The organism is Aeromonas sp. 603607, assembly GCF_049171595.1.
In the GTDB taxonomy this organism is placed as follows: domain Bacteria; phylum Pseudomonadota; class Gammaproteobacteria; order Enterobacterales; family Aeromonadaceae; genus Aeromonas; species Aeromonas veronii.
Window position 1 is genome coordinate 1 of sequence record NZ_JAAKOV010000009.1, and the last position, 114,858, is coordinate 114,858.

Here is a 114,858-nt window from a genome sequence, read left to right on the forward strand (position 1 = left end):
TGGTGGCTATGACGGGATTCGAACCTGTGACCCCCGCATTATGAGTGCGATGCTCTAACCAACTGAGCTACATAGCCAACCTTGCTTCCGGTGAGTCGTTACCTCGTCACCGTGCGGGCCGAATTATGCGTATCTGGCTCTGGGGCGTCAACCCTTTTTTTGCCAGAAAAACGCAACTTGAGTGCGTTTGACCAGTTATTGGTCTCTGTTGCGCAAAAGCCCAACAATCTGCTTTTTTTTACGACATTGCCATGATTGCCCGGGCAATGGCAGATAAAAAACAGGCCAGCAAATGCTGGCCTGTCATGGGATTAGACGTTGAACAGGAAATTCATGATATCGCCATCTTTGACGATGTAATCTTTCCCTTCAGCGCGCATCTTGCCCGCTTCCTTGGCGCCTTGCTCACCCTTGTAGTTGATAAAGTCTTCAAAGGCGATGGTTTGGGCGCGAATAAAGCCTTTTTCAAAGTCAGTGTGGATCTTGCCAGCCGCTTGCGGGGCAGTAGCACCGACCGGAATAGTCCAGGCGCGCACCTCTTTCACACCGGCGGTGAAGTAGGTCTGCAGGTTGAGCAGCTGGTAGCCGGAGCGGATCACGCGGTTCAGGCCCGGCTCTTCGATACCAAGGTCAGCCATGAACTCGGCGCGATCTTCGTCGTCCAGTTCGGCGATGTCGGCTTCGATGGCACAGCAGACCACGACCACGACCGCGTTCTCGGCGGCGGCGATTTCACGCACCTTGTCCAGATAGGGGTTGTTCTCGAAGCCATCTTCCGCCACGTTGGCGATATACATGGTTGGTTTCAGGGTCAGGAAGTTGAGGTGGCTCACGGCGGCCAGCTCTTCCTTATCCAGCTTCATGCCGCGGATCATCTGGCCGTTTTCCAGTGCGACCTTGATCTTCTCAAGCACTTCTACTTCAAGCTTGGCATCCTTGTCGCCGCCTTTGGCGCGCTTGGACTGGCGGTGAATGGCGCGCTCGCAGGCGTCCAGATCCGACAGGGCCAGCTCGGTGTTGATCACTTCGATATCGTCAGCAGGGGAGACCTTGCCGGCAACGTGAATGATGTTCTCGTCGTCGAAGCAGCGCACTACGTGGCCGATCGCTTCGGTTTCACGGATGTTGGCCAGGAACTGGTTACCCAGACCTTCACCCTTGGAGGCACCGGCAACCAGACCGGCGATGTCCACAAATTCCATGGTGGTCGGTACAACGCGCTGCGGATTGATGATGGCAGCCAGCTGATCGAGGCGGGGATCCGGCATCGGCACCACACCTGTGTTCGGCTCGATGGTGCAGAACGGGAAGTTGGCGGCTTCGATACCGGCCTTGGTCAGTGCGTTGAACAGGGTGGATTTGCCTACATTGGGCAGGCCCACGATACCGCATTTAAAACCCATGGATTGTTACCTTACTTGATGGATGCTGTGAGGCTCGCCCGTAGGCGGCCCGTGTCATGCTTTATTCGGCTTTGAAGCTGTGCAAGCGATTCATGGCCTTGGTCATATCTTGTTTGAACAGGATATCGGTGGCGCGCAGGGATTCGTCCAGCGCGGCGTCGATCAGGTTCTGTTCACTGCTGGGGGCCCTGGTCAGGACGAAGCCAGCCACCTGCTCTTTGCTGCCGGGATGGCCGATCCCGAGACGCAGCCGGAAGAAGTTATTGTTGTTGCCCATCTTGGCGATGATGTCCTTGAGGCCGTTATGGCCACCATGACCACCACCCTGCTTGAACTTGGCGATGCCCGGCGGCAGATCCAGTTCGTCATGGGCCACCAGCATCGCTTCCGGCTCAATCTGATAAAAACGCGCCAGTGCGGCCACCGCCTTGCCAGAGAGATTCATGTAGGTGTTCGGGATGAGCAGCCGCACATCCTGCCCCTCGACCAGGATGCGGGCAGTATGGCCGAAGAACTTGGGTTCTTCACGCAGGCTAACATTGTGCCAGCGGGCCAGTTGCTCCACATACCAGGCGCCCGCATTGTGGCGGGTCTTAGCATATTCCGGGCCGGGGTTGCCCAGTCCGACGATCAGTTTGATTTCGCTTGTCACGCTTGATGTCTTCACTCGCAGCTGCCGTGGGCACACTACCCAGGGCAATAGGACGCAATATTCTAGCCGCCGAGTGGCGATCACTCAACCAATGCGCATGTTATGGCGGGATTTGCAGCATTATTGCGGCCAATGGGTGGCTAACGGTGGGCAAACGGGCCTCTTGCAAGAGGCCCGTTTCAGCTTACCGATGGATTGTGCCCGGTTGACTACCGTCGTTATTTGGCACGCAGCAAGGTGACGGTCTCTTCATCCAGTGCGGTCAGGGTGGGACGGGCATCGCGCACATACTCCACGAAAGACGCTGCATCGGTGCCACAATCCACGCCGCTGGCCTTGCAATCGAGGGCCTGGTCCGGGGCATAGACGGCGCTCAGCAGTTCGCCGTTTTGTGCCACTTTCAACACCGGGAAGGCGGTCAACTTGCCATTGACGCTGGCGATATCGACCCGCTCGCTCTTCTGACGCTGGGCATTGGCCAGTGCCTGCCAGCCATCGTTGCCGTTGGCGCTGTAGGCGTTCATCACCACCCGATAGCGCTGGCTATCCACCAGATCCTGCCACTCGCCGCTTGCGGTTTTGCGCTGCAATTGGGTCAGAGTGCCCGCCTTGCCTGCGTCGGTCTCCTGGAAGGTGTAACGCAGGTTACCGCCATAGGGGAACTTGCCGGCATGGGCGCTGGCGGGCAGGGTGGCGGTGATGGTCTCGGTCAGCAGGGCGCGTACCTCGGCACCGGTCAGGGTCAGCACCGAGAGCTGGTTCTTGAACGGCAGCAGGGTGAGGGAGCTGTCCCCCTCGCGCCATTCGCCAGCGGGCAGGTCGGCGCGCACGCCGCCCACCGCCACTAGAGCGAAGTCGACCGGGCCGCCGGTCAGGGCTTGCACTGCTGGGGTATTGGCCCAGTAGAACTCCCCTTCGGCAACCAGCGGCGCGACATCTGAGCCGTGGCTGTCGCTGCCGTTGTCGCCGGGGCGACGGGCATTTTGCAGCTGCTCGGGGATGGTGCCGATCACCGGGCCGTAGGCTTTCTCCAGCGCCGGTTTGTAGTGGCTGTCGATGATGCCGCGCAGACGCGGATCTTCATCCACGGTGACCAGATTGGGCTGGCTGTCGACAAACTGGCTTGCCTCTTTGCTGCGGGCATCGTCGAGCGCTTGCTTGCGCGCCGCATCGGCGAAGAAGTCGCGGCTGGCCAGCAGGCTATTGTGGCCCTGGCAGTCGGTCACCTGACCCTGGCTGTCAAAGGTTATCTGTGCCAGACCGATGGCCTGGGCGTAGGAGCCCGCCTGCACCACGCAGGTTTTGCCGATGCCATCCGGATTGGTCACCAGCTTGGCGTAATCGCCGGTCTTGCCCCAGCCGATATTGCGAAAATCGCCGAGCAGGCTGTGGGAGTGGCCGCCGACGATGGCATCGAGGCCGTTTACCTTGGCCGCCAGCGCCAGATCCCGCTCGTTGCCGATGTGGGTCAGCGCCACGATCTGGTGGATCCCCTTGGCTTGCAGCATGTCGACCGTGGCCTGAGCCGAGGCGACCTCCTTGCCAAAGCGCAGCTTGCCGACGTTGGGGGCGATATTGCCCATGTCTTCCAGCACCAGACCGATGACGGCGACCAGCTGTTTGCCTTGCGGCAGGTTGTCGAGATCGGTGACCGGGCTCTTCTGGTTGCCGTCAAAGGCGTAGACCACGAAGGGCTTGAGGTTGTCAGCCTTGCTGAGGGCCGGATCGGCCTTGGTGTCGAGGTTGGCGGCCAGCACCGGGAAGTTGACCCCCTCGATGAAGCGGGCCAGCTTCTGGTTATCCAGATCGAACTCGTGGTTGCCCAGCGCCATGGCATCGAGGCCGAACTGGCTCAGCAACTCGGCGTTGGCCATCCCCTCGTTGAGCTTGAAGTAGCCACTGCCCTGCCAGGCATCGCCGCCGTGCAGCAGCAGCAAGGGCTGGTTCTTGGCCAGCGCATCGGCCTGATAGGCTTTCGCCATGGTCAGCAGGCGCGGGTAACCGCCAAAGCGGGTATAGAGGGTGTCCGTCTCCCCCTGCTGGGCAAAGATCTGCCCTTTGATCTCGGCATTGACCGGATCAAACTGGGAGTGGGTGTCGTTCATGTGAGCCAGGGTCAGCACGAAGGGCGGGTTCTCTTTGACGGGCTGACAGGCGAACAGGGCGGAGGTAAGGGTCGCGAGCAGGAGGGGACGCAAGCAATTCATGGGTAAATCCTTAAGCCTGCCGGGGGCAGGGTCGTACCAGATAGCAGAAAGTTGGAAAGAGAAGGTCCAGAAAGACGAAAACCGCCTGATGGCGGTTTTCGTTATTGCTGAATCTATCAATGCTCAAACATGGCAGAGATGGACTCTTCGTTGCTGATGCGACGAATGGCTTCGGCCAGTACAGTTGACAGCGTCAGCTGCTTGACCTTGCCGACCGCTTTCATCTCCGCAGTGAGCGGGATGGAGTCGGTGATGATCAGTTCATCGATAACGGAGTTCTTGATGTTCTCGACGGCGGAACCGGAGAAGACCGGGTGGGTAGCGTAGGCGAATACACGCTTGGCACCGCGCTCTTTCAGGGCCTCTGCGGCTTTGCACAGGGTGCCGCCGGTGTCGATCATGTCATCAACGATGATGCAGTCGCGGCCGGCAACGTCACCGATCAGGTGCATGACCTGGGAGACGTTCGGGCGGGGACGGCGCTTGTCGATGATGGCGATGTCGGTGTCATCCAGCAGCTTGGCGATGGCGCGGGCACGCACGACGCCACCGATGTCCGGGGAGACAACGACAGGAGACTCGAGGTTCTTGGACTTCATGTCTTCCAGCAGCACCGGGCTACCGAACACGTTGTCTACCGGAACGTCAAAGAAACCTTGAATTTGCTCGGCATGCAGGTCAACGGTCAGCACGCGATCCACACCGACGCTGGAGAGGAAGTCAGCGACAACCTTGGCGGTGATGGGCACACGGGCGGAGCGGACGCGGCGGTCCTGACGGGCATAACCAAAGTAGGGGATAACGGCAGTGATACGGCCAGCTGAAGCACGACGCAGAGCATCCACCATGACGATCAATTCCATCAAATTGTCGTTGGTCGGGGCACAGGTGGATTGAATGATGAAGATATCGCCACCACGTACATTCTCATTGATCTGTACGCTGATCTCGCCGTCGCTAAAGCGACCTACGGCAGCATTGCCGAGTTTGATAAACAGGCGATCTGCGATCTTCTGGGCTAGTTCCGGCGTTGCGTTACCAGCAAACAGCTTCATGTCAGGCACGGTTTGAAACCTCGGGGTTGCATCCAGTATGTGGGGGAGTCTGAAATCAGACCCTATCGTTTTGGGGCAAACGATTTATCAAGATAACGTACAAGGTGTCTGCTGCCCAATGAATGTGATGATACCGGTAACCCGAATCCGTGGCCGAGTGCAAAACCGGCCACGTTAATCATCATCAATACCGTTCGGTAAAATTGGCTGGGGTACTAGGATTCGAACCTAGGAATGGCGAGATCAAAACCCGCTGCCTTACCGCTTGGCGATACCCCAATCATTTGAACTGTTGCAATGTGGAGAAGAGAGGTGATATGTTCTCGCCCTTGGCGACAAACCCATCAAGTCCCTTCGGCACGCAGGCCAACACTTCCCGAGCAGTCACTTCGTCTTCAAATTGAGCAAAGACGCAGGCTCCTGTGCCCGTCATTCTTGACGGCGCGTATTCTAGCAACCAGCCGAGCGCATTGGCAACCTCGGGGTGGCGCTTTTTCACCAGTGATTCGCAATCGTTTTTCCACTCGCCTTCCAGCAGGTTGTCCAGCGACATTTTCGGCGTGGCTCTCGGCAGCTCCGGATCCTGGAATACGGCTGCGGTCGCTACATGGCAATCGGGTTTGAGTACCAGATACCAGGCATCGGGTAGTTCGACCGGTTGCAGCCGCTCGCCCACCCCTTCGGCAAAGGCCGCCTTGCCACGGACAAACACCGGCACATCGGCCCCCAGCTGGACGCCGAGCGCAGCCAGTTCATCTTCACTCAAACCCGCCTGCCAGAGGTGGTTAAGCGCTACCAGCGTGGTCGCTGCATCGGATGAACCGCCGCCAATACCGCCTCCCATGGGAAGCACTTTTTCCAGCCGGATATGGGCACCTTGCGGGCTCGACAGGGTTGCCTGCAGCAGGCGCGCCGCCCGGATAATCAGATTCTGCTCATCCGGCACACCGGGAATGGCCGGGCTCAGGGTGAGAGTGTCGCTATTCGGTATCACCTCGAACTCGAGCCAGTCGCTGTGGTTGAGGAAGATAAACAGGGTCTGCAGCTCGTGATAGCCATCGGGACGACGGCCATTGACGTGTAGAAACAGGTTGAGTTTGGCCGGTGCCGGCCAGCGTGTGGAAGCCATTAACGTGCAAGAGTCCATTGGTTGATCTGAAGCTTGAGGCGGCTGTTCTGGCCGGTCATGGTCAGCTGGTGCGGCAGGCGGTAGCCATCCTGATCCCGATAATCGCCATAGACGATCTGCCACTGGCCGTCGCGCACGCTGGCCAGACTGCTGTCGGGGTTGAGCGCAAATTCCGCCTGACCCGGCAGCCCCTTGATCCACTCTGGCAATCCGGCGACCGGAATATGCCAGCCGGTCAGTTGATAGATGAGCGCTTCGGCGTCTTGGCTCTGGTGGCGATTGCCGTCGCTGTCGAGCAGGGTGATCTCCCCCTTGCTGCGGGAGAGCTCCAGAATGTTGGTGCCAATCAGGCTGGTGAGGTTGAGACGATAATCCTCCCCATCCTGCTGCCAGTTGAGACGGGCGCTGCCCTTTTGCTGGGGGGTGATGATGGCCATCTTGCCGGATAGCTGCCAGTGGGTCAGCTGCTCGAGACGGGCCCGCTCCTGGTTCCAGTTCACCTGGTCACGCTGGGGCTGGGTGGTGGCACAACCGGCCAGCAACAGCAGGCTGGTGAGGGTAAAAATACGTAGCAGCAAGGGACGGCTCCAGAGAGAGGAATTTGCCACAGTATACGGGGCGGCCGTATTGCTTTTAAAGACTTACCCTTTCTCGTACAATTGGCAGCCTTTGCACCCAGCGTATGAAATGATCGTCGCCCACTCATGAGTTTGCTTGCCCTCGGAATCAACCACAACACCGCCAGTGTCGCCTTGCGGGAACGGGTCGCCTTTGGCCCGGACTGCATCGATCGCGCCTTGCGTGAGCTGGTGAGCCAACCCGGTGTCAGCGAGGCGGTGATCGTCTCCACCTGCAACCGGACCGAACTCTATTGCAATCTGGAGGAGGAGCGGCAGGAGCAAGTGCTGCGCTGGCTGCAGCAGTTCCACGGGCTGGACGCGGCCGAACTGGTCACTGCCATCTATCAGCATCACGATGAAGAGGCGGTGCGCCACTTGATGCGGGTGGCGTGCGGGCTCGACTCGCTGGTGTTGGGGGAGCCGCAGATCCTGGGGCAGATCAAGCAATCCTATGCCCACGCCCAGCAGGCGGAGTCGGTGAAGGGGGCGCTGGAGCGGCTGTTCCAGAAATCCTTCTCGGTGGCCAAACGGGTGCGTACCGATACCGAGATTGGCGCCAGTGCCGTGTCGGTGGCCTTTGCTGCCGTCAGCCTGGGTCGGCGGATCTTCTCCGATCTCTCCCAGACCAAGGTATTGCTGGTCGGGGCGGGGGAGACCATCGAACTGGTGGCCCGTCATCTGCGCGAGCAGAACGTCACCAAGATGATGGTGGCTAACCGCACCCTGCAGCGTGCCCAGACCCTGGCAGCCGAATTCGGCGCCCAGGTGATGACGCTCGAAGAGATCCCCGACTATCTGCACGAAGCGGATATCGTCATCAGCTCGACCGCCAGCCCCCTGCCCATCATCGGCAAGGGGATGGTGGAGCGCGCGCTGAAGGCCCGCCGCTTCAAACCCATGTTTCTGGTGGATATTGCCGTGCCGCGCGACATCGAAGCCGAAGTCGATGAGCTCTCCGATGCCTATCTCTACACGGTGGATGATTTGCAGGGGATCATCGAGCAGAACCTCGAAACCCGTAAACGGGCCGCGGCACAAGCCGAGGTAATCGTGCAGGAAGAGCGCGACGAGTTTATGGGTTGGTATCGCGGCCAGAGCTCGGTCGACCTCATTCGCGATTACCGCCATCAGTCACAGCAAGTGGCTGATGAAGAGTTGCAACGGGCCCTGCTGGCATTGGCGCAGGGCGAGAGTGCCGAACAGGCGCTCAAGGCGATGGCCCATCGCCTCACCAACAAATTGATCCACGCACCGACCCAGGCGTTGCGCCAGGCTGCCTCCCAGGGGGATCAGAGCGAGCTCTCCCGCTTGCGGCAGGCGCTGGGGTTGTCACAAGAGCCATAATTTTCGGGCAACCTGCCGGTTGTCCCGTCCTCCATTGAGAATGCAAGAGTTATGAATCCGTCACTGATCAGAAAGCTGGAAGGCCTCATCGAGCGCCACGAAGAAGTACAGGCCATGCTCGGCGAGCCAGACGTGGTCTCGGATCAGGATCGCTACCGCGCCCTGACCCGCGAATATGCCCAGCTGGAAGATATCGTTCACGCCTTCCAGCGTTACCGTCAGGCGCAGGATGATCTTGAGACCACCCAGATGATGCTGGAGGAGGATGATGCCGACCTGCGCGAGATGGCGCAGGAGGAGCTGCCGCTGGCCAAGGCTAATCTGGAGGCGTTGGAGCAGGAGCTGCAACTGATGTTGCTGCCCAAGGATCCCAAGGATGACAACAACTGCTATCTGGAGATCCGCGCCGGTGCCGGTGGCGACGAAGCGGCCATCTTTGCCGGTGACCTGTTCCGCATGTATTCACGGTTTGCCGAGCGTCAGGGCTGGCGTGTCTCCATCGTCAGCTGCAATGACGGTGAATATGGTGGCTACAAGGAGGTGATCGCCAAGATCGACGGCGAGCGCGTCTATGGCCGTCTCAAGTTTGAATCCGGTGGTCACCGGGTACAGCGGGTGCCGGAGACCGAATCCCAGGGCCGGGTGCACACCTCCGCCTGTACCGTCGCCGTGCTGCCGGAAGTGCCGGAAGCCGAGCAGATCGAGATCAACCCTTCCGATCTGAAGATCGACACCTTCCGTGCCTCCGGTGCCGGTGGTCAGCACGTCAACAAGACCGACTCGGCCATCCGCATCACCCACCTGCCGACCGGTCTGGTGGTGGAGTGCCAGGACGAGCGCTCCCAGCACAAGAACCGCGCCAAGGCGATGTCGGTACTCTCTGCCCGCCTGCAGGCGGCCGAGGATGAGCGCCATCGCGCCGCCGAGCAGAGCACCCGCCGCAATCTGGTGGGCTCCGGCGACCGCTCAGAGCGCATTCGCACCTACAACTATCCGCAGGGCCGCCTCTCCGAGCACCGCATCAACCTGACCCTGTACCGCCTCTCCGAAATTTTGGAAGGGGATCTGGACTGCGTCATCACCCCGCTGGTGCAAGAGTATCAGGCCGATCAGCTCGCCTCGCTGGCCGAGAACAACTGATGCAAATGGTGATCCGGCAAGCTCGCATTAAGTGTTCTGCCCATAAGGTGGAGTGGCACTGATGCAGATCCAGCAGGCCCGCGCCCATATCATGACTGTGTTGGCTGAGGGGGAGTCCCCCCGCGCCGATGCCGATGTACTGCTCTGTCATCTGCTCGGGTGTCGTCGCAGCTATCTGATGACCTGGCCCGAGCGTGAGCTGGATGCCGCCCAGCAGGCCACCCTGCAGGGGTGGCTGGCTCGTCGTCTCAACGGCGAGCCCATCGCCCATCTGGTGGGCGAGCGGGAGTTCTGGTCGCTGCCCCTCAAGGTGAGCCCGGCGACCCTGATCCCGCGCCCCGATACCGAGGTGCTGGTCGAGCAGGCGCTGACCAGAATCCCGCAAGGTCCTTGCGCCGTGCTGGATCTCGGCACCGGCACCGGCGCCATCGCGCTGGCGCTCAAGTCCGAGCGGCCCGAGGTCGATGTGTGGGCGGTGGATCGGATGGCGGATGCCGCGGCGCTGGCCCGCGAGAACAGCGCCGCGCTGGGGCTACCCATCGAGGTGCGCGATGGCAGCTGGTTCGAGCCCCTTGGCGAGCCGGATCGCGACGAAGCGCCACGTTTTGCGGTGATTGTCTCCAATCCCCCCTATATTGATGGCGCCGATCCCCATCTCGAGCAGGGTGACGTGCGCTTTGAACCCCGCTCGGCGCTGGTTGCCGATGACGCCGGGCTGGCCGATATCCGCCACATCGTGGCCCATGCCCCCGCTTATCTGTTGCCTGACGGCTGGTTGCTGCTGGAGCATGGCTGGGATCAGGGGGAGGCGGTGCGTCAGTTGCTGCGTGATGGCGGCTACCGTGAGGTAGCCACGGTGCGCGATTACGGGGATAACGACAGGGTGACGCTGGGCCTCTGCCCGCTGCGCTGACGGTTCCTCACTGTTACACGGCGGGTTGCCTGTGCGCCCCCATGCAAGGATTGAATATGGTTTTTGTGCTCAAACACCTGCACCTCACCCTGATTGCCGGGGCAGTGCTGATGTTTATGCTCCGCTTCTACTGGGTACAGACCGCTACTGGCCGTGCCTATAGCGCGCCGGTGATGAAGGTCAGCGGCTGGCTCAACGGGCTGGTGGTGCTCTCCGGCGTATTGCTCTGCATGGTGCTGGATCTCAACCCGCTCAATAACGGAACGCCCTGGCTCAGCGAGAAGCTGATGGCCATTCTGGTGCTGGTATTTCTGGCGGCGATGGCGCTGCGGCTGGCCAAAAGCAATTTGGTGCGCTGGTGCTCCTTTCTGGGGGCGCTCGGCTGGATCTACTTTATTGCCAAGTTGGCAGTGCTCAAACAGACGAGTGTGTTCGGCTAAGGCATGAAGAGAATGTTACACATAGACGAATGGACCGATTTCGAAGCCCACGACATCACCGAGCTGGCGTTGTCAGTCAGCGACGAGATTTATGGCTCGGTCGAGGAGGGGATCCGCGAGTTGAACCTGCTGGACGAGTGGCTGGACGAGCAGATCGAAGAGGGCACCTGCGACGAAGTGCGCCAGCAGTTGCTGCAGGGCTTTTACCACAGCCTCGGTTTTCATGGCGACTGGCAGGATTATTTCTCTGCCAACAACTGCGATCTCAATCAGGTGCTGGTTCAGCGCAAAGGGATCCCGGTCAGCCTCGGCATTCTCATCATCCAGCTGGGGCGCAAGCTCGGGCTCGATGTGGAGGGGATCTGCTTCCCCGGCCACTTCCTGGTGAGCTTTGCCGGTGGCGAGGGGGAGGTCTATGTCGACCCCTTTACCGGCGACGAGCTGAGCCTGGCCCGCATCGAGCTGCTGCTGCGCGGTGCGTTGGGGGACTTGGCGACCCTCACTCCCGACTACCTGCAGCCCTCCGGCCAGTGGGAGATCATCGAACGGCTGCTCAACGTCAGCAAGGGTGCCCTGCTGCGGGAAGATCGCATGCCCGAGGCGCTGCGTTGCAGCGAGCTGTTGTTGCGGATGAAGCCCGGCGATCCGCTGGAGACGCGGGATCGCGGCTTTATCTACGAGCAGCTCGATTGCCCGCGCCAGGCCGCCGATGATTTTGAATATTTTATTGAACAATGCCCGGACGACCCGGTCGCCGATGTGCTGAAAGTGCAGCTGGCCGCGCTGGATCTGAGCCCCAAGCCCCTCCATTAAGGGGTGCTTGAAACTGAAACAGAAGAATATCAAGACCGCTGCGTCCGGTCGCAACGGATTAACTAGGCTTCAGGCCCTTTTATTAAGGATGTCTTAGATGGAACAGAAGAATATCAAGATCAACCAGATCGACGTTGCCAACGACAAACCGTTCGTGCTGTTTGGCGGCATGAACGTGCTGGAATCCCGCGACATGGCGATGGCGGTGTGCGAGAAGTACGTGGAAGTGACCAGCAAGCTGGGCATCCCGTTTGTCTTCAAGGCGAGCTGGGACAAGGCCAACCGCTCCTCCATCCACTCCTACCGCGGTCCGGGTCTGGAAGAGGGGATGAAGATTTTCCAGGAGCTGAAAGCGACCTTCGGCATGCCGGTCATCTCCGATCTGCACGAACCCCATCAGGCCAAGCCGGTCGCCGAGGTGGTTGACGTTATCCAGCTGCCCGCCTTCCTGGCGCGCCAGACCGATCTGGTGGAAGCCATGGCCCGTACCGGCAACGTCATCAACATCAAGAAGCCGCAGTTCCTTAGCCCAAGCCAGATGAAGAACATTACCGACAAGTTCGAGGAGTGCGGCAACGATCAGCTGATCCTGTGCGAGCGCGGTGCCAACTTCGGTTACGACAACCTGGTAGTGGACATGCTGGGTCTGGGCGTCATGAAAAAGAGCACTGGTGGCTATCCGGTTATCTTCGACGTAACCCACTCCCTGCAGTGCCGTGATCCGCTGGGTGCCGCCTCCGGTGGCCGTCGCGAGCAAGTGACCGAGCTGGCGCGCGCCGGAATGGCGGTCGGTCTGGCAGGTCTCTTTATCGAATCACACCCGGATCCGAAAATTGCCCGCTGTGATGGCCCGAGCGCCCTGCCGCTCGACAAGCTGGAAGGCTTCCTCAAACAGATGAAGGCCATCGATGACCTGATCAAGGGTTTTGAGCCCCTGGATACCTCTGCTTGATGGGACAAGCACTTATCACAAGGCCTCGCAATGCGAGGCCTTGTTTTTTGCGCTTGCCCAGTGAAAGCACGTATAAAAAAACGGCCGACAGGCCGTTTTTTGTGCTGATACAGCAAGTATCAGCGGTTCACTGCAGGACGCTGATTACAGGCTCTGGGTGAAAGTACGGGTAACCACGTCACGCTGCTGTTCCGGGGTCAGGGCGTTGAAACGCACTGCGTAGCCAGATACGCGGATGGTCAGCTGCGGGTACTTCTCCGGATTCTCGATAGCATCTTCCAGGGTTTCGCGACGCAGCACGTTGACGTTCAGGTGCTGACCACCTTCAACAGCCGGTTCGGCCTGAACAGGCAGTTCGCGGTATTCGAACTGACCCAGATCAGAGAGTGCGACTTCCTGATCGGCAGCAAAGGCATCGCCTTTGACACAGATGCAGCGAGCCTGTTGCTTCTCTTCGTCCAGCAGCCAGAAAGAGTTCAGCAGGGCGGTGTTGGCAGCCTGGGTGATTTGAATGCCTTTGATCATGGTATGACTCCTCAATGGGAACGCGAATCCAACTGTAAGGAAATTACCCTGATGTATTTAAGCTACCGTTAATTGTGGTGGCTTAAAGGGCCCTTGCCTTACACCTTTGCTTTGATGAGGTCATATATACCATGTTGGTAATATTACTAAAATTGATCTAGATCAATAAAAATCAATAAAGCGCCATTTGAATGGGATTAAATTCTTGAGTTGAATCAAAAATAGGTCATTTTTCTGATTTTGTAAGATATCAAAATTATGCATCTTTTATCTTTTTAATCTAGTAATTTAACTACATCTTTTTCGGCTTTTCTGTGGTGGATTGAGGAGTTGGCTACACTCAGCAGAAAGCAAGGAGAGTGTCGGGTGAATATCAGGTGGCGAATGTGGGGATGGTTGGCCCTGTTCTGTTGCTGGGCAATCACAGCTGTGGTCCGGGCCGAAACAGTACGCATAGCGGTGGGCGAATGGCCGCCTTATATCAGTGAGTCGCTGCCCAATCAGGGGTTTCTCTGTCAGGTGGTACGTGAGGCCTTTGCCGAGCAGGGGGTCGATGTCAGCTTTCATTTCTACCCCTGGTCTGAGGCATACAGCCTGACTCTTGAAGGGCGTTATATGATTACCATGCCCTGGTTTCGCTCTCGCGAGCGCGAGCAGCACTTCTATCTCTCTGCATCGCTGGGCAAATTTACGACCCGTCTGCTTGCACTTAATGGTTCGCCATTGGTCAGTTTGGGTGAGCTGAAAAACGAGCCTGTCGGGGTTACCCGTGGCTATTTTTATGGTGAAGGGTTTGCAGCAAGACAATCCGAGCTGTCTCTTGAGTGGTCCGACTCCGATGAGGAGAGCATGGAGAAACTGCTCACCGGACGCATTCGTTATCTGGTCATGGATGAACAGGTGGCACAGGTTCTGTTTCAGCAGGTTCTCTCTCGTCATCCCCAAGCGGCAGCATTGAGTGGTGCCCCCGATCCCATCTGGTCCCAGCCGGGCTATCTGCTGATGCGCAAGGCCGATCCCGATGCCCGCCGCTTGATGTTGCTGTTTAACGCCGGTCTGCACAAACTGGAGCGCTCCGGCCGGCTCGCCAGGCTCTGGAAAGTGTGAGTCACGGTTGCGTCTTGCGGGCTGCCCCCCTATCCTGACTCCTTCGCCGTATCAAGTGAGGAGGCCGGGGTGCTGACCTGGAGTGATGTGATTGGCTCTGAAAAAGAGCAGGACTATTTCAAGTGTACGCTGGCGACCGTCAGGGCAGAGCGGGAAGCGGGCAAGGTGATCTACCCCCCCCCGGCCGATGTGTTCAATGCTTTCAAACTGACCGAACTGGATCAGGTCAAGGTGGTGATCCTGGGGCAGGATCCCTACCATGGCCCGAATCAGGCACATGGTCTCTGCTTCTCCGTCCTGCCCGGGGTGCGTACTCCCCCCTCACTGGTCAACATCTATAAGGAGATGCAGCGGGATCTGCCTGGTTTCGTCACACCCAATCACGGTTTTCTGGAGTCCTGGGCCAGACAGGGGGTTCTGCTGCTCAACACAGTGCTGACAGTGCAGGCCGGTCAGGCACACTCTCATGCCCATCTGGGGTGGGAAACCTTCACCGATCGGGTCATCGAGCAGATCAATGCCAGTTGTAACGGGGTGGTATTTCTGTTGTGGGGCTCCCATGCCCAGAAGAAAGGGCGTTTTATCGACCGGCAGCGCCACCACGTGTTGACGGCACCCCATCCCAGCCCCCTTTCAGCCCACCGTGGTTTTATCGGCTGCGGCCACTTTTCCGAGACCAACCGCCTGCTGGAATTGCAGGGTAAAAGCCCGATCGAATGGCAATCTGTCTGCCAACCACTTGATTGAGTGCAAAGTTCGGGCGACAAATGACCGTATACTCAGGAAAGTAACATTTTATTTCAGCGCCAAGGAGTGCCCATGTTATCGAGTTTGCACAAGGATCACCTCAATATCGCCCGACTGCTGGATCTGCTGAAGCAGAAGCTAGCCGCCATTCGTGCCGAGCAACCTATCAGCTATTTTCTGGTGCGCGATGTCATCGATTATCTGCGGGAGGTTTCTGACAAGTATCACCACCCCAAGGAAGATCTTGTCTATGACTACTACCTGAAATACCGGGTGGTGGAGGGGGATGTCGCGAACCGCTTGCATGAGGAGCATCTCAAGTTGCTGGAGGCGGGGACCGAGCTCAAGGAGATGGTGGAGATGATCCTGATGGATGCGGTGATCCCGCTCGATCAGTTCACCGCCAAGCTGGAGCGCTTCGTGGAGCTGCAAGAGGCACACATGAACTACGAAGAAGGGGTGATCTTCCCCCATCTGCGTGACTCCCTGACCGAGGATGACTGGCGTCATCTGGAGCAAAACTGGCAGAACCGAGCTATCGGTGATCCTCTGTTTGGTGCCGAGATCAGCCAGCACTTCCAGGCGCTTGCCAAGCGCCTCTCCCTGCCTTTTGCTGCCAGCTGACGCACGCGGCTTTCGGTCATCAGTCATCTGACTGTGCAGGTGTTACCCGGCCAATGTGCCGGGTTACTTATTGTTACTCACGCCACATGATTTTGTTGTGCCATTTGTCGGGCACAGTGAGCTGCCAGCGGGCCAGCTCGCTCTTGCTGAAGACATATTCGCCGCGCAGGGCCGCTCGCGGGGAGATAGTACGGGGCAGGGTGCCCGCCAGTATGGTGTTGATAAGGGACGCTGCCTGCAACCCCTGATCGTGGCCGTCCAGTACCAGCCCGCCGATGGCCATCCCCTTGCCGACGGCAAACTCCCAGAAACAGAAGAGAGGAACCGGTGTGTTGGCGCTGGTCCACTCCAGCACCGTCTGTTCGCTCACATGCTTGCCATTATCGTCGACCAGCGTGTGGTAGAGGCCGAGGAAGATTGCCTGATAGCCATTCTTCTTGGCGTTGAGCACCGCCTCCTGCCAGAGGCTGTAATCCCCCATCAGCTGGCTGTTGACCCGGGTCTGGCCGACTCGCAATTCGGTCTGGGTCTTGAATTCATCCTCGATAGCGGTGAGGGCCACATTGCTGGAATCAAACAGTACCAGCGCCTTGTCAAGCCCTCCCATCATCTGGCTTATTTCGCTGATGTTGCGCTTGAGCAGGGGGCGTTCCAGCACCCCGGTGATCTTGGGGTGGCCGACAAAGCCCTTGAGGCGCGGATTCTCGTTCATGCCGAGAAATACCACCGGGGTGCCCAGCGAGGCGATCTCGTTGGCCAGATAGTTGATGGCGTTGTCATCCCCCAGTACTACCAGATCCGGTTTGCTCTTCAGATAAAAGGCGATGGCTTGCTGGGCGATCTCGTCGAACTTCTCCCGTGGATGGCGTTTGGTGTCCATATAGAAGTGGGTGATCTTGTGCTCCCCCTGCAAGCCATCTAGCAGCCCTTTGTTGTAGCTTTGCTCCCACAGGTATTCGGGATGGTAGCTGCTGATCACCAGAATGTTGGCGGCCCAGAGCGGCAGTGAGAGGGTTGATAGCAGTAGCAACAGCAGGGAGGTGCGCATGGGTTATCCCTTGTCGAGGGGGAGAGAGTTCTTGTTCAGTATGGGCGGTTTTGGTTGACGCTGTCATCTCGAAACCTGTGCGGTGGGAGGCGATTTTTTTTCGGGTTGATGGATCAGACTCCAGCCCGCACTCTGCTTGAGGTTGGATTTGAATGGGGCTCTTTTTTGGTTGGTCGTGAACTGTCCCGCTCGCTGAAAAACCTGTTCTGGATCAAGAAATGAGGATGCGCTTTGGTGCCTAATAGACACCACATATAGGGACGCATTCGTTTTTAATCCCTATATGTTGTGTTATTAAGCTGTGTATAAGCTGTTCCCCTCCTATCTTCAGCCCAGGCTTGTCAAGCCTCGGCTGAATTTATTTGCGTCCAGGACGAGATGCCGGGAGGGGGGCCCAACAAGGGTGAGCCAGAGGCAAATGCCTGGCCTTTTAACGGGGAAAATCCATGAAACCGGTTGTGATCAAACGTGACGGATGTCGCGCACCATTCAATGCCCAGCTGATTGCAGAGGCGGTCAGCCGTGCGGCGGAAGCGGTCAATCAGGCCAATCCGGCACTCGCCTCCCGCATTGCCAATGCCGTGAGTCAGGAGCTGGAAGGGCGTGGTGAAGTTGATATCCACGAGATCCAGAACCGGGTCGAAAACCACCTGATGGCTTCCGACGACAAGGCCATCGCCCGTGCCTATATCGAATATCGTCACGACAGAGATCAGGCTCGCGAGGCGCGCGGCCGTCTGGCGCAGGAGATCCGCGGTCTGGTTGAGCAGACCAATGCCGCCCTGCTCAACGAGAATGCCAACAAAGACTCCAAGGTGATCCCGACCCAGCGCGACCTGCTGGCCGGTATCGTCGCCAAGCACTATGCCACCAGCCACATGCTGCCCCGTGATGTGGTTCAGGCTCATGAGAGCGGTGATCTGCACTTCCACGATCTCGATTACTCACCTTTCTTCCCGATGTTCAACTGCATGTTGATCGATCTGAAAGGGATGCTGACTCACGGCTTCAAGATGGGCAATGCGGAGATCGATACTCCGAAATCCATCAGCACCGCCACGGCGGTGACCGCCCAGATCATCGCCCAGGTGGCGAGCCACATCTATGGCGGCACCACCATCAACCGCATCGACGAAGTGCTGGCCCCCTATGTGACCATCAGCTGGCAGAAACACCGTGAAGTGGCTGAAGAGTGGGGCATTGCCGATGTGGAAGCCTACGCCATGGCTCGCACCGAGAAAGAGTGCTACGACGCCTTCCAGTCGCTGGAGTACGAGGTCAACACCCTGCACACCGCCAACGGTCAGACGCCGTTCGTCACCTTCGGCTTTGGTCTGGGGGACAGCTGGGAGTCGCGGATGATCCAGCGTGCCATCCTCAGCAACCGTATCGCTGGCCTTGGCAAGAACAAGAAGACCGCCGTGTTCCCGAAACTGGTGTTCGCCATCAAGGATGGCCTCAACCACAAGCAGGGCGATCCCAACTACGACATCAAGCAGCTGGCGCTGGAGTGTGCCTCCAAGCGGATGTATCCGGACATCCTCAACTACGACCAGGTCGTGAAAGTGACCGGCTCCTTCAAGACCCCCATGGGTTGCCGCTCCTTCCTCGGTGCCTACGAGGAGAATGGCGAGCTGATCCACGAAGGTCGCAACAACCTGGGTGTCGTGAGCCTCAACCTGCCGCGCATTGCCCTGAAATCCCGTGACGAAGCGGACTTCTGGGATCGTCTGGATGCCTCTCTGAGGGTCGCGAAGAAGGCGCTGATGTACCGCATCACCCGTCTGGATGGGGTGAAAGCGCGGGTTGCTCCGATCCTCTATATGGAAGGGGCTTGCGGCGTGCGGCTGAAGGCGGACGACAACGTCAGCGAGATCTTCAAGAACGGTCGTGCCTCCATTTCCCTCGGTTATATCGGGGTTCACGAGACCATCAACGCCCTGTTTGGTGACAAGGTGCACCTGTTTGACAGCGCTGAGCTGCAACAGAAGGCCATCGCCATCATCGCCCGTCTCAGGGCAGCCATTGACGAGTGGAAAGAGGAGACTGGCTACGGCTTCAGCCTCTACTCCACCCCGAGCGAGAACCTCTGCACCCGCTTCTGCCGCATCGACGCCAAGGAGTTTGGCGTGGTATCCGGCGTGACCGACAAGGGTTACTACACCAACAGCTTCCACCTCGATGTGGAGAAGCAGGTCAATCCGTACGACAAGCTGGACTTCGAGGCGCCCTATCCGCCCATCGCCAGTGGCGGCTTCATCTGCTACGGCGAATACCCCAACATCCAGCACAACCTGGAAGCGCTCGAAAACGTCTGGGATTACAGCTATGACAAGGTGCCTTACTACGGTACCAACACCCCCATCGACGAGTGCTACGACTGCGGCTTTACCGGCGAATTCGAGTGCACCTCCAAGGGCTTTACCTGCCCGCGCTGCGGCAACCATGACCCCGCCAAGGTGTCGGTGACCCGCCGTGTCTGCGGCTACCTCGGTAGCCCCGATGCGCGCCCCTTCAATGCGGGCAAGCAGGAAGAAGTAAAGCGCCGCGTCAAACATATGTAAGCGCACAGGCGATGAAGAGCTGGCCCCTGACTCAAGGGGCCATTTTCATTGGAGGGCGGCAGTTATGCCGCTGTCCCGTGAACGAGGCAGGAAACATGCGATGCACTACCACCAATACTACCCGGTCGATGTGATCAACGGCCCCGGCACCCGTGCCACCCTGTTTGTCTCGGGCTGCGAGCACCAGTGCCCGGGTTGCTACAACCAGAGCACCTGGCGGCTCGATGGAGGCAAGCCGTTTGATGAGGCGATGAGCGATCGCGTCATTAGCGACCTCAACGACAGCCGCATCAAACGGCGAGGTCTGTCGCTCTCCGGCGGCGATCCGCTCCACCCGGCCAACGTGCCCCACGTGCTGGCGCTGGTGAAACGGGTACGCGCCGAGTGTCCGGGCAAGGATATCTGGTGCTGGACCGGTTATCTGCTCGGCGAACTGTCAGAGGCCCAGCGCGAGCTGGTGGCCTTGCTGGATGTGCTGGTGGATGGCAAGTTTGAAAAGGCGTTGGCAGACCCGGGCCTGCTCTGGCGTGGCAGCAGCAATCAGCAGATCCACGACCTCAACGCCTGGCGTGATGCGGGTGAGCGAATTCCCTGTCTGGTTTGCAGTTGAAGCCCGGGATGTTTATGGTTAGCCCATTCCAATCCTGACGACATTTTTGAAAAGGAGAGCCGAGATGAACAATCTGCTCAAGATCCTGCTGGCCATTTTCCTGCCCCCTGTGTGCGCTTTTATCCAGGTGGGCTTTAGCCTGCACTTTTTAATCAACATAGTGCTGACCCTGATGGGCGGTCTGCCGGGCATGGTGCATGCGCTCTGGCTGGTGGTGAGTGACAAGCGCGGCTGATGCCAGCGGCTGGTTAGTGAGCTCATTGACGATAAAAGGGCCAACCTCTCGGGGTTGGCCCTTTTGTTCATGTTCATACGAATACTTTTTCGTTAGGATGGGTGACTGACCAAGCGGGCCGCGTTGAGCGCCCTGCAGTCCGGCAACAAGCACCGGCAGAGAACAAGGAGCGTTACATGAAGTGGAAAGTCGCAGTATGGTCAGGTCTGGCAGTGACACTGTTGCTGGGGTGCTCATCCCGTCAGGAGGTAGCGCACGAGCGCGCTCCGATCGCTATCTCTCTCGAGCAGTTGTCCAGCTACTGGGTTCAGGAGAAGCAGTGGTCATGGCTTGGCAATGACGAGCCAGCCCTGCCGGCCAAGCCGGTCAAGGGGTATGTGGAAGTTCGCTATCAAATCGACGCCAGCGGCACGCCGGTCAAGCCGGAAGTGGTAGCGGCCGAGCCCCCCGGCGAGCTGGAGCAGAGTGCGCTGGCGACCCTCTCGCGGATCCGCTACAGCCCTGCAGAGGGCAACCCGGATGCCATTCCGGTCGAGGTGACCAACCGCTTCGAGATCGAGATCAACTGATCCCCCATCACTCTGATGCCAGAGAAAGAGAGACCCCGGCCAGGCCGGGGTCACGTTTATTGTTGTTTGCAGTCGTTGTAGGCGGTCTGCCACTCGCCATCCTGATCCCGCAGCTCGACAAAGCCCTCATCCCCCTTGTTCCACCAGACGGCCTCATGTTCGTCCGTATAGCGGGCGCCGGAGGCCGAAATGGCCTGGGGCAGGGTGTAATCCTTGCCGTCCGGCAGTGACAGCTTGATAAAGTTGAGGCTTTCGTCGGAGAGGGAGAAGTAGCGCACCTGCACCTTTTTGCCTTGCTCGCACTGGTAACTGACCGGTTCGCCACCAGTGACTGAGAGGGTATTGCCCTGATTGCAGCCAGCAAGCAGGCCGAGGGCCAGCGCACCAGCGGCCATCATATGTACCTTATTCATGATTACAGCTCCATTGGTGTCATACGGGCGTGAGCCTAACAGGTTGCCGTTATTGTGCAATCAGCGGGGCCATTCGGTGCGTCGCTCGCTGTCCGGCATACCGCGCGAGTATGAGGGGGCGCTATCAGGAAGGAATCGTCAATCAGTAGAGGCCAAGTCTGGTTTCAAACTGGCGGATCAGCGTCTCATAGATGCCGTTGTTCTTGATCTTCTGCAGCCCCTGTTCGAACTGCTTGGCCAGCGCTTCCCCTTGAGGTGTGTTGCGGGAGAAGGCGAGCCAGAAGCCATCAGTGGAGAGCTTGCCAACCTTGACCACCTTGCCGGTCAGCTGCTTCTGCTGGATCTTGAGGTAGCCCGGCATGCCGTTCATCAGGATGTAGTCGACCCGGCCACGTACCAGCATCTCGAGGATCTGGGCATCGGATTTGGCCTGAAAGCGGGTGATCCTGGGGTTCTCCATAAAATCGGTAGGGTAGGTGTAGCCGAGGGTGATGCCCACCCGCTTGCCTTCCAGCGAGGTGAGCTTGAGATCCCGTTGCGGGTCGCTGGCAAGGGCGAAGATGGCAAGATCCTCCTCGAACATGGGGGTATCGTGCCAGTGGTACTGGTAGCGGTTCTCTTCGGTGATGGTAGCGTTGAAGCACCCCGCAAGTTTGCCGCTTTTCGCATCGTGCATGCAGCGGGCGAAGGGGAGGGTGCGAAAGACAATCTCGATCCCTTCGGCGGCGAACACCGCCTTGACCAGCTCAGGCGCCAGTCCGTGGGGCTGGTCATCCTCATTGTCCTTGTCGCGCTCGCAGTAGGGGGCCCAGTCATCTTCGGCACCAATGACAAGCGGGGTGGCCCCGAGCGGGCTGGTAGCCAACAGCATCAGACAAACCAGCCATTTTTTTAACAACGCGACCATAGGTGCACCTCATCGACAGCAGCCTTACAAGCATAGCCGTACTTCTGCGCTGACTTGTAGTGGCAGGAGTATTGGTGAGGGAGGTAAACGAGGGCGAGAAAAAAAGCCCCGGCAGGCGACGGGGCGAAAGAGAGCTCATCCATGGGCTGACAACAGTGTTTACAACAGGAGATCAATAACCGAAGCTGGTCGCCTCGAAGCGGTTGAGCAACCGGTGGACGAGGTAGCAGGCCAGTAGTGTGACCACGATGGCAAACAGTATGCTGCTCACCCGGTAGAGGGCGCTGAACACCAGATCGTTGCCCGGGGTGAGGTACTGGCCAAACAGGATGCCGAGGGTAGTGAGGGCGCCAAAGCCGACCCCGGAGCCACCAGCCTCCTTGACGTGGGCATGGCTGAACAACATGGCGCCGAGCCACAGCAGTGGAGCGACAAGCAACAGTTGCCCTGACCAGTCATAGAGCAGCAGCTGGCCGAGCAAGCCGAAGGTGACCCCCAGCAAGGTGCCCATCGCCCGTTTGCGGGCATAACTCAGCGCACCGTTCCAGTGCATGGGGAACAGCACCAGCAGGGTCGTAGCCTGGGCAGACATGGAGTCGCGCAGGTCAAACACCTGAAATACCAGAAACGACAGGGTGGCCACTGTGGCCCCCAGCAGGGCTTCATGGCGCATCCGGTGCGGCGACTTGGGGGCCGAGGCGGGCTTGGGTCTGGCCTCCACATCCGGGATCAGCATGGTCATCAGATAGGCGATTAGCACCGACAGCACGCTCGCCCAGATATTGTTGAGGATCAGGTCGTTGAGGTCGGTCTGCGGATAGCTGGCAAAGTGCAGCATGATGCTGAGGCTCAGCACCCCGTTGGCCCCGAACAGAAACAGGCTGCCCCGCGACATGGCAGCGAAGCGGTAGAGAAACAGCAGAAAGGCGATGGGAGTCATCAGCGCCGGATGGCTGCCAAACAGCCCTCCCAGCAGCCCGACCTCCACCCCACAGACCACCGCCGCCGCGATCAGCTGGCGCGCGGCATGGCCATTCATCACCGGCACCATCCCCAGCAGCAGCACCGGCGTGACCGTATAGAAGACCCCGTAATTCCAGCCAAACAGCTTGCAGAGCAGAAAGCCGGTGGTGCAGCCAAAGGCGATGCGCAGGCACTGGCGCAGCTCGTTGCCGGTGAGGGGCCGATACCAGAGGTGAGTGGCAGCACCACCGGCGGGGTGGGCTGGGGCAGTATTGACCGACGGGTGAGTGGCGTGGTTAGTAGACATAATGGAGCAGGCTGAGCAAGTGGATCTGGCCCCGTGCCAGCATGGCGGTCAGGGCATTGTCCGGCAGCAGTTGTACCGTGGCCCGCGCCCCGGCTGGCAGATGGTCGGGGAGTTGGTCCAGCTCGAGGTGCAGCCGCATCCGCTGGGCATCCCGTACCCAGCGATCAGACTCCACCGGCGCGGCCAGTCGACCATTGGCATCAAACTGACCGGCGCTCACTCCGGCATCCAGACTGCTTACCCGGGCAGGATAGAGCTGACCCGGCTCGCCATCGAAGGCGACCAGTGCGCGGGTTTGCTCGCCGACATGGCGCAGGCTTTTCTCCCGAAAATCGGCAATGACGTCCACCTGTTCCGACACCAGCGCCAGCAGCGGGCTGCCCGCGCTGGCGATACTGCCCGGCTTGAGCTGCAGGTTGGTGATGGTGCCATCCTGATCCGCGTGGACCTGGCTGTAAGAGAGGGCCAGCTGCGCTTGCGCCAGCTTGTTGCGGGCCTGGCGCAGCAACAGATTATCCTCACCGGTTACGCCACGACTGGCCTTGATCTGGGCCAGTTTGGCTTGACTGGCGCGCAGGTTGGCCTGGGCGCTGCGCAGGGCGCTGTCAGCCTCATCTTTTTGTTGCAGCGAAACCATGTGACGTTGGTAAAGCGCATCGATGCGCTCAGCCTCGCGCCACTTCTGGCTGGCCAGCGTCTCCTTGGCGTTGATCTCGGCAACGGCGGCGGTCAGGGCGGCATCCAGTTCACTGTTCTGCTGCTCTGCCTGCGCCAGCGCAAGGCGGGCCTGCTCCACTGCCAGTTCAAAAGGGGCCGGATCCAGCCTGAACAGCAGATCCCCCTTCTTGACCTGCTGGTTGTTGTGAACGGCGACCTCGATCACCTTTCCGCTCACCTGGGGGGCCAGCTTGGTGACCACCCGGGTCGCCATCGCCTGAGGGGTGAGGGGCATCAGCAGGTCGGCTATCAGAAAATAGGCAAACAGGGTGGCAAAGCCCGCCATGGACCATTTGATCCAGCGGGTAAATTGTTGATCCGGGGTCATCTTATTCTCTCTCTGTGTCGGTCTCGGGAGGGCTTGTATCGCCTCCGGCTTGTCGGTCGTGGTGTTGTTCAATTTTGCTGAGGGCGTTGGCCGAGATCCGCTGCACAGTGGCTTCAAACAGCTGCAGGGTCTGCTCGTCGATGCCCCCCAGCAGCTCCCGGCGGATATTCATGATGCGGTCGGCGATCTGATCGAGCAGGGTCTGGCCAGCCGGGGTCACGCAGACGATGCGGGCCCGCTTGTCCTGACTGCAGCAGTGACGCTCAATCAGTCCCTGCTCTTCCAGCTGGCCCAGGGTGCGCATCAGGGAGGGGAGCTCTATCTCGAGGGCTTCGGCCAGGGTCTTCTGGCTGACATGGTTCCCCATGCGGGAGAGCTTCCACAACGCGGTCCAGCGGGGATGGGTGAGGCCAAGGGGAGCCAGTTCCAGATCGGCGGCAGTACGCCATAGCCGGTGCATCCGCGCTATCTGCTCGGCGAGCGACAGCTCGCGCAACCTTTCCAGATCCGTCATCTTCTTATCCTCAATGTACTTAGCCTGCTAAGTATCATACTTGTTTAGCAGGCTAAGTAAATAGTGTGATACGGATCATGTTTCTGGTCGGATTTTTCGCTGGTGCGAGTTAGCATCGTTCGAGCCCCTGATATTATTCTCGGGGCTGATCCACTCGAGGCTCTCTTGCCGCTTCGGATATTTCGCCGTGAATGGAGGATATCCGGCGATTATTTTCATGAAATTTTCAGCTTCAGTGAGCAGCTCTTTTTTTATCCGCTAATATTGATGGGGTTATAAAAAAAGGGGGAAACGGGTTGTGGATGGATATGACAGTGGATGTGTGTATCTGGCAATTGAAGCTCTGTTGAGTGATGGGGAATATGGTGCAGAGTCACACCATGGCGTGAATCGGGAAGGCGTTATCAGAAGTACCGATATCAGTCATGATTTTGACCCCGCCAATATTCCATTGCTGTTGGCAGAATAGACCTGACCGTGTGTGATCCTTGTGAGTTCAAGCCAGTGCTCTGGTATTCGCTGGCTTGACTCATCACTATTTCAATCTCCCCTTTTTGCATCTTTCTCCTCACCATTTTCATCGTGAGGCTTCATATATGCTGACTCAAACCCTGATGTGGCACGCCGTGGCAGTCGCGCTATGGCGATGACATTGCCCGCTGCTTATCACTCACCGGAGCTGTGACGATAAATGGTCGCAGAGCTTGTCATCTGGCTCTGTTATTTCTCCGAAGGGGGAGAGATCATCGCATCGTTATTACTTCTGATCATCCCAATATCCGTCATTGGGCTCGCTCGTTTTATCGCCCTATTTCCTGACTTGGTCGGGTATCGGATGTCTGTTGTTCTATTGTGCTGCGCACGTTGGTGGCGCCATGATGTTTAAGTTTTTAATGTTTTTATATGGCTTTGCAATCTGGTTAACCGACAGGGGCGAGGGGGATCAATAAAGTAGCGGCCACAATCACACGCAGAGTCCATAACAATGAAAAACCTCTCACCCCTACAAACCACACAAGAAAAGGCCGCCTTTATGGGCGGCCAACAAATTGCCGGTATGCCGCTCTTTATATTTCTGGGGTTGGCGACCTGCGTTCTCTTTTCCGGCTGGAATGGCTCGTTGCCGCTGGGCATGGTCGGTGCGCTGGCGCTGATGTTCGTGCTGGGCACCCTGCTGACCGAGTTGGGGGAGCGGATCATGCCGATCCGTGAATATCTGGGTGGCGGCACCATCCTCGCCATCTTCGGCGGTGCCGCCCTGTTCGAATACCAGCTGCTGCCGGTGCAGGCGGGACAGGTTATCACCCACTTCATGAAGGAGGGAGGCTTTCTCAACTTCTTTATCGCCAGTCTGGTAACCGGTTCGGTGTTCGGCATGAGCGGCGCTTTGCTGAAAAATGCCGCCATGCGCTACCTGCCGGTCATTCTTGGCGGCGTCGCACTGGCGCTGCTGAGCGTGGGGCTGGTCGGCTCCCTGATGGGATATGGCTTCAAGAATGCGGTGCTGCTGATCGGCCTGCCGATCATGGGCGGTGGCATGGGGGCTGGAGCGGTGCCTCTGGTGGAGATCCTCTCCGGCCCCATGCAGATGTCCAGTGCGGATCTCTTGTCACGCATGGTACCGGCGGTGGTGATCGCCAATACCCTGGCCATTCTGGTGGGCTCCCTGCTGGCGCGCCTTGGTCGCCGTTACCCCTCCCTGACCGGCAACGGCAAGCTGATGGTCAAAGAGAATAGCCATAGCATTGCTGACGAGCAGGCCGAAGCGCCGACCCTGCAGAGTCTGGGTATGGGCCTTTTCATCAGCTCCAGCATGTTTGTGCTGGGCTCCCTGCTTGGCAACTTTATCCCCATGCACCCCTTCGCCCTGATGATCCTGGCGGTCGCTTTTATCAAGGTGAGCGGCCTGCTGCCGCGCCGTTATGAGCAGGCGGCTGCCGACTGGTATCAGTTTGTGGTGAGCAACCTCACTCCCTCCCTGCTGGTGGGGATCGGCGTCGCCTATACCAGTATTCCGGAGCTGATCAGCGCTTTTTCCATCAGCTACTTCGTGCTGGTCATGGTCACCGTGATCGGTGGCGCCCTCGGCGCGGCACTGGTGGGCCGGATGATCGGCTTCTATCCCATCGAGGCGGCCATCACCGGCGGGCTCTGCATGGCCAACATGGGGGGCACCGGTGACGTAGCCGTGCTCTCGGCGGCCCAGCGGATGAAGCTGATGCCCTTTGCCCAGATCTCCTCCCGTCTTGGCGGCGCCGTGATGCTGATCTTGGCTACTGCTCTTATCTCCCTGCTCGCCTGATACCGGATTGAGGAACAAACAAAATGAACGACATCATGATGGGCACCAGCCTGCCCTATGCAGAACGCAAGCGTCAGGGCGTGCGGGGGCGTATGCCCCACAAGGAGGAGTCCCTCTCCCAGCAGCGGCGCCGGATCTATCGGTTGGTCAGCGCCATGCAGAGTCCGTTTGACCAGCATCTGCTGCTGCGTCAGCTGCAGGAGGACAACCCGGTGCTGTTCTACGATCTGGTGCGCCACCATCTGCCGGAGTTGCTGCCAATCATCTACACCCCGGTGGTGGGGGAGGCGTGCCAGCGCCACAGTGACCTCTATTTGCGCAGCCACGGGCTCTATCTCTCCTGGCATGACAGGGACGATCTTGACGACATCCTCGAGTCGGTGGAACAGGAGGTGGATGTGATCGTCATCTCCGATGGCGAGCGGGTGCTGGGGCTCGGCGATCTCGGTATTGGCGGCATGGGGATCTGTATCGGCAAGCTGGCGCTCTACTCCGCTGCTGGCGGCATCAATCCGGCGCGCACCCTGCCGCTCTGTGTCGATGTGGGCACCAACAACCCCGAGCTGCTGGAGGATGACTCCTACCTCGGCTGGCAATCCCCGCGCATCGACGGCGAGAGCTACTACCACTTCATGGACAAGGTGGTGGCCGCCATTCGCAAGCGTTGGCCGCAGGTGGTGCTGCAGTTTGAAGACTTTGCAGGCAAGCATGCCGCCAACCTGCTGACCCGTTATCGGGACGAGCTCTGCATGTTCAACGACGATATTCAGGGCACGGCGGCGGTTGCCTCCGCCTGCGTGCTGGCCGGGTTGCAGCAGGCGGGTACAGCCCTGTGCGATGCCCCGGTGCTGATCGTCGGCGCGGGTTCTGCCGGTTGCGGCATCGCCGCCATGCTGGCCCAGTTGGCGGGGAGTCACGACGGCGTCTGGCTGTTTGATCAGGACGGGGTGGTCTGCGCCGATCGTCCCAACTTGACTCGCGCTCAACAGCCGTTTGCCCGTGCCGTGGAGGAGGGGAGCAGTTCGCTGCTGGAGACCATCCGTCAGGTGCGCCCGGCGGTGCTGATCGGGGTGAGCGGTCAGGGCGGCCTCTTTACTGGCGAGGTGTTGCAGGCGATGGGGGAGGTGTGCGATCAGCCGGTGATCCTGCCACTCTCCAACCCGACCCGCAGTGCCGAGGCTACCCCCGAGCAGGTGTGGGCGGACACAGATGGCCGCGCCCTGCTGGCCACCGGCAGCCCCTTTGCGCCGGTAACGGTGGCCGGGGAGCGGCGGGTAGTCTCCCAGTGCAACAATGTCTATGTCTTCCCGGGGATTGGTCTCGGTGCCTGCGCCGTCAAGGCGCGCCGCATCAGCGATGGCATGTTGCTGGCCGCGGTGCGGGCTGTCGGCGCCTATCCGCTGGTGGCGGGTAGGCTGCTACCCCCCATCGAGCAGGTGGGAGAGGTGGCCCGCGCCGTCGCCAGAGCGGTGGCACTCTGTGCCCGCGAGGAAGGATTGGCCGATTTTGTCGGCGATCCGGCACCTTTGATTGACCAGACCTGGTGGCATCCGCACTATTGGGCAGCGTCCTGACGTTTTAAGGTATGTGCATGAAACTTCGCCACCAGTTGGTCACCCTCTCTCTTGGACTTTCCCTGCTGCTGATCCTCATTCTGGGCAGCCTGCTGGCCCTCTTTATCCGTCATCTGCTGGAGAGCAATCTGCAGGATAAGGGGAGCGATCTGGCACGGGTGATGGCGGCGGATACCCGGGTGGTCGAGGCTCTGCGTCAGGGCAGTGATCCTACCCTGCGCGACTATGTGGAGGCGGTCTGCAACCGCACCGATGCCACCTATATGGTGGTGACCGATGAGCATGGTCGCCGCCTCAGCCACCCCAACCCCGAGCTAGTGGGGCAGAAGTTCCGCGGCGAGGATATCTGGCCCGCGCTGCAGGAGCGGCGCAGCTATTGCTCCAAGGATCGGGGCACCATGGGGCCGGCGATCCGCTGCTTCTCCCCGGTGGTGGGCGGGGATGGGCGCGTCATGGGGGCCGTGGTGGTGGGCTACCTGATGCAGCAGGTGGAGGGCATCTATATGGAGCGGGTGGCCCTGCTCATCAGCGCCATCGTTGCTGTGCTGGGGTGCGGCCTGCTGCTGGCACTCTGGGTGCAATATCTGCTGCGCAAGACCCTGCTCGATCTGGAGCCGGAGGCGATCGTGCGCCGCTTCACCCTGCAGGATCTGGTGCTGGAGCACATCACCGAAGGGGTCATCGCCCTCGATGGCCGCGGTAACATCAACATGATCAACAGCACCGCCAGCTATCAGCTGCGGCTGCCGGTCACCGGGCGCCACGCCCTGCAGGGGCAGTCGCTGGCGGAGCTGGTGCCGCCCCTTGCCCCCTGTCTGGAGCAGGAAGGTGGGGAAGTGAGCTTCACCATTCAGGGGGAGTCCTTCGTTGGTCGCTGGCAGGCGGTGCAGGGCAAGGCACCGGGGCGGCTGCTGATCTTCAGCCGTCCGGAGGTAGCTGCCAGTCTGGGGGTGCAGGTGACCCACCTGCGCCAGTATGCCGAGATGCTGCGGATGCAGAGCCACGAGTTCGCCAACAAGCTGAGCAGCCTCTCCGGCCTGTTGCAACTGGGCCATGTGGATCAGGCGGTGGAGCTGATCCAGCAGGAGAATGAGGCGTGCCAGACCATGCTGCAGGAGCTGCTGCGGCTGATCGACAACAAGCCGGTGGCGGGGCTTATTCTCGGCAAGTTCAGCCGGGCTCGCGAGCTGGGGGTGACCCTGGAGCTCGATCCCGATTCGGCGCTGGCGGAGTATCCGGCCTCGGTCTCGGCCGATCTCATCACCCTCATTGGCAACCTGCTGGACAACGGCCTGCAGGCGGCCTGGCGCAACCGCCAGCAGCGGCCGCCCCGGGTGCTGCTCTCTCTGTGCGATGTGGGGCGGCGACTGGTGATCGAGGTGGAGGATAGCGGCGAGGGGGTCGACGAGGAGCTGGCCGATCATCTGTTCGATTACGGAGTGAGTCGCCAGAGCGGCGATCACGGGGTGGGTCTGTTCCTGGTCAAGGAGACCGTGGGTCGGCACGAGGGTGTGATAGAATGGCGGCGAACCGCCGAGCAGACCACCCTGTTTGGTATCTACTTGAATAAAAACCAATTAATGTGAGCCATGGACCCAATAATCACGCTTGTTATTGAAGATGACGATCGGATCGGTGCCATCTTGTCAGAACTGGTGGCGGCGACACCCGGTTTCTCCCTGCTGGGGCGGGCCGGCACCCTGGCCCAGGCCGATGCCATGATGGCCGGTGTGGTGCCCCAACTGCTGCTGGTGGATGTCTCCCTGCCCGATGGCTCCGGCCTTGAGTGGGTGAGCCGCCTGCGCAGTCACAACCGCGAAGCCTATGTCATCATGGTGACTGCCTCGCGGGATGTGGAGACCATCCAGCAGGCCCTCAATCTGGGGGTTCATGACTACGTCATCAAACCATTGCGGCTGTTTCGCATCCAGCAGAGTCTGGACGAGATCCTGCAACTGCACAGCCGTCTGTGCGAGCGGGGTCGGCTGGAGCAGGAAGATCTCGACAAGCTGCTGGGCAAGGGGGGGCGCTCCCAGATTAAGGAGATGCGCGTCACCCCCAAGGGGATCGACAGCATCACCCTGCGTCAGGTGCTGGACCTGCTGGCGGGTGAGCCGGAGAGCGTCTTCTCCACCGACACGGTGGCGCTGCGACTCTCCCTCAGCCGCACCACGGCGCGCCGCTATCTGGAGTATCTGGAGTCGGAAGACCGGGTTGATGTGGATCTCAACTATGGTCAGCGGGGGCGGCCGGAGCGGCGCTACCGCTGGCGCCGGGCGGGTTGAGGTGCTCACTGGCGTGTATTGCAGAAACAACAAGGGAGCCCATGGCTCCCTTGTTGTTTCCGGACGATGTTGGTTCTCAGGCGGCTTCCCGTTCTGCTACCGGTGCACGCCCCTTCAGCTGGGAGGCCATCACCCCGCCCAGGATCAGCCCGCCCCCCAGCAGGTGATAGCCGTGGATCGGTTCACCCAGGCTGACGACGGCGATCAGTGCCGTACAGAGCGGCATCAGGTTCATAAAGACCGAGGTGCGCTCTGCCCCCATACAGGCGAGGCCGCGCATCCAGCAGTAAGCCGCCAGCAGGGAGGAGGCGAGCCCGGCGAAGAGCACCAGACCCCACCCTTCGGCCGGCACCGCCATCGAGTCGGCACTGAGAGCGAGCGGCACCAGCAGTAGCACGGCCAGCAGGATCTGCATGTAGAGGTTGAGCCAGGGGCCAAACGGCAGTTGCCAGCGGCGGATCAAGAGGCCGTAAAGGGCGTAGCTGGCGGAGCCGAGCAACATCATGCCATCCCCCGGGTTGATGCCGTTATGGAGCAGGGCGAGCGGTTCGCCCTTGCCAAGCAGCCAGAGCACCCCGAACAGGGAGATACTCATGCCGAGCAGTGCCTGTTTGCCGGGACGCTGGCCGAAGAAGAGCGCCCCTTGCAGCAGGGTGAGCAGTGGAATGAGGGAGCCGATCACCCCCATATTGGTGGCCGAAGTGCTGTGAGCAGCGTAGTAAGCGAGGCACTGGTAGAGCACCATACCGAGCGCCGCCAGCACCAGCAGCTTGCCGAACCAGGGGCGAACCTCGCTACGGCGGCGCCACAGCTGCGGCAGGCAGAAGGGGGTCAGTGCCAGAGCGGCGATCACCCAGCGATAGAAGGAGATAGCCGCGGGGTCGAGCACGCTGGCGGCCGCCTTGGACACCACGGTATTGGTAGCCCAGATCAGCACCGCCATCAGCGGAAAGAGAAGAGGGGAAAAGATTCGCATCAGAGGCTCCTTATTAACAGGGGGCCAAGTCTACCCTTGTCTTTATATTATCAAGTAGCGTAAAACAGACAGATGACCCAGCAGAAAAGACAACTCTTTCTGATGCACCTTTTTCCGGCCCACACGGGCTGCGTCTGCCCGCAACTGGTGGCTGCTTTTGGCCTGTGCCGGCGACCGAGCCAACAGGGCGTTGCATCACGCCTGCTCCTCTCTCTCGCTGACAAGGGGCGCTGATGGCCACTCACCACTTTCAGCCGGTAGATGTCGTTCTGCCCGCTCCCAATCCGCTCTATTTCAGTTACCAGCAGATGCTGGCCGACAGCGCGACCGTGCTGCACTCCCACCCCTGGGGCCAGCTCAACATGATCAGTCTGGGGATCATGGAGATAGAGCTGGGTGATCAGCGACTGGTGGCCCCTGCCGACTATCTGATCTGGGTGCCGGCGGAGCTCGACCATACCTCCTACAACGAGCAGACCCTCGACTACACCTCCATCTACGTCAGCCACGAGCTGGCGGCCAAGCTGCCGTCAGAGCCCAGATTGCTACTGCTCACCCCGCTGATCCGCGCCCTGCTGAGCGACTTTTGCGAACGGCGGGTAAGCCATATGGCGGATGAGTGGGATCAGCGTCAGGCCGAGTTGCTGGTGGAGCGACTGGCGCGCACCCGCTGTCAGGAGAGCTACCTGCCGATGAGTCAGGACAAGCTGCTGGCTCCTATGCTGGCGGCGTTGCACAGCGATCCTGCCGATCCCCGTACTCTGGCCCAGTGGGCAGGACAACTGCACACCACAGAGCGCACCCTGGCGCGGCGCTGCCTGCGGGAGCTGGGGATGAGTTTCGGTCAGTGGCGGGCGCGGCTGCGGTTGCTCAAGGCGCTGGCCTGGCTCAAGGGGGACATGCCCATTCAGGAGATCAGCTGGCGGCTCGGTTACGGCTCCACCTCGGCCTTTATCGCCATGTTCAACCGGGAGCTGGGATGTTCACCCCAGCGTTATCGCCAGCAATCGGCAGAACGGGGGCTCTAATGGGAAAAAACGGGAGCGATGCAGTGTGAATGCCATGATAAGTAGCCTGTTTCTTGTCGTTACAGGGATTATCATAGAGCCCTGTTATCATGGGCCATCTGGCAGCAACGATCGGTTGTCTGCCCGAGTGAATGGCTGTGCCTTCATATTCAGGGGTTAGGGTAAGCATGATCGCGTCCGGTTCCCGTTTGGCCGAGTCACTATTCTGGTATCTGCTGGTGCTCACCGGTTGTGCCATCCTGCTGTTCGAGTTCGGGCCAGAGCGAGTTCTCGATATCAAGGAGTGGCCGCTCTCCATCACAGTGCAGCAGCCACGGGATGCTGGGCCGGGGGCGGTGCGCTATCAACCCTCGGCGGATGATCATCCCGGAGTGGTCTGTACGTTAACCGCCAATCCGGCCAGCTACCCAAGTTGCGGCCTTATCCTCACCCTGACCCCCCGTGACAAGGGGATTAATCTGACCCGTTTTGGCACACTTCATATCCGTTTGAGCGTAACCGGGGCTGGCGAGCAGGATTGGCGCTTGTATCTGCGCAACTACAATCCGGTCTATGACCGGGTTGATGAGCCTGAGCAATCCAAGTTCAACGAGATCATTTTTCGGCCGGCGGATTACGGCCGGGATCACGAGGTGCCACTGGATGTGTTTACCCCGGCGACCTGGTGGATAACCCGTTACAATGTGCCGTTGCAGCAGCAGGGGGCCAATCTGGATCGGGTTTATGCCATCGAGGTTATGGCTGGTTCAGATATGCCGCCCGGTAAGCATGGCGTGGTGATCGAAGCGCTGCAGTTTCACGGTAGCTGGCTCGATGCCACCCTCTTCTATCGGCTGATCCTGTTTGTCTGGTTTCTTTACGGTTGTACCGTTTTTCTGATCAACCACCTTTTGATGAAGCAGCGCTTGCAGCATGCCCATCAGGCCAAACTGGAGGCCGAGGCGCTCAACCGGACCTTGAGTGAAGAGAATCGCCGCTCCCGCGAGGAGGCCTGTTATGATGCCCTGACCGGCGCCCTCAACCGGCTCGGCGGTGAGCGACTGCTGCTCGAGATAGGTGAGCAGCCCTGCACTCTTGTCTATATCGATGTGGATCACTTCAAACAGATCAACGATAGCCATGGCCATCCGGTGGGAGACGAGGTGCTCAAACTGCTGGTCAGCGAGATCCTGCGCCACTGCGATCCCCTCTGCCATCTGGTGCGCTGGGGGGGAGAGGAGTTTGTGTTGGTCTGCCTTGATTACGATGAGTTGCGGGCGTGTATCCTGGCCGAGCGGCTGCGTACCCTGCTGGAGGCATCTCCCCATTGGCCGCTGGCCTTGCGGGTGACCGCTTCGTTCGGGGTGGCCGAGCGGGGGGGAGAGCCATGGGAATGCGTACTCAAACGTGCCGACGAGGCGCTCTATCAGGCCAAGACGCAGGGACGCAACCGGGTAGTGGCGCATTGAGGGCGGTAGCATGACATGTTAAAGACGAGAGCAAGATGACCAGACAATCTATTGGTGCCCTGACCCTGCTGGTGGCCGACTATGACGAGGCTATCGCCTTTTTCACCGAGGGGCTGGGGTTTGCGCTGCTGGAAGATACCCGGCTCGACGAACCGGGCAAACCGGGCAAACGCTGGGTGCGGGTTGCTCCCGCTGGCAGCTCGGGTTCCTCGTTGCTGCTGGCGCGGGCTGCGACCCCGGAGCAGCTGGCCGCCATTGGCAAACAGGGTGGCGGACGGGTATTTCTGTTCCTCGAGACCGATGACTTCTGGCGGGATTACCGGCGGATGCAGCAGTATGGTGTCCATTTTTGTGAACAGCCTCGACAGGAGTCCTACGGCACCGTGGTAGTGTTCGAGGATATCAGTGGCAACCGCTGGGACCTGCTGCAACGCGCTGCTGCCAACTGAATCTGAAAACGTTTATCATCCCGCCTGTCATAAAGTCATAAAAGTGTCACAGAAAATTCTAATAATTGGCGCACCCATCTTCACAGAGGAGAGAGAAGGGAATGGCTAAGCGAATTCTGGTGGTCGAGGACGAAGCACCGATCCGCGAAATGCTCTGTTTCGTGCTGGAGCAGAAGGGGTATGAGACGATTGAAGCGGAAGATTTCGCCGACGGACTGGCGAAGGTGCGTGAACCCTACCCGGAACTTATCGTGCTGGACTGGATGATGCCAGGCGGCAGTGGCATCCAGTTTATCAAACAGCTCAAGCAGGATGAGGTGACCCGCCAGATCCCGGTGGTGATGCTCACCGCCCGCGGTGAGGAGGAGGACAAGGTGCGTGGTCTGGAGGCCGGTGCCGACGACTATATCACCAAGCCGTTCTCGCCCAAGGAGCTCACCGCTCGCCTCCATGCGGTGATGCGCCGAGTCTCCCCCACCTCGGTAGACGAGGTGATCGAGGTGCAGGGGCTCAAGCTGGACCCCGTCTCCCACCGGGTCAGTGCCGAGGAGAAGGCGCTCGACATGGGGCCGACCGAATTCAAGCTGCTGCATTTCTTCATGACTCACCCCGAGCGGGTCTATAGCCGTGAGCAGTTGCTCAACAATGTCTGGGGTACCAATGTGTACGTCGAGGACAGAACCGTGGATGTGCATATTCGGCGCCTGCGCAAGGCGATTGAAGAGACAGGGCACGACAGATTGATCCAGACGGTGCGTGGAGCCGGATACCGCTTCTCAACCCGTCTCTAGAGGCAGTTATGTTGCAACCTTACGCCTGGCGGCGACAGTTGTGGCGAATGGCGTTTTTCTACGCCCCCTTCGCATTGGTTGGCTGGTTGATTGATCATCTTGCCCTCTGCCTGTTGGTGGCGGCAGTGTTGCATCTGGGCTGGCATTACCGTTTTCAGAAGCGGCTGTCTGATTGGCTGTGGCACGACCGCAGCCTGGTACCACCTAACGGCAGTGGCAGCTGGGAGCACATTTTCAACGGGATCTACAAATTGCAACAGCGTCACCGGGCTCGGCGGCGCGAGCTGGCGGGGCTGATCCGCCGCTTTCGGGAGGGGGCCGAGGCGCTGCCCGATGCGGCCGTGGTGTTTCGCGAAGATGGCAGCATCCTCTGGTGCAACCGGCTGGCAGAGCAACTGCTCGGTTTCCGCTGGCCGGAAGATGCAGGTCAGCACATTGGCAACCTGATCCGCCATCCTGCCTTTGCCGCCTATCTGGGGAAGGGGAGCTATGATGAACCACTGGAGATGACTTCTCCGATCAACGAAGAGAAGTTTCTCGAGTTTCGCATTATGCCCTACGCCTCCGATCAGGCGATGCTGGTGGTACGCGATGTCACCCGCCTGCGCAGTCTGGAGAAGACCCGCAAGCACTTTGTCTCCAATGTCTCCCACGAGCTGCGCACTCCGCTCACCGTGCTCAAGGGCTATCTGGAGATGACTGAAGATCCGCCCCCGCCTGCCATGTGGGCCAAGGCGCACCGGGTGATGATGGAGCAGACCATCCGGATGGACAATCTGGTCAACCAGCTGCTCACCCTGTCGCGCATCGAGGCGGCCCCGACCGTGGATCTCTCCCATCTGGTGGACATGCCTGCCATGCTCGGACTGCTGGAGCAGGAGGCGCGGGCGCTCTCGGGCGAACGGGCCCACCAGATCGAATTCATGGTGCAGCCAGACCTGTTTGTGCGCGGGGATAAGGAGCAGCTGCGCAGCGCCGTCTCCAATCTGGTCTACAACGCCATCCACTACACACCGGCAGGGCGCAAGATCAGCGTGGAGTGGCGCAAGCAGGGGGCAATGGCGCTGTTTGCCGTGAGGGATGAGGGGGAGGGGATTGCCCCCGAGCATCTGGCGCGGCTGACCGAACGGTTCTATCGGGTCGACAAGGCCCGCTCCCGCCACACCGGTGGCTCCGGACTCGGCCTTGCCATCGTCAAGCATGCCCTCAGTCATCATGACTGTCAGCTCGAGATTGAAAGTCGTGTCGGCCTTGGCAGTCGCTTCAGCTTCCTGATACCGGCTCGTATGGTGGTGTTAAAATAGCTTTTATGACAATGGGTTAGTAAATTCGAGAGGGCCACAATGCGGGCCCTCTCTGCATTTGTGCAACTTTGTTGTCATGTCATTAAAGTGTCACATTTAATCCATAAATTTGTCACTGCCAGGTCAGATACTGGCGCCGTCTTAAGAACGGACCTTCTGTAACTTTGGAGAGATTGGATGAAACTCAACAAACTGGCTGGTGTAATCGGATTTACCGCAGCAACCCTGTTTTCTGCCAGCACCCTGGCCTATGGTGTCGACAAGGATCTGCCGGATTACACTCCGACCAGCGGTATCTCAGGCAACCTGTCCTCTGTCGGCTCTGATACTCTGGCCAACATGATGACCCTGTGGGCAGAAGAATTTAAGCGTGTCTACCCCAACGTAAATGTCCAGATCCAGGCGGCCGGCTCTTCTACCGCACCGACCGCCCTGACCGAAGGGGTTGCCCAGTTTGGTCCCATGAGCCGCGCCATGAAGGCCGGTGAAATCGAAGCGTTCGAGAAGCGTTATGGCTACAAGCCGACCGCTATACGCGTTGCCGTCGATGCCCTGGCGGTATTCGTCAACAAGGACAACCCCATCCAGGGGCTGACCATGCAGCAGGTTGATGCCGTTTTCTCCAGCACACTCAAGTGCGGCGAAGCCAAGGCGGCTACCAAGTGGTCTGATCTGGGTCTGGATGGCAGCTGGTCCGGCAAGGATCTGCAACTGTTCGGTCGCAACTCGGTATCCGGCACCTACGGTTACTTCAAGGAGCACGCGCTCTGTAATGGTGACTTCAAGAGCGGTGTGAACGAGCAGCCGGGTTCCGCCTCTGTGGTGCAGTCTGTTTCCGCTTCCCTCAACAGTATCGGTTACTCCGGTATTGGTTACGTTACCTCCGGCGTTCGTGCCATTCCGCTCTCCAAGGATGGCAAGACCTTTGTCGATGCGACTGCCGATAATGCCATCACCGGAAAATATCCGCTGTCACGCTTCCTGTACGTTTACGTGAACAAGCATCCGAACAAGCCGCTCTCTCCGATGGAGCAGGAGTTCGTCAAGATGATGCTCTCCAAGGCGGGCCAGAACATCGTTGCCAAAGATGGCTACGTACCGGTACCGGCCAAGGTGGTGCAGGCGGATCTGAAAAAGCTGGGCATCATGTAACCGCTTGCTGCCAGCATCTACTGATAAAACGAGCCCCAATCGGGCTCGTTTTGTTTTTGGTGACTGTCAGTTCTGTTAATAGCGCTGGATGGATGTTTTTCCGCCAGCCGGGGGCAGGTTCCCTTGCGTAGCAGGGCTGCATTTCCGAGAATAGGGCAACGTTATGGCAAAGGATCCCTTCATGATTGCGTCCCTCTCCAAGTTTGGCCTGGTAGCCCTCTGTAGTTCCCTGCTGGTCGCCTGCGCCCAGTCGCCGACTGGCCGCAGCCAGATGCTGCTCTACTCCCCCCAGCAGATGAACCAGCTTGGTGCCGACTCCTTCGAGCATATGAAAAAGCAGGAGAAGGTGAGCAAGGATGCCAAACTCAACGCCTATGTCTCCTGTGTCGCCAAGGCGGTGACCGCCCAGGTGCCGGCCAGCTATGGCATCACCAATTGGGAAGTGGTGGTGTTTGACTCCAAGCAGGTCAACGCCTTCGCCCTGCCCGGCGGCAAGATCGGGGTCTACAGCGGCCTGCTCAAGGTGGCCAAGAATCAGGATCAGCTGGCGACCGTCATCGGTCACGAGTTGACTCACGTGCTGGCCCAGCACTCCAACGAGCGACTCTCACGCAGCCAGTTGGCGGGGATCGGTCTGGCGGCTGCGGACATTGCCATGGGCACCAGCGAGTATCGCGGCGCCACCATGGCCGCCCTTGGCCTCGGGGTCGAGGTCGGAGTGATGCTGCCCTACGGCCGTACTCAGGAGAGCGAAGCGGATCGGCTGGGGCTTGAGCTGATGGCGCGTGCCGGGTTCAATCCGGCCGAGGCGATCCCCCTGTGGCAAAACATGAGTGCCGCCGCCGGTGGCAACACGCCGCCGCAACTGCTCTCTACCCACCCGAGCAACGAGAACCGGATCGCCGAGTTGCAGGCGCAACAGGCGCAAGTGCTGCCGCTCTATGAGCAGGCCCGCGCCAACGGTCTGGAGCCCCAATGCAAGGCATAAGCCTGCGCATGGCGCGCAGCGACGATGCCGCCGCCATGACGGTGATGCAGCGAGCCAGTTGGCTCGCTGCCTATGGCCAGGTGCTTGGTGCCGACCTGCTGGAGCAGCTGGACGTTACCGCCCATCTGCAGATCTGGCAGAGCCGTCTGGCCGAGCCGGGCCCAAGGCCCATGCTGCTTTGTCTCGATGAGGTAGTGATAGGCCTGCTCTACTGGCAACCACAGCAGGAAGCGGAGCAGAGCAGCGCCCTGATCCGCGCTTTTTACCTCCATCCCGACCACTGGCGACAAGGCTATGGCAAACGGCTGTGGCAGGCGGTGGCGATGCAGATGCGCCACGCCGGTTGCCATAGCGTCAAATTGTGGCTGCTCGATGGCAACCACATTGGCGAGGGGTTCTACCTGCGCCGCGGCTTTGTCTTTGATGGCGAAGAGCGCACCCTGATAAGCCTCGGGCAGCCCTGCCTGCAGCGACAAATGAGCCGTTTGCTCTGATCACTCTCCCGTTTTTCGCCTTTGGTCACTTTATTTTTTTTGCGAATTAATACAATGTCCCCCTTGAAACAGAGTTGGATAAACACGGGCTGACAAGGGAGTGCTGGTATGTATTACGGCTTTGATATCGGTGGCACCAAGATCGCCTTCGCGGTCTATGACGGTGCATTGAACCTCTGCCACGAGGAGCGCATGAGTACCCCGGGCAACGATTACGAGGGGTTGCAGCAGCTGATCCGCTCCCGGGTCGAGCAGGCAGATGCCCGCTTCGGCGCTCGGGGCTCGGTCGGTATCGGTTTCCCCGGTGTCATCAACAGCCAGGATCACAGCATAGTGGCGGCCAATCTGCCCTCCATCAATGGTCGCCATCTGGGCGCCGATCTGGCCGAGCTGCTGGAGCGGCCGGTCAAGGTGGATAACGACGCCAACTGCTTCCTCTGGTCCGAAGTGCATCAGGGTGCCGCCGACGGCGCAGGCAGTGCGCTTGGTGTCACCATCGGCACCGGCATCGGCGGCGCCGTTTATCTGGCGGGCAAGCTTATTCAGGGGCGCAACTGGCTGGCTGGCGAGATTGGTCACTACCCCTTGCCCGCGACCATGCTGATGAAGTACCCCGAGTTGCCCCGTCCCCGTTGCGGCTGCGGCCGTTTGGTCTGTTTTGAAACCTATGCCTCCGGCACCGGTCTGGAGCGTCTCTATCACCATTTCCATGGCCAGCGCGCCACGGGTCACCAGATTGTGGGACGCTTCGAGGCCCATGAACCCCATGCGGTCGAGACGGTCGACTGCTGGCTGGAGGTCATGGCCGCCGGGCTTGCCACCGCCATTTCGGTGATTGATCCCGAAGTGGTGGTGTTGGGGGGCGGCCTGAGCGGCCTGCCCGCCCTCTATGAACAGCTGCCGCTGCGTCTGCCCGGTCACTTGCTGCCCGGGGTCGCCCTGCCCGAGATCCGCCAGGCTCGCTTCGGCGGTGCCGGTGGTGTGCGCGGCGCAGCCTTGCTCAATCTATGAGATCAGATGTGGGGTCTGATCTCCCCGAAAAAGGAGTCCTCATGACCCGTCTTGAAATCTGTATCGACAACCTGGAATCCCTGTTTACCGCCCAGCAATCCGGGGCGGATCGCATCGAGCTCTGCTCTGCGCTGGGGCTGGGCGGTCTGACCCCCTCCTACGGCTTTATGCAACTGGCTGCCCGCCACGCCACCGTGCCGGTGTACGCCATGATCCGCCCGCGCGCCGGGGATTTTTGCTTCAACGACGGCGAGTTCGAGATGATGCTGCAAGATATCGCGGCGGCAAGCGCTGCGGGGCTGCAAGGGGTGGTGGTCGGTCTGCTGGATGAGGAGGGGCGGGTGCCTGCCGCCAAGCTCAAACAGCTGGTGGATGCAGCAGGATCGTTGGGGGTTACCTTCCATCGCGCCATCGACCTCTCCTCCGACTGGCGTCTGGATCTGGAGACCATAGTCGCGGCCGGCTGCGAGCGTATTCTGAGCTCGGGCCACGCCGCAACCGCGCTGGCTGGGCTCGAGACCCTGCAGGAGATGCAGCAGGCGCTGGCGGGACGTGCCAGCCTGATGCCGGGGGCCGGGGTCAATGCCGACAACGTGCGTACCATCATCGAGTTCACCGGGGTGAGCGAAGTGCATATGTCCGGCATGGGCTGGCGCGGTGGCATGGTGCCGCACGGAGTGAATATGGGCACTTCGGATGATGGTCGGGTCAATATCACCGATGGCGCCAAGGTGGCTGCGGTCAGAGTCTTGCTGGATCGCGGTTAAGCAGATCGCCGCCGTTGGGCGGCGTTCATCCGCATCTTGTGTGAAGTTCCTCCCACTGACGGGGAAATCAGGGGCGCCCCGGCAGCACCCCGGCCAAAAGTCTGATATTATCCCGCCTCTTTACTACATGGATCTGGAGCAACATCTCAATGTCCCAATACGACTCTATCGAACAGAAGGCCAGCTATGGCATCGGCCGCAACATGGGTGATCAGCTGGCGCAGCAAGCCTTCGCCGGTCTGGATATCCCGGCCCTGCAACAAGGTCTGGCAGATGCCCTGAATGGTCTGGAGTTCGCGGTCAGCCGTGACGATATCAATGATGCCTTCCAGGTGATCACTGCGCGTATGCAAGAAGAGCAGGAAGCCGCCGCCAAGGCCGCTGCTGCTGACGGCGAAGCCTTCCTGGCTGATAACGCCAAGCGCGCTGAAGTGAAGGTGACCGACTCCGGTCTGCAGTACGAAGTGCTGGTAGAAGGCAACGGTGCCGTTCCGGTAGCTGGTCAGTCCGTGCGTGTGCACTACCACGGTACCTTCACCCACGGTGGCGTATTCGACAGCTCCGTCGCTCGCGGCCAGCCGGCTGAATTCCCGGTGACCGGCGTGATCGCTGGCTGGGTTGAAGCGCTGCAGCTGATGCCGGTTGGTTCCAAGTGGAAGCTCTACATCCCCCACGATCTGGCCTACGGTGCCCGTGGCGCGGGCTCTATCCCGCCTTACTCTGCACTGGTATTTGAAGTCGAGCTGCTGGACATTCTGTGATCCTGCTGGCTTGATGCAAACGGCGACCCTCGGGTCGCCGTTTGTTTTTGGGTTATGTGATAGACAGCATTTGTCGCGACCAGCGGGCTGGAGAGCAGAAAAGGGCGGCACTTTTGCGCTTTTTACTGGTTTTTTCAGAAACGGGAACAGGCATACTGCGACTCATTAGAGAGGATAAGGAGAACCCGATGAGCAAGAAGATGAAGAAAGTAGCGGGGCTTGCACTGTTGCTGCTGAGTATTCCGGCCAGTGCTGATGCCATGCGCTGCAAGAACGCCCTGATCACCGAGGGAGACACCACCGCCGAGATGCTGCTCAAGTGCGGTGAGCCGATGTTGCGTGAAGAGCTCAACCGCAACGAGGAGAACCAGTTTGGCAACATGGTGCAGGTCAAATATGGTGAACGCTGGACCTACAACTTCGGCAAGAACGAGTTCATGCGCTTTGTGACGGTGCGCAACGGCATCATTACCGATATCGAAAACGGCCCGCGCGGCCAGTAGCCGGCGGGCAAAGCATGGATGCACAACAGACAGTAGGGCAAGACCCTTTGACTCACATATCCGGCAAGGGGTCGCGGTGACCAAGTTGTCTGACAGCCAGATTGATCTGGCGAGCCAGTCTTAGCCGCTGGCGGCAGGTCAGGCCATGGAGGCTGATCCTGCCTGCGTTGAATTCAAATGTCCCCAGCGACTCGATGGCAAAATAGCCTCGATGAAAGCTCTTGATGTAGCGAGCGATCTGCCGTGGGGATAACTGCTTGAATACCTTCATCACACGGTTCCCTGATTGCCTGGACAGGGCACACTATGGTGTCGGTCGATGACACTGATATGACGGTTTATAAAGATTTGTGTGAATCCTTACTCTGGCTGTGGGCATCATAAAAAGGGCCGTTCCGGCCGAAAAAGTAGTGCCATGACAACGAGCTGCACCGATATACTTCGGGCTTGAATGGAACAAATAAAAGGGCCTGTGCGTGGAATGGGTTGATGTGGTGGACGGGAACAACCGGGTGATTGGCGTGGCCGAGCGAGCCAAGGTGCGGCGAGAGAATCTCTGCCATCGCGCCAGCTATATTCTGGTGCTCGACGACGCGGATCGGATCCTGGTGCAGCGACGCACCCTCAGCAAGGATTTCTGCCCCGGCATGCTGGATGCCTGCGCTGGTGGCGTGGTCACCACCGGTGAGGAGATGGAGCGCTCCGCCCGCCGCGAGCTGGCCGAGGAGCTGGGGATTATAGATGTTCCTCTGCAGGGCTTTGGCAGCTTTTATGCGGAAGGGGAGGGCTACCGGGTCTGGGGTGGCCTCTTCAGTTGCCGTTATCAGGGGCCGCTGCAGTTGCAGGCCGAAGAGGTGAGCTCGGTGCACTGGATGAGCCTGGCCGAGATCGCCGAGCGTGCCAGCGAATTTACCCCCGACTCCCTGCTCGCCATCGCCACCTGGCAGGCGAGGCGCTGACCAATTTCATATATCCTCTTCTTCAGAGACAAGACGGGCAGCCTGATGGCTGCCCGTTTGCCTTTGTGCATTTACTTGGCCTGCTACACCAGTTTTAGGCGCCGGTTGGAGCGACCGCACGGGCTTGGCGTCGTGAGCCAGTGCCCCTGCCAGTCGGTGACGAGGCGCAGCAATGGATACTCCAGGTCAAGCCTGGTCAGCACCAGCTGGCCGGTCTCGTCGCCGCTCACCGGCTCGCCGCTGGCGGGATCGATGATCTCGATGATGCAACTCTCGCTCACAATAAATCCCTCTCCTGGTCGGCTCTCGTAAGCCACTACCCCCACATCCTGCCACACCAGACAGTTGAGGGCCGCAATGCCGTGAATGGCGCGCAGCGGCGTGGTTTCCGGGTGAGTGGCTTCACACAGCAGTGCGCGGCGCAGCGAGTCGGTCGGGATGTCGGCCGCTTCGGCCGCTTCCAGCAGATCGAGCAGGGTCACCAGCGGACCGACGTAGCCGGTGGGTTGATAGCGCAGCAGCGCCTCCAGTTGGCGCTGGGTATCGTGGGGCCCGCAAGGTACCACGGGGGCACCCAGCTGTCGGGCACCGTTATCGAAGATAAAGGCGGTGGGGCCGGCATGATAGTCGTGGCCATTGAGTATTACCTCACCCGGCTTGAAGCCGGCGGCAAACAGTGCTCGAGCGGCCCCCCACCAGTCTGCTCCCGCATACTCGGGGATGGCCAGCTGGCCCGGACAGGAGAAGACCCGCAACGCCTGACTGGCGGGGCGGCCGGTGAGTCCGGCGAACGGAGGGTGAGCCTGCTGGGCGGCAAACAGCTCTTTGCTGTCGAGCAGTGGCAGGGTGGCCAGCTCTGCCAGATCCTCGAGGCGGCACTGGCGATAGACGCTGGAGTAACCGGCGCAATATTGACTGACATGGGTAAGCTGATGATTGAGCTGCTCCAGCTGCTGTTGTTCGCGCAAGGCGGGGGGGCGAATTTCCAGTCCATCGTAATAGTGCTGCATGAGGCTTCCTTGGTCGGCTGATCCTGCTCAAGGTTAGTTCAAATGATCCCGGCAAAGGGAGGTCTGTGTCACAGCTCGGCAGTGGGGTAGACTGGGGCCTCCTCCCTCCACTTAAGGACGAGCACAATGATTGCGATGGGTCAGACTCTGCCTTCGGGCGAATTTACCTTTATCACCGCCGAGGGCAAGCAGCTGCGGGATAGCCAGACGCTGTTCGCCGGTAAAAAAGTAGTGCTGTTTGCCGTGCCCGGTGCTTTTACTCCCACCTGCTCCAATGCCCACCTGCCCGGTTATGTGGTGCTGGCCGATCAGTTTATGGCCAAAGGGGTGGATGCCATCTGCTGTCTGTCGGTCAACGATGCTTTCGTGATGCGGGCCTGGCAGACGGCCCAGAATGCCGAGGCGATCACCATGCTGGCGGATGGCGACGGCAGCTGGACCCGGGCGTTGGGTCTGGCCAAGGATACCGGCGCCTTTGGAGGTATCCGCGCCCAGCGCTTTGCGTTGATCGCCAACGATGGCGTGGTCGAGCAGCTGTTTGTGGAGGCGCCTGGCAAGTTTGAGGTCTCCGATGCCGCGAGTCTGCTGGCTGTGCTGTGAAATGTTAATCGCAGTTTGATTTTCCCTTGAAATGGGAGGCTGGCTCGTTACACTGGCGCCACTTTTGAATTGGGTCAGGAGCTTGTCCTGACTCTGTTGCTTACTGGCGATGGGATGGAGATGTTATGACCCTGGCTGTTGTTGCCCTGATTGCCGGACTGGCGCTGCTGGTCTGGAGTGCTGACAAGTTTGTGGATGGTGCTGCGGCGACCGCCCGTTATGCGGGGATGCCACCGCTGCTGATCGGCATGGTGATCATCGGTTTTGGTACATCGGCCCCTGAGATGGTGGTCTCGGCGCTGGCGGCGTCACAGGGCAATCCCGGGTTGGCGCTTGGTAATGCCTATGGCTCCAACATCACCAATATCGCGCTGATCCTGGGTCTGACGGCACTGATCAGCCCTATCGCGGTGGCCTCTCAGGTAGTGCGCAAGGAGATCCCCATCCTGCTCGGTATTACCCTGCTCTCAGGTGCCCTGCTGATTGATGGTCATCTGGGCCGGATGGATGCGGTCATTCTGGGGGCCGTCTTCGTTGCCCTGATGGGCTGGTCCATCTGGGCTGGCATGAATGGCAAGGGAGATGCGCTGGATAGCGAGACCGCCGAGGATATCGAGAGCGAGGGGATGTCCCTCAAGAGCGCCGTTTTCTGGTTGGTGGTCGGGCTGGTGCTGCTGATCGGCGCTTCCCGCCTGTTGGTCTGGGGGGCGGTGACCATCGCTCAGGCGCTTGGTATTAGCGATTTGGTGATTGGTCTCACCATCGTCGCTATCGGTACTTCGCTGCCGGAGCTGGCTTCGTCTCTCATCGCCATTCGCAAGAACGAGCATGATCTGGCCCTTGGCAACGTGCTGGGCTCCAACCTGTTCAACACCCTGGCGGTGGTGGGGATCGCGGCGGGTATTCATCCGTTGGATGTGGCGCCGGAAGTGCTCTCCCGCGACTGGAGCATCATGATGGGGTTGACCCTGCTGCTGCTGGTGATGTGTCTGGGCCGCAAGGGGCAGGGCCGTATCAACCGGTTGGAGGGGGGCGTGCTGCTCACCTGCTTCGTCGCCTACACCGGCTGGCTGCTGACCAGTCAGTTCGTCTAGCCAGATCTGGCAAGATAAAACGAAAGAGGGGAAGCCTGGCTTCCCCTCTTTGCATTCAGGTGTCGGTCTTAAGCGACGGCCACCAGTTTCTGCCCCTTCTGACTGCTGTCCAGAATCAGGATGCTGGCCTTGGGGAAGAAGTTGAAGGTGGAGGCGGAGGCCCAGGTGTAGGCGCCCATCACCTTGCCAACCACCAGTTCGCCGATAGCCAGGTCCGGCAGCATGATGCCATCGCGGATCACATCCACGCTGTCGCAGGTGGGGCCTGAGAGTACCGAGTTATGCAGCTCGCCACTGGCATAAGGCGTGCTCACCGGATAGGTGACGTGGTCATAGAGCTGGCCGTTGTAGCTGCCGTAGAGGCCATCATCCAGGTAGTACCAGATCTTGTCGCCACGGTGGGCCTTGCCCATCACGCTGGATACCGAAGTCATGGCCGGCGCACTGATAAAGCGGCCCGGTTCGGCAATCTTCTGCACGGTGGCGGGCAGCTTGGCCAGTGCTTCGCGGATCGGCGCGCAGAAGCTGTCGATATCGAACTCGCCCCCCTCATAGTCGACCGGGAAGCCGCCGCCGATATCCAGCACCCAGGGCTTGAGCCCGAGCGCCCAGGCCTGCTCCATGATCTCGCGGCAGGCGTCGATAGCCTGTACATGGCGACGGGCGTGGGGTACCTGAGAGCCGACGTGGAACGACAGCCCCATCACCTTGATCCCCTTGGCGTGGGCCAGTTGCAGCAGCGGCAGCGCCTGCTCCGGAGTGCAGCCGAACTTCTTGGAGAGATCGACCTTGGTCTCGGGGTTCGGGAAGCTGACCCGCAGCAGCAGTTTCACTTCGTCCTTGTAGGGAATGAACTTCTCCAGCTCCAGCGGGTTGTCGTAGACAAACACGGTGCAGCCGAACTCCAGCGCATAACGGATATCGCTGTCGCGCTTGATGGGATGGGTATGAATGCAACGTCCCGGGCGAACCCCCTGACTGCGCACCAGATCCACTTCGCCATTGGTGGCCAGATCGAAACAGGCCCCCTCTTCCTTCAAGACAGAGACCACCGCCTCATGGGGCAGGGGTTTGAGTGCATAGTGCAATCGTACATCGGGCAGGGCGGCGGCCAGGGCCCGATACTGTTTGCGGACGGCTGCCTTGTCGAGCAGCAGCAGGGGGGAGCCGAATTGTTCAACCAGCTGACGGTAATCTTGTGCGACCACATCTTTTGCAACCAGGGTCTCGTTCATTCTCTTTTGGTCATCCTTAGGGGGCGTGATATGCCCAAGCCATATGCGATTGAACCGGCGACGGCCGGGTCAGGCGAGCGGTCCGGTGGGACCAACCGAACACAGTGCATAAATTGATAACAAAGTGCTTGGTTATGCAGCGGATTATCGGCTTATTGCTTCTGTGTGCAAGCATTTTGATTGGATATGTCGGCAAGATTTTCTTGGCGAAACGAGAGGGATCACTGTTCTCTATCCGCCATTTTTCCCGTTTGGGCCACATTTGATCCGTGAGAACCTAACTTGTTGATAGTTAACTAACATTTAACATTCTTGTCGCTGCTCTGGCGGTCACTAAAAAAATATAAATGGGGGCGGCCAAGTGCGAGACAGCTCACATTTTTTGGATTAACATGCCGACTTCCTAATCCAAACTAGTTCGGATGAAGGTAGCAGGAGAGCGATGGGCAACCATCCACCGAAGAAGTGAATCTTTCAGGTACCGGGCAACCGGTGTGGACTGCTACTGGACGATACTCTGGAGAGACCCGTTAAATCGGGCGCCGAAGGAGCAAGGCACCATGGCTACCCGCAAGGGCAGGCTGGCGCCGGAAACTCTCAGGCAAAAGGACAGAGGGGATGGGATGGTTGTACCTGGGCTTGGCCCGCATCCGATCGCCTCTGGCCGATCGCGACACCTATGGGAAGATCATCCTTCTCCTCCTTAATTTCTGTTTCTTAAGGAGGATGCATGTCATCAATTCAATCGGCGTTAACCGCCATCGATAGCTTTATCTGGGGGCCACCCCTGCTGATCCTGCTGGTCGGGACCGGTATCTATCTCACCCTGCGTCTGGGTCTGCTTCAGGTGGTGCGCTTGCCGCTCGCTCTGCGGCTGGTCTTTGGCCGCGATCAGGGGCAGGGCAAGCAGGGGGATGTCTCCAGCTTCGGCGCCCTCTGTACCGCCCTCTCTGCCACCATCGGTACCGGCAACATCGTCGGAGTGGCTACCGCCATCAAGCTCGGCGGCCCCGGTGCCCTGTTCTGGATGTGGATGGCGGCGCTGTTCGGCATGGCCACCAAGTACGCCGAGTGTCTGCTGGCGGTGAAATATCGCGAGCAGGATGCCAACGGCCAGATGGCGGGTGGTCCCATGTACTATCTGGAGAAGGGGCTCGGCTCCAAGCCGCTCGCCAAGTTGTTTGCCCTGTTTGGCATCGGCGTGGCTTTCTTCGGGATCGGTACCTTCCCGCAGGTCAATGCCATCTCCGACGCCATGAGCCTCTCCTTCTCGGTGCCCCGTGAAGCGACCGCCGTAGTGCTGACCCTGATCGTGGCGCTGGTGACCCTGGGGGGGATCAAGTCGATATCCAGCGTGTCGAGCAAGGTGGTGCCCTTCATGGCCATCTTTTACATCGTCGCCTGTCTGGGCGTGCTGGTGAACAACGCCAGCGCCCTGCCCGATGCCGTCATGCTGGTTATCGAGAGTGCCTTTACTGGCCATGCGGCGACCGGCGGCTTCGTCGGTGCCAGCATCATGCTGGCCATTCAGTCCGGGGTGGCGCGCGGGGTTTTCTCCAACGAGTCAGGTCTGGGCTCTGCACCCATCGCGGCGGCGGCGGCCAAGACCGATTCGTGCGTGGAGCAGGGGCTGGTCTCCATGACAGGTACCTTCATCGACACCATCATTATCTGCACCATGACCGGCCTGACCCTGGTGGTCACCGGCGTGTGGAGCGGCGATGCAAGCGGCGCGGCCATGACCAGTCTGGCCTTTGCCCAGGGGCTCGATGCTCATGTCGGCCAGTATCTGGTGAGCATTGGCCTGCTGTTCTTCGCCTTTACCACCATCCTTGGCTGGAACTACTACGGCGAGCGCTGCACCGAATACCTGTTCGGGGTGAAGGCGATCAAGCCCTATCGTCTGGTCTATCTGGCGCTGGTTGCGAGCGGTGCTTTCCTCCATCTGGACATGATTTGGCTCCTTGCCGATATCGTTAACGGCCTGATGGCGGTGCCCAACCTCATCGGCCTGATTGGCCTGCGCCATGTGGTGATCGCCGAGACCCGCGCCTACTTTAGCCGGGATCTGGATAGCGAAGCCGAGCCGGAGCCGCAGACGGCCTGAATGCCCCAGCCCGTTTCACGTTCCCATTGAAAAGAACAAGCCACGACTCCGGTCGTGGCTTTTTTGTGCGCAGTGTCTATGGATGGGTACTTTCCCTCTCCCTTCGGAATAAGGTCAGGATGGGGGGGATAGCCCCTCGCTCAGCAGGCTATCCAGACGTGCTCGCACTTTCTCTACCAGTGCCTGATCGCTACCGTGCCAATCGATGCAGCTTGCCAGCGTGGTGGAGGTTCCCGCCATAAAACGCAGCTCGCCGCCCGCCAGCTCGTAGAAGCGGCTTGCCATCCTGGTTCCCTCATCCACATCACCCGCCACCAGCAGCATGGCTTGCGCCAGCACGGCGCCCTGGTGATCCTGCCCCGGCGCCAGCCAGCGCTGGGCAGTGCCGGTGATCTTGCGTCCCCCGATCACCAGATTGTACTGACCATCGCAAAAGGAGCCGGGCACGAAGTCATAGCTTCCCTCAAGGCCGTACTCTGCCAGCAGGGTCAGCAGTGGCGTCCCCAGCAGCCGATAGTAGTGGGCGAGATCTGTGGTGGTACGGGGCAGCAGCAGGGATAGGTTGAGGATCCCCGCTCCGTGGGGTACGGCAGTGCCGCCGCTGTCGCGCACATGCACTGGCCAATCTTCAGCTGCAAGTTGCTGGCAGGCGGCTTCGTAATGGGGGAGGCGGGTATCCTTGCGGGTGACAATCAGGCATTGGGGGGCTTGCCACAGGTGAGCGCGGGGCTGGCCGTCATGGGCACAGTCGCGCAACCAGCGCTGCTCTTGCGCCAGTATCTGTGCGGGTGAAGCGGTATCGGGGAGGGGGGAGAGCAGGCGATAGAGCATGGCGGCATCCTCAAAAAAGGCTGCCCAGCACACTACCCGTGGCGACTGGCAAGGTAAAGCCCCGCAGTGCGGGGCTGTTTGCTATCGGTAGGCTGTGTCTCAGGAGTGGCGTGCTTCGCGCTTGGGCAGCAGCAGGTTGAGCACGATGGCGGTAATGCCACCGGTGGCGACGCCGTAGGAGAGCACGCTCTTGGCCAGCTCCGGCAGGTGTTGCAGCACTTCCGGCACCTGCGCGACTCCCAGCCCCATGGCCAGCGACACTGCCAGGATCATCAGGGCGCGGCGATCCAGCTCCTCGCGGGCAATGATGCGCACGCCAGCGGCGGCGATGGTGCCGAACATCACGATAGTGGCGCCCCCCAGCACGGGCTCGGGGATCTGCTGCACCAGGCTGGCGACCGCCGGGAACAGGCCAAGCAGGGCCAGCATGGCGGCGATAAAGAGACCGACGTGACGGCTGGCGACGCCGGTCAGCTGAATGACGCCGTTATTCTGGGCGAAGGTGGACATGGGGAAGGTGGAGAAAACCGCCGCCAGCATGGAGTTGGCACCATCGGCCAGCACGCCGCCTTTGATCCGCTCCATATAGACAGGCCCTTCCAGTGGCTCGCCGGAGATATCCGAGGTGGCGGTCATGTCGCCGATCGCTTCGAGCGCCGTCACCACGAAGATGATGGCGAGCGGTACGAACAGCTGCCAGTCAAAGCCGAGACCGTAGTGGAGTGGAATGGGCACCATCACCAGGGGGCCGTCGAAGGTGGGGGCGCTCACTTTGCCCAACAGCAGGGCCACGGCATAGCCCGCCAGCATGGCGATCATGATGGCGGAGAGGCGCAACCAGGGGTTGCGACTGCGCTGCAGCAACACGATAAGGCCGAGCACCAGCAGGGAGAGGAAGAGGTTGGTGTGACTGGCGAAGCTGCCATCAGAGAGGGCTGCATAGCCGCCGCCCATGCTGATCAGGCCCACTTTGATCAGGGTCAGGCCGATCAGCAGCACCACGATGCCGGTGACCAGCGGGGTGATGATCCGTTTCACCAGATGGAGGAAGCGGCTCATCACCACGATAGTGAGTGCGGCAACCATCATGGTGCCGAACAATGTGCCCAACAGATCCTCGGTGGGCATGGCGGCCTGCTTGAGGGCGAGACCGGAGGCGATGATGGGGCCGAGGAAGTTGAAGCTGGTGCCCTGTACCGAGAGCAGGCCGGAACCGATGGGGCCGAAGCGGCGGGTTTGAATGAAGGAGGCGATGCCGGACATGACCAGCGACATAGAGACGATATAACGGGTGTCGGCGGCAGGGAGGCCGAGGGCATTGGCGATAATCAGGGGCGGGGTAATGATGGCGACAAACATGGCGAGCATATGCTGCAGGGCGGCGAACAGCGTCTGGGGCAGAGGCGGGACATCCTCTATGCCATAGACCAGTTCGCTATGGGCTCGCCTGGGGGGATGGGCCTCTCGATTGGCGCGTGTGACAGCAGCCTGTTCCATAAGTACCTCGAATTGTGTGGGGAGGGGGAGAAAATTGGGCGCTATTGTAGTGATTGAAATGAGGCTGACCAGCGCTAATTATGCAAAAAAAGGTTTATTTTTTGATGGGTTGAAACGTTTGCGCGCTGCGATTATCATCTGTCGGTTTGTGTGATCAACCTCTCCTTTTTATTCTCCCCGCTAATGACATTTTTACCACTTTGTAGGTGTAGAATGAGCCCTCAGTATTCATCGTGGAGACTCTGGATGCTCAAGTTGTCAGAGTTCTGGAGTGCGAGGGTTCACTCCGAAGATTTTACTCGTACTCGCATGGGCTTTATGACGGTGCGGTTGCGCCTGCTGACCTGCTTGCTGATGCTTGGATTGCCCGCCTGGGCAGTGGTGGATTGGTTGACCTTGCCCGCCGTTCATTTCGAGCAGCTGTTCCAGGCCAGGATCTTCTGCACCCTGGCGCTCTCGCCACTTATTCCGCTCTCGTACCTCATCCACTTCAAGCGGGAGCGGATGAAGCTGGCCCTTGGCTACCTGATGGCCGTGATGATGCTCTTCTCCCTCTTTTGCCTGAACAGCTTTGGCGCCGGACAGGAGTTGCAGGCGGGCTATGCTGCCTTTCCCTATCTGCTGATCACCCTGTTTGCCATCTTCCCCATCCCCCTCTCCCTCGGCTTGCAACTGGCAGGCGTGGTACTGGTGACCATGCTGCTGGGCCACTGGCTGCTGGTGGGCCAGAGCATCTGGAGTCAGGCCACCCTGAATCAAGTGTGGGTGCTCGGCATGTTTACCATGGCCAGCTGCTGGGTGCAGTGTGGCCAACTCAACATGCTGCTGCGGCTATATCGGGAATCGACCACTGATGAGCTGACCGGCATGATGAACCGCCGCCTGCTGATGAAGCAGCTGGAGCAGGCCAGAGTCCGGCTGCAGCTCAAGAAGAAGCCCTTTGCGGTGATGCTGCTGGATCTCGATCGCTTCAAGCGGATCAACGATATCTACGGCCATCTGGCGGGGGATGCGGTGCTCAAGGAGGTGGCGACCACCCTGGGGGAGCAGCTGGAGCCTGATATGGTGCTGGGGCGTTATGGCGGCGAAGAGTTTGCCATCCTGATGCACAACTGCGCAGATCCGGCGCTGGCGAGCAAAATGGCCGAGCGGCTGCGCATTGCCGTCGAGGCGCGGCTGGTGAAGAGCCCCACCTCGGACGAATTGCTGGAGGTGACGGTGAGTATCGGGATTGCCATGGCCCGTTCCGACGACACCATCGATATTCTGATCAACCGTGCCGACGAGTGTCTCTATCAGGCCAAGATGGCGGGACGCAACTGCGTGGTGGTCGAGGGGCAAAACCGCGCAAAAACAGATGCCGCCTGAGGGCGGCATCCTGTTGGCAATGAGCTGGCGAGATCAGGCCAGCTTGTACTTGCCGGAGAGCTGCTGGGCCAGCAGCTTGAACATGTTGAAGACCGCCATGGTCTTGCCGGTCGGGGTGCCGTCTTCGGCCAGGAAATACTCCCCCTTGAACACCAGAATATCCCCCTTCTGCTCCACCGAATCGGCGCGCATACCGTGGATGAAGTCTTCATGCTCCTTGATGATCTTGTTGGCCATCTCAAGCAGGGCCGTCTCGGTGATCAGCTCTTTCTGTGGTTGCATGCTCGTCTCCTTAAACGACTACTGGACAGGGAAACCGTGGATCCCTGTCTCTGATTGAAGAGGCGCCCAGCATACTGCAAACAGGGTTTTTCTGTCATTGATATGACCCCGATTTGTGGCTGTTTATCCGATCACCAGATTCTTCAACCAGCAGCGTTGGCGAATACGGCGCTGCACCAGCAACACCTTGCTGAGCTCCTCCAGCAAGACCACCGCCACCACCCAGGAGAGGGGCCAGCCGAGCAGCGTGACCGCCACCCAGGCGAGCGGGATGCCGATGCACCACATGCCGACGATGTCGATAAAGATGCTATAGTTCACATCACCGCCAGAGCGCAGCACTCCGATGATCCCCACCATGTTGAACACCTTGAGCAGCATCCCGAGACACATGATGCCGAGCACCTGTCCCGCTTCCGTCATCAGCTCGGGGGGCAGGTTGCCGACCCACTGCAGCAGGTTGGCTTGCAGCAGCCAGACGATGATCCCCACAAGTAGCGCGCCAATCGGCGCCAGCAGCAGGAACAGCTGGGAGTGCTGCCAGGCGACCTCGTACTCCTCGGCCCCGAGCCGGTGGCCGAGCAGGGTGGAGCAGGCCACCGCCAGTCCGAAGAAGAGGGAGATAAGGATGCTCTCCAGGGTGCCGAGGGTGGTCATGATGGCCAGCGAATCGGTGCCAAGATGGGCATAGAGAAAGCCGTAAATCAGCATGCCGAAGGCCCAGAGGCCGTCATGGAACAGCAGCGGCAGGGCGATCAGGGTAAAGCGCACCACCTCCTTGCGCTTGAAGGCGGCCAGCCAGTCTGGTGCACGCGGGATCAGGCGCGCCTCATAACGCTTTACGTAGAGCAGCAGCAGGGCTGTCTGCAGCAGCCGGGAAATGGTGGTGCCCCAGGCCGAACCGGCGACCCCCATCGCCTCGAAGCCGAAGTGACCGAAGATGAGGGCGTAGTTGAGGATGACGTTGGCGATGATGGCGATAATGCCGATGCGGGTCGGCGCGGCGGCATTGCCGACCGAGCGCAGGGCTGATTCCAGCGGCACTACTATGGCGGTACAGAGGATGGTGGCGCCGGTGATCATCAAGAATTGATCCGCCAGAGCTCGCAGTGCCGGATCCTGACTGGCAAAGCCGAGTACGCTGCCCGGTGATAACACATAGATGAAGGCAAAGGGCAGGGTGACCAGCATGGCGCCCACTATGGCCAGCGCCAGGGAGCGGCGCACTCCGGCCATCTCCCCGCGCCCGAAGTATTGTGCTGCCAATACCGAGACCCCGCCCGCGAGGCCCGCTATCACCAGCAGATTGAAGAAGAAGACCCGGTTACCCAAGCCGACCGCCGCCACAGCCGTGGTGCCAAGCTGGCTCACCATCATGATATCGATGAGGCCGAGCAGGGAGAACATCATGGATTGCAGCGAGACAGGCAGAGCCAGCCGCCACAATCGGGTCATGAACTCGCGATCGGTGGTTTGTTTTAAAATCGCTTGCCAATAATTCATAGTTGTTAACCGGGTATGAGAAAAGCAAGGTTTGTCAGGGGTATGATAGGGGCTGATGAGGCTCTTCTCACTGTGAGTAGCTCTCGATTTTCTTGTGTAAAACTATCGTGTTGAGGTGTTATGCCATTTGCCAGCGAGTGTCTGGAGATAGCGCCAGCCTGTGAAGAGCAGATGCTGGGACGTGAAGGGCTGCCCCTGCTCGGCGAGGCGGGGATCTTCCTGACCGGCCTCTCCCGGGTGCGTGATCACTACCTCATCCGTCGCAATCGCCCCGAGTTTCACATCCTGATGGTGAGTCACGATGAGGGTGGCGCGCTGCTCACCGACGAGGGGGAGCAAGCCATTCCGGCCGGATCGCTGATTTTCCTGCCCGCCGCCGTACCCGGTGGTCTCAAACTGATTGGCGAAAGCTGGCAGATCAGCTGGATTTTGCTCGATGACGTGCCACGCTGGCAGCACCTGCATCGCCTTGGTCACCGTATCTGGCAAGGGGATGGCGGCGATCAGCTCTACCATCTGCTCAGCCTGATGCAGGGGGAGGGGGTTCGCTCTTCGCTGCAACCTCAACTGCTCAGCCTGTTGCTGGCGCTGCTGGAGCGGACCCTGCAAGGGGAGGTGCGCGGTACCCCTGAACTCAGGTTGCAGGCACTGTTTCGCCGGGTGGAGGCGCGCCTGGACGAACCCTGGAGTGTCGCCCTGCTGGCCCGACAGATGGCCTGCTCCGTTCCCCATCTGCACCGGCTCTGTCAGCAAGCGTTTGGTATGGGGCCGATGGCGAGGGTGACCGAGCTCAGAATGAACAAGGCGCGCCAGCTGCTGCTCTATACCAACTGGCCACTTGGCGAGCTGGCGGCCCGGGTCGGTTACAGCGATGGGGCCAACTTTGCCAACCGCTTTCGTCGTCTGACTGGTCAGACCCCCGGCGCCTTTCGTCGACTGGGTCGCAAACCTTTTGCAACGGATGTGCAAACTCTTTGAAATTAATGAGACAAGCCCCTAGGATCGGCGGGTCCCTGCGTCTAGCTAACCGTTTAGGTACCAAGATCCATGTTTGAAGATAATAACCAGAAACGTCCTCTCTACATTCCCTACGCCGGTCCCGCCCTGCTGGAGACCCCCTTGCTCAACAAGGGCAGCGCCTTCACCAGCGAAGAGCGCAGCAACTTCAACCTCGAAGGTCTGTTGCCCCAGAATATCGAGACCATCGAAGAGCAGGCCGAGCGCGCCTATCGCCAGTTTATGGCGTTTGGCAACGACATGGATAAGCACATCTATCTGCGCAACATCCAGGATACCAACGAGACGCTCTTCTACCGTCTGCTGCACAACCACCTGACCGAGATGCTGCCCATCATCTACACCCCGACGGTGGGCAAGGCGTGCGAGGAGTTTTCCAACATCTATCGCCGCGCCCGTGGCCTGTTTATCTCCTATCCGGACAAGGACAGGATCGATGACATGCTGCAAAACGCCACCAAGCAGAACGTCAAGGTGATCGTGGTGACCGATGGCGAGCGGATCCTGGGTCTGGGTGATCAGGGGATCGGCGGCATGGGCATTCCCATCGGCAAGCTGTCGCTTTACACCGCCTGTGGCGGCATCTCGCCTGCCTACTGCCTGCCGGTGGTGCTGGATGTGGGCACCAACAACCAGCAACTGCTCAATGACCCCTTCTATATGGGGTGGCGCAATCCGCGTATCTCGGGGGATGAGTACGCCGAGTTTGTCGATGCCTTCATTCAGGCGGTCAAGCGCCGCTGGCCCGATATTCTGCTGCAGTTCGAGGATTTCGCCCAGAACAACGCCATGCCGCTGCTCAACCGCTACAAGAACGAGCTCTGCTGCTTCAACGACGATATTCAGGGTACCGCGGCTGTGACGCTGGGCAGCCTGATCGCCGCCTGCAAGGCCTCCGGTGCCAAGCTCTCCGAGAAGCGGGTTGCCTTCCTCGGTGCGGGCAGCGCTGGTTGCGGCATCGCCGAGCAGATCGTGGCGCAGATGAAGGCCGAAGGGCTGACCGATGCGCAGGCCCGCAGCCGGGTCTTTATGGTGGACCGCTTTGGTCTTATCACCGACAAGATCCCCAACCAGCTCGACTTCCAGCGCCGTCTCTCCCAGCCGGTGGAGCGGATCAAAGACTGGCCAGTGGGGGACAATATCTCCCTGCTGGAGGTGATGGAGCACGGTCGCCCGGACATCCTGATCGGGGTATCCGGCCAGCCTGGGCTGTTTACCGAAGAGGTGGTCAAGACCATGCACAAGCACTGTGCCCGTCCCATCATCTTCCCGCTCTCCAACCCCACCTCCCGGGTCGAGGCGACGCCGGCAGACCTCATCCGCTGGACCGACGGTCAGGCGCTGGTGGCAACCGGCAGTCCGTTTGCACCGGTGGAGTACAAGGGCAAGCGCTACGTCATCGCCCAGTGTAACAACTCCTTCATCTTCCCGGGGATCGGCCTTGGCGTCATCGCCTCCGGCGCCACCCGGGTGACTGACGCCATGTTGATGTCGGCCAGCCGCGCGCTGGCGGAGTGCTCGCCGCTGGTGAAAGGGGAGGAGGGCTCCCTGCTGCCGGACCTGGCGGATATCCATCAGGTCTCCCGCTACATCGCCAAGATGGTGGCCAAGACCGCCATGCTGCAGGGCAAGGCGGTGCAGACCCCGGACGAGGTGATCGATCAGGCCATCGAAGCCAACTTCTGGCATCCGGAGTATCGCCGCTACCGCCGCACCTCCTTCTGATTGGGGAGAAGGGAATGCCACGGCAAAGCAAAAGGGATGCGAAAGCATCCCTTTTTACTGCACGTCTGACATGGTTATCGCCTCAAGATCAACTACTCGCTGGCGCCCTGTACGCCGGTGACGCGCACCTCGACCCGGCGATCCGGCCCAAGGCAGTCTATGAGGGCGGTTCTGGCTTTGATGTCGTCACACTGGTTGCCGGTGACCGGATTGCTCTCGCCATTGCCCTGAATGCTTACCTTGTCGGCAGGCAGCCCTTTGTTGATCAGAAAGTCGGCAACGGTTTGGGCCCGAGCTTCTGACAACCTCTGATTGCTGGCATCCGAGCCGATACGGTCGGTATATCCCATCACGACGGCACTGCCATCCTTGGGTTGTACATCGACGATCTGCTGGTAGAGAGCGTCCAGCGCGCTCATCCCCTCCGGTTTGAGGTCCGCTTTGCCAAAGGCGAACAACACATCGGAACTGAGGTTGAAGGTCTGATCTACCATCTCCGGTTCGGCCGGTGGCGGGGGGACCACGACCGGTGCGGGCGTGGGAGCCGGCTCTGTCGGCTGGCTGCGATTGGGATGGATCACTACTTCCAGGGTTGCTGTGCTGATGTCGCTGACCCAGCGCTGGGTGCCGCTGTTTGCCTTGTCATTGTCAGGATCATCGCCGACCCTGACCAGATAACGATACCTGGCCTGGAGATCGACCCAGTCATGGAGCCGGGCCGTCACTCCCAGGCCTGCCAGCGGTGCCAGGTTGTCGTCCCCGCCATTGATCGATTCAACGTGATAGATATAGCCACCACCCTCGGCAAACACCGAGAACATCTCGCTGAGCGGCAAACGACCAATCACAGACAGGGTAGCTCCCTTGCTGTTGAAGTCATGGCCGCTGATATCCCAGTCACCGGTGGAGAGGTAACCAATTTCGGCGCCCAGGTTCTCCGTGAAGTTGTAGCCGCCAAACAGGGAGAGCGCAGTCGCATCCTTGCTGACATCCTGGCTGAAATCATTCAGATCGTGGGCTATCGCCCAGCCACCGCCTATCCCGGCATACCAGTCATGGACCGGTACCGCTTGTGCGCCTGTGCTCGCCAATGCCAGTGCAATCCACACAGGTTTTAATCTTATGTTCATCGCGTATCCTCGTCGATGTGTGGTTTAGTGGGGCTGCTTGTTGGTCAAACCCCACACTTATGTATAGGTGACGGGTTGTTTTTAACCACTCAAGAGGTGTGGATTGCGGCAATAAGTGAACCTATGTCACTGAAACCATGCGGGAAGAGGAAAGATAGCCTGAGGTGGGCGGCATGGAAGACAATAAAAAGGAGGCCATATGGCCTCCTGCTTATCCAGGTGATCAGGATTATTGTGTGACTTGTTGCACACCGGTGACGCGCACTTCAACGCGGCGATCCGGCGCCAGGCAGGAGATCAGCTGAGCCTTGCCCTTGACGCTGTTGCACTGGGTGCCTGTGACCGGATTGGCTTCACCGCGGCCTTCGATGGCAACTTTGCCAGCCGGCAGGCCCTTGCCAACCAGGAAGTCGGCTACGGTACGGGCGCGTGCTTCGGAGAGTTTCTGGTTGTAGGCGTCAGTGCCGATACGGTCGGTGTAACCGACGACCACGGCACTGCCATCTTTTGGCTGTACGTCGACGATCTGCTGATACAGGGTGTTGAGCGCTGCGACACCTTCTGGCTTGAGGGTGGATTTGCCAAAGGCAAACAGCACGTCAGAGCTCAGGGCGAAGTTCTTGTCAACCACCACAGGCTCTGGGGTTGGCTCGGGTGCTGGTGCCGGAGCGGGGGCCACGTAAGTGGTGCGGTTCGGGTGCATCACCAGCTCCAGGGTTGCGACGCTCATGTCGCTCTCCCAGGTCTTCTGCTCGTCACCCAGACTCCACATGTAGCGGTAGCGGGCTTGCACATCGATAAGGTCGGAGAGCTTGGCAGTCAGGCCCAGACCCGCCAGCGGCGCAGTGCCGTTGTCGCTGTTGCCATTGCCGTTGACGTGGTTGAAGTAGGCACCACCTTCGGCAAACACCGAGAAGATGTCACCCAGTGGCAGGCGGGCGATACCGGAGAGGGTTGCACCCTGGGTTTTGAAATCGGCACCGTCAACGCCCGCTTTACCTGCGTAGAGGTATCCCAGTTCTGCCGAGTAGTAGTCGTTGAAGTTGTAGCCGCCGAACAGATTGAGCGCGGTGGCATCCTTGTCAGTGTCTGTCCCGAAGTCATCCAGGTTGTGAGCATAAGCCCAACCGGCACCGACACCGGTATACCAGTTATCGGCGGCCTGAGCCGTGGTTCCTGCGGCGGCGAGCGCCAGTGCAATCAGGGTAGGAGCCATTTTGAGTTTCATCGGTTTATCCTCGTTGTGTTAGCCCATGTCGGGCAATGCACTTGTTTTTATTGCTGCGAAAAAACCGCCAGCAAAGTGGATAGCGAAGGCTTATGGACACTCATGAGGCAGTGGCGTCATGGACAACAGACCGGACAAGAAGCGCTTTTTAGTGCTTATCCAATACCTTACAGGCGCAACTACTTTATGCTTTCGAGACGAGGCAGGCAAGGGCAGGGAGGCGGGAGTGAGGGATGCAAGCGAGAACGAGACAAACAAAAAGGGATGCCGCAGCATCCCTTTTTTTCGCACTATCTGAACGAGGTCAGATTATTGCTGAACTTCTTGTACGCCAGATACGCGAACTTCTACGCGACGATCCGGAGCCAGGCAGGAGATCAGTTGAGCTTTAGCAGTTACGCCGTTGCACTTGGTGCCGGTAACCGGGTTGGCTTCGCCACGACCTTCAATGGCAACTTTGCTGGCAGCCATACCTTTGCTTACCAGGAAGTTGGCAACGGTGCGGGCACGGGCTTCAGACAGCTTCTGGTTGTAAGCGTCGGAACCGATACGGTCGGTGTAACCAACAACAACAGCGTTGCCATCTTTCGGCTGGAACTCAACGATTTGCTGATACAGACCGTTCAGGGCTGCAACGCCTTCCGGCTTCAGGGTGTCTTTGCCGAAGGCAAACAGCACGTCTGAGTTCAGGGCGAAGTTCTTCTCTACAACTTGCGGAGCAGGAGCCGGAGCTTCTTCAACTACCGGAGCAGCTACCGGAGCTACGTAGGAAGTACGGAACGGGTGGTATACCGCTTCCAGAGTAGCGATGCTCTGGTTGGCTTTGTAACGCTCACCGTTGGCGTGCAGGTCAGCCACGTCCCACATGTAGCGGTAGCGAGCTTGCAGATCCAGCGCGTCATTTACCTTGTAAGTCACACCAGCACCGGCCAGCGGGGAAACTTTAGTGTCGCTGGTGCCCAGACCATCGGTGTGACCCCAGTAGGCGCCGCCTTCAGCGAACAGGGAGAAGTCGTTGCCAACCGGCATACGGGCGATACCGGACAGGGTGGCACCCTGGCTCTCGTAACGGTTGCCGTTGGTGTTGCCACGACCGGTGTACTGGTAGCCCAGTTCGGTACCGAAGTTTTCGGTGAAGTTGTAACCCATGAAGGCGTTGGCAGCAGCCGCGTCTTCCTGGCCTACATTGGTGCTTTCCAGCTTGTTCAGGCCGTTGAAGTGAGTAGCACCGACACCGGCACCGAAGTAGATGTCGTCAGCGGCGTGAGCAGCGGTAGCACCCAGAGCAGCCATGGCGATGGCGATCATGGAAGGAGCCATTTTCATCATAAAAAAATCCTCGTTGAGATCGCACGTTATTCACGTGCTTCACACTTTGTAATTTATGTAAGCTGCAGGCTCCGCCGTACGGCTGGCGTTGAGTCTGGCAGATGACCCGGTATAACCGGGTTGCACACTCTCCTGGTGTGTCGAGTGCGCTGGCATGGCACGCAATGCGTGAAAAACCACTGCCAGGCAACTGATGTCATTCCGATGACGAGGCGCACTCTATGCCGATTTTAAAACATGATCAAGCTCACAAATGAGCCTTGTGGCAAATTGTGTCGTGCCCTTAACTGGCTGTTTATCCAGATTAATTAGTGATCCAGATAGGCCCTGTGCAGTTTCTTCTCCAGCTTCATATAGGCCTGAACCCAGTCGCTATGCGGGCTGGCAGGATTCGCTCTGGCGGCAAAGACCGCGAGGTAATCTGCCTGGGTTGCACTCTGCAGCAGGGGGGTAAATGTCATCAAGAAATGCCGGGCCAGATAGGGGTCAAGGGGCCAGATGTTGAGGATGGCGCGAGCCACAGGCTGAACCGCAGCTGAACAGATGAAGTGGCGGTGTCCCGCCTCCAGCCAGTCGGCCATCTCGCACATACCCGATTCGGGCACCAGACCACCATCACCTTGAGTGGTTGCCAGAGCAATTGCCTGACCGTTTACCGTGATGAGCTGCTCATTGTTATGCAGGGTGCCGTCGTGGCTGCGCAAGGCCAGGTCCGGGCATGCCTGTTCGAGAAACAGGCTGCAGCTCTCCGGCAGGGCGGCCAGCAGTTCGCTGGCGTGGCTGGACATCAAGGCCGGAAGCCAGAATGCTTCGGCGCGATATTGTTCACCTTGCAGGCGCTGTTGTGCCAGTTCTTCTGTGCTGGATACGGGGTGCAGGCGAGAGATAATGCCGGGAAACGCCATACTTATTCCTCTTAATGGGTATCCGGCGGATTATACGAGTTATTGGGGGGGCCACAATAAAGGTTTCTTTTCGAGACTGTTTACCTGAGGCGGCTGAGCGATTACCATCCCCCCTTGAAGGCAAGGGTTGTCGCCGAAAGGCGCTCATAAGATAGAGGCTCGACCATAACGAGTCCGAACAAAACTGATACACTTGACTACGAGTCGTCGCGAAAAATAAAAGGCGGAGTAAATCCGCCAAACGGAGTATGGAACATTATGAATTCAAATATCGTCACTGTTGGCAAGAAGATCCGTCAGATCCGTGAAGCGGTCGGTTTGAGCCGTCCGAAGTTTGCAGATTTGCTGGGTGTTCCTCCCACCACGCTGAAAAACTACGAGCTGGGTTACCGTGAAGTTGGGGGCGCCTTCCTGGTTGCCCTGGCGCACCACCCGGATCTGCACAAGTTCACCCTCTGGCTGCTGGCAGACAAGAAAGTCGCCGAAATCGGCCAGATTGGCCCGGATGACCTCGCCAAGGCGTGATCATCGATGTGAATAGAAATGCCGCCTTCGGGCGGTATTTTTTTTGGGTTGCCGATCGATATTTTGATCTAACACGCTTTGAATTATCCATGCAGGCCAACGAGAATAAGCGGCCCCGAAAAGTGGGCCCCTGGTGGTATCTGGCCACCCGAACACTATTACATTCAGGATGATATGAGCAATCGGTATGGAGTATGGGTATGAGCAGTAATGAGTTGGATAAACGCTATGGCCTGATGACTGCCATTGCGATGGTGGTCGGCGTGGTGATCGGCTCCGGAGTCTTCTTCAAGGCCGATGATGTACTGCGTCTGACTGGCGGTAATCTGGCCATTGCGCTGCTGGCATGGGCGCTGGGAGCATTTTCGATGATCTTCGGCGCGCTGGTGTTTGCCGAGTTTGCCCAGCGGATCGAAAAGTCCAACGGTATCGTCGATTATGCCGAAGCGGCATACGGCAAAATGTTTGGTTACCTGGTGGGGTGGTTCAAAGGCGTACTCTATTACGCCCCTCTTTCCGCCATTCTTGCCTGGGTCGCTGCTCTGTACACCATGATCTTGCTCGGTAGTGATAATCCGACCAACTCTGGTGCGACCTGGATACTGGCGGCTGTCTATATGACGGTCACCTATCTGATCAACTTCTACACCCCGGTCCTGGCGGGCAAGCTGCAAGTGGGTTCTACCCTGATCAAGTTGATCCCGCTGATCCTGGTTGCCATTGTGGGCACCATTTCAGGGTTGCTCAATGGTGTCACCGTGACCAACTTTGTGCAGGCAATGGATGGGATAGGAAGCACCGGAGGCACGCTGGCTACGGCCGTGGTTGCCACCGCCTTCGCTTATGAGGGGTGGATTGCCGCCGTAACCATCAACAGCGAAATTCGCGATTCCAAGAAGAATCTGCCCAGAGCGCTGGTGATTGGCACCCTGATAGTCTTTGTGGTCTATGTCACCTATTTTCTGGGGATCGCCAGCGTCTTGCCGACGGACGAGATAGTGGCGCAAGGGGATAACGCGGTAAATCTCGCGACAACCAGCCTGTTTGGCGGGACTGCCTCGACCATTTTGACCGTGTTCGTGATTATCTCCTGCATCGGAACCCTCAATGGTCTGGTGTTGGCGACCATGCGCATTCCCTACTCGCTGGCGATCCGCAATCAGGGGCCGGCCCCCAAGTGGATGAGCCGTATCGAACCGCATCACCACATGCCAATCAACTCGGCCCTCGCAGCAGCGCTGTTGTCGGTGATCTACTCAGTGCTGTGGTACTGCAGCATCAACGAGACATTCGGTCGTTACATCGCCCTGGACGAGATGCCGATCGTGCTGATTTATGGCCTCTATCTGTTCCTCTATGTCTGGTACATGCGCACCTTTACCGAGTTGGGCTGGATAAAGCGGTTTGTGATCCCGACCTGTGCCACCCTGGGCGCGCTCATCATTCTGTATGGCGGTATCACCAATCCCAGTCTGGGGCTCTATCTACTGGTCTCTGTGGGGGTGATTCTGCTCGGGTTGCTCTTCTACCGTAAGGAGTGACCGGGTAAGTGAGTTGAAAAAAAAGCGCCGAATGGCGCTTTTTTCATATGTAAACCGCAGCATGCCGACAACTAACTGCCCAGCAACCCGAGGCGGCCCAGTTCATCCTTGAGCTGATCGAGATTGCGCTCGACGCAGGCTTCCCCCTCGTTGATGGCATCGCTGGCGCGATGAAAATCCATGATGGAGAAGCTGCCAAGGCGCGGGCAGAGCTGGATCTCCGGCGGGTCACCGGCCATCCGGGCACGGGTGATCCGCTCCTGCATGATGTTGATGGAGCCACTCATCACGCTCCACAGACCCGGTGTGGCTGGCGCCGATTCACCGCGATTGAGCCACTGGCTGAGCAGGCCGCCGCTGCCGGGTTGATCCGGCTCGTCGGTCCAAGGTTGGTGCATATCGGTGTTGAGGTTGACCGCAATCACCACCTCGGCCCCCATGGCGCGGGCCAGCGAGATGGGCACCGGATTGACCACGGCGCCATCGACCAGCCAGCGGTCGTTGATCCGGGTCGGGGTGAGGATCCCCGGCATGCCGCAGGAGGCGCGCACCGACTGGCGCAGCGGGCCCTGTTGCAGCCAGATTTCGCGGCCGGTATCGAGCTCGGTGGCGATGCAGGCGAAGGGAATGGGCAGATTCTCGAGATCGGGATCCCCCAGATGGCTGGCGGCAAGGCCAAATACCTTTTCGCCGCGAAACAGCCCGCCGGAGAGGGCCGGGTCGAGCAGGCTGACCACCTGCAGGCGGGTAAAGCCGCGCACCCAGGTTTCCAGCCGATCCAGTTCTCCGGCGGCATAGGCGGCACCGACAAAGCTGCCGATGGAGCAGCCAGCGATCAAATCCGGTTTGATGCCGAGACGTTCAAGGGCGCGGATGACGCCGATATGGGCCCATCCTCTGGCGGCGCCGCTCCCGAGAGCGAGCCCTACGCGGGGTTTACGTGGCACGACAGTCCTCCAAAAAAGGGGTTGAGGGGTCAGCTTACTCCGAGAGTCAGGAGGCGTCACCCTGCCATCTTTCGCTGCGGTTGCGACCGTTGGCCTTGGCCTGATAGAGCGCCACATCGGCGCGGCGCACCGCTTCGTGCAGGGGAAGGTTCTCCTGGTGGGGCAGATAGCCGAGGCTGATGGTGACCTCCAGCCCGGGCTCGATGGCGGCCCAGTCGTGATCCGCCACCGCCTTTCTCAGCCGCTCCGCCAGCTCGCCGAGCTGCGTTGCATCAGCGCGGCCAATCAGCAGCAGAAACTCTTCGCCCCCCCAACGGATCAGGCGGTCAGTGGGCCTAAGCTGCTGCTGGCAGATCTGCACCAGCCGGATCAGCACGATATCGCCGACGGCATGGCCGAAGTTGTCATTGACCCGTTTGAAGTGATCCGCATCGAACATCAGGATCCCCGCTTGCAGCCGGGCCAGCTCTCCCGCCTGCTCCAGTAGCACCACATAGTGGCGGTTGAAGGCGCCGGTGAGGGCATCGTGGCAGGAGAGGTAATTGAGCCGCTGGTTGAGGCGGTGGGATCTCAGGTTGGAGAGGGCGGCCAGCAGCATAAAGAGGATGGCGAGCAGGGTCGGCGTGGACTGGCAGAGCATGGCCCACACCAGCGGCAGCAGGGTCACGCTGTGCACCAGCCGCAACGGGGTATCAGGTATCGCCATGGTCAGCTGCAATGTGCCTTGCCGCCACTGGTATTCGTCTGTCGGCTCGGGGTCTTGCGGCACCACGGGGTGGCGCGCGCTGCTGGCCAGCACCTGATGGTACTGATTGAGCAGCAGATACTCACCCAGCGCTGGCGCCAGCTGATTGAGCTGCGATTGCAAGCGTGAGAGCAGGATATCCATGCTGATCATCCCTACCAGCGAGCCGTCCTTGTAGAGAGGCTGGGACATGGTGACCATGGTGCCCAGCCCGGCAAAATCTTCGTAGGGGCGGGAGAGAATAGTGTCCCGGCTGGGGTTGGGTGACATCAGTGCATCCTGCCAGTAGTGCTTGTCATAGATGCTGCGGGCAAAACGAAACTGGCTGGAGGGGATCCAGGGATAGAGGTAGATAAAGTTGTCCACGCCAGTGAAGTAGGCCCAGGCGATCTCGCTGCCCAGGCGCTGGCTTGCGGTGGACAGCAAGGGGGAGAGGCTCAGGGCCAAATGAAGTTGCGCCTCCCGCGCACTGCCGGGGGGCGGCAGCGGGCCGTCACCGGTGAGGTTGCCCGCCAGTCCGGCCGGTAAATCCCCGGGGAGCTTGTCGAGGGCCAGCCCCTCTGGCAGTACCTCGATATGGCGATAGAGCTGGCGGGTGAGCACCGACTGGGGGTCGCTGCGCAGTCGCTCTTCGGCCTGCCCGCGCATTGCCTCCAGAAATACTTCGGTCTGTTTGAAACGATCCCGCAGGTAGATGGCGCTGTTGAGGGTATCACTCTGGTAGAGGCGTTCTATCTGTTTCAGGCTTTGCCGCAAGGTCAGACCAATCAGCAGGATGACCACGGCAAACAGGAGCCAGGTCAGGCGTGTGAGAAAGCGGTGGTCAGACATTTTGGGCATAGGCAGTCAGTCGGGTTGCGAAGGAAATTGTCGTTAGTGTATGCGATGTGGTGTGAAAACAAACTGAACTACCTGAAACCGGGTGAGTTCACCATGCACCTGTTACGTTTTGTCACATTTATACATAGTCACGGCATAGTCTGGGGCTAAAATGGCCCCCACTCAGATTTCCCCTTCTTAACACTTCATGGATTGTTTGATGAAAATGCGTATCTGGATTGGCCTCGGCCTGCTCTCTCTGGTAGCGGCCATCTGGTGGGCGGTTGGCCACTTGCAACCAGCAGCCAAAGCCCCTTCCCGCGAGATAAATATTCGTACCCAGACCGTCGAGCAGAGTCTGGCCGAGCCGACTCTCAAGCTGGTAGGTAAACTGGCGGCCAACCACTCGGTGGTGATCACTCCCGAGGTGACCGGGCGCCTGGTCAAGATTGCGGTGCAGTCGGGTCAGCAGGTCAACAAGGGCGATACGCTGGTCGCGCTGGATGCGGGCAAGCAACAGGCGGAGCTGGCCGAGCAGAGTGCCAGTCTGCGCGACGAGAATCGCAAGCTGACCGAAATGCGCAAGCTGGTCGCCCGTGGAGCCGTCACCCAGTCGGTGCTGGAGGGGCAGGAGGCCACCGTTGATCAGGTGCAGGCGCGGGTCGATGCCGCCCGTTACGAACTCTCCCTGCGCACTCTCACCGCTCCCTTTGCCGGTACCGTGAGCCTGATTGATTTGAGCGAAGGGGCCCTGGTCAATAGCGGCGATACCCTGCTGCACCTCGACGATATCGACACCCTGCGCCTCGATCTGGCAGTGCCGGAGCGCTACCTTTCCCTGCTGCGCCCCGGCATGGCGGTGACAGCGACCAGCGCAGCCTGGCCGGATCAGCGCTTTAACGGCACCCTCACCACCCTCGATAGCCGTATCTCCAACGAGACCCAGAACATCAAGGCGAGGGTCGAGTTACCCAATAATAACGGCCAGTTGCGCCCGGGCATGCTGCTCAACGTGGAGCTCTTGCTCCCCTCCCGCCAGCTCACTCTGATCCCTGCCCAGTCGGTGGAGTACGCCGGCGAGCAGCGTTTCGTCTATCGCCTTGAGGCCGATGGCCGGGTCAAGCGGGTGCCAGTGGTGCTCGGCGAGACCGAGGGTGAGACTGTCTGGGTTACCGAGGGGCTGAAAGTCGGCGATCGCATCGTGGTCGAGGGGCTGGTCAACTTGCGTGATGGTGCCAAGGTGCACGATCTGGCGGAGGTGAATGGCTGATGTGGCTCTCCGATATCTCAGTACGCCGACCGCTGGTGGCGGTGGTGCTCAGCGCCCTGCTCAGCGTGTTCGGTCTGGTCGCTTTTAGCAAATTGACGGTGCGGGAGATGCCGGACGTGCAGATCCCGTCGGTCTCCATCACCACCACCTATGAGGGAGCGGCTCCCGCAGTGATGGAGAGTCAGGTCACCAAGCCCATCGAGGATCAGCTCTCCGGCATCAGCGGTATCAAGAATATCAACTCGGTGACCCGCAAGGGGCGCTCGATGATCACGGTGGAGTTCAAGCTTGGCTGGAACATGGTGGAGGGGGTCTCCGATGTGCGCGACGCCCTGACTCGCGCCAAGAGCAAGCTGCCGGAGGATGCCGACGAACCGCTGGTGACCAAGGATAGCGGCAGCGGTGACGTGGCGATCTGGCTCAACTTCAGCAGCAGCCAGATGGATCGCACCGCCATGACCGACTACGCCAACCGGGTGCTGGTCGACCCCTTGAGCCTGGTGGATGGGGTGAGTGAAGTGGCGCTCTCCGGCGATCTGACCCAGGTGATGTATGTGCGGTTGAGGCCGGCCGATATGGCGGCCCGCGGCGTGACGGTGGCGGATGTGCAGGATGCCCTCAAGCGCGAGAACATCGAGCTGCCGGGTGGCGAGATCCGCAACAACTCCATGACCATGTCGGTGCAGATTGCCCGGCTCTACCACACCGCCGAAGATTTCCAGCAGTTGCAGGTCCGTACCGCGACCAACGGTCAGAGTGTCTATCTGGCCGATATTGCTGATGTGGAGGTGGGAGCCAAGAACGAAGACAGTGCCTACCAGCGCAATGGCCGCGAGAGTCTGGGTATCGGCATCGTCGCCCAGTCCACCGCCAACCCGCTGGCGGTGGCACAGGGGGTGGAGAAGAAGCTGGTGGAGATGCAGCGCTTCCTGCCGGAGGGGGCCACCCTTGAGGTTGACTACGACTCCACCATCTTTATCAAGCAGGCCATCGACGAGGTATATGAAACACTGGCCATCTGTGCCGTGCTGGTGGTGGCAGTGCTCTATCTGTTCCTCGGGCAGGGGCGCACCACACTCATTCCGGCCATCACGGTCCCGGTGTCGCTCATCTCCGCCTTTATCGGCGCCTGGTATCTCGGTTTTTCCATCAACCTCATCACCCTGCTGGCGCTTATTCTCGCCATCGGTCTGGTGGTGGATGATGCCATCGTGGTGGTGGAGAACATTCACCACCATCTGCAGCGGGGTGAGCCCCCCCTGCTGGCGGCCTGGCACGGCACCCGCGAGGTGGGCTTTGCGGTCATCGCTACCACCGCCGTGCTGGTAATGGTCTTTATTCCCATCGCTTTTATGGATGGCATGGTGGGCAGGCTCTTTACCGAGTTTGCGATGTTGCTTTCGTTGGCGGTGCTCTGCTCCTCGCTGGTGGCGCTGACCCTCACCCCGGCCATGGGCTCCTGGCTGATGCGCCCGCTCGACAAGCCGAACCGGCTGACGGCGGCCCTCGATCGCGCTTTGGGCCGGATGGAGGGGCACTATCGTCACCTGCTGCAGGGGCTGCTGCGTCGCTCCCGCTGGATGCCGCTGGCGCTGCTGCTCTGTCTGGCCGGTATCGGTGCCCTCTTTACCCAGCTGCCTAGCAGTCTCACCCCGACCGAGGATCGCGGTGTGGTCTTCGTCTTCGTCAAGGGGGCGGAGGGGACCAGCATCGAGCGGATGAAGCGCAACATGCAGCAGGTAGAATCGACCATCATGCCGATGTTGGGCCAGGGGGTGGTCAAGGCGATGAGCTTCAGTACCCCCGCCTTTGGCCGCGGCGGTGATCAGACCGGTATGGTGATTATCCAGCTCACCGACTGGGCCGAGCGCGACATCACCGCCACCCAGTTCTCCCGCTCGCTCGGGGCCAAGCTGTCGGTTATTCCCGACGTGATGATCCGCACCTTCCAGCCAGGCTTTCGTGGCGGCTCTACCGCTGCGGTGCAGTTCGTGCTGCAGGGCAACGACTATGCCGAGCTCTACCAGCAGGGGCTGGCACTGCAAAAAGCGGCGCAGGCGAGCGGCCTGATGATAAGCCCGGATCTCGACTACGCCGAGAAAACGCCGGAGCTGCAGGTGACCGTCTCACGTGACAGCGCCAGCCAGCTCGGCATACCGGTCTCCACCGTTGCCAGCACTCTGCAGGCGATGCTGGGCGGGGTGAGCAAGACCACCTATGTGGACAGGGGCGAGGAGTATGACGTCTACCTGCGCGCCAACCAGAAGGAGTTCAACGGCATCTCGGATCTCGGCCGCATCTACCTGAAGGCGGCCAATGGCGAGATGGTGAGCCTTTCGACGCTGGCGACCGTCAAGCAGGTGGCGACCGCCAACCGCCTCAACCACTATCAACGCCAGAAGGCGGTGACCCTGACCGCCGATGTGGCACCGGATCACACTCTGGGCGAGGCGCTCGACTTCCTCGATGGCTGGGCCAACGAGCATCTGCCGAGCGGTATGACGGTGGATTACGCCGGTGACTCCAAGGATTACCGCGACAATCAGGGGGAGATGGCGATGGTCTTCGGCCTCGCCCTGCTGGTGGTCTATCTGGTGCTGGTGGCCCAGTTCGAGAGCACCCTCACCCCGACTGTGGTGATGATGACGGTGCCGCTCGGCATCTTCGGCGGTCTACTTGGCCTCTGGTTGACGGGGCAGGAGATGAGCATCTACAGCCAGATCGGGATGATCATGCTGATCGGCATGGTGACCAAGAACGGTATTCTCATCGTCGAGTTCATCAACCAGTTGCGTCAGCGCGGTGAAGGATTCGAAGAGGCGATCATCGCGGGTTCGGTGCGCCGTCTGCGGCCGATCTTGATGACCTCGCTCACCGCCATCATCGGCGCTGTGCCGCTGATGCTCTCCATGGGGGCTGGCTACGAGAGCCGGATGGCGGTGGGGACCGTGGTCTTCTTCGGTCTCTCCCTGGCGACCCTGGTTACCCTGCTGGTGGTGCCCGCCACCTACCACCTGATCGCCCGTCACGCCAGCATGACCGGGCAGCGGGATCAGCAGGTAGATGAGGCGCTGGCCGCCAGGGGGGACACTTCTGAGCCATAACGGCAGTGTCCGATGCCAGCTTTGACTGGGGCCGCGGAGCGTATCAGTCCGCACCCGCAAGCGTGCAGAGCCCGATAGCCGGCTCTGCACGCGCCATCCCCCCGGACTGATAGCCCGTCGAGTGGTTAATCTTCACAACAAACCACTGGTCAAGTGGCTCGACAAACATCACGGTTCTACGGTGTGGCCGGTTACGGAGCCGTGCCGTGCGTGAAGCGGCCTATTCCCCGATCCCCCTCATCATCTCTTTTTCCCCTCCATTTCTGCGGCTTGAGATCGTTTTTACCTAATTGGCACTTTTATTGCTTTTGGTCCGTCAGCGTCAATGATTTGTCTGGGGACAGAAAATGGAAATTAGTGCAAGCAGCCTGATGCAAGAGATGCAGGCTCTCAAGGTAGAGGCCGGTGCAACCCCGCTGTCACAGCCTGGCCGTCAGGTGACCTCCGATTTTGGCCTGCTGTTGCAGCAGGCGCTCGGTAACGTCAACGAGTTGCAGGGCGCAGCCAATGATCTGCGCACCCGTTTCGATATGGGCGACAAGTCGGTGGATCTGGCCGAGGTGATGATCGCTGGCCAGAAATCCTCCATCGCCTTCGAGGCGACGGTGCAGGTGCGCAACAAGATGGTTGATGCCTACAAAACCATCATGAATATGCCGGTCTGAGCGATGACCGTGCATCATGACATGTCAGCAATAAGGACATAAATCGTGGCTACTGACCAAAATGGCGATCTGCTGATAAACGATGAGGGCACCGCCGCCCTCGATGCCAACGAGCAGAAGAGCTCGGCACTGGGATTCTTGTCCAATACCGATGTACTGCGCCAGATCACTCTGATCCTGGGGCTTGCCATCTGCCTGGCCATCGCCGTCTTCATCCTGCTGTGGGGCAAGGAGCCGGATATGCGCCCTCTTGGCACCTATACCACTCAGGAGCTGGTGAAGACCCTCGACTTTCTCGATCAGCAGAAGATCCCCTATGAGGTCGATGGCAAGAGCGTGCTGGTCAGTGCCGAGAACTTTGCCAGTATCCGGTTGGCACTGACCCGGGCCGGCCTCACCAATGCGGCCGATGTAGCCAATGGTGGAGAGGATATTCTGCTCAAGGACTCCAGTTTCGGTGTCAGCCAGCGGATGGAGGCCGAGCGCCTCAAGTTGAGTCGCGAGCGCCAGTTGGCGAGCGCCATTGAACAGTTCCAGAATGTGGCCAAGGCCCAGGTGCTGCTGGCCATCCCCAAAGATAACGTCTTTGCCCGCAACGAGCGCAAGCCCAGTGCTACCGTGGTACTCAACCTGAAAGGGGCGGCACTGGGGCAGGGGGAGGTGGACTCCATCGTCGATATGGTGGCCTCTGCGGTACATGGCCTGGAGCCGACTCGTGTCACCGTCACCGACCAGAATGGCCGCCTGCTTAATTCCGGCTCCCAGGATCCCGTCTCTGCCCAGACGCGCAAGGAATTTGCGATGCAACAGAAGCAGGAGCTGGAGTACAAGCAAAAAATTGACGCCATTCTGATCCCGGTGCTTGGCGCCGACAATTATACGGCGGAAGTGGATCTCTCCCTCGACTTCTCCCAGCAGGAGCAGACCCGCAAAACCTACAACCCGGATCTGCCTGCAGTGCGCTCCGAGATGACGTTGGAAGAGAACAGCTCCGGCGGCAGCAATGGCGGAGTGCCGGGGGCTCTCAGCAACCAGCCCCCTGTCGCGTCCAATATTCCTGAACAGGCCACTGGCGGTGATGGGGCCAGCGCTGCTGCCTCGGGGCGTTCTCGCAAAGAGGCGACCCGCAACTTCGAACTGGATACCACCGTCAGCCATACCCGGCGTCAGATGGGGGGCATTCGCCGCATGACCGTCTCGGTCGCGGTGGATTACAAGGCGGTGCCCGGTGCCGACGGGGCTGTGACCCGCGAAGCGCGCACCCAGGCGGAACTCGATACCCTGCGCCGTTTGCTGAGCGGTGGCCTTGGCTTTGATGTGACCCGTGGTGATACCCTCGAGGTGGTCGCCATTCCGTTCAATCGTCCCGAGCTTGATACCGTGGCCGAGGTGCCGCTCTACGATCAGCCCTGGTTCTGGCGTGCGGTACGGATTGCCGCCTCGGTACTGGTGATTATTGTCTTGATCGTCACCGTGGTTCGCCCCATGCTCAAGCGGTTGCTCTATCCGGATGCCAAGCCGGAAGGGGAAGTTGACTTTGACAACCACACCGTATTGGGGGGTGACGACGAGCTCAGCTTGCTGGCAGCCCAGGTTGAGGGAGAGCAGGTATTCGGGGTGCGCGATGGTCAGCTGAAACTGCCGGATCTGCACCGTGACGAAGATTTGCTCAAGGCGGTGCGTGCGCTGGTGGCGAACGAACCGGATCTGGCCGCTCAGGTCATTAAAGAGTGGGTAACCAAAGATGCCTGAAGAAACTAAAAGCCAGGTGACCGGCAACGACATTACCGACAGCCAGCGCCAGTTGCTGGATCAGATGTCCGGTATGGAGATGGCGGCTGTATTGATGTTGAGCCTCAACGAAGAGGATGCCGCCCAGATCTTCCGCCATCTCGAACCCAAGCAGGTGCAGCGGCTCGGTATGTCGATGGCCTCCATGTCCGATTTCAGTCACGATCGGGTGGCGGCGGTGCACCGTCAATTCATCGACGATATCCAGAAGTACACCAACATAGGTATCGGTAGTGAAGACTTTGTGCGCAAGGCGTTGGTGGCGGCCCTTGGCGAGGACAAGGCGAGCAATCTGGTGGACCAGATCATTCTCGGTTCCGGCGCCCGTGGCCTCGATTCGCTCAAGTGGATGGATGCCCGTCAGGTGGCCAGCATCATCCAGAACGAACACCCGCAGATCCAGACCATAGTGCTCTCCTATCTGGAGCCGGAGCAGTCCGCCGAGATCCTGAGCCAGTTCCCGGAGCAGGTGCGCCTCGATCTGGTGATGCGTATCGCCAACCTCGAAGAGGTACAACCGGCGGCACTGCAAGAGTTGAACGACATCATGGAGAAACAGTTCGCCGGTGCGGCCGGTGCCCAGGCAGCCAAGATGGGCGGCCTGAAGGCAGCCGCCAACATCATGAACTATCTGGATACCAATATCGAAGGCCAGTTGATGGACTCCATCCGCGAGTCGGACGAAGAGATGAGCCAGCAGATCCAGGATTTGATGTTCGTGTTCGAAAACCTCATCGATGTGGACGATCGCGGTATCCAGACTCTGCTGCGGGAAGTGCCTGGGGATCTGTTGCAGCGCGCCCTCAAGGGGTCCGACGATCAGATGCGCGAGAAGATCTTCAAGAACATGTCGAAACGGGCGGCAGAAATGCTGGCAGACGATCTGGAGGCCATGGGGCCGATCCGGGTCTCCGAGGTGGAGGCTGCCCAGAAGGAGATCCTCTCCATCGCCCGCCGTCTGGCGGATGCCGGCGAGATCATGCTGGGTTCCGGCGGTGGCGAGGAGTTCCTCTAAACCATGGCCAACTCATGTAACCTGTCTGCCGCCCAGTATGTTGTCTTGGCAAGGAGCGGCGCGAATAGATGAACAACAAGCTGCGTGGTTATGTGCGGCCTGAAGGGGAAGAGACCCGGGTAGAGGCCTGGGGCTGGCCCGAAATGGACGTGGTGGCTGAGGCCGAGACCAATGCGCTCGGTCTTGCACCTGACTGGTATCAGCAGGAAGAGGAGGTGGTGGAGCCGGAACCCGAGCAGGAGCCGACCCCCAGCATCACCGCCGAAGAGCTCGAAGCGATCCGTCAGGCCGCCTGGGAAGAGGGACTGACCGAAGGGCGCGAGGCCGGTTTTGCCAAGGGGCTCGAAGAGGGCAAGCTGGAAGGATTGCAACAGGGTCATGCTGCAGGTCTCGAACAGGGGCGCGAGGAGGGGCTGGCCATGGGGCGCGATCTGGTGGAGCAGGAGATCGCCCACTGGCAGGGTCTCGCCGCACGCCTTGCCAATCCCCTGAGCGCGCTGGATCTGGCGGTAGAGCAGCAACTGGTCTCGCTGGTGATGCAACTGGCCCGCGCGCTCATTCGCCATGAAGCAGAGACCTCGCCCCGCATCCTGCTGGAGGCGCTCAAGGAGGGGCTGGCGTTGCTGCCTGCCGCCGAGCAGGGGGTGACTCTGATGCTGCATCCCGATGACATCACGCGAATCGAGCAGGCATTTGGCGCCGACGAGTGCGCCAAGCGGCACTGGCGACTGCAGAGTGATCCCACCCTCTCCCCCGGCGATCTGCAACTGGTCACCGAGCTCTCCAGCATCGATCTGACCCTCTCCGGGCGCATCGATCAGCTGCTGCGCAACTTCTTGCGGGACAATGCGTCGCAGAAACCGGCCTCGCAGGATCCACGCCCATAACCGATGCCGGACGTTACCGTCCGGCTGCACTTTTTAGCTCTCAGGAGGCCAGATGAGCGGCTCGCTACTGAACCGGTTGCAAGGGTACAAGGTACGCGACAGCGCCCCCAAACCGCCGGTTGCCGGCAAATTGACCCGGGTGGTGGGGCTGACCCTCGAAGCCATCGGCTGCCGTGCCGCCATCGGAGCCTTGTGTCGCATCGATACCCTGGATGGGACGCTGGAGGCCGAAGTGGTGGGGTTCTCGGGCGATCGCCTCTATCTTATGCCGAGCGAGCAGCTCAAGGGGGTCATTCCCGGTGCTCGGGTGGTGCCCATCACCGAAGAGCATGGTATTCCGGTCGGTATGAATCTTCTCGGTCGGGTCATCGACGGCATCGGCCAGCCACTCGATGGGCTCGGCCCCATTTTCTCCTCCCAGACCGTGCAGTTTGCCCAGCATCGCATCAACCCGCTCTCTCGTCGCCCGATCCATCAGCCGATGGACGTGGGGGTGCGCGCCATCAACGCCGTGCTGACGGTGGGTCAGGGCCAGCGGATGGGGCTGTTTGCCGGTTCCGGTGTCGGTAAATCCGTGCTGCTGGGTATGATGACCCGTGGCTCGGTGGCGGATGTGGTGGTGGTCGGCCTCATCGGTGAACGGGGCCGTGAGGTGAAAGAGTTTATCGAGGACATTTTGGGAGAGGAAGGGCGAGCCCGCTCCGTGGTGGTGGCCGCTCCCGCCGATGCTTCGCCGCTGATGCGGCTCAAGGGGTGTGAAACGGCGCTGGCCATTGCCGAGTATTTTCGCGATCAGGGGCTCAATGTGCTGCTCTTGATGGATTCGCTGACCCGTTACGCTCAGGCTCAGCGGGAAATCGCACTGGCGGTGGGCGAGCCGCCAGCGACCAAGGGCTATCCACCGTCGGTATTTGCCAAATTACCGGCGCTGGTAGAGCGGGCTGGTAACGGCAGCGACGGCCAGGGCTCCATCACCGCCTTCTTCACCGTACTGACCGAGGGGGATGACCTGCAAGATCCCATTGCCGATGCGGCGCGGGCGATCCTCGATGGCCACATAGTTCTGTCGCGCGATCTGGCCGATGCAGGCCACTATCCGGCCATTGACATCGAGAAATCCATCAGCCGGGTCATGCCCATGGTCACTTCACCTGAGCACATGGAGTTGGCGCGCACCCTCAAGCAGTTTTACTCCCTCTATCAGCAGAACCGGGATCTCATCACCATCGGTGCCTACAGTCAGGGTTCCGACCCCCGCATCGACCGCGCCATCATTCAAAAACCCTACCTGGATCAGTTCTTGCAGCAGGGGATGCGCGAGGTCATTCACTACGATGATGGCCTGCAAGCCTTGCAGATGGTGGCGATGCCCTTGATGCGTTGATGACGGTTGGGAAGAGAGGGGGCGACTATGAGTAAAGGGTTGCTATTGTTGGCAGAGCGGCTGGCTGAGGCAGAGCAGCAGTGTGCGCTGGCGCTGGTGAAGGCGCAGCAGGATCTCAAGCTGTTTATGGATCAGCAAAATGCCCTCAACCAGTACCGCCAGATCTACCACCAGCAGTGGACCGATCGCGGTTTACAAGGGATTTCGCCCCAGCAAAACAGCCAGTATCACGCCTTTATCAACAAGCTTGAGCAGGCGGCGACCCAGCAATACGAAGGGGTGCTGCAGGTGCGTCAGGCGCTGGAGCAACGTCGTGGAGAGTGGCTGGCTGCCCAGCAGCGACGCAAGGCGGTAGAGCTGTTGCTGGAGAAGCAGGCGAGCCGCGAGCAGCAGAAAGCTCTGCGTCAGGAGCAGAAGATGCTGGATGAGTACGCCATGTTGCGGCGTTTTCATCAATCTGGCCTGTAACTTGCTTTGATCTGGACATTGTCGGCGGCCATCTCGTAGGGGGCCGCCAGAATTCAGGGATGCCATCATGATGCAGACAGTGTTGACACAAACGCCTTCGGCTGCGGCCAACGGATTGGACAAAGCGCCTCTGAGCAGCTCAGTCGAGAGCAATGGCATCGATCTGGGGGGGCGCGACAGCAAGGGTGATTTCGCCACTCTGATTGCCAAGGCCCGGAACAGCGAACAGGGCGCCGCCGAGGCTACTCAGGGCGATAAAAATGTCCGTTCAGCCAAATCTTTGGCGACCGAGGGCGCCTCTCCCAAAGAGGAGGCCAGCAAGGAGCAGGAGCCTGGCGCCGACAACAAGGCGGAGGAGCTCCCTGCCACCGACTTTCTGCTCCGTCTGCAAGACTCCCTCAAGCTCGATACCTCGCTAGTGACACCCCAACTGGCGGTGGCGGCCCAACAGAGCGCCACTGCGGCAGACGGCAATCCGTTGCCGCAAGAGGGTGCGCTGGAGGGGATTGCGCTTGATGAAAGCGAGCAGTCCCCTGCAACTGTCAGGACTGTACGCCAACTTGCCGATCAGTCCGGGGCGCAGTCGCTTCTGGCTACGACTGGTAAATCATCCCTTGAAACTCCGGTTTCACTCTCTGCAGGAGGAGTGATTGAGCAGGGCGACGCCTCGACCGCCGTACTGTCCTCCGCTCCCAACACTTCTGAGGGGAAGGATGCCGCCGCCACCCAAGATGGTCAGCCCGGGGAGAAAGTCTCTGCCAAGGGTGAAACTCTCGGGGCAGATGGCAAGCTCACCAAGCCCCTTACGGGGGCTGAGCGGATGGCCCAACTGGCCAGGGTGTTGCCGGTTGAGGCGTCCGCCAATGCGGCAAATAGTGGTGAGTCACCCGCAGTGAAAGAGGGAGATGACAGCAAATCCGACCCCGCTGCCAGCAGCGTCGTGACCGGCAAGGGACAAGCTGCTCAAGCCGCGACTCAGGGGGCGGTGCTCAAGGCATTCGGTGAGGGGGGCAAACAACCAGATGCGGGTAGCTCAACCACTTCTACTGCCGTAGAGAGCATCGCTAATGGGGCTGGCAAGGGAGCTGATAAGAGTAGCGCCGAGGGGGGACAGCAGGCAGCGACAACCACATCCTCCAATCCAGGTGCGGCGCAAGTGACGACAGTGCAAAGTGCCACAGCCCAGAGCAGCGTGACGCCAAATGTGACGACTCAGACCGATAGCGCTGCCGCACCCGTGATGGTGGCGCCGCAGCAGGTGTTGGCGCAGGCCGAATCTCAGGGGCCGCAAGCACCGCTGTCGAGCATTTCAGCCGGGATCAGGCAGATGGAAGTGACGGGCACCGACGAGGTGCGCAAAGCGGTTTCGCTTGAGGTAAAACCGAAGGCCGGTGAGTCTGAGAAGAGTCTTGTCGCTACGACATCGAGCAGCGAGAGCAGCCAGAGCCAGACTGTACAGCATGGCCAGAACAGCCAGCCTCAGCCCCAGGTGGCCGACAGCCGGGCGCCCGCCGCTGAGGGCACGTTGCGCCGTGAACCGCAGAATTTACCCCATTTGAAACTGTCTAGTCAGGAAGCACCCGCCGAATTGCACCAGAAGGTAAACCTGATGCTGGCCGACAAGCTGCAGCAGGCCGAGCTTCAGCTAGACCCCATCGGCCTTGGCAAGATGAAGATCAAGATCCAGATCGACGCATCCAGCCAGGCGAGCGTCCATTTTGTAGTCCAGCACGGACAGACCCGTGAGATGCTGGAGCAGGCGATGCCCCGTCTGCGTGAAATGCTGGCGGGGCAGGGGATCCAGCTTGGCCAGACCCAGGTGCAGCAGCAGTCACAACAGTCACCGCAGCAACAACAGCAGGGTCAGTCGGCGTTTGCCGGGCAGGGACAATCAGGAGAGGGACACTCCGGTCATAGCCATCTTGACGGGGAGGTCACTACGACCAACCCCAATTTGTCGGTGGAATCGACAAACGGTTCAGGAATAGATTTCTATGCTTGATGCAATCCCGAGTAAGTTTATGATATCGAACAAGTTTGAGACTAGGGTGGACAAGGGATGGCTGACGATAACGAATTGACGCTAAAAGACCCGGCTGCGGGCAAGAAAAAGAAGCTGATTATTATCATTGCCCTGGCGGTCATTTTGCTGGGCGGTGGTGGAGCTGGCGCCTGGCTTATGCTGTCCGGCTCGGATACCCCCCCTGCCGAAGCGGCGGAGGGCGCCGAGGCCAAACCCAAGGTGGAAGCACCCCAGCCATCCCTTTATGTCGGGATGCCGCGCCCCTTTGTCTTCAACGTCGCGGGAGCCCAGCGGGATCGACTGGTGCAGATCAAGATCCAGCTGATGGTGCGCGGCACCGCCGACGAAACGCTGGCCAAACAGAATATCCCCCTGATTGAAGGCACCTTGCTGCGGGTGTTCAGTGCAGCCAGTGCCGAACAGCTGATGACCTTTGAAGGCAAGGAGAAGCTGCGCAAGGATTCACTGGAAGAGTGCCGTCGGGTGCTTAAGGACCTGGTCTCTTCCCCCGTTATCGAACAAGTGCTGTTTACCGGCTTTGTAATGCAGTAGGTGAAGCGTGAGCGATCTGTTAAGTCAGGACGAAATTGATGCCCTCTTGCACGGTGTCGATGATGTCGAAGAGGAAGAGATAGGCGGCGCCGGAGACCCCGGCGTTGCCCAGTTTGACTTCTCCTCCCAGGACCGCATCGTCCGTGGCCGGATGCCGACCCTGGAGCTGGTGAACGAACGTTTTGCTCGCCACATGCGGATCAGCCTGTTCAACATGATGCGTCGTACCGCCGAGGTCTCCATCAACGGGGTGCAGATGCTGAAGTTTGGTGAGTATGTTCACACCCTGTTCGTGCCGACCAGCCTCAATATGGTGCGTTTCCGGCCATTGAAAGGAACCGCACTCATCACCATGGAGGCACGACTGGTTTTCATCCTGGTGGAGAACTTCTTCGGTGGTGACGGGCGCTACCACGCCAAGATTGAGGGGCGCGAGTTCACGCCGACCGAGCGACGGATCATCCAGATGCTGCTCAAACTGGTGTTTGAGGATTACAAGGATGCCTGGGCGCCGGTGATGGACGTAGGGTTCGAGTATCTCGACTCTGAAGTGAACCCGGCGATGGCCAACATCGTCAGCCCGACCGAAGTGATTGTGGTGAGCTCGTTTCACATCGAACTCGATGGTGGCGGCGGCGATTTCCACGTGGCCATGCCCTACTCCATGCTGGAGCCGATCCGTGAACTGCTCGATGCCGGTGTACAGAGTGACAAGGGTGACACAGACGTGCGCTGGAGCAAGGCACTTCGTGACGAGATCATGGATGTAAAGGTCGAGTTGAGGGCCAAACTGCTGGAGACCGAACTCACTCTGCGTGAACTGATGGAGCTGCAGCCGGGAGATATTATTCCGGTCGACATGCCCGAACATTTGCTGGTCTACGTGGAAGATTTGCCCACCTTCCATGCCAAGATGGGGCGGACCAAGGAGAATGTGGCACTCAAGATCACCGACAAGCTCAAGCGCCCGGAAGGGGTCAAGACCGAGATGCATCTGGTGACCCGGGGTGGTGTACGTATCGATGGTGAGGCCGAGCTTGAAGAGCTTGAGCGCAGCATCGAAGAACAACAGCGTTAATCGACGGTTTGCAGTTATTGATCGTCACGAAGTGGCATAAGGAAACAAGATGAGCGGAACAGAGGAAGAGGATCTGATGGCTGATGCCTGGGCGGCAGCACTGGAGGAGCAGGTGACGGCGGAAGCCAAACCGGCCCCGCTGGAAGAGCTCAAGGACGATGCCCCTATCAGTGCCGAGGAGCGGCGCAAGCTTGACACCATTCTGGATATTCCGGTCACCATCTCGATGGAGGTCGGTCGCAGCCAGATTAGCATTCGTAACCTGCTGCAGCTCAACCAGGGCTCGGTCGTGGAGCTGGATAGGGTGGCGGGCGAGCCCCTCGACGTGCTGGTTAACGGTACCCTGATCGCTCACGGCGAGGTGGTGGTGGTGAACGACAAGTTCGGTATTCGCCTGACCGACGTCATCAGCCAGATTGAACGGATCAAGAAGCTTAAATGATGCGCCTCCTGTTGTTATTGATGCCTGTTCCGGCCTTTGCCGAGACAGCGGCATCTGCCAACGTGCCTAGTCTGAGCTCCTGGTTGCTCTCCAGTCTGATGGTGATTGGTCTCATTCTGGTGCTGGGCTTTCTGCTCAAGAAGAGCAAGCTGGCAACCGCCATGGGGGGCGGCCAGATGCGGGTCATCGCCTCGTTGCCGGTGGGTTACAAAGAGAAGCTGCTGGTGGTCAAGGTGGGTGAGCAGCAGCTGCTGGTCGGCGTAACGCCGCAGCAGGTCAACTTTCTCTATCGGCTGGAGGAGCCGCTGGACGAACAGCAGCCGCAGGCATTTTCCCAGCAGCTGGGTAAGTTGATGGGCAAACATGAAAAAAACTAACGGCTTGTTGTGGCAAAGCGGATTGCTGGCCAGCCTGTTGATTTCGCTGCTTTGCGCCTGGCCTGCGTTGGCGCAGGACGGCATGTCGGCAGTGACCGTCAAGACCATGGGGGATGGCTCTCAGGAGTACAGCCTGACCCTGCAGGTGCTGGCGTTGATGACGGCACTTTCATTCCTGCCGGCAATGGTCATCATGATGACCTCGTTTACCCGTATCATCATAGTGTTGGGTATCTTGCGTCAGGCGATCGGTCTGCAACAGAGCCCCTCCAACCAGGTGTTGATCGGCATCGCCCTGTTCATGTCGTTCTTCATCATGTCGCCTGTGCTGGATCGCATAAATGACGAGGCACTGCAGCCCTATCTGGCCGAAACCATTGAGGCCAAGGAGGCGCTGGAACGGGCTGAATTGCCCATCCACCAGTTCATGCTGGCCCAGACCCGGATCAAGGATCTCAATACTTTTATGGAGATCGCCAACGTGCAGGTGGAGAAGCCTGCCGATGTGCCGCTGCGGGTGCTGATCCCGGCCTTTGTCACCAGCGAACTGAAAACAGCCTTCCAGATTGGCTTTATGCTGTTCTTGCCGTTTCTGGTCATCGATCTGGTGGTCGCCAGTATCTTGATGGCGATGGGGATGATGATGCTCTCGCCGATGATCGTCTCGTTGCCTTTCAAACTGATGCTGTTTGTGATGGTGGATGGCTGGAACCTGATCCTGGGTTCGCTGGCCAACAGTTTCGGACTGGGTGCCGGTTAACCGGTCCCATGCAAGGAGCCCGAACATGAGTCCAGAAACCTTTGTCGATGTATTTCGTGAGGCGCTCTGGCTGGTCAATATCATGGTCAGCGCCGTGATCCTGCCCAGCCTTGCTATCGGGTTGGTGGTAGCCATCTTTCAGGCCGCCACCTCCATCAACGAACAGACCTTGAGCTTTCTGCCCCGTCTCATCGTGACCCTTTTGGCCCTAGGGATTGGTGCTCACTGGGGAATGCAGAGTCTGATGGACTTCTTCATCCTGATGGTCAATCAAATTCCCGAGGTGGTGGGGTGACCTATACCACCGCTCTGATCATGGAGTGGTTGTCGTCCATTCTCTGGCCACTGGCTAGAATAAGCAGCCTTTTCATGGTGATGGCGGTATTTGGCAGCCGGCTGGTCGCCGCTCGGATCAGGTTGGGGCTGGCGGTAGCCGTGACGTTTCTGGTTGCTCCTCTGCTCCCTCCCATGCCCCCAGTGGAGCTCTTCTCTGCCGGCAGTTTTCTGGTCTTGGGCCAGCAGCTGCTGATCGGTATTGCGCTGGGGTTGATGACCCAGTTTCTGATGGAAAGCTTCGTGATGGCGGGGCAGGTGATAGCCATGCAAACCAGTCTGGGTTTTGCCACCCTGGTGGATCCGATGAATGGCCAGTCGGCCCCTGTGGTCGGTCAGTTTTATCTGATGCTGGCGACTCTGGTATTTCTGGCGCTTGATGGTCATCTGGTGATGCTACGCCTGGTTATCCTCAGTTTTGAGACGCTACCCATCTCCGATAGCGGTCTGTCACTCTCTTCTATGCAAACCCTGAGCGCGTTCCTGGGGGTCATGTATCAGGCCTCGCTGGTGATGGCCCTCTCTGCCATCGTGGCGCTGTTGCTTATCAACTTCGCTTTTGGCGTGATGACCCGGGCAGCCCCCCAGCTCAATATTTTCAGTATCGGTTTTGCCGTCAGCATGATGTCGGGTTTGCTTATCCTCTGGCTTACGATCGGCGGGTTCCTCGGCCATTTCGACACCTTGTGGGAGCGGGTGCAGGAGGTCAGTTGCGAGCTGATTGACACCCAATGTTTCGGAGGTGTCAATGGCTGATACCGACCAGGAACGTACCGAACAACCCACGGGCAAACGACTGCAACAGGCCCGTGAAAAAGGGCAGATTGCACGTTCAAAGGAGCTGGGAACAGCCAGTGTGCTGTTGTCAGCCGTATTTGGCCTGCTGTTTATCAAGGGTTACCTGGCGAGCGCCATGCTCAAGGTGGTGACCATGGGCTTCACGCTGAACAGAGAGCAGGCTTTCGATCCCAATGCCATGGTTGCCATGGTGCCGGCGCTGCTGGGGGAACTGGTGTTTCCGCTCGGATTGCTATTCGCTCTGGTCGCTATTGCAGCTTTTATCGGCAATATCCTGATGGGGGGGATGAACTTCTCCACTGAAGCAATGATGCCGAAATTCAGCAAGATGAGCCCCATCAGCGGGTTCAAGCGGATGTTTGGGGTGCAGTCACTGATTGAGCTTGTCAAGTCCATCGCCAAGGTGGTGTTCATCACCCTGTTTGCCTGGTGGATGCTCTCCAGCCAGTTTGATCATCTGCTCAACCTCTCCATGGAGGGATTCCCCGGCGGGATTATAGATGCCCTCGACCTTTTTTTGTGGATGCTGATCATTCTTTGCTGTGCCCTGTTGCCTATTGTGGCCATCGATGTGCCGTTCCAAAAATGGAACCATATGCGTCAGCTCAAGATGACCAAGCAGGAGGTGAAGGACGAGTTCAAGGATAGCGAGGGTAAACCCGAGGTAAAGGGCAAGATCCGCCAGTTGCAGATGCAGATGGCGATGCGCCGGATGATGGGGGATGTACCCAAGGCTGATGTGGTGATCACCAACCCGACTCACTACTCGGTAGCGCTCAAGTATGATGCGGGCAAACCCGGTGCCGCGCCCAAGGTCTTGGCCAAGGGAACTGATGAAATTGCAATGAAGATCAGGGAGATAGCTAGAGAATACGAGATACCCATCATGCCGTCACCGGCCTTGACCCGGGCTATCTACCACTCTACCGAGTTGGGCCACGAGATCCCGGAAGGGTTGTTTGCGGCGGTTGCCCAGGTTCTGGCCTATGTCTTCCAGCTCAAGAAATTCCGCCGTGGCCAGGGGCGCCGTCCTCAGCCGCTGGCTAAAGATCTGCCCATTCCGACCGAATATCGCAAATGACAAAGTTCTGACGTTGTCAAAATAAATTCATTGTATTTCAATGTGTTGCATTATTGGCTTAATGTTTGCTTTAATCTGGCACCAGCAGGTTGACATTGAGAAGAGCGATGGAATTCAAGGCAGTATTGGGCCAGTTAAAACAGTCTCGGGGAGTATTGAGCAAAGGCCTTGGTACCCCTCTGCTGGTATTGGCCGCGCTCGGCATGGTGGTGTTGCCCATCCCGCCACTGATGCTGGATGTGCTCTTCTCCTTCAACATTGCGCTCTCTATCGTGGTGCTGCTGGTATCCGTCTATACCCGGCGCCCCCTCGAATTTGCTGCTTTCCCGACCGTATTGCTGCTGGCCACCTTGCTGCGGCTGGCATTGAACGTGGCCTCGACCCGGGTGGTGTTGCTGGAAGGTCACAATGGCAGTGCAGCGGCAGGCCATGTGATCGAGGCATTCGGTAATGTGGTGATCGGCGGTAACTATGCAGTCGGCATCATCGTCTTTACTATCCTGATGATCATCAACTTTGTGGTTATCACCAAGGGGGCCGGGCGGATCGCGGAAGTGAGCGCCCGTTTTACTCTGGATGCGATGCCGGGCAAACAGATGGCCATCGATGCCGATTTGAATGCCGGCCTCATCAACCAGGAAGAGGCGAAGAAGCGTCGCCAGGATGTGACCCAGGAAGCGGACTTCTATGGCTCTATGGATGGTGCTTCCAAGTTCGTCAAAGGGGATGCCATTGCGGGCATCATGATCCTCTTCATCAACATCATCGGCGGCTTTATCATCGGGATGATGCAGCATCATCTTACCTTCAGGGAGTCTGCCGAGATCTATACCCTGCTGGCGATAGGTGACGGTCTGGTGGCGCAGATCCCCTCCCTGTTGCTCTCTATCGCCGCCGCCATCATAGTGACCCGTCAGAATACCGATCAGGATATGGGCACGGCGGTATTGGGCCAACTGTTCGACAATCCCAAGGCCTTGATCATCTCTGCCGGTATCCTGCTGATGATGGGACTGGTGCCGGGGATGCCGCACTTCGCCTTCCTGAGTCTGGGGGCGATCGCTGCCGCTGGAGCCTGGTGGCTGCTGCGCCGCGAGAAGCTGGCGGTAGCCAAAGCAGCCAGCGGCGAGTTGATGCCGACCAGTACTGACCAGCCATCGCATGAACAGAAAGAGTTGAGCTGGGACGATGTGATGCCGGTAGACATCATCGGGCTGGAAGTGGGTTACCAGCTAATCCCGCTGGTGGATCGCAATCAGGGGGGCGAACTGCTCAACCGGATCAAAGGGGTGCGCAAGAAACTCTCGCAAGAACTGGGCTTTCTGGTGCCTGCCGTCCACATCCGCGACAACCTGGATCTGGCACCAAATCAATATCGCATCACCTTGATGGGAGTCAGTACCGGCGAGGCCAGCGTCTACCATGATAAAGAGATGGCCATCAACCCGGGGCAGGTATTCGGCCAAATTCAGGGGATTGCTACCCGGGATCCCGCGTTTGGACTTGAAGCAGTGTGGGTAGCCAAGGAGCAGGTGTCACAGGCGCAGACCCTGGGGTATACAGTGGTGGATACTGCGACCGTAGTTGCCACCCATTTGAGTCAGATCTTGACCAACCATGCCTCACTGTTGCTCGGCCATGACGAGGTACAACAACTGCTCGACATGATTGGCAAACACCAGAGCAAGTTGGTCGAAGGGCTGGTGCCGGAAGTGATCAGCATGGGTAACCTTGTGAAGGTATTGCAGAATTTGCTCAATGAAGGGGTGCCAATCCGCGATATGCGCACTATCCTGCAGACCCTGGTTGAATACGCGCCGCGCAGTCCGGATCCGGAAGTGCTCACCGCGGCTTGCCGGATTGCCCTGCGTCGTCTGATTGTGCAGGAGATTGCCGGCCCAGACCCAGAGCTACCGGTGATAACATTGGCACCTGAATTGGAACGTATATTGCATCAATCCCTGCAGGCGGGTGGAGGTGATGGTGCCGGTATTGAGCCGGGTCTGGCGGAGCGAATGCAGCGCTCGCTGGTGGAAGCCACTCAACGACAAGAATTGGAAGGCCAACCGGCCGTGCTTCTGACATCGGGGATCTTGCGCAATACCCTGGCAAAATTTGTCAAGAATGCCATTCCTGGGTTGCGTGTTCTGTCTTATCAGGAAGTGCCCGACGACAAGCAGATCCGCATCGTCAGTGCGGTAGGGCAGAACTAGTTAGCGGAGACGATGGGTGAAGATTAAGCGGTTTTTTGCCAAGGACATGCGAACGGCTCTAGCCGAGGTCAAGGAGACGCTCGGGCCTGACGCTGTCATCATGTCCAACAAGAAGGTCACCGGAGGGGTAGAGATAGTCGCCGCAGTCGATTATCAATCCCAGGTTCCGGGGCCCAAAGATGCGCCGGTTCGCCGTCAGCTGAACGATGAGAGTGTCAATATTTCGTCTGCTGCTCGGCAGATGACCCGCCCCGAGCCCACAAAGGTTCAGGAACAGAACGAACATTATGCCGATACCCTGGCAGCCTTGCTGGCGCGCCAGCAGAAGCTCAAGCCGGGCAATGGGGCGCCAATGGGCAATACCCAATCGGCCGGTCTGGCCGCTGCCAATGCAGCGCCCAGAACATTGGCCGAGCAGGGGCAATGGGGTGCCGCCCCGGAACCTGTTAAGCCCAAAGCCCGGGTTGCCTCCGCCCAGCGTTCTTCTCAACCTGCTCAGCGGGATCAGGAGATGGAGGGGATGCGCAAGGAGATGGCCAGTATCCGCAAATTGCTGGAGCACCAGATCTCCGGTCTGATGTGGCAGGAAGTTGAGCGACGTGAGCCGATGCGGGCTCTGCTGATCAAGGAGCTCAAAAAGATGGGCTTTGACGATGCGTTTGCCGATCAACTGGCGGGGCTGATCCCTGAAGACATGCCCATCCATCAGGCGATGGCCCAGTTGGCGGAAGTGTTGACGACTCAGCTCAAGATCAGCGAGGACGAGATTTTACGTCAGGGGGGCGCCGTTGCCCTGCTGGGGCCGACCGGGGTGGGCAAGACCACCACCATCGCCAAATTAGCCGCCCGTTTTGCCATGAAGTATGGTGCCGAGCAGGTGGCCCTTATCACCACTGACAACTACCGGATCGGTGCTCATGAGCAATTACAGACTTATGGCCGGATCATGGGCTGTCCGGTACGTCAGGTGCGTGATGCCGAAGAGCTGGCCAATGCCCTCTATCAGTTCCGCCACCGTCGGCTGGTATTGATCGATACGGCAGGCGTGGGGCAGCGGGATATCCGGCTGACCGAGCAGCTCGATACTCTGGTCAAGAATGCCAAGGTGAGGATCCGCAGCTATCTGGTGATGTCGGCAACCTCCCAGCGTCGGGTAATGCAGGAAGCGGTTGACCATTTCCGGCGCATTCCCTTGAGCGGCTGCATACTTACAAAGTTGGATGAGAGTCTGAATCTGGGCGAAGTAATTAACGTGTGTATCCAGAATGCCTTGCCTATCAGTTACATCACGGATGGGCAGCGGGTTCCGGAAGATATTCAGGTTGCCAATGCGGCGCAGCTTGTCGGCGCGGCCATGGGCTCGCTGGAGCGAGAAACAGAAGAGCCCTATTTCTGGGGCACAGGCTTTGGCGAGGCCGAAGATTCGGAGTTTTATGAGTAACATGTATATGGATCAGGCGAGTGGTCTGCGCAAAATGCGTCAAAACAATCGAGTAAAAGTGATCGCCGTTTCCGGTGGTAAAGGTGGCGTGGGCAAGACCAACGTGACCCTGAACGTGGCGGGAGCCATGGCGGCCCAAGGCAAACGGGTGATGGTGCTGGATGCTGACCTTGGTCTGGCAAATGTTGACGTCATGCTTGGGTTGCGGGTTCATCGCAATCTCTCTCACGTGCTGGCAGGCGAGTGCACGATCGACGACATTATCGTTGAGGGACCGTACGGCATGATGATTGTGCCTGCAACCTCGGGGACCCAGTCTATGGTCGAGCTTTCGCCGGTACAACATGCCGGACTGATCCGCGCCTTCAGCGAGATGAAGACCCAGGTCGATATTCTGATGGTGGATACGGCGGCGGGGATCTCGGACATGGTGTTGAGTTTCACCCGTGCTGCGCAGGACATCATGGTGGTTGTGTGTGACGAGCCGACTTCCATTACCGATGCCTATGCCCTCATCAAGATCCTCTCCAAAGAGCACGGTGTATTTCGCTTCAAGGTAGTGGCAAATATGGTGCGCAGCCTGCGTGAAGGGCAGGAGCTTTTCGCCAAGCTGACCCGGGTAACCGATCGTTTCCTCGATACGTCACTGGAACTGGTTGCCTGCGTGCCTTATGACACCAATCTGCGTGCAGCCGTGCGCAAGCAGAAACTGATTGTCGAGGCGTTTCCCAAGTCGCCGGCGGCTTTGGCTTTCCGCGCATTGGCCAACAAAGCAGCTAGCTGGCCGGTACCAAACCAGCCTGGCGGTCATCTGGAGTTTTTCCTGGAGAATCTGTTGCAGACTCAGGCCACCACACAGGAAGGTTCCCGTGAATAAAGCCCAAGCGTACTTGCGTCATCAGGATTCCTATCTGCTGGTAGAGCGCCATGCTCCACTGGTCAAGCGGATTGCCCAGCATTTGCTGGCTCGCCTGCCAAGCAGTGTCTTGCTGGATGACCTGATACAGGCAGGTATGATTGGGCTGCTCGAAGCGTCACGGAACTTTGATGGTAGCAAGGGAGCCAGTTTCGAGACCTATGCTGGGATTCGTATCCGTGGTGCCATGCTGGATGAGATCCGGCGTGGTGATTGGGTGCCCCGTTCCGTGCATCGAAACAGCAGAGCGATTGCCGAAGCGATCGAAAATGTGGAGCAAGCCAATGGACGGGATGCTCGCGACGCGGAAGTCGCAGCGCAAATGGGGGTCTCTCTCGCTGATTATCATGTCATGCTGCAGGATGTCTCCTGTGGCAAGATCATCGGTATCGAGGATCTGGGGGTCAGTGAGGATGTGATCGGTAACCCTGATGAAGCTCCGTCAGGCTCGGGGTTTGATGAACTGGCCACAGAACGATTTCAAATTCAACTGTCGGAGCAAATTGGTCGCTTACCGGAGAGAGAAGCCCTGGTTCTCTCTCTTTACTACGATGAAGAGCTGAATTTACGTGAAATTGGCGAGGTTTTGAATGTGAGTGAGTCGCGCGTGAGTCAGATACATAGTCAGGCAATGCACAGACTACGTGCTCGTTTGAGAGATTGGCATCTATAAGTGTTTGTACTGGCTACACTGAGATGAAACTCTAAGGCATAATCCGCATGACACAACCCGTTTTTAGCATCATGTAAGTGAGCCACTGAGGTGGCTATTGAGGAGGGAATTTTGGACAAGAACATGAAAATCCTCATTGTTGACGATTTTTCAACGATGCGCCGGATTATCAAGAACTTGCTTCGCGACCTTGGGTTCAACAATACCCATGAAGCGGATGACGGCAACACAGCATTGCCGATGCTGAAAAATGGTGATTTCCAGTTTGTGGTTACCGACTGGAACATGCCAGGCATGCAAGGTATCGACCTGCTGAAAGCCATTCGTGTCGATGAAAAGCTCAAGCATCTGCCGGTACTGATGGTGACGGCAGAAGCCAAACGCGAGCAGATCATCGAAGCCGCGCAAGCCGGCGTTAACGGTTATATCGTCAAGCCTTTCACTGCAGCAACGCTCAAAGAAAAACTCGACAAAATTTTTGAACGCCTTGGCTAAGGAGCAGCAGGGATGATGGCCAAAACGAAAGCAATGATTTCGCTCGACCAGGCAAGGATGCTTGTTGCTCATCTGGAGCAAGGTGAATTCGAGCTGGCCGATGAACTGCTTGCCAATGTATGTGCCCCCAACGCAGCCGATCTATTTGAAAAAGTTGGTCAGCTGACCCGACAACTGCATAACTCACTTCAAGAATTTCGTCTCGACCCCCGAATTCCCGATTTGGCCACCCATGACATTCCCGATGCGAGGGAGCGCCTCAATTACGTCATAGATATGACCGACAAGGCTGCCAATCGCACCATGGATGCGGTAGAGGCCAGTCTGCCAATAGCGGATCGCCTGAATGATAATATCCAGCTGGTGATGCCCAACTGGAATGCACTGATGTCCAGGGATATGAGCGTGGGGCAGTTTAAGTCCTTATGCCATCAACTTGATGATTTCATTAAGGCTTCTGAGTCAGATGCCGATAAGTTACGACAACTGCTGACAGAAATTCTGATGGCACAAGACTTTCAGGATTTGACAGGCCAGATGATCCGCAAGGTCATAAAACTGGTTCAGGAAGTTGAAACAAAATTAATAGAAATGCTGACTATGTTTGGTGAGGCTGCAGCTGAGCATTCAACTCGTACTCTCCCTGTGAACGGGATTGAAGCCGAAGGCCCAATCATGAATCCAGAGGCGCGTGCCGATGTAGTCAATGGTCAGGATGATGTGGACGATCTGCTGTCTAGCTTGGGATTCTAATGGAGTGACGCATGGCCTTCGAAGTTGATGAAGACATACTGCAAGACTTTCTGGTCGAAGCATCCGAAATATTGGAACAGTTGTCTGAGCAACTGGTCGACTTGGAAAAGCGGCCTGATGACAAGAATCTGTTAAATGCCATCTTTCGCGGTTTCCATACCGTAAAAGGCGGTGCCGGTTTCCTGTCTTTGGGGGAGTTGGTTGACGTATGCCACGGCGCTGAAAACGTATTTGATATCTTGCGTAATGGCAAGCGAACCGTGACTGCCGAACTGATGGACGTGATCCTGCAAGCGCTGGACGCCATAAACGTCATGTTCGCCCAAGTACAAAACCGTGAAGCGCCAAGTCCTGCGTCTGATGATCTGCTCCATGACCTCCACGAGTTGTGCAAGCCTGAAGGAGAAGAGCAACTCCGAACCGCGACAAGTGGCGCTATTGCCATGGAGCAGGAGGCTGTCACTCCTGTTGTTGATGTTCTCTCCGACCCCGAGGTTGTTGAACCGATAAACCAGGCCAGCGATCCTGCTCCTGTTAACGGGGGCGGATCCATAGACGAGATTTCAGCTGATGAATTCGAGCGTCTGCTGGATGAGCTGCATGGCGTAGGGGGCACACCAGCCAAGAGTGCGCCAGGAGCGACTGTTGCTGGCGAATCTGGCGATATCACCGATGATGAGTTTGAGGCCTTGCTGGACCAGCTCCATGGCCAGGGACAGCACATGGGGGCGCCAGAGGTGAATCCTCTGAAATCGGTGCAAAAAGAGGTGGACGAGCTTATCGATGATGATGAGTTTGAGCGTCTGCTTGATGAATTGCATGGTCGTGGCCAAGGTCCTCAGAGTAGTATGGCACCTGCCGCACCTGCCGCACCTGCCGCACCTGCCGCACCTGCCGCACCTGCCGCACCTGCCGCACCTGCCGCGGTGACTGCGCCCAAACCGACAACGCCTGTAGCCAAACCTGCACAGGCTGCCCCCGCAAAACCTGCCGAAGCAGCCAAGGCATCAGCTCCTGCCGCCAAGGCTACGCCAGCTCCTGCCGAAAACAGTGCCGTGCAAAGCGATACGACGGTGCGGGTGGATACCAAGACTCTCGATGTCATCATGAACATGGTAGGTGAGTTGGTACTGGTTCGTAACCGGCTGGTGAGTCTGGGTATTGCCAGTAATGATGAAGAGATGTCAAAGGCGGTTGCCAATCTGGATGTGGTAACGGCTGACCTGCAAGGTGCGGTGATGAAAACCCGCATGCAGCCAATCAAGAAGGTATTTGGTCGTTTCCCGCGCGTGGTACGTGATCTGGCCAGAACCCTCAAAAAAGAGATTGAGCTGGTGATGGTTGGGGAAGAGACCGACCTCGACAAAAACCTGGTGGAGGCGCTCGCCGATCCTCTTGTTCACCTTGTTCGCAACTCCTGCGATCACGGGGTCGAAATGCCGGATGTGCGGGAGAAAGCGGGCAAGCCGCGGCAAGGGACGATCACCCTTAGCGCCTCCCAGCAAGGCGATCATATCCTGCTTTGCATTGAGGATGATGGCGCCGGGATGGACCCGGAAAAACTCAAGTCTATTGCCATCAGCCGCGGTGTGCTGGATGCAGATACTGCCGCGCGCATGAGTGATAACGATGCCTATAACCTGATCTTTGCCCCCGGATTTTCGACCAAGTCCGAGATCTCCGATATCTCTGGCCGTGGTGTCGGAATGGACGTGGTTAAAACCAGTATTGTCAGCCTCAATGGGTCAGTGCACATCGATTCTACCTGGGGGAAAGGCACCCGTCTCGAAATCAAGGTTCCGTTGACGCTAGCCATTCTGCCGACCCTGATGGTTGAAGTGGGTGAGCAGACCTTCGCTCTTCCCCTTGGTTGTGTGAACGAGATCTTCCATCTGGATCTGAAAAAGGCCAATATGGTCGATGGTCAGCTCACCATCATTGTGCGTGATAAGGCGATTCCCCTCTTTTATCTACACAAGTGGTTGATCCGTGGTACCAACAAGCGCTCACGTCAGGATACCGGGCATGTGGTGATCGTGCAGATTGGCACTCAGCAAATCGGGTTTGTGGTCGACAGCTTGATTGGTCAAGAAGAGGTGGTGATCAAGCCGCTCGATAATCTGCTGCAAGGCACCCCGGGGATGGCTGGTGCAACCATTACCAGCGATGGCGGTATTGCCCTTATTCTGGATGTACCGAGTCTGCTCAAAGCATATGCGCGTAGACATTAATCGCTCAGGCCCAAGGAGTTAGAAAAATAACAATGGCAGTCAAGGTATTAGTTGTCGACGATTCGAGCTTCTTTCGCCGCCGGGTGAGCGAGATAATCAATCAGGATCCCATGCTGACGGTGATAGATACTGCTCAGAATGGGCGTGAAGCCGTAGACAAGGCCATGTCGCTGCGCCCTGATGTGATCACCATGGACATCGAGATGCCCGTGATGGATGGCATCAGTGCAGTGCGGGAGATCATGGCCAAGTGTCCAACTCCCATTCTGATGTTCTCCTCCCTGACTCATGAAGGCGCCAAGGCAACGCTGGATGCACTGGACGCCGGTGCTCTTGACTTCTTGCCCAAAAAATTTGAAGACATTGCCAGAGACAAGGACGAAGCGGTCAGACTGTTGCAACAACGGGTGAAAGAGATCTCCCGCAAGCGCTTCCTGATGACATCCGCTGCTCGCCCCAAAGCACCTGAACCGGTTGCTCGTGCTCCGCTGGGTAGCACTGCGCCCAGATCTTCAGAGCGTCAGCCTGACCTGCAACGCACTGTGCCAAGTGCCTCATTCAAGCGAAGTGGCAAGAGTTATCAATTGGTGGCGATCGGGACTTCTACCGGCGGCCCGGTAGCCTTGCAAAATGTGCTGACCAAGTTGCCAGGGGATTTTCCTCACCCAATATTGCTTATCCAGCATATGCCTGCCACCTTCACCGCAGCTTTTGCTGCCCGTCTAAACGGGTTATGCCAGATAGGTGTCAAGGAGGCCGAGGATGGAGACGTCCTCAAACCGGGCCATGCCTACCTGGCCCCCGGTGGCAAGCAGATGCTGTTGGAGGGTCGTGGTGCAGGCGCCCGTATTCGCATCGTTGATGGCAACGACAAGGTAAATTACAAGCCTTGCGTGGACATTACCTTTGCCTCTGCTGCCAAGACCTATGCCGACAAGGTATTGGCGATTGTGCTAACCGGTATGGGGGCTGATGGCCGTGATGGTGCCAGACTGCTGAAAGAGCAGGGCTCTACAATCTGGGCTCAGGATGAGGCTTCCTGCGTGGTATATGGCATGCCTCAAGCGGTTGCAAAGGCAGGTATTGCCAGTGAATCACTTCCTCTGGACAAGGTGGCCCAGCGTATTCTGGTTGAGTTGGGGCGCTAATCATGGGCTTGCTCGGTCTGCTCCTCGCACTGGGGGCTATTGCTATTGCCCAGCTGTGGCATGGTGGCTCCCTGTTGACGTTGTTGGACGGGCCTGCTTTTCTCATTGTTCTTGGCGGTACAGTTGGTGCCGTTACATTGCAGACCCCTGCCAAGTTTGTTTTGCTGGCATTGCGCCAGTGTCTATGGATTTTCAATCCGCCACGGCAGGATCTCTCTGCCCAGGCTGAACGGCTACAATCCTGGGCTGCCTTTGCACGCCAGCAGGGGCTGCTGGCCCTCGAAAATCAGGCTGAGCAGGAGGAGGACCATTTTACCCGCCAAGGGTTGAACATGATTGTCGATGGTGTCTCCACGGAGGATATTCGCATGTTGCTCGAAGCCGATATCGATATCGAGCAGGAGCGTAATGAACATGCGGCCCGGGTGTTCGAAGCCATGGGGGGATATAGTCCGACAATCGGGATTATCGGCGCTGTCTTGGGCCTTATCCAGGCCATGTTTCATCTTGAAGAGCCATCTGCTCTGGGGGCTGGCATCGCAGTGGCATTTGTGGCAACCATCTATGGTGTCGGGTTTGCCAACCTGATCTATCTACCGATAGCCAACCGGTTGCGAGCGTTTCACTATCACTATGCACTGTTTCAGGAGATGACCCTGGAAGGGCTGTTAGCCATTGCCCATGGTGAGAATGGTTTACAGGTTGAACGTCGGCTCAGGGCCTATTTGAAAGGAGAGTAGCCATGCGCAAGCGCTATCGTTTGCACTTGCAGGGGCGTGAACACCTTGACCGTTGGCTGGTCTCCTATGCCGATTACATGACGCTGATATTTGCTCTGTTTGTGGTGCTCTACTCTGTTGCGCTGGTGAACAAGGACAAATATCGTGCGGTGATAGATGGCATGAGTCAGGCGTTCAGTGTCATGCAGTCTCGCAGTGATGGTCTGCTGGAGGGGCAGGGCAATTCACTGTTGGAGAATGCTGTTTCTGCCTCCCCCTCGTTGCTGGAAAGCGCAACGTCCCCCTCTCCTTCACTTGCCCCCATTTCTGGTGTCCCTGTGCTGCAAGATGGCACGACACTTGCCAAACTTGATATGCAGTTGCAAGAGAGCATGGGGTCACTGGTGGATGCCGGGATAGTCAAAATGACGCAAGACGAGAACTGGCTGACTGTGGAACTCAGTTCAGGTCTGCTGTTTGGCAGTGGCAGCGCCTTTATGGGACCGAATGCTGCACCGGTAATCAATACTCTTTCAAGTATTCTCAAACCGGTCGATAACTATATAAGGGTCCGAGGATATACAGATAACCAACAGATAAATAATGAAATTTATCGTTCTAATTGGGCGCTTTCTGCTGCGAGGGCCGAAGCGGTGCTCAATGGCTTGATTGCTGATGGCATCGCACCCCAGCGTCTGGCCTTTGAGGCATATGGCGAGTTTTCCCCTTTTGCCGATAACAGCACTGAGCAAGGCCGGCTGCAAAATCGCAAGGTTGTGGTCGCAATTTCCAAATTCGCCTGGGTGCCGCCAGCTCCTGTGGCGGTAAAGCCCCCGGTGGTTGCCGAACCGGTTCCTGTGGTGCAGCAGGCGGTGGATGCTGGAGAGATAAAGGTTATCTCTTTGCCCGGTGGCGGCATACGTATAACAACAAGGCAGGATTGATACAGTGATTGTTTGGACGGTTGCCAACCAGAAAGGTGGTGTGGGTAAAACCACCACAGTGGTCTCGCTTGCCGGGATCCTGGCCCAGCGTGGTCAGCGAGTGCTGTTGATTGACACCGATCCTCACGCCTCGCTGACTGCATATCTTGATTTTGATTCAGATCGTCTGGATGGAACCCTCTATGAGTTGTTTCAAGCTGTCAAACCGACAGCCGAGCTTGTCAATAAACTGACGCTCAAGACCAAGTTCGAGAATATCAATTTACTACCCGCATCTATTACCCTGGCGACTCTTGATCGGGTAATGGGAAATCGTGAGGGAATGGGGCTGGTGCTGAAGCGGGCGCTGCTGCGCATTCAGGATCAATATGATTATGTGCTGATCGACTGCCCGCCTGTGCTTGGGGTGATGATGGTCAATGCGCTGGCTGCCTGCGATCGTATTCTTGTGCCGGTTCAGACCGAGTTTCTCGCTCTCAAAGGATTGGAGCGGATGATGAAGACATTCGAGATCATGCAGCGTTCCAAGCGTGACAAATTCCGTTATACCGTGATCCCGACTATGTTCGACAAGCGCACCCGTGCCTCTCTGATGACCTTGAAGTCGATCAAGGATCAATATGGAGATTCAGTGTGGAATGCGGTGATCCCTATTGATACCAAGTTTCGGGATGCCAGCTTGCTGCATATCCCCCCGTCTATCTATTCTCCCGGGAGTCGTGGAACCTATGCCTATGAGACGCTGCTCAACCATCTTGATGCCCTTGAGCGGCAACGGGTTCATGAGGTGACGGCATGAGAGATACCATTCAAGTACGGGCGATGGATGACTATTTCCACTCCCTGCTGCTCGATGAGCCGCTGGTGCTGGATGAGGTGGAAGAGGTTCAATCCGCCCCTGTTTTACAGTTGCAACGTCAGCCCCACAGCGTCCCCGAGGTGGTTGCTGCACCTTATTTGGAAAGTGATCCACGCCTTGCCCAGCTTGGCGAACTGTTGGCTCAGGTGGGACAAGTTCAGTTTGAAAATGATGCCTTCACCCAGGAGGTGACACTGACGGCCCCATTGGAGATTGTGGCCGAGGAGTCATTGTTGCCGGTAGAGCCTGAATGGCCTGAGGAGGTGCTGCTGCCCGAAGTTGCAGAGCCCCACACCACCATCTTGACTAAAACTGCGCTGGAGGTTGCTCCGGTAGAAGCCACTGAACCTGTCACTTGGGAGAATATCGATACCGGTAAAGAGTTTCAGGCCCTCTTTTTTGAAGTCGCGGGCGTGACGTTTGCGGTGCCGTTGACCGAGCTTGGTGGTATTCACCAGTTGGGCGAGATCACCTCCCTGTTTGGCCAGCCGGGCTGGTACAAGGGGATCATGACCTCTCGCGAGCAGAAGATGAATGTGGTCGATACCGCCCAGTGGGTCATGCCGGGTCAGCATCTCGAGATGGATGATTACAAGTATCTGATTATGCTTGGTGAATCGCCGTGGGGATTAGCCTGCCACCATCTCAAAGGGACTGAATTGTTACACCGTGACCAGGTTAAATGGCGCCATCAGGAGGGCAAGCGCCCTTGGTTGGCGGGCATGGTCAAAGAAAAAATGTGTGCCCTGTTACACGTTCGTGAACTGCTCTTGTTGCTGGAGCGTGGGGTTAACATAGAAGGTCGCTGATAACTTCTGCAATCGAGCTGTTTTATTGCTAGTTTTAGCAGTAGACGTTTTCATAAAAGGAATAAAAACATGACAGAAAAGCGCAATATCGCACAGAATCTGGCCGAAGATGAAGTGCTGCAATGGGTAACCTTCCAGCTGGAAAACGAAACCTACGGCATCAATGTGATGCAGGTTCAGGAGGTGTTGCGCTACACCGAAATTGCACCGGTGCCGGGTGCGCCTGAGTACGTACTGGGGATCATCAACCTGCGTGGCAATGTGGTGACTGTCATCGATACCCGTTCCCGTTTCGGTCTGCCTTCCGGCGATGTGAGCGAAAATTCCCGGATTGTGATCATCGAAGCCGAGAAGCAGGTGATTGGCATCATGGTCGACAGCGTGGCAGAAGTGGTATATCTGAAATCTTCCGAAATCGATGCTGCTCCAGCTGTAGGTACCGAAGAGAGCGCCAAGTTCATTCAGGGGGTCAGCAACCGTGATGGGCAACTGCTGATCCTGGTTGACTTGAACAAGCTGCTCTCCGATGAAGAGTGGGAAGATATCGGTTCCCTCTGATAAGTAAGGTGATGTTTTGATAATCGAGATGGTTGCCTTGGGGTTGTCCCTGATTGCCTTGGCGTTTGCCTCTTATATCTGGTTCAAGAGCAAGCGTAGCAAGCAGGAGTCCGAGGCTAGTGTGGCAACGCTGCAAGGTCAGTTGGAAAGCTTGCGCAAGCAGATGATGGAGCTTCATACCGGCGCCATCGGCATGGGACAGCGGTTACAGTCGGTAGAAGGGGCGATGCAGCAGGTCAATGAACGCCAGCAAGAATTGACCATGCAGGATCCCGAGCGACGGCTTTACAGTCGAGCGGCCAAGATGGTCGAACTGGGCGCCGACCTTGATGAGGTCATGAGTGAGTGCGAGTTGCCAAAGGCAGAAGCCGAGCTCTTGATATCGTTGCGAAAAGGCCGCTCTTGATGATTCAGGAAGGCAACTTGCCTTCCTGAATTTTTTCTGTTGCATGTATGGCGCTCTTTCATGGAGCGCCATGTACAGTGATCGAGAAGAATAGTTATTTGCTAATACTGGTTTGTTATGAGGTTTCCAGTTTGATCTATTTGGATGCCTTTGATTGTCATCATTTTCCACGCCTATTTTTCCTTGTGCGCGATCTTCTCCACAAAAACAGTGGATGAAGGGCATCTTGGAAAAGACGTATTCCAATACTGTGTTAAGATGCAAGCCGCTTCATTTTCTCTGAAAAAATCTCCATGCTGCTTCAAGTTAACAATCTGAGCTGCGTGCGTGAAGATCGCACTCTGTTTGAACATCTCTCCTTTGCGGTAGTTCCCGGTGATCTGGTGCAAATTGAAGGTCCCAACGGGGTTGGCAAGACCAGCCTGCTGCGTCTGCTGACTGGCCTGTCTCAGCCGTTTTCCGGTGAAGTGTGCTGGAATGGTGAAAATATTCGCCATTGCCGTGATGAGTACCATGCCAATCTGCTCTATCTCGGTCATCAGCCCGGGGTCAAAGCTGCCTTGACTCCGCTCGAAAATCTCGCCTTTTATCAGAAGCTGCATCATGTATCCCGGCAGACAGTGGATTTGTGGCAGGTGCTTGCCCAGGTTGGGTTGGCCGGTTTTGAAGAGAACCCGACCGGACAGCTCTCGGCAGGTCAACAGCGTCGGGTGGCTCTGGCCAGGCTCTGGCTCAGTGACAAACCGGCTCTCTGGATCCTGGATGAGCCTTTTACCGCCATTGATAAGCAGGGGGTCAAGGTGCTGGAGAGGTTGTTTCTGGCTCATGCCGAGCGGGGGGGGATGGTGATCCTCACCACTCATCAGGATATGACGCTGATGCAGGGTCGACTGAAAACACTCTCGCTTACGCCCTTGCTGCAGGAGTAGTTTCGATGTTGCGTGCCGTCATGTATTTGATCCACCGCGAGTTATTGATGGCCCTGCGCCAGCGTGCAGATATTCTTAACCCGCTCTGGTTTTTCCTTATTGTCATCACCCTGTTCCCACTCGGTATCGGCCCTGAGCCCAAGTTGTTGGCTCGCATTGCTCCCGGCATCATCTGGGTGGCAGCCTTGCTGGCGGCCATGCTGTCGCTGGAGCGACTGTTTCGCGACGACTTTGGCGACGGTTCGTTGGAGCAGATCATGTTGATGCCCCATTCACTCGGGTTGCTGGCGCTGGCCAAAGTGATTGCTCACTGGTTACTGACTGGATTGCCGCTGCTGCTGATTTCGCCCTTGCTGGCAATTTTGCTATCGCTGGATATGAACAGTTATCTGGCGGTAGTCGCCACTCTGGCACTCGGCACACCGGTGCTGAGCCTGCTCGGTGCAGTCGGGGTTGCCCTGACGGTCGGGTTGCGCAAGGGCGGAGTGCTGCTCAGTCTGCTTATCCTGCCGCTCTATATTCCGGTACTGATTTTTGCCACCTCTGCAATTGATGCGGCGGGGATGGGCTTGCCCTATGGCGGACAGCTTGCCATTCTGGCCGCCATGCTGGTTGGTGCCCTGACGCTGACGCCGTTGGCCGTTTCGGCCGCATTGAGGGTCAGTCTTAACTGATGATCTATTGGTAGAACGCAACATGGTTTCGCATGGGGCATTCTTTTCCAGAAATAAAGTTGCGATGGATCAAGCGGATTGCCGCTTATTGCTTTCGAGGTATTTGATGTTACCCCGAGGTCAGTATGTTAGGCCTCGCCAAACAATTAATAACAAAAAGGTTTGTGAGTTATGTGGAAATGGTTGCACCCTTACGCTAAACCCGAACGGGCCTATCGGCTGGCTGGGACCCTGTTGCCCTGGTTTGCTGTGATAAGTCTGCTATCGTTCATCATCGGCACTGTCTGGGGACTGGCTTTTGCACCCGCCGATTATCAGCAGGGTGACTCCTTCCGGATCATCTATATCCATGTTCCTTCCGCCATTCTTTCGATGGGGGCCTACTCCACCATGGCAGTTGCCGCCTTTATCGGGCTGGTATGGCAACTGCGGATGGCGGACATGACGGTGGCGGCTATCGCACCTGTCGGCGCTGTGTTCACTTTTATTGCACTGTTTACCGGTGCCGCCTGGGGCAAGCCCATGTGGGGAACCTGGTGGGTGTGGGATGCACGGCTCACCTCTGAGCTGATCCTGCTGTTTCTCTATCTCGGCGTGATTGCCCTCTACAACGCCTTCAGTGACAAGGTGGTTGCTGGCCGTGCTGCCGGCATTCTGGCACTGGTGGGGGTGATCAACCTCCCCATCATTCACTACTCGGTGGAGTGGTGGAACACCTTGCACCAGGGGGCCACTATCACCAAGTTTGACAAACCCTCCATCTCTCCCGAGATGCTTTGGCCACTGCTCATCATGATCCTGGCGTTTGTTACCTTTCTCGGGGCCCTTACCCTGATGCGTTTTCGAAACGAGCTCTTGATGCGGGAGTGGCATCGTCCCTGGGTTCAAGAGATTGCCGAACAGGAGAAGTAAGCATGCACTTTGCCTCATTCAGTCACTTTTTGGCGATGGGCGGTTACGCCTTCTACGTCTGGCTCTCCTTCGGTCTGACCCTGCTCTGTCTGGTCGGTATCATCATTTCTACCCGCATGAAAACCCGTCGTCTGTTTAATGAGTTACGCAGCAAGCAGGCACGCGAGAGCCGTCGCAAGGCGGCCCGGCAGATGGAGAACACCCTATGAACCCGAGACGCAAAAAACGCCTCACCATCATTCTGGCCATCACCCTGGGCCTCGCCACCGTGAGCGGCCTGGTGCTTTACGCCCTCAGTCAGAATATCGACCTCTTCTATACCCCGAGCGAGCTGGTGGAAGGGAAGGGGCCGGACAAGATCAAACCGGAAGAGGGGCAGCGCCTGCGCATTGGTGGTCTGGTGGTCCCCGGCACTGTCAAGCGCGATCCGAACAGTCTCAAGGTTAGCTTCAACCTGATCGACAATGGTGGTCATCAGGTGATGGTGCAATTTGATGGCATCCTGCCGGATCTGTTCCGCGAGGGGCAGGGGATTGTGGCGCAAGGAACTCTCAAGGATGCCACCACGGTCGAAGCGTTCGAGGTACTGGCCAAACACGATGAAAACTACATGCCGCCAGAAGTGGCCGATGCCACCAGTGGCATGCACTTCAAACCGGAATACACCGATGCGCAGTTGAAGGGGAATAAGCCATGATCCCGGAATTAGGACAGTTTGCGCTGATCCTGGCCTTTGCCACCTCCCTGTTGCTGGGTAGCTATCCGCTGCTTGGCGCAAGTCGGGGGCGTCTTGGCATGATGTCGGCGGCTCGTCCGCTCGCCTATGCCCAGTTTTTGTTGCTGCTGCTGTCGTTTCTCTGCCTGACCTGGGCCTTTATCGATAACGACTTTACCGTGCAGTATGTGGCCACTAACTCCAACAGCCTGCTGCCGCTCGCCTATCGTATCTCGGCGGTGTGGGGGGCCCACGAAGGTTCCCTGCTGCTGTGGGTACTGACCCTGGGTGGCTGGACTGCGGCGGTAGCCATGTTCAGCCGCCGTCTGCCGCTCGATGCGGTGGCGCGGGTGCTCGGCGTGTTGGGGCTGATCTCGGTCGGTTTCACCGCGTTCGTGCTGTTCACCTCTGATCCCTTCACCCGCACCTTGCCCTATTTTCCGGTCGATGGCCGTGACCTCAATCCGCTGCTGCAGGATCCGGGTCTGATCTTCCATCCGCCGATGCTCTACATGGGTTATGTAGGATTCTCGGTGGCATTTGCCTTCGCCATAGCCTCATTGATGACCGGTCGTCTTGATGCAACCTGGGCCCGCTGGTCGCGCCCCTGGACCATGGCGGCCTGGGTATTCCTGACCCTCGGCATAGTGCTGGGCTCCTGGTGGGCCTACTACGAGCTCGGTTGGGGCGGCTGGTGGTTCTGGGATCCGGTAGAAAATGCCTCCTTCATGCCCTGGTTGGCGGGTACCGCTCTGCTGCATTCGCTGGCGGTGAGCGAGAAGCGCGCCACCTTCAAGGCGTGGACCGTGCTGCTGGCCCTTTCGGCCTTCTCGCTGAGCCTGCTCGGTACCTTCCTGGTGCGCTCCGGCGTGCTGGTGTCGGTGCATGCGTTTGCCTCCGACCCGACCCGCGGCCTGTTTATTCTCGGCTTCCTGCTGGCGGTGATCGGTTCATCCTTGCTGCTGTTTGCCTTTAAAGGTTCGCAGGTGAAAAGCCACGGCAAGCATGAGCTGTGGAGTCGCGAAACCCTGCTGCTTTGCAACAACATCATGCTGGTGGCTGGCCTGCTGACCGTGCTGCTCGGCACCTTGCTGCCGCTGGTGCACAAGGAGCTGGGGCTGGGGAGCATCTCTATCGGTACTCCCTTCTTCAACCACATCTACAGCTGGTTGATCATCCCGTTTGCCCTGCTGCTGGGGGTTGGCCCGCTGTTTCGCTGGCGTCGTCAGGAGCTGGGGGAACTCAAAAGCAAGGTGGTCGTGGCACTGGTGCTGAGTCTGGCCGCAGCCTTGCTGTTGCCGCTGCTCTTTGCCGAAACATTCAAGCCGTGGGCAGCGGTAGGGATTGGTCTGGGGGCCTGGATCATCGTCACCAGCGTGCAGGAGACCTGGGCGCGAGCGACCCACAAGCACAGCTTTGCAGTCGGTGTGCGCAAGCTTGGCAACAGCCACTGGGCCATGATCCTCGGCCACGTGGGGCTGGCAGTCAGCATCATTGGTATCGCTTGCACCCAGAACTACAGCATCGAGAAGGATCTGCGAATGCAGGCGGGTGATCGGGTGCACTTTGCCGATTACGAGTTCGTCTTTGCCGGGATCAAGGAGAAGAACGGCCCCAACTACGATGGCTTCAAGGGCGTGCTGGAAGTGCACCGCAATGGCAAGCAGGTCGCCCTGCTCAAGCCCGAGAAGCGGATGTACAAGGTGAGCCGGATGCCGATGACCGAAGCGGCCATCGATGCCGGTATCACCCGCGATCTATATGCGGCGCTGGGGGAACAGCTCGACAACGGAGCCTGGGCGGTGCGGATCTACTACAAGCCGTTCGTGCGCTGGATCTGGTTCGGCGGCGTCTTTATGGCCATTGGTGGCGTGCTGGCGATGCTGGACAAGCGTTACCGTTTCGGCCGTCGTGAGGAGGAGGCCAAGGCATGAACAAAAAGACCTGGTTGTTTTTAATCCCCTTTATCGTCTTTTTGCTGGGGGCGGTGTTCCTGTTCAAGGGACTTTACTCCGATCCGACCAAACTCGAATCTGTGATGGTGGGCAAAGAGGTGCCGGTGTTCACCCTGCAGGACATTTACGATCTAGGCAAACAGCACGATCGCACCATCCTGACCGGTCGCCCCATGTTGCTCAACGTCTGGGCCACCTGGTGCCCGACCTGCTATGGCGAGCACACCTACCTCAAACAGCTGGCGGGGCAGGGTATTCCCATCATCGGCATGAACTACAAGGATGAGCGCGACAAGGCGATCAAATGGCTGGCAGAGCTGGGCAACCCCTATCAGGTCAACCTCTATGATCCGGACGGCATGCTGGGGCTGGACCTCGGGGTATATGGCGCGCCGGAGACCTTCTTTATCGACAGCAAGGGGATCATCCGGTATCGCCACGTGGGGGATATCAACCCCGAGAACTGGGCGTCGACCCTCAAACCCATCTTTGATGCCATGAAGTGAGGGGAGTCTTGATGAGAGTATTTATTGCTTCCCTGCTGCTGTTGCTGGGATGGGTGGTGCAAGCGCCGGCCATGGCCGCTATCGATGTCTACACCTTCGACAACGACAATCAGGAGCAGGTCTTTCGCGAACTGACCAAGGAGCTGCGTTGCCCCAAGTGTCAGAACCAGGATATCGCCGACTCCAATGCGGGGCTGGCCAAGGATTTGCGCGACAAGACCTACCAGATGGTGCGCGAGGGTAAGGATAAAGAGGAGATCGTGGATTACATGGTGGCCCGCTACGGCAACTTTATCCTCTATAACCCGCCCCTGATGGCCTCCACCCTGATCCTCTGGCTCGGCCCGCTGCTGGTGATCCTGATCGGTGGCGCCGTGGTCGTGATGCGCAGCCGCCGACCCCCTGCGGTGAAAAAACAACTGGATAACGCCTTGAGCGAGGAGGAGCAGCGCCGACTGGCCGAGCTGCTCAAAGAGGAAGAGAAACAATGACCGCTTTTTGGATAGTTATTGCAGGCTTGCTGGTGCTGGTGAGTCTGGCGCTCGTCGTGCCGCTGTGGCGTGGTGAAGGCAAACAGAGCATCAGTCGCTCGGCGCTCAACAAACAGCTCTATCGCCAGCGGCTGCTGGAGATTGGCGAAGAGCGCGAGCAGGGTGTCCTGGCTGAGGAGTCCGACTCGCTGGTCGAGCTGCAACGAAGTCTCTTGGATGATATCCCTGATGTGGAGCAGACTGCCCGCAGTGGCAAGAGTCTGATCTGGATCCCGGGTGTGCTGGTGCTGTTGGTGGTGAGTCTGGGGCTCTACTACAAGTTGGGCTCCTGGCAAGAGGTGAGTCGCTGGCAAGATGCCAGCAGCCGTCTTGGCGAGCTGAGCAACCGCATTCTGGTGGAACGCGATGCCCAGGTGACCGAGCAGGATCTGCTGGATTTCACGCTGGCACTGCGTACCCGCCTCAAGGATGAACCGAATGACTACCGCGGCTGGCTGCTGCTGGGGCGCTTGGCGCTGGATGGCAATGATCCCGAGATGGCCAGCGAGGCGCTGGAGCGGGCCTATACGCTTGCCCCCCAGAAATCGCTGGTGGCGGTGCCCTATGCCCAAGCGCTGATGATGACGGGGGAGGAGGTGCAGGCCGATGCACTGCTGCGTGCAGCCATCGCGCAGGAGCCTGATAATATCGAGGCGCGCTCCGTCTATGCCTTTATGGCGCTGCAGAAAGAGGACTTCCAGACCGCGCTGTCTCGCTGGCAGGCGATGTTGCCCTTGATGGAAAAAGGCTCTCCCCGTTATGTGATGGTCGAGCGCTCCATGGAGTATGCCCGCACGCAGCTCAAGCAGCGTGGCATAGAGGTGACGAATTCAGGCGCAGCCAAAACGGGAACAGAGCAGGTAAAGCAGTCTGACGTTAATGAGGGAGAGTTCCCCATCCACATCACGCTGGCTGCGGGCATCCAGATGCCGGAAGATGCTCACCTCTTCGTCTTTGCCGTGGTGCCCAACGGACCACCCATGCCCATCGCGGTGAAACGTATCGCTGGGCCAACCCTGCCTGTCACCCTTTCACTGGGGGATGGTGACGCCATGATGGAGGGCAGCAAGCTGGAAGCGTATCCAGAACTGCAGTTCAAGGCGCGTCTCTCGCGTGGTGGCAATGTGATGAACAAGGAAGGAGCCTTCGAAGGGGTATCCGTGCCGGTCAAGACGGCCGAGATCCCTGCTGCTCCGATTGACATCCGCATCGATCACGCCCTCTAATATGCCTTTGGATAACCCGGCTCCTGGATAGGGGCCGGGTTATCTATACTTCTGATAAATCAAAATAAAACGTCAGGACAATCATATGTATCTTCGTTCAGGGGCCATACTGGCAGCCCTCTTGCTGGCTGGCTGTGCCGGTGGTCCACCCAAGCCTGGCCCAGAGAGTCTGGATCTCAATCCCGGCATGAATAATCCGGGCGCAACCAGTACGGCGGCCGATCCGCGCGATCCCTTCCAGGGGGCCAACCGGGCCATGTGGGCGGTCAACTATGATGTGCTGGAGCCCTATGTAGCACGTCCTGTGGTACATGCTTACGCTCGCTATATTCCGGTGGGGGTGAAGGATGGCATTGCCAACTTTGTTGCCAACTTTGATGAGCCAAGCAGCATGGTGAACCATCTGATCACCGGTGATTTGAAGGGGGCAGGGACCAACCTGGGGCGCTTTACCCTCAACACCACCGTCGGTCTGTTGGGTATCTTCGATGTGGCCAAACATGCCGGCCTCGAGCGCAACAAGCTGGAGATGGACACAGTGCTGGGCAGGGCCGATATCGGTAATGGTGCCTACATCATGGTGCCTGTTTACGGTCCGACCACCACTCGGGAGCTGGTTGGTGACACCATTGACACCATCTACTTCCCCTATGCCTTGCTGACTATCCCGTTAAGGGTTACTCATTGGGTTCTGGATGGCTTGGGCAATCGCGCCAAGCTGATCGATCAGGAGCGGATCATCGACAACTCCCTCGACCCCTATGCGCTAACCAAGGACTTCTACCTGCAATATAACCAGGGCAAGGTGACGGGCAAGCAGACCGAGCTGAAAGCGTCTCAGCAAGAGCAGGCCGACGATGCCAATCTGGATGAATACATGGACGAGCTGGACCAGTAAACTGGCTATCTCGATATGTAAAAGGCGCCTGCGGGCGCCTCTTTCATTTACGCAGCCATCTAGATATAAAAAAACGCCCCGCAGTGCGGGGCGTTTTGGCAAGCGAGGCTGATTAGGCAGCCAAGTTCTTGGCCACGAATTCCCAGTTAACCAGAGCCCAGAAGGTTTCCATGTACTTCGGACGCAGGTTGCGGAAGTCGATGTAGTAGGCGTGCTCCCACAGGTCAACGGTCAGCAGCGGGGTGGTACCGGCTTCAGTCAGCGGGCAGCCAGCGTTGGAGGTGTTGACGATAGCCAGAGAGCCGTCAGCTTTTTTCACCAGCCAAGTCCAGCTGGAACCGAAGTTGCCGATGGCTGATTTGGTGAAGGCATCTTTGAACTCGGCGAAGGAGCCGAATGCCTTGTTGATAGCATCAGCCAGGGCGCCAGTCGGCTCGCCACCGCCATTCGGGGAGAGGCAGTGCCAGTAGAAGGTGTGGTTCCAGATCTGGGCGGCGTTGTTGAAGATGCCGCCGTTGGAGGTCTTGATGATCTCTTCCAGAGACTTGCCTTCAAACTCGGTACCCGGCACCAGATTGTTCAGGTTGACCACGTAGGTGTTGTGGTGCTTGCCGTGGTGATATTCCAGAGTTTCCTGGGAGATGTGCGGTTCCAGAGCGTTGATTGCATAGGGCAGAGCGGGAAGTTCGAATGCCATTTTCTACTCTCCATTGGCTGGACCGTGCGAAGGCGACGGTTGCAAGACATTGCGTACTCTTTTCTATATGTGAAAAGAGTTGTTTTTAAAATGATGGGGCTGGGTAGCCCAAAGCCAAGGGATTGTAGCAGTATCAAAGATGGCCTAACAACTCTTGATTGGCGCCATGATCGCGATCAATCCTGTGTGGGTTCTTTGCACAATTCGAGCCGGGTCACCCCTTTGTCAGTTTGTGCTCGGGCAAGATTGCAGTAGAATGGCCGCCGAAATCGCTCTAGTGAGGCACCTATGGAAACTATTGAAAAGATTAAGCAGCAGCTGGCTGACAACCCCATCATCATCTACATGAAGGGCTCCCCCAAGCTACCCAGCTGTGGCTTCTCTGCCCAGGCCTCCCAGGCTCTGATGTCCTGCGGCGAGCCGTTTGCCTACGTTGATATCCTGCAGAATCCGGATATCCGCGCCGAATTGCCAAAATTCGCCAACTGGCCGACCTTCCCGCAACTGTGGGTTGAAGGTGAGCTGATCGGTGGCTGTGACATCATGATCGAGATGTTCCAGGCTGGCGAGTTGCAGGCTCTGATCAAAGAGACTGCTGCCAAGTACAAGAAAGATGATGCAGCAGCCGAGTAATCGGTCCTGTGTTGTCGATAGGGAGCCACATCGGCTCCTTTTTTATTATCCCGGTTCTGGCAGGCAAGCAACTGATTGTCGGTTGCAAAAAGCAACGCGTTCGCCCTGAAAAATCTAATCTCTGCCGCTTTGTTTTGGAGTTGTTAACCATATTGATTTCCCAATCTGCGATTACTTTTTTTAATCATTTTGGATTCAAGTGTTGCTGCCATCACATTTTTTGATAATTTCACCGTAACGCAGTCTCTTTGTAGATTTTTTTGTGTTTATGCTCACATTAATTGCAAGTGATAGAACCTAGTATCGCTTCGCCCAGTGAAATAAAACCCTACAAATTAATAAATAAAAAGAGATTTGCGATGAAGATGTATAGCAATCTGCCCATTGGTCTTCATGATATTACCGAAGCCCAAAAAAGACTGACCAACCATATATACAAGACCGCGCAATTACCCTCTAACTACATCAGCGAACGTTGCCATGGCGAGGTTTACCTCAAGCTTGAAAACATGCAACGTACAGGCTCTTTTAAAATTCGCGGTGCCTTCAACAAACTCAGTTCATTAAGTCTGGAGGATCGTCAAAAAGGTGTTGTCGCCTGCTCTGCCGGTAATCACGCGCAGGGGGTATCTTTGTCCAGTGCCATGCTGGGAATTGATGCCAAGGTGGTCATGCCTTGCTGCGCACCCAAATCAAAAATTGCTGCAACCAGCGATTATTCGGCAGAAGTTATTCTGCATGGCAATAGTTTCAATGACACCATTGCCAAAGTCAGCGAAATCGTGGAGATGGAAGGCCGCGTATTTATCCCCCCCTTTGACGATGCAAAAGTGATTGCCGGCCAGGGAACCATCGGCCTGGAAATTATCGAAGATTTGTATGATGTCGATAACATCATAGTGCCGATTGGCGGTGGTGGTCTGATTGCCGGTGTCGCCATGGCCATCAAATCCATCAACCCGACTATCCGGGTGATTGGCGTGCAGTCGGAGAATGTCCACGGCATGGCGGCTTCATACTACGCAGGCACCATTACCAATCACAGAACCAGCAGTACGCTGGCCGATGGCTGTGACGTGGCAAGACCCGGCACCCTGACCTTCGAAATCGTCAAACAATTGGTGGATGATATTGTACTGGTCACCGAGGATGATATTCGTCACAGCATGGTTGACCTTATTCAGCGCAACAAGGTGATTACCGAAGGGGCGGGAGCTCTGGCCTCGGCAGCGCTGCTGAGCGGCAAACTCAAACATTATGTCGAAGGCAAAAAAACCGTCAGCATTATTTCTGGTGGCAATATTGACCTGACCCGGATCACCGAAATTATCGAACAGAACAATATTCGTCAATTTAGCCTGTAAGGAATGCAGTCATGATATTAGACAGTGTTATCACCGGCAGTAAAGAGAATACACGTGCATGGCGTAAATCGGATACCACATGGGGATTAGGTCTGTTTGGTACAGCGATCGGTGCAGGTGTTCTATTTTTCCCTATTCGGGCCGGATATGGTGGCCTGATACCTATATTAATCATGTTGGTGCTGGCTTACCCTATTGCATTTTATTGCCACAGGGCGTTGGCCAGATTATGTCTTTCTGGCAGCAATCCATCGGCAAATATTACCGAGACCGTTGAAGAACATTTTGGCAAAATGGGTGGGGTAGTGATTACCTTCCTCTATTTCTTTGCCATCTGCCCACTGCTGTGGATATATGGTGTGACGATCACCAATACCTTTATGGCATTCTGGGAGCATCAACTGCAAATGGCGCCGCTTAATCGGGGTGTTGTCGCCCTTGGGCTGCTGCTATTGATGGCATTTGTGATCTATTTTGGTAAGGATCTGATGGTTCGCGTAATGAGCTATCTGGTATTTCCTTTCATCGCCAGCCTGGTGGTCATCTCTCTCTCCCTCGTTCCGTACTGGAATAGTGCCGTCTTTGATCAGGTCAACCTTAGCGAGATATCCATGTTCGGTCACGATGGTATTCTGGTCACCGTCTGGCTGGGGATCTCCATCATGGTTTTCTCCTTCAACTTCTCGCCGATTGTCTCCTCTTTCATCGTCTCCAAGCGGGAAGAGTATGAGCAGGAGTTCGGTCGTGATTTTACCGAGAAGCGCTGCTCGAAGATTATCTCCGGTGCCAGCATGCTGATGGTGGCCGTGGTGATGTTCTTTGCCTTCAGCTGCCTGTTTACCCTGTCGCCGCAAAATATGGCGGAAGCCAAGGCCCAGAATATTCCGGTGCTCTCCTATCTGGCCAACCACTTCTCCTCGATGACGGGCAGCAAGTCTGCGTTTGCCACCACTCTGGAGTATGCGGCGTCCATTATCGCGCTGGTTGCTATCTTCAAATCCTTCTTCGGCCACTATCTGGGGACGCTGGAAGGGTTGAACGGCCTTATCCTCCGCTTTGGCTACCAGGGCGACAAGAGCAAGGTTTCCAGTAAAAAACTCAATATGGTCAGTATGTTGTTCATCATGGGCTCCACCTGGCTGGTCGCTTATGTGAACCCCAACATCCTCGACCTGATTGAGGCAATGGGGGCGCCGATCATCGCTTCCCTGCTCTGTCTGCTGCCGATGTATGCCGTCAACAAGACACCGGCACTGGCAAAATATAAAGGTCAGGCCAGCAACCTGTTTGTCACCATCATAGGTGTGCTGACCATCCTGAATATTGTTTCCAAGCTGTTCTGAAAACCTTTTCTGCAAGTCATCAGCCATTCAGATCCCCTTGGCGGGGTCTGCATGGCGTAGTCAGAAGCGCGCAATAACCGGTTCTTGGTTGGCCCAATTATTTGGGCCGAGGGCAAGGCTATCCGTTATTTGGCCACTAAACACAGTGGTAAATATGTTCTGACAGCAGTGACTCGACAGCATAAATATCGAGGCGATGTAATGAAGTTTGATTCGTTGGTTCTGGTTATCAATTGCGGCTCTTCGTCGGTCAAATTCTCGGTACTGGATAGTAAAACCTGCGAGGTGGTGATATCCGGTATGGCGGATGGTATTGAGACGGCCCATCCCCAATTGCAAGTGGGTAAAGAGCCCGCAATGTCATTAGCTGAAAATAACCACACCTGTGCATTGGCTGCCATCGCGGCGGAATTGAAAAAACGGGATCTGCTGGATGCCATTGCACTGGTGGGTCATCGAATTGCTCATGGTGGCAGTGAATTTAGCGAAGCCGTGATCATTGATGAACATGTATTGGCCAAAATAAAGCAGGTGTCACCCTTGGCTCCCCTGCACAATCACGCCAATTTGAGTGGTGTGATGGCGGCTCGTCAGCTATTTCCCACACAACCCCAAATTGCGGTATTTGATACCGGTTTTCACCAGACCCTGAAGCCGGAAGCCTATATCTATGGGCTGCCTTACCAATATCTGCAGGATTATGGCGTGCGCCGCTATGGCTTCCATGGCACCTCCCATCGCTATGTCGCCGAGCAGGCGGTCTCCTTCCTTGGGTTGAATGGCCACGATGCCGGTCTGGTCATTGCTCATCTGGGTAATGGCGCCTCTGTTTGCGCAGTACAGGATGGCAAGAGCGTCGATACCTCGATGGGGATGACGCCGCTGGAGGGGCTGATCATGGGCAGCCGCAGCGGCGATATCGATTTTGGCGCGCTGGCCTATATCGCCAGCAAGACCGGACAATCCATCGAGGATATCGAGCGGGTATTGAACAAGCAGTCCGGCCTGCTGGGTATTTCGGGGCTCTCCTCCGATATGCGGGTATTGGAAGCGGCCTATCACGGAGGACATCCCGGGGCAAAATTGGCCATTCACGCTTTTGTCCATCGTATTGCCCGCCATATCGGCGGCCATGCAACCTCATTGCGCCGGCTGGATGCCGTTATTTTCAGCGGCGGTATTGGCGAGAACTCGGCATTTATAAGAAAGCTGGTATGCGAGCGGCTTCAGGTATTTGGCGTAGCGATCAGCGAGCCGTTTAACCAGCGTCCCAATAGCGAGGGTTGCCGGGTGATTTCGGCGGCAGAGTCCATGGTGCTGGCGGCGGTTATTCCCACCAATGAAGAGAAAATGATCGCACTGGATGCCATTCGTCTGGGGCAGCTGGTTCGTCAGGCCGAGTGCGTCTGACATCTTCCACTGTAGTGTCATGAGTAGTGAATGAGGTTTATTTGATGAAAGTTGATATGCAATTGGATCAGGATAAATTCCGTCAGGCATGGCAAGGGTTTGCCGGTGAAAACTGGAAGCACGAGATCAACGTCCGTGATTTTATCCAGCAGAACTACACCCCCTATGAAGGTGACGAGCAGTTTTTAGCGGATGCCACAGAAGCGACCACCACTTTGTGGAACAAGGTGATGGAGGGGATCTGCATTGAGAATGCCACCCACGCACCGGTCGATTTTGATACCAATATTGCCACCACAATCACCGCCCATGGGCCGGGTTATATCGAGCAGGGGCTGGAAAAAATCGTTGGCCTGCAAACCGACAAGCCCCTTAAAAGAGCTCTGCACCCGTTTGGCGGAGTAAATATGATCCGCAGCTCGTTTGAAGCGTATGGCCGGGAGATGGATCCCGATTTTGAATATACCTTCAGCGAATTGCGTAAAACCCACAATCAGGGGGTGTTCGACGTCTACTCTCCCGAGATGTTGCGCTGCCGAAAATCAGGGGTATTGACCGGTTTGCCGGATGGTTACGGCCGTGGTCGCATTATCGGAGATTATCGTCGGGTGGCGCTCTATGGCATAGATTATCTAATCCGTGAACGGGAGCTGCAGTTTGCCGATCTGCAACCGGCTCTCGAGCGGGGAGAGCAGCTGGAGCAGGTGATCCGCCAGCGCGAGGAGCTGGCCGAGCACAAGCGGGCACTGGTGCAGATCAAGCAGATGGCGGCCAGCTATGGCTTTGACATCTCCGGGCCGGCACGCACTGCCCAGCAGGCGGTGCAGTGGCTCTACTTTGCTTATCTGGCGGCGGTGAAGTCGCAAAATGGTGGGGCCATGTCCCTCGGTCGTACCGCTACCTTCCTCGACATCTATATCGAGCGGGATCTGAAGGCGGGGCTTATCAACGAGCAGGATGCCCAGGAGCTGGTCGATCACTTCATCATGAAGATCCGCATGGTGCGCTTCCTGCGTACTCCCGAGTTTGACTCCCTCTTCTCCGGCGATCCCATCTGGGCCACCGAGGTGATCGGCGGCATGGGGCTGGATGGTCGCACCCTGGTGACCAGGAACTCCTTCCGCTACCTCCACACCCTCAAGACCATGGGGCCGGCGCCCGAGCCCAACCTCACCATCCTCTGGGCGGAAGGATTGCCGCGGGCCTTCAAGACCTATGCCGCCCGCGTCTCCATCGATACCTCATCCCTGCAGTATGAGAACGATGACCTGATGCGCACCGACTTCGAGAGCGATGACTACGCCATCGCCTGCTGCGTGAGCCCCATGGTGATCGGCAAGCAGATGCAGTTCTTCGGTGCACGCGCCAACCTGGCCAAGACCCTGCTCTATTGCATCAACGGCGGCGTGGACGAGAAGCTGAAGATCCAGGTTGGTCCGAAAGTGGCGCCCATCATGGACGAGGTGCTGGATTACGAGACCGTCATGGCCAGCCTCGACAGCTTTATGGATTGGCTGGCGGTGCAGTACATCAGCGCGTTGAACCTGATCCACTACATGCACGACAAGTACAGCTATGAGGCCTCGCTGATGGCGCTGCACGATCGCGACGTCTATCGCACCATGGCCTGCGGCATTGCCGGTCTGTCGGTGGCGGTCGATTCGCTGGCGGCCATCAAGTACGCCCGGGTCAAGCCGGTGCGCGATGCTGACGGGCTGGCGGTCGATTTCGTGATTGAGGGGGAGTATCCCCAGTACGGCAACAACGACGAGCGGGCCGACTCCATTGCCTGCGATC

The 114,858-nt window shown here is 58.4% G+C and carries 111 protein-coding genes, 2 tRNA genes, 1 pseudogene and 1 riboswitch (1 of these 115 only partly in view); of the genes and pseudogenes, 84 read left to right on the forward strand and 30 right to left on the reverse strand.

Annotation, left to right across the window (positions count from 1 at the left end):
• The 8 genes and pseudogenes from G5315_RS10040 to lolB all read right to left on the reverse strand — a co-directional run bounded on the left by G5315_RS10040 (position 1) and on the right by lolB (position 7,024).
• Positions 1-77: transfer RNA gene (locus tag G5315_RS10040), tRNA-Met, on the reverse strand.
• A 234-nt stretch (positions 78-311) separates the two neighbouring features.
• Positions 312-1,403 (reverse strand): redox-regulated ATPase YchF, encoded by a 1,092-nt coding sequence (gene ychF / locus G5315_RS10045; protein WP_005353921.1) that lies wholly within the window; start codon positions 1,401-1,403, stop codon positions 312-314.
• A 61-nt stretch (positions 1,404-1,464) separates the two neighbouring features.
• A complete protein-coding gene (gene pth / locus G5315_RS10050; RefSeq protein ID WP_227341136.1) occupies positions 1,465-2,055 on the reverse strand; it encodes an aminoacyl-tRNA hydrolase in 591 nt (196 codons plus the stop codon).
• Positions 2,056-2,273: 218 nt separating this feature from the next.
• Positions 2,274-4,262: a bifunctional metallophosphatase/5'-nucleotidase gene (locus G5315_RS10055; RefSeq protein ID WP_421332976.1), complete on the reverse strand. Its 1,989-nt coding sequence runs from the start codon at positions 4,260-4,262 to the stop codon at positions 2,274-2,276.
• A gap of 116 nt (positions 4,263-4,378) precedes the next feature.
• On the reverse strand, positions 4,379-5,326 hold the full coding sequence (locus G5315_RS10060) for a ribose-phosphate pyrophosphokinase (protein ID WP_005343846.1): 948 nt from the start codon (positions 5,324-5,326) through the stop codon (positions 4,379-4,381).
• A 195-nt stretch (positions 5,327-5,521) separates the two neighbouring features.
• Positions 5,522-5,596 (reverse strand) — tRNA-Gln (locus tag G5315_RS10065).
• Positions 5,576-6,446, reverse strand: a pseudogene (ispE, locus tag G5315_RS10070) (4-(cytidine 5'-diphospho)-2-C-methyl-D-erythritol kinase). The gene G5315_RS10065 and the pseudogene ispE overlap by 21 nt, the downstream one beginning before the upstream one ends.
• On the reverse strand, positions 6,446-7,024 hold the full coding sequence (gene lolB / locus G5315_RS10075) for a lipoprotein insertase outer membrane protein LolB (RefSeq protein WP_421332977.1): 579 nt from the start codon (positions 7,022-7,024) through the stop codon (positions 6,446-6,448). The pseudogene ispE and the gene lolB overlap by 1 nt, the downstream one beginning before the upstream one ends.
• A 126-nt stretch (positions 7,025-7,150) precedes the next feature.
• Here lolB and hemA point away from each other — a divergent pair, with 126 nt between their 5' ends.
• The 6 genes from hemA to kdsA all read left to right on the forward strand — a co-directional run bounded on the left by hemA (position 7,151) and on the right by kdsA (position 12,668).
• Entirely contained in the window at positions 7,151-8,410 is a 1,260-nt protein-coding gene (hemA, locus tag G5315_RS10080; RefSeq protein WP_005362209.1) for a glutamyl-tRNA reductase, read from the forward strand.
• A gap of 51 nt (positions 8,411-8,461) precedes the next feature.
• Positions 8,462-9,550: a peptide chain release factor 1 gene (prfA, locus tag G5315_RS10085; protein WP_005353897.1), complete on the forward strand. Its 1,089-nt coding sequence runs from the start codon at positions 8,462-8,464 to the stop codon at positions 9,548-9,550.
• Between the two features lie 61 nt (positions 9,551-9,611).
• A complete protein-coding gene (gene prmC / locus G5315_RS10090; protein ID WP_421332978.1) occupies positions 9,612-10,463 on the forward strand; it encodes a peptide chain release factor N(5)-glutamine methyltransferase in 852 nt (283 codons plus the stop codon).
• 56 nt (positions 10,464-10,519) lie between these two features.
• Positions 10,520-10,903: a SirB2 family protein gene (locus tag G5315_RS10095; RefSeq protein WP_005334939.1), complete on the forward strand. Its 384-nt coding sequence runs from the start codon at positions 10,520-10,522 to the stop codon at positions 10,901-10,903.
• Positions 10,904-10,915: 12 nt separating this feature from the next.
• Entirely contained in the window at positions 10,916-11,716 is an 801-nt protein-coding gene (locus G5315_RS10100) for a SirB1 family protein (protein ID WP_005362204.1), read from the forward strand.
• A 97-nt stretch (positions 11,717-11,813) separates the two neighbouring features.
• Positions 11,814-12,668, forward strand: coding sequence for a 3-deoxy-8-phosphooctulonate synthase (gene kdsA / locus G5315_RS10105; protein ID WP_216951850.1), 855 nt, complete (start codon positions 11,814-11,816; stop codon positions 12,666-12,668).
• A gap of 144 nt (positions 12,669-12,812) precedes the next feature.
• Here the strand turns inward: kdsA and grcA are convergent, their stop codons facing one another.
• Positions 12,813-13,193 (reverse strand): autonomous glycyl radical cofactor GrcA, encoded by a 381-nt coding sequence (grcA, locus tag G5315_RS10110; RefSeq protein WP_005343856.1) that lies wholly within the window; start codon positions 13,191-13,193, stop codon positions 12,813-12,815.
• Between the two features lie 384 nt (positions 13,194-13,577).
• Here grcA and G5315_RS10115 point away from each other — a divergent pair, with 384 nt between their 5' ends.
• The 3 genes from G5315_RS10115 (at position 13,578) to G5315_RS10125 (ending at position 15,671) form a co-directional block, all read left to right on the forward strand.
• Entirely contained in the window at positions 13,578-14,300 is a 723-nt protein-coding gene (locus G5315_RS10115) for a substrate-binding periplasmic protein (protein WP_421206196.1), read from the forward strand.
• 69 nt (positions 14,301-14,369) lie between these two features.
• Entirely contained in the window at positions 14,370-15,047 is a 678-nt protein-coding gene (ung, locus tag G5315_RS10120; protein ID WP_227341130.1) for a uracil-DNA glycosylase, read from the forward strand.
• A gap of 72 nt (positions 15,048-15,119) precedes the next feature.
• A complete protein-coding gene (locus G5315_RS10125; RefSeq protein ID WP_216951846.1) occupies positions 15,120-15,671 on the forward strand; it encodes a hemerythrin domain-containing protein in 552 nt (183 codons plus the stop codon).
• 73 nt (positions 15,672-15,744) lie between these two features.
• Here G5315_RS10125 and G5315_RS10130 read toward each other — a convergent pair whose 3' ends face one another.
• Positions 15,745-16,719 carry an ABC transporter substrate-binding protein gene (locus tag G5315_RS10130; RefSeq protein WP_421332979.1) on the reverse strand — a complete coding sequence of 325 codons (975 nt, stop codon included), beginning with the start codon at positions 16,717-16,719 and terminating at the stop codon, positions 15,745-15,747.
• A gap of 446 nt (positions 16,720-17,165) precedes the next feature.
• Here G5315_RS10130 and nrdD point away from each other — a divergent pair, with 446 nt between their 5' ends.
• The 4 genes from nrdD to G5315_RS10150 all read left to right on the forward strand — a co-directional run bounded on the left by nrdD (position 17,166) and on the right by G5315_RS10150 (position 20,697).
• Positions 17,166-19,283: an anaerobic ribonucleoside-triphosphate reductase gene (gene nrdD, locus G5315_RS10135; protein ID WP_042079841.1), complete on the forward strand. Its 2,118-nt coding sequence runs from the start codon at positions 17,166-17,168 to the stop codon at positions 19,281-19,283.
• Positions 19,284-19,383: 100 nt separating this feature from the next.
• Positions 19,384-19,893 carry an anaerobic ribonucleoside-triphosphate reductase-activating protein gene (gene nrdG, locus G5315_RS10140; RefSeq protein WP_247824104.1) on the forward strand — a complete coding sequence of 170 codons (510 nt, stop codon included), beginning with the start codon at positions 19,384-19,386 and terminating at the stop codon, positions 19,891-19,893.
• Positions 19,894-19,957: 64 nt separating this feature from the next.
• Positions 19,958-20,128, forward strand: coding sequence for a YqaE/Pmp3 family membrane protein (locus tag G5315_RS10145; protein WP_005338440.1), 171 nt, complete (start codon positions 19,958-19,960; stop codon positions 20,126-20,128).
• 176 nt (positions 20,129-20,304) lie between these two features.
• Positions 20,305-20,697 carry a TonB family protein gene (locus tag G5315_RS10150; RefSeq protein WP_108542479.1) on the forward strand — a complete coding sequence of 131 codons (393 nt, stop codon included), beginning with the start codon at positions 20,305-20,307 and terminating at the stop codon, positions 20,695-20,697.
• A 56-nt stretch (positions 20,698-20,753) separates the two neighbouring features.
• On the opposite strand, the gene G5315_RS10155 is transcribed toward G5315_RS10150, so the two are convergent.
• The 5 genes from G5315_RS10155 to G5315_RS10175 all read right to left on the reverse strand — a co-directional run bounded on the left by G5315_RS10155 (position 20,754) and on the right by G5315_RS10175 (position 24,846).
• Positions 20,754-21,110: an MliC family protein gene (locus G5315_RS10155; RefSeq protein WP_005338437.1), complete on the reverse strand. Its 357-nt coding sequence runs from the start codon at positions 21,108-21,110 to the stop codon at positions 20,754-20,756.
• A 142-nt stretch (positions 21,111-21,252) separates the two neighbouring features.
• Positions 21,253-22,017, reverse strand: a complete 765-nt coding sequence (locus G5315_RS10160) for a substrate-binding periplasmic protein (RefSeq protein WP_421332980.1) — start codon at positions 22,015-22,017, stop codon at positions 21,253-21,255.
• Positions 22,018-22,189: 172 nt separating this feature from the next.
• Positions 22,190-23,287 (reverse strand): DUF2955 domain-containing protein, encoded by a 1,098-nt coding sequence (locus G5315_RS10165; RefSeq protein ID WP_421332981.1) that lies wholly within the window; start codon positions 23,285-23,287, stop codon positions 22,190-22,192.
• The gene (locus tag G5315_RS10170) at positions 23,277-24,332 is read right to left on the reverse strand and encodes an HlyD family secretion protein (RefSeq protein ID WP_042079833.1); all 1,056 of its coding nucleotides are present in this window, start codon (positions 24,330-24,332) and stop codon (positions 23,277-23,279) included. Before G5315_RS10170 ends, G5315_RS10165 begins: the two co-directional genes overlap by 11 nt.
• A 1-nt stretch (position 24,333) precedes the next feature.
• On the reverse strand, positions 24,334-24,846 hold the full coding sequence (locus G5315_RS10175; RefSeq protein WP_005349886.1) for a MarR family transcriptional regulator: 513 nt from the start codon (positions 24,844-24,846) through the stop codon (positions 24,334-24,336).
• A gap of 985 nt (positions 24,847-25,831) precedes the next feature.
• Here G5315_RS10175 and G5315_RS10180 point away from each other — a divergent pair.
• The 4 genes from G5315_RS10180 to G5315_RS10195 are packed head-to-tail and all read left to right on the forward strand — an operon-like array spanning position 25,832 to position 31,007.
• Positions 25,832-27,148, forward strand: a complete 1,317-nt coding sequence (locus G5315_RS10180; RefSeq protein ID WP_421332982.1) for a 2-hydroxycarboxylate transporter family protein — start codon at positions 25,832-25,834, stop codon at positions 27,146-27,148.
• Between the two features lie 23 nt (positions 27,149-27,171).
• Entirely contained in the window at positions 27,172-28,722 is a 1,551-nt protein-coding gene (locus tag G5315_RS10185; RefSeq protein WP_421332983.1) for an NAD-dependent malic enzyme, read from the forward strand.
• A gap of 17 nt (positions 28,723-28,739) precedes the next feature.
• The gene (locus G5315_RS10190) at positions 28,740-30,308 is read left to right on the forward strand and encodes an ATP-binding protein (RefSeq protein WP_021229142.1); all 1,569 of its coding nucleotides are present in this window, start codon (positions 28,740-28,742) and stop codon (positions 30,306-30,308) included.
• Positions 30,309-30,311: 3 nt separating this feature from the next.
• Positions 30,312-31,007 (forward strand): response regulator, encoded by a 696-nt coding sequence (locus tag G5315_RS10195; protein ID WP_075115718.1) that lies wholly within the window; start codon positions 30,312-30,314, stop codon positions 31,005-31,007.
• Positions 31,008-31,083: 76 nt separating this feature from the next.
• Here the strand turns inward: G5315_RS10195 and G5315_RS10200 are convergent, their stop codons facing one another.
• Complete coding sequence (locus tag G5315_RS10200; RefSeq protein ID WP_139405952.1) at positions 31,084-31,983, reverse strand: DMT family transporter; 900 nt, start codon at positions 31,981-31,983, stop codon at positions 31,084-31,086.
• 233 nt (positions 31,984-32,216) lie between these two features.
• On the opposite strand from G5315_RS10200, the gene G5315_RS10205 reads away from it, so the two are divergent.
• The 12 genes from G5315_RS10205 (at position 32,217) to G5315_RS10260 (ending at position 42,679) form a co-directional block, all read left to right on the forward strand.
• Entirely contained in the window at positions 32,217-33,011 is a 795-nt protein-coding gene (locus tag G5315_RS10205) for an AraC family transcriptional regulator (RefSeq protein WP_227341120.1), read from the forward strand.
• Positions 33,012-33,178: 167 nt separating this feature from the next.
• Complete coding sequence (locus G5315_RS10210) at positions 33,179-34,459, forward strand: GGDEF domain-containing protein (RefSeq protein WP_227341118.1); 1,281 nt, start codon at positions 33,179-33,181, stop codon at positions 34,457-34,459.
• Positions 34,460-34,494: 35 nt separating this feature from the next.
• A complete protein-coding gene (locus G5315_RS10215) occupies positions 34,495-34,908 on the forward strand; it encodes a VOC family protein (protein ID WP_167572379.1) in 414 nt (137 codons plus the stop codon).
• Positions 34,909-35,009: 101 nt separating this feature from the next.
• Positions 35,010-35,699, forward strand: coding sequence for a phosphate regulon transcriptional regulator PhoB (phoB, locus tag G5315_RS10220; RefSeq protein WP_026457670.1), 690 nt, complete (start codon positions 35,010-35,012; stop codon positions 35,697-35,699).
• A gap of 8 nt (positions 35,700-35,707) precedes the next feature.
• On the forward strand, positions 35,708-37,003 hold the full coding sequence (gene phoR / locus G5315_RS10225) for a phosphate regulon sensor histidine kinase PhoR (RefSeq protein WP_216951836.1): 1,296 nt from the start codon (positions 35,708-35,710) through the stop codon (positions 37,001-37,003).
• Between the two features lie 177 nt (positions 37,004-37,180).
• Positions 37,181-38,155 carry a PstS family phosphate ABC transporter substrate-binding protein gene (locus G5315_RS10230; protein WP_421231277.1) on the forward strand — a complete coding sequence of 325 codons (975 nt, stop codon included), beginning with the start codon at positions 37,181-37,183 and terminating at the stop codon, positions 38,153-38,155.
• A gap of 181 nt (positions 38,156-38,336) precedes the next feature.
• Positions 38,337-39,143, forward strand: a complete 807-nt coding sequence (locus tag G5315_RS10235; protein WP_421255033.1) for a M48 family metallopeptidase — start codon at positions 38,337-38,339, stop codon at positions 39,141-39,143.
• Positions 39,131-39,637: a GNAT family N-acetyltransferase gene (locus tag G5315_RS10240; RefSeq protein ID WP_421249693.1), complete on the forward strand. Its 507-nt coding sequence runs from the start codon at positions 39,131-39,133 to the stop codon at positions 39,635-39,637. Before G5315_RS10235 ends, G5315_RS10240 begins: the two co-directional genes overlap by 13 nt.
• Positions 39,638-39,745: 108 nt before the next feature.
• A complete protein-coding gene (locus tag G5315_RS10245; protein ID WP_139443243.1) occupies positions 39,746-40,648 on the forward strand; it encodes an ROK family protein in 903 nt (300 codons plus the stop codon).
• Positions 40,649-40,689: 41 nt separating this feature from the next.
• On the forward strand, positions 40,690-41,415 hold the full coding sequence (locus G5315_RS10250; protein ID WP_421332984.1) for a copper homeostasis protein CutC: 726 nt from the start codon (positions 40,690-40,692) through the stop codon (positions 41,413-41,415).
• 149 nt (positions 41,416-41,564) lie between these two features.
• Positions 41,565-42,176, forward strand: a complete 612-nt coding sequence (locus tag G5315_RS10255) for an FKBP-type peptidyl-prolyl cis-trans isomerase (protein ID WP_005338405.1) — start codon at positions 41,565-41,567, stop codon at positions 42,174-42,176.
• Between the two features lie 188 nt (positions 42,177-42,364).
• Positions 42,365-42,679, forward strand: a complete 315-nt coding sequence (locus tag G5315_RS10260; protein WP_005338404.1) for a DUF2845 domain-containing protein — start codon at positions 42,365-42,367, stop codon at positions 42,677-42,679.
• Between the two features lie 52 nt (positions 42,680-42,731).
• Here G5315_RS10260 and G5315_RS10265 read toward each other — a convergent pair whose 3' ends face one another.
• The gene (locus G5315_RS10265) at positions 42,732-42,950 is read right to left on the reverse strand and encodes a DUF1107 family protein (protein ID WP_005338403.1); all 219 of its coding nucleotides are present in this window, start codon (positions 42,948-42,950) and stop codon (positions 42,732-42,734) included.
• Between the two features lie 205 nt (positions 42,951-43,155).
• On the opposite strand from G5315_RS10265, the gene yfcD reads away from it, so the two are divergent.
• Entirely contained in the window at positions 43,156-43,638 is a 483-nt protein-coding gene (yfcD, locus tag G5315_RS10270) for an NUDIX hydrolase YfcD (RefSeq protein ID WP_421332985.1), read from the forward strand.
• Positions 43,639-43,721: 83 nt separating this feature from the next.
• Here the strand turns inward: yfcD and G5315_RS10275 are convergent, their stop codons facing one another.
• Entirely contained in the window at positions 43,722-44,648 is a 927-nt protein-coding gene (locus tag G5315_RS10275) for a phenylacetate--CoA ligase family protein (protein WP_167557840.1), read from the reverse strand.
• A gap of 126 nt (positions 44,649-44,774) precedes the next feature.
• Here G5315_RS10275 and G5315_RS10280 point away from each other — a divergent pair, with 126 nt between their 5' ends.
• Both G5315_RS10280 and G5315_RS10285 read left to right on the forward strand, forming a co-directional pair.
• Positions 44,775-45,248, forward strand: a complete 474-nt coding sequence (locus tag G5315_RS10280) for a peroxiredoxin (RefSeq protein ID WP_100646526.1) — start codon at positions 44,775-44,777, stop codon at positions 45,246-45,248.
• A 125-nt stretch (positions 45,249-45,373) separates the two neighbouring features.
• Positions 45,374-46,342 (forward strand): calcium/sodium antiporter, encoded by a 969-nt coding sequence (locus G5315_RS10285; protein WP_421332986.1) that lies wholly within the window; start codon positions 45,374-45,376, stop codon positions 46,340-46,342.
• Between the two features lie 68 nt (positions 46,343-46,410).
• Here the strand turns inward: G5315_RS10285 and G5315_RS10290 are convergent, their stop codons facing one another.
• Entirely contained in the window at positions 46,411-47,577 is a 1,167-nt protein-coding gene (locus G5315_RS10290; RefSeq protein WP_374995045.1) for a type III PLP-dependent enzyme, read from the reverse strand.
• 507 nt (positions 47,578-48,084) lie between these two features.
• A riboswitch (glycine riboswitch) is annotated at positions 48,085-48,200 on the forward strand.
• Positions 48,201-48,307: 107 nt separating this feature from the next.
• Between G5315_RS10290 and G5315_RS10295 the strand changes: the two genes are divergently transcribed.
• Positions 48,308-49,684: an alanine/glycine:cation symporter family protein gene (locus G5315_RS10295; protein WP_005338391.1), complete on the forward strand. Its 1,377-nt coding sequence runs from the start codon at positions 48,308-48,310 to the stop codon at positions 49,682-49,684.
• A gap of 114 nt (positions 49,685-49,798) precedes the next feature.
• Here the strand turns inward: G5315_RS10295 and G5315_RS10300 are convergent, their stop codons facing one another.
• Both G5315_RS10300 and G5315_RS10305 read right to left on the reverse strand, forming a co-directional pair.
• Positions 49,799-50,515 (reverse strand): lipoyl protein ligase domain-containing protein, encoded by a 717-nt coding sequence (locus tag G5315_RS10300; protein WP_421332987.1) that lies wholly within the window; start codon positions 50,513-50,515, stop codon positions 49,799-49,801.
• Between the two features lie 99 nt (positions 50,516-50,614).
• Positions 50,615-52,012, reverse strand: coding sequence for a nucleobase:cation symporter-2 family protein (locus G5315_RS10305; RefSeq protein ID WP_040066712.1), 1,398 nt, complete (start codon positions 52,010-52,012; stop codon positions 50,615-50,617).
• A 246-nt stretch (positions 52,013-52,258) separates the two neighbouring features.
• Here G5315_RS10305 and G5315_RS10310 point away from each other — a divergent pair, with 246 nt between their 5' ends.
• The gene (locus G5315_RS10310) at positions 52,259-53,380 is read left to right on the forward strand and encodes a GGDEF domain-containing protein (protein WP_421332988.1); all 1,122 of its coding nucleotides are present in this window, start codon (positions 52,259-52,261) and stop codon (positions 53,378-53,380) included.
• Between the two features lie 33 nt (positions 53,381-53,413).
• On the opposite strand, the gene G5315_RS10315 is transcribed toward G5315_RS10310, so the two are convergent.
• Positions 53,414-53,662 (reverse strand): YciN family protein, encoded by a 249-nt coding sequence (locus G5315_RS10315; protein WP_005338382.1) that lies wholly within the window; start codon positions 53,660-53,662, stop codon positions 53,414-53,416.
• Between the two features lie 123 nt (positions 53,663-53,785).
• A complete protein-coding gene (locus tag G5315_RS10320) occupies positions 53,786-55,165 on the reverse strand; it encodes an MATE family efflux transporter (RefSeq protein WP_421332989.1) in 1,380 nt (459 codons plus the stop codon).
• Positions 55,166-55,285: 120 nt separating this feature from the next.
• Between G5315_RS10320 and G5315_RS10325 the strand changes: the two genes are divergently transcribed.
• Positions 55,286-56,143 carry a helix-turn-helix transcriptional regulator gene (locus G5315_RS10325; protein WP_005338380.1) on the forward strand — a complete coding sequence of 286 codons (858 nt, stop codon included), beginning with the start codon at positions 55,286-55,288 and terminating at the stop codon, positions 56,141-56,143.
• Positions 56,144-56,212: 69 nt separating this feature from the next.
• Entirely contained in the window at positions 56,213-57,907 is a 1,695-nt protein-coding gene (locus tag G5315_RS10330) for an NAD-dependent malic enzyme (protein ID WP_216951826.1), read from the forward strand.
• Between the two features lie 92 nt (positions 57,908-57,999).
• On the opposite strand, the gene G5315_RS10335 is transcribed toward G5315_RS10330, so the two are convergent.
• From G5315_RS10335 to G5315_RS10350, 4 genes are all read right to left on the reverse strand, one after another.
• Positions 58,000-59,037, reverse strand: coding sequence for an OmpA family protein (locus tag G5315_RS10335; protein WP_421231269.1), 1,038 nt, complete (start codon positions 59,035-59,037; stop codon positions 58,000-58,002).
• 229 nt (positions 59,038-59,266) lie between these two features.
• Positions 59,267-60,265 carry a porin OmpA gene (ompA, locus tag G5315_RS10340; RefSeq protein ID WP_266134074.1) on the reverse strand — a complete coding sequence of 333 codons (999 nt, stop codon included), beginning with the start codon at positions 60,263-60,265 and terminating at the stop codon, positions 59,267-59,269.
• Positions 60,266-60,574: 309 nt separating this feature from the next.
• Positions 60,575-61,594, reverse strand: a complete 1,020-nt coding sequence (ompA, locus tag G5315_RS10345) for a porin OmpA (protein ID WP_139405972.1) — start codon at positions 61,592-61,594, stop codon at positions 60,575-60,577.
• 308 nt (positions 61,595-61,902) lie between these two features.
• Positions 61,903-62,499 (reverse strand): hypothetical protein, encoded by a 597-nt coding sequence (locus G5315_RS10350; protein WP_005358920.1) that lies wholly within the window; start codon positions 62,497-62,499, stop codon positions 61,903-61,905.
• Between the two features lie 258 nt (positions 62,500-62,757).
• Here G5315_RS10350 and G5315_RS10355 point away from each other — a divergent pair, with 258 nt between their 5' ends.
• The gene (locus tag G5315_RS10355) at positions 62,758-63,024 is read left to right on the forward strand and encodes a helix-turn-helix domain-containing protein (RefSeq protein ID WP_005338367.1); all 267 of its coding nucleotides are present in this window, start codon (positions 62,758-62,760) and stop codon (positions 63,022-63,024) included.
• 200 nt (positions 63,025-63,224) lie between these two features.
• Complete coding sequence (locus G5315_RS10360) at positions 63,225-64,565, forward strand: APC family permease (protein ID WP_421332990.1); 1,341 nt, start codon at positions 63,225-63,227, stop codon at positions 64,563-64,565.
• A 71-nt stretch (positions 64,566-64,636) separates the two neighbouring features.
• Here the strand turns inward: G5315_RS10360 and G5315_RS10365 are convergent, their stop codons facing one another.
• Positions 64,637-65,512: a patatin-like phospholipase family protein gene (locus tag G5315_RS10365; RefSeq protein ID WP_005338362.1), complete on the reverse strand. Its 876-nt coding sequence runs from the start codon at positions 65,510-65,512 to the stop codon at positions 64,637-64,639.
• A gap of 46 nt (positions 65,513-65,558) precedes the next feature.
• Positions 65,559-67,097: a sensor domain-containing diguanylate cyclase gene (locus G5315_RS10370; protein ID WP_421332991.1), complete on the reverse strand. Its 1,539-nt coding sequence runs from the start codon at positions 67,095-67,097 to the stop codon at positions 65,559-65,561.
• A 199-nt stretch (positions 67,098-67,296) separates the two neighbouring features.
• Between G5315_RS10370 and G5315_RS10375 the strand changes: the two genes are divergently transcribed.
• The 41 genes from G5315_RS10375 (at position 67,297) to G5315_RS10575 (ending at position 107,614) form a co-directional block, all read left to right on the forward strand.
• The gene (locus G5315_RS10375; protein WP_421222773.1) at positions 67,297-68,346 is read left to right on the forward strand and encodes an efflux RND transporter periplasmic adaptor subunit; all 1,050 of its coding nucleotides are present in this window, start codon (positions 67,297-67,299) and stop codon (positions 68,344-68,346) included.
• A complete protein-coding gene (locus G5315_RS10380; protein WP_421312449.1) occupies positions 68,346-71,450 on the forward strand; it encodes an efflux RND transporter permease subunit in 3,105 nt (1,034 codons plus the stop codon). The genes G5315_RS10375 and G5315_RS10380 overlap by 1 nt, the downstream gene beginning before the upstream one ends.
• Before the next feature lie 347 nt (positions 71,451-71,797).
• Positions 71,798-72,115 (forward strand): flagellar hook-basal body complex protein FliE, encoded by a 318-nt coding sequence (fliE, locus tag G5315_RS10385; RefSeq protein ID WP_042011636.1) that lies wholly within the window; start codon positions 71,798-71,800, stop codon positions 72,113-72,115.
• A gap of 45 nt (positions 72,116-72,160) precedes the next feature.
• On the forward strand, positions 72,161-73,867 hold the full coding sequence (gene fliF, locus G5315_RS10390; protein WP_421332992.1) for a flagellar basal-body MS-ring/collar protein FliF: 1,707 nt from the start codon (positions 72,161-72,163) through the stop codon (positions 73,865-73,867).
• On the forward strand, positions 73,860-74,921 hold the full coding sequence (gene fliG, locus G5315_RS10395; protein WP_216951816.1) for a flagellar motor switch protein FliG: 1,062 nt from the start codon (positions 73,860-73,862) through the stop codon (positions 74,919-74,921). The genes fliF and fliG overlap by 8 nt, the downstream gene beginning before the upstream one ends.
• Before the next feature lie 68 nt (positions 74,922-74,989).
• Positions 74,990-75,808, forward strand: a complete 819-nt coding sequence (gene fliH / locus G5315_RS10400) for a flagellar assembly protein FliH (RefSeq protein WP_216951815.1) — start codon at positions 74,990-74,992, stop codon at positions 75,806-75,808.
• A 52-nt stretch (positions 75,809-75,860) separates the two neighbouring features.
• A complete protein-coding gene (fliI, locus tag G5315_RS10405) occupies positions 75,861-77,192 on the forward strand; it encodes a flagellar protein export ATPase FliI (protein WP_421254383.1) in 1,332 nt (443 codons plus the stop codon).
• Between the two features lie 27 nt (positions 77,193-77,219).
• Positions 77,220-77,660 carry a flagellar export protein FliJ gene (gene fliJ, locus G5315_RS10410; protein WP_216951813.1) on the forward strand — a complete coding sequence of 147 codons (441 nt, stop codon included), beginning with the start codon at positions 77,220-77,222 and terminating at the stop codon, positions 77,658-77,660.
• 67 nt (positions 77,661-77,727) lie between these two features.
• Positions 77,728-79,662, forward strand: a complete 1,935-nt coding sequence (locus G5315_RS10415) for a flagellar hook-length control protein FliK (RefSeq protein ID WP_421222781.1) — start codon at positions 77,728-77,730, stop codon at positions 79,660-79,662.
• Positions 79,663-79,719: 57 nt separating this feature from the next.
• Positions 79,720-80,235, forward strand: coding sequence for a flagellar basal body-associated protein FliL (gene fliL, locus G5315_RS10420; protein ID WP_227341088.1), 516 nt, complete (start codon positions 79,720-79,722; stop codon positions 80,233-80,235).
• Between the two features lie 7 nt (positions 80,236-80,242).
• Entirely contained in the window at positions 80,243-81,313 is a 1,071-nt protein-coding gene (gene fliM, locus G5315_RS10425) for a flagellar motor switch protein FliM (RefSeq protein WP_005343961.1), read from the forward strand.
• A 49-nt stretch (positions 81,314-81,362) separates the two neighbouring features.
• Positions 81,363-81,755, forward strand: coding sequence for a flagellar motor switch protein FliN (gene fliN, locus G5315_RS10430; protein WP_005343964.1), 393 nt, complete (start codon positions 81,363-81,365; stop codon positions 81,753-81,755).
• A complete protein-coding gene (gene fliO / locus G5315_RS10435) occupies positions 81,752-82,132 on the forward strand; it encodes a flagellar biosynthetic protein FliO (RefSeq protein WP_421332993.1) in 381 nt (126 codons plus the stop codon). The genes fliN and fliO overlap by 4 nt, the downstream gene beginning before the upstream one ends.
• Complete coding sequence (gene fliP / locus G5315_RS10440; protein WP_421209533.1) at positions 82,119-82,892, forward strand: flagellar type III secretion system pore protein FliP; 774 nt, start codon at positions 82,119-82,121, stop codon at positions 82,890-82,892. The genes fliO and fliP overlap by 14 nt, the downstream gene beginning before the upstream one ends.
• Before the next feature lie 25 nt (positions 82,893-82,917).
• Positions 82,918-83,187, forward strand: a complete 270-nt coding sequence (fliQ, locus tag G5315_RS10445) for a flagellar biosynthesis protein FliQ (RefSeq protein ID WP_005334727.1) — start codon at positions 82,918-82,920, stop codon at positions 83,185-83,187.
• Positions 83,184-83,981: a flagellar biosynthetic protein FliR gene (gene fliR, locus G5315_RS10450; protein WP_216951808.1), complete on the forward strand. Its 798-nt coding sequence runs from the start codon at positions 83,184-83,186 to the stop codon at positions 83,979-83,981. Before fliQ ends, fliR begins: the two co-directional genes overlap by 4 nt.
• Positions 83,974-85,104 carry a flagellar biosynthesis protein FlhB gene (gene flhB / locus G5315_RS10455; protein WP_421262954.1) on the forward strand — a complete coding sequence of 377 codons (1,131 nt, stop codon included), beginning with the start codon at positions 83,974-83,976 and terminating at the stop codon, positions 85,102-85,104. Before fliR ends, flhB begins: the two co-directional genes overlap by 8 nt.
• Positions 85,105-85,211: 107 nt before the next feature.
• Positions 85,212-87,317 carry a flagellar biosynthesis protein FlhA gene (gene flhA, locus G5315_RS10460; protein ID WP_216951806.1) on the forward strand — a complete coding sequence of 702 codons (2,106 nt, stop codon included), beginning with the start codon at positions 85,212-85,214 and terminating at the stop codon, positions 87,315-87,317.
• 16 nt (positions 87,318-87,333) lie between these two features.
• Positions 87,334-88,758: a flagellar biosynthesis protein FlhF gene (gene flhF / locus G5315_RS10465; protein WP_421332994.1), complete on the forward strand. Its 1,425-nt coding sequence runs from the start codon at positions 87,334-87,336 to the stop codon at positions 88,756-88,758.
• Between the two features lie 34 nt (positions 88,759-88,792).
• On the forward strand, positions 88,793-89,635 hold the full coding sequence (locus G5315_RS10470; protein ID WP_408082997.1) for a MinD/ParA family protein: 843 nt from the start codon (positions 88,793-88,795) through the stop codon (positions 89,633-89,635).
• Positions 89,628-90,347, forward strand: coding sequence for an RNA polymerase sigma factor FliA (locus G5315_RS10475; RefSeq protein WP_216951804.1), 720 nt, complete (start codon positions 89,628-89,630; stop codon positions 90,345-90,347). The genes G5315_RS10470 and G5315_RS10475 overlap by 8 nt, the downstream gene beginning before the upstream one ends.
• A 111-nt stretch (positions 90,348-90,458) precedes the next feature.
• Positions 90,459-90,842, forward strand: a complete 384-nt coding sequence (gene cheY, locus G5315_RS10480) for a chemotaxis response regulator CheY (protein ID WP_041234108.1) — start codon at positions 90,459-90,461, stop codon at positions 90,840-90,842.
• 12 nt (positions 90,843-90,854) lie between these two features.
• Positions 90,855-91,595: a protein phosphatase CheZ gene (locus tag G5315_RS10485; protein WP_216951803.1), complete on the forward strand. Its 741-nt coding sequence runs from the start codon at positions 90,855-90,857 to the stop codon at positions 91,593-91,595.
• Positions 91,596-91,606: 11 nt separating this feature from the next.
• Positions 91,607-93,826, forward strand: a complete 2,220-nt coding sequence (locus tag G5315_RS10490; protein WP_421332995.1) for a chemotaxis protein CheA — start codon at positions 91,607-91,609, stop codon at positions 93,824-93,826.
• Positions 93,827-93,858: 32 nt separating this feature from the next.
• Complete coding sequence (locus G5315_RS10495; protein WP_227341083.1) at positions 93,859-94,974, forward strand: protein-glutamate methylesterase/protein-glutamine glutaminase; 1,116 nt, start codon at positions 93,859-93,861, stop codon at positions 94,972-94,974.
• A 2-nt stretch (positions 94,975-94,976) separates the two neighbouring features.
• Positions 94,977-95,714 (forward strand): flagellar motor protein, encoded by a 738-nt coding sequence (locus G5315_RS10500; RefSeq protein ID WP_227341082.1) that lies wholly within the window; start codon positions 94,977-94,979, stop codon positions 95,712-95,714.
• A gap of 2 nt (positions 95,715-95,716) precedes the next feature.
• The gene (locus tag G5315_RS10505; protein WP_216951800.1) at positions 95,717-96,637 is read left to right on the forward strand and encodes a flagellar motor protein MotB; all 921 of its coding nucleotides are present in this window, start codon (positions 95,717-95,719) and stop codon (positions 96,635-96,637) included.
• A gap of 4 nt (positions 96,638-96,641) precedes the next feature.
• Complete coding sequence (locus G5315_RS10510) at positions 96,642-97,436, forward strand: ParA family protein (protein WP_005334696.1); 795 nt, start codon at positions 96,642-96,644, stop codon at positions 97,434-97,436.
• Positions 97,433-98,305, forward strand: a complete 873-nt coding sequence (locus tag G5315_RS10515) for a chemotaxis protein CheW (RefSeq protein ID WP_421254387.1) — start codon at positions 97,433-97,435, stop codon at positions 98,303-98,305. The genes G5315_RS10510 and G5315_RS10515 overlap by 4 nt, the downstream gene beginning before the upstream one ends.
• A gap of 69 nt (positions 98,306-98,374) precedes the next feature.
• Entirely contained in the window at positions 98,375-98,863 is a 489-nt protein-coding gene (locus G5315_RS10520) for a chemotaxis protein CheW (RefSeq protein WP_005343991.1), read from the forward strand.
• A 28-nt stretch (positions 98,864-98,891) separates the two neighbouring features.
• The gene (locus G5315_RS10525) at positions 98,892-99,269 is read left to right on the forward strand and encodes a DUF2802 domain-containing protein (RefSeq protein WP_168769852.1); all 378 of its coding nucleotides are present in this window, start codon (positions 98,892-98,894) and stop codon (positions 99,267-99,269) included.
• A 293-nt stretch (positions 99,270-99,562) separates the two neighbouring features.
• Positions 99,563-100,198: a cytochrome c biogenesis heme-transporting ATPase CcmA gene (ccmA, locus tag G5315_RS10530; protein ID WP_216951798.1), complete on the forward strand. Its 636-nt coding sequence runs from the start codon at positions 99,563-99,565 to the stop codon at positions 100,196-100,198.
• A 5-nt stretch (positions 100,199-100,203) separates the two neighbouring features.
• Positions 100,204-100,872, forward strand: coding sequence for a heme exporter protein CcmB (ccmB, locus tag G5315_RS10535; protein ID WP_216951797.1), 669 nt, complete (start codon positions 100,204-100,206; stop codon positions 100,870-100,872).
• Between the two features lie 171 nt (positions 100,873-101,043).
• Entirely contained in the window at positions 101,044-101,784 is a 741-nt protein-coding gene (locus tag G5315_RS10540; protein WP_421332996.1) for a heme ABC transporter permease, read from the forward strand.
• Positions 101,785-101,786: 2 nt separating this feature from the next.
• Positions 101,787-101,993 (forward strand): heme exporter protein CcmD, encoded by a 207-nt coding sequence (gene ccmD, locus G5315_RS10545; protein ID WP_421332997.1) that lies wholly within the window; start codon positions 101,787-101,789, stop codon positions 101,991-101,993.
• Positions 101,990-102,481, forward strand: coding sequence for a cytochrome c maturation protein CcmE (gene ccmE / locus G5315_RS10550; RefSeq protein ID WP_005344003.1), 492 nt, complete (start codon positions 101,990-101,992; stop codon positions 102,479-102,481). The genes ccmD and ccmE overlap by 4 nt, the downstream gene beginning before the upstream one ends.
• Positions 102,478-104,433: a heme lyase CcmF/NrfE family subunit gene (locus G5315_RS10555; protein WP_421332998.1), complete on the forward strand. Its 1,956-nt coding sequence runs from the start codon at positions 102,478-102,480 to the stop codon at positions 104,431-104,433. The genes ccmE and G5315_RS10555 overlap by 4 nt, the downstream gene beginning before the upstream one ends.
• Complete coding sequence (locus tag G5315_RS10560; protein ID WP_108541339.1) at positions 104,430-104,960, forward strand: DsbE family thiol:disulfide interchange protein; 531 nt, start codon at positions 104,430-104,432, stop codon at positions 104,958-104,960. The genes G5315_RS10555 and G5315_RS10560 overlap by 4 nt, the downstream gene beginning before the upstream one ends.
• Before the next feature lie 11 nt (positions 104,961-104,971).
• Positions 104,972-105,451, forward strand: a complete 480-nt coding sequence (locus G5315_RS10565) for a cytochrome c-type biogenesis protein (RefSeq protein ID WP_017788562.1) — start codon at positions 104,972-104,974, stop codon at positions 105,449-105,451.
• Positions 105,448-106,716: a c-type cytochrome biogenesis protein CcmI gene (gene ccmI, locus G5315_RS10570; RefSeq protein ID WP_421332999.1), complete on the forward strand. Its 1,269-nt coding sequence runs from the start codon at positions 105,448-105,450 to the stop codon at positions 106,714-106,716. Before G5315_RS10565 ends, ccmI begins: the two co-directional genes overlap by 4 nt.
• A gap of 85 nt (positions 106,717-106,801) precedes the next feature.
• Complete coding sequence (locus G5315_RS10575) at positions 106,802-107,614, forward strand: MlaA family lipoprotein (protein ID WP_021229893.1); 813 nt, start codon at positions 106,802-106,804, stop codon at positions 107,612-107,614.
• Positions 107,615-107,726: 112 nt separating this feature from the next.
• Here the strand turns inward: G5315_RS10575 and sodB are convergent, their stop codons facing one another.
• A complete protein-coding gene (sodB, locus tag G5315_RS10580) occupies positions 107,727-108,311 on the reverse strand; it encodes a superoxide dismutase [Fe] (RefSeq protein WP_005334664.1) in 585 nt (194 codons plus the stop codon).
• A gap of 288 nt (positions 108,312-108,599) precedes the next feature.
• Here sodB and G5315_RS10585 point away from each other — a divergent pair, with 288 nt between their 5' ends.
• The 5 genes from G5315_RS10585 to pflB form a co-directional block, all read left to right on the forward strand.
• The gene (locus G5315_RS10585; RefSeq protein WP_005353650.1) at positions 108,600-108,944 is read left to right on the forward strand and encodes a Grx4 family monothiol glutaredoxin; all 345 of its coding nucleotides are present in this window, start codon (positions 108,600-108,602) and stop codon (positions 108,942-108,944) included.
• A gap of 359 nt (positions 108,945-109,303) precedes the next feature.
• Positions 109,304-110,308 carry a bifunctional threonine ammonia-lyase/L-serine ammonia-lyase TdcB gene (tdcB, locus tag G5315_RS10590; protein ID WP_227341074.1) on the forward strand — a complete coding sequence of 335 codons (1,005 nt, stop codon included), beginning with the start codon at positions 109,304-109,306 and terminating at the stop codon, positions 110,306-110,308.
• A gap of 11 nt (positions 110,309-110,319) precedes the next feature.
• The gene (tdcC, locus tag G5315_RS10595) at positions 110,320-111,651 is read left to right on the forward strand and encodes a threonine/serine transporter TdcC (protein WP_227341073.1); all 1,332 of its coding nucleotides are present in this window, start codon (positions 110,320-110,322) and stop codon (positions 111,649-111,651) included.
• Positions 111,652-111,852: 201 nt separating this feature from the next.
• Complete coding sequence (gene tdcD, locus G5315_RS10600; protein WP_421333000.1) at positions 111,853-113,061, forward strand: propionate kinase; 1,209 nt, start codon at positions 111,853-111,855, stop codon at positions 113,059-113,061.
• A 44-nt stretch (positions 113,062-113,105) separates the two neighbouring features.
• Positions 113,106-114,858, forward strand: partial view of a formate C-acetyltransferase gene (gene pflB / locus G5315_RS10605; RefSeq protein WP_227341071.1) — the 5' portion only. It continues 542 nt past the right edge of the window; only the first 1,753 of its 2,295 coding nucleotides appear in the window; the start codon lies at positions 113,106-113,108; its stop codon lies beyond the right edge, outside the window.

Coding starts and splice junctions, on each gene's coding strand:
- ychF (WP_005353921.1), bottom strand. CDS start 1,403: ATGGGTTTTAAATGCGGTATCGTGGGCCTGCCCAATGTAGGCAAATCC.
- G5315_RS10055 (WP_421332976.1), bottom strand. CDS start 4,262: ATGAATTGCTTGCGTCCCCTCCTGCTCGCGACCCTTACCTCCGCCCTG.
- hemA (WP_005362209.1), top strand. CDS start 7,151: ATGAGTTTGCTTGCCCTCGGAATCAACCACAACACCGCCAGTGTCGCC.
- prfA (WP_005353897.1), top strand. CDS start 8,462: ATGAATCCGTCACTGATCAGAAAGCTGGAAGGCCTCATCGAGCGCCAC.
- prmC (WP_421332978.1), top strand. CDS start 9,612: ATGCAGATCCAGCAGGCCCGCGCCCATATCATGACTGTGTTGGCTGAG.
- G5315_RS10095 (WP_005334939.1), top strand. CDS start 10,520: ATGGTTTTTGTGCTCAAACACCTGCACCTCACCCTGATTGCCGGGGCA.
- G5315_RS10100 (WP_005362204.1), top strand. CDS start 10,916: ATGTTACACATAGACGAATGGACCGATTTCGAAGCCCACGACATCACC.
- kdsA (WP_216951850.1), top strand. CDS start 11,814: ATGGAACAGAAGAATATCAAGATCAACCAGATCGACGTTGCCAACGAC.
- grcA (WP_005343856.1), bottom strand. CDS start 13,193: ATGATCAAAGGCATTCAAATCACCCAGGCTGCCAACACCGCCCTGCTG.
- G5315_RS10115 (WP_421206196.1), top strand. CDS start 13,578: ATGTGGGGATGGTTGGCCCTGTTCTGTTGCTGGGCAATCACAGCTGTG.
- G5315_RS10125 (WP_216951846.1), top strand. CDS start 15,120: ATGTTATCGAGTTTGCACAAGGATCACCTCAATATCGCCCGACTGCTG.
- G5315_RS10130 (WP_421332979.1), bottom strand. CDS start 16,719: ATGCGCACCTCCCTGCTGTTGCTACTGCTATCAACCCTCTCACTGCCG.
- nrdD (WP_042079841.1), top strand. CDS start 17,166: ATGAAACCGGTTGTGATCAAACGTGACGGATGTCGCGCACCATTCAAT.
- nrdG (WP_247824104.1), top strand. CDS start 19,384: ATGCACTACCACCAATACTACCCGGTCGATGTGATCAACGGCCCCGGC.
- G5315_RS10145 (WP_005338440.1), top strand. CDS start 19,958: ATGAACAATCTGCTCAAGATCCTGCTGGCCATTTTCCTGCCCCCTGTG.
- G5315_RS10150 (WP_108542479.1), top strand. CDS start 20,305: ATGAAGTGGAAAGTCGCAGTATGGTCAGGTCTGGCAGTGACACTGTTG.
- G5315_RS10155 (WP_005338437.1), bottom strand. CDS start 21,110: ATGAATAAGGTACATATGATGGCCGCTGGTGCGCTGGCCCTCGGCCTG.
- G5315_RS10160 (WP_421332980.1), bottom strand. CDS start 22,017: ATGGTCGCGTTGTTAAAAAAATGGCTGGTTTGTCTGATGCTGTTGGCT.
- G5315_RS10165 (WP_421332981.1), bottom strand. CDS start 23,287: ATGTCTACTAACCACGCCACTCACCCGTCGGTCAATACTGCCCCAGCC.
- G5315_RS10170 (WP_042079833.1), bottom strand. CDS start 24,332: ATGACCCCGGATCAACAATTTACCCGCTGGATCAAATGGTCCATGGCG.
- G5315_RS10175 (WP_005349886.1), bottom strand. CDS start 24,846: ATGACGGATCTGGAAAGGTTGCGCGAGCTGTCGCTCGCCGAGCAGATA.
- G5315_RS10180 (WP_421332982.1), top strand. CDS start 25,832: ATGAAAAACCTCTCACCCCTACAAACCACACAAGAAAAGGCCGCCTTT.
- G5315_RS10185 (WP_421332983.1), top strand. CDS start 27,172: ATGAACGACATCATGATGGGCACCAGCCTGCCCTATGCAGAACGCAAG.
- G5315_RS10190 (WP_021229142.1), top strand. CDS start 28,740: ATGAAACTTCGCCACCAGTTGGTCACCCTCTCTCTTGGACTTTCCCTG.
- G5315_RS10195 (WP_075115718.1), top strand. CDS start 30,312: ATGGACCCAATAATCACGCTTGTTATTGAAGATGACGATCGGATCGGT.
- G5315_RS10200 (WP_139405952.1), bottom strand. CDS start 31,983: ATGCGAATCTTTTCCCCTCTTCTCTTTCCGCTGATGGCGGTGCTGATC.
- G5315_RS10205 (WP_227341120.1), top strand. CDS start 32,217: ATGGCCACTCACCACTTTCAGCCGGTAGATGTCGTTCTGCCCGCTCCC.
- G5315_RS10210 (WP_227341118.1), top strand. CDS start 33,179: ATGATCGCGTCCGGTTCCCGTTTGGCCGAGTCACTATTCTGGTATCTG.
- G5315_RS10215 (WP_167572379.1), top strand. CDS start 34,495: ATGACCAGACAATCTATTGGTGCCCTGACCCTGCTGGTGGCCGACTAT.
- phoB (WP_026457670.1), top strand. CDS start 35,010: ATGGCTAAGCGAATTCTGGTGGTCGAGGACGAAGCACCGATCCGCGAA.
- phoR (WP_216951836.1), top strand. CDS start 35,708: ATGTTGCAACCTTACGCCTGGCGGCGACAGTTGTGGCGAATGGCGTTT.
- G5315_RS10230 (WP_421231277.1), top strand. CDS start 37,181: ATGAAACTCAACAAACTGGCTGGTGTAATCGGATTTACCGCAGCAACC.
- G5315_RS10235 (WP_421255033.1), top strand. CDS start 38,337: ATGATTGCGTCCCTCTCCAAGTTTGGCCTGGTAGCCCTCTGTAGTTCC.
- G5315_RS10240 (WP_421249693.1), top strand. CDS start 39,131: ATGCAAGGCATAAGCCTGCGCATGGCGCGCAGCGACGATGCCGCCGCC.
- G5315_RS10245 (WP_139443243.1), top strand. CDS start 39,746: ATGTATTACGGCTTTGATATCGGTGGCACCAAGATCGCCTTCGCGGTC.
- G5315_RS10250 (WP_421332984.1), top strand. CDS start 40,690: ATGACCCGTCTTGAAATCTGTATCGACAACCTGGAATCCCTGTTTACC.
- G5315_RS10255 (WP_005338405.1), top strand. CDS start 41,565: ATGTCCCAATACGACTCTATCGAACAGAAGGCCAGCTATGGCATCGGC.
- G5315_RS10260 (WP_005338404.1), top strand. CDS start 42,365: ATGAGCAAGAAGATGAAGAAAGTAGCGGGGCTTGCACTGTTGCTGCTG.
- G5315_RS10265 (WP_005338403.1), bottom strand. CDS start 42,950: ATGAAGGTATTCAAGCAGTTATCCCCACGGCAGATCGCTCGCTACATC.
- G5315_RS10275 (WP_167557840.1), bottom strand. CDS start 44,648: ATGCAGCACTATTACGATGGACTGGAAATTCGCCCCCCCGCCTTGCGC.
- G5315_RS10280 (WP_100646526.1), top strand. CDS start 44,775: ATGATTGCGATGGGTCAGACTCTGCCTTCGGGCGAATTTACCTTTATC.
- G5315_RS10285 (WP_421332986.1), top strand. CDS start 45,374: ATGACCCTGGCTGTTGTTGCCCTGATTGCCGGACTGGCGCTGCTGGTC.
- G5315_RS10290 (WP_374995045.1), bottom strand. CDS start 47,577: ATGAACGAGACCCTGGTTGCAAAAGATGTGGTCGCACAAGATTACCGT.
- G5315_RS10295 (WP_005338391.1), top strand. CDS start 48,308: ATGTCATCAATTCAATCGGCGTTAACCGCCATCGATAGCTTTATCTGG.
- G5315_RS10300 (WP_421332987.1), bottom strand. CDS start 50,515: ATGCTCTATCGCCTGCTCTCCCCCCTCCCCGATACCGCTTCACCCGCA.
- G5315_RS10305 (WP_040066712.1), bottom strand. CDS start 52,012: ATGGAACAGGCTGCTGTCACACGCGCCAATCGAGAGGCCCATCCCCCC.
- G5315_RS10310 (WP_421332988.1), top strand. CDS start 52,259: ATGCTCAAGTTGTCAGAGTTCTGGAGTGCGAGGGTTCACTCCGAAGAT.
- G5315_RS10315 (WP_005338382.1), bottom strand. CDS start 53,662: ATGCAACCACAGAAAGAGCTGATCACCGAGACGGCCCTGCTTGAGATG.
- G5315_RS10320 (WP_421332989.1), bottom strand. CDS start 55,165: ATGAATTATTGGCAAGCGATTTTAAAACAAACCACCGATCGCGAGTTC.
- G5315_RS10325 (WP_005338380.1), top strand. CDS start 55,286: ATGCCATTTGCCAGCGAGTGTCTGGAGATAGCGCCAGCCTGTGAAGAG.
- G5315_RS10330 (WP_216951826.1), top strand. CDS start 56,213: ATGTTTGAAGATAATAACCAGAAACGTCCTCTCTACATTCCCTACGCC.
- G5315_RS10335 (WP_421231269.1), bottom strand. CDS start 59,037: ATGAACATAAGATTAAAACCTGTGTGGATTGCACTGGCATTGGCGAGC.
- ompA (WP_266134074.1), bottom strand. CDS start 60,265: ATGAAACTCAAAATGGCTCCTACCCTGATTGCACTGGCGCTCGCCGCC.
- ompA (WP_139405972.1), bottom strand. CDS start 61,594: ATGATGAAAATGGCTCCTTCCATGATCGCCATCGCCATGGCTGCTCTG.
- G5315_RS10350 (WP_005358920.1), bottom strand. CDS start 62,499: ATGGCGTTTCCCGGCATTATCTCTCGCCTGCACCCCGTATCCAGCACA.
- G5315_RS10355 (WP_005338367.1), top strand. CDS start 62,758: ATGAATTCAAATATCGTCACTGTTGGCAAGAAGATCCGTCAGATCCGT.
- G5315_RS10360 (WP_421332990.1), top strand. CDS start 63,225: ATGAGCAGTAATGAGTTGGATAAACGCTATGGCCTGATGACTGCCATT.
- G5315_RS10370 (WP_421332991.1), bottom strand. CDS start 67,097: ATGCCCAAAATGTCTGACCACCGCTTTCTCACACGCCTGACCTGGCTC.
- G5315_RS10375 (WP_421222773.1), top strand. CDS start 67,297: ATGAAAATGCGTATCTGGATTGGCCTCGGCCTGCTCTCTCTGGTAGCG.
- G5315_RS10380 (WP_421312449.1), top strand. CDS start 68,346: ATGTGGCTCTCCGATATCTCAGTACGCCGACCGCTGGTGGCGGTGGTG.
- fliE (WP_042011636.1), top strand. CDS start 71,798: ATGGAAATTAGTGCAAGCAGCCTGATGCAAGAGATGCAGGCTCTCAAG.
- fliG (WP_216951816.1), top strand. CDS start 73,860: ATGCCTGAAGAAACTAAAAGCCAGGTGACCGGCAACGACATTACCGAC.
- fliH (WP_216951815.1), top strand. CDS start 74,990: ATGAACAACAAGCTGCGTGGTTATGTGCGGCCTGAAGGGGAAGAGACC.
- fliI (WP_421254383.1), top strand. CDS start 75,861: ATGAGCGGCTCGCTACTGAACCGGTTGCAAGGGTACAAGGTACGCGAC.
- fliJ (WP_216951813.1), top strand. CDS start 77,220: ATGAGTAAAGGGTTGCTATTGTTGGCAGAGCGGCTGGCTGAGGCAGAG.
- G5315_RS10415 (WP_421222781.1), top strand. CDS start 77,728: ATGATGCAGACAGTGTTGACACAAACGCCTTCGGCTGCGGCCAACGGA.
- fliL (WP_227341088.1), top strand. CDS start 79,720: ATGGCTGACGATAACGAATTGACGCTAAAAGACCCGGCTGCGGGCAAG.
- fliN (WP_005343964.1), top strand. CDS start 81,363: ATGAGCGGAACAGAGGAAGAGGATCTGATGGCTGATGCCTGGGCGGCA.
- fliO (WP_421332993.1), top strand. CDS start 81,752: ATGATGCGCCTCCTGTTGTTATTGATGCCTGTTCCGGCCTTTGCCGAG.
- fliP (WP_421209533.1), top strand. CDS start 82,119: ATGAAAAAAACTAACGGCTTGTTGTGGCAAAGCGGATTGCTGGCCAGC.
- fliQ (WP_005334727.1), top strand. CDS start 82,918: ATGAGTCCAGAAACCTTTGTCGATGTATTTCGTGAGGCGCTCTGGCTG.
- flhB (WP_421262954.1), top strand. CDS start 83,974: ATGGCTGATACCGACCAGGAACGTACCGAACAACCCACGGGCAAACGA.
- flhA (WP_216951806.1), top strand. CDS start 85,212: ATGGAATTCAAGGCAGTATTGGGCCAGTTAAAACAGTCTCGGGGAGTA.
- G5315_RS10470 (WP_408082997.1), top strand. CDS start 88,793: ATGCGTCAAAACAATCGAGTAAAAGTGATCGCCGTTTCCGGTGGTAAA.
- G5315_RS10485 (WP_216951803.1), top strand. CDS start 90,855: ATGATGGCCAAAACGAAAGCAATGATTTCGCTCGACCAGGCAAGGATG.
- G5315_RS10490 (WP_421332995.1), top strand. CDS start 91,607: ATGGCCTTCGAAGTTGATGAAGACATACTGCAAGACTTTCTGGTCGAA.
- G5315_RS10495 (WP_227341083.1), top strand. CDS start 93,859: ATGGCAGTCAAGGTATTAGTTGTCGACGATTCGAGCTTCTTTCGCCGC.
- G5315_RS10500 (WP_227341082.1), top strand. CDS start 94,977: ATGGGCTTGCTCGGTCTGCTCCTCGCACTGGGGGCTATTGCTATTGCC.
- G5315_RS10505 (WP_216951800.1), top strand. CDS start 95,717: ATGCGCAAGCGCTATCGTTTGCACTTGCAGGGGCGTGAACACCTTGAC.
- G5315_RS10515 (WP_421254387.1), top strand. CDS start 97,433: ATGAGAGATACCATTCAAGTACGGGCGATGGATGACTATTTCCACTCC.
- G5315_RS10520 (WP_005343991.1), top strand. CDS start 98,375: ATGACAGAAAAGCGCAATATCGCACAGAATCTGGCCGAAGATGAAGTG.
- G5315_RS10525 (WP_168769852.1), top strand. CDS start 98,892: ATGGTTGCCTTGGGGTTGTCCCTGATTGCCTTGGCGTTTGCCTCTTAT.
- ccmA (WP_216951798.1), top strand. CDS start 99,563: ATGCTGCTTCAAGTTAACAATCTGAGCTGCGTGCGTGAAGATCGCACT.
- ccmB (WP_216951797.1), top strand. CDS start 100,204: ATGTTGCGTGCCGTCATGTATTTGATCCACCGCGAGTTATTGATGGCC.
- G5315_RS10540 (WP_421332996.1), top strand. CDS start 101,044: ATGTGGAAATGGTTGCACCCTTACGCTAAACCCGAACGGGCCTATCGG.
- ccmD (WP_421332997.1), top strand. CDS start 101,787: ATGCACTTTGCCTCATTCAGTCACTTTTTGGCGATGGGCGGTTACGCC.
- ccmE (WP_005344003.1), top strand. CDS start 101,990: ATGAACCCGAGACGCAAAAAACGCCTCACCATCATTCTGGCCATCACC.
- G5315_RS10555 (WP_421332998.1), top strand. CDS start 102,478: ATGATCCCGGAATTAGGACAGTTTGCGCTGATCCTGGCCTTTGCCACC.
- G5315_RS10560 (WP_108541339.1), top strand. CDS start 104,430: ATGAACAAAAAGACCTGGTTGTTTTTAATCCCCTTTATCGTCTTTTTG.
- G5315_RS10565 (WP_017788562.1), top strand. CDS start 104,972: ATGAGAGTATTTATTGCTTCCCTGCTGCTGTTGCTGGGATGGGTGGTG.
- ccmI (WP_421332999.1), top strand. CDS start 105,448: ATGACCGCTTTTTGGATAGTTATTGCAGGCTTGCTGGTGCTGGTGAGT.
- G5315_RS10575 (WP_021229893.1), top strand. CDS start 106,802: ATGTATCTTCGTTCAGGGGCCATACTGGCAGCCCTCTTGCTGGCTGGC.
- sodB (WP_005334664.1), bottom strand. CDS start 108,311: ATGGCATTCGAACTTCCCGCTCTGCCCTATGCAATCAACGCTCTGGAA.
- G5315_RS10585 (WP_005353650.1), top strand. CDS start 108,600: ATGGAAACTATTGAAAAGATTAAGCAGCAGCTGGCTGACAACCCCATC.
- tdcB (WP_227341074.1), top strand. CDS start 109,304: ATGAAGATGTATAGCAATCTGCCCATTGGTCTTCATGATATTACCGAA.
- tdcC (WP_227341073.1), top strand. CDS start 110,320: ATGATATTAGACAGTGTTATCACCGGCAGTAAAGAGAATACACGTGCA.
- tdcD (WP_421333000.1), top strand. CDS start 111,853: ATGAAGTTTGATTCGTTGGTTCTGGTTATCAATTGCGGCTCTTCGTCG.